This is a genomic window from Actinomycetota bacterium, assembly GCA_030776625.1.
GTDB lineage: Bacteria > Actinomycetota > CADDZG01 > CADDZG01 > WHSQ01 > MB1-2.
Window position 1 is genome coordinate 57,672 of sequence record JALYHL010000004.1, and the last position, 115,343, is coordinate 173,014.

Genomic DNA, 115,343 nt, shown 5'->3' on the forward strand with positions numbered 1-115,343 from the left:
GGCGCAGCAACCCCGACGGAGAGAAGTACCTGCAGCACAGCCTCGTGCTCGTGCCGATGGACGCGCCGGGCGTGAACGTGCTCCGGACCTTGCCCGTCTTCGGCTACGACGTCGGTCACGGACACTGCGAGATCGCGTTCGAGGACGTGCGGGTGCCGCGCGCCAACCTGCTGGGCCAGGAAGGTGGCGGCTTCCTCATAGGCCAAGCGCGCTTGGGGCCGGGCCGCATCCACCACTGCATGCGGGCGATCGGCATGGCGGAGCGTGCGCTCGAGTTGATGTGCCGACGCGCACAGGCGCGGACCGCGTTCGGCATCCCGCTCTCGAAGCAGGGTGTCATCAGAGATTGGATCGCCGAAGCTCGTATCAGGATCGAGCAGGCGCGGTTGCTCACGCTGAAAGCCGCTTGGATGATGGACACGGTCGGCAAAGAGAAGGCGAGGACGGAGATATCCGCGATCAAGGTGGCGGCCGCGGAGCTAGCTACCTGGGTGATAGACCGCGCGATCCAGGTTCACGGAGGCGCGGGGGTCTCGGACGACTTCCCACTCGCGCTGATGTACGCGCACGCGCGCACCCTTCACATCGTCGACGGCGCCGACGAGGTCCACAAGATGGTGATCGCGCGCGAAGAGCTGCGGCGCTGGGCGCAGCCCAAAGCGCAGCAGTCGGCCCCTACGGAGCGGGGCGTACCTCCGGGTTGAGGCCAAGGACTTCCTCGGCAAAGAAGGTGACACATCCCAAACACCCGTTTTTGCGGCGTAGACCTCGGTACGGTCTAGGGTAGGGGCGCCTGGAGGGGATCACGACTTTCGGTCGAAGGGGTGGAGCGGTGACTGAAGAGACGGGTGTCGGAAGAACAGTGCGTCTGGCCGCAGGGATCACGCTGTTCAGCATGATGCTGGGAGGTTCGGCGGTGAGCCAGCAGCTCGTAAGGGTCGAGAGCGTCGTGACCGTCAGGTATTCATCGGAGCGGGAGGCTTTCCGGGGGAGGGTGTCCTCGAGCGAACAGCGTTGCGTGCGCAGGCGCGTCGTCCTCCTCAAGAAGGCCAGGAGGGACCGTCCGGATCAAGCTCTCAGCCGTGACGTCACGAACCGGAGAGGGCGCTACCACATAGGCGGTTTCCGCAACCCTCGCGGCCGCTTCTACACCGTTGCCAAGCGCAAGGAGATAACGCCACCCGGGGTCGTGAACCCCACGATCATCTGCACCAGATCTCGGTCTGCCACCATCCGTCCGAGTTAAGCCGGTAAGCCGGATCCTTCTTCAGCGGACGGCGGCGTGTCCTTCTGGCCCGAGCCGGTCGTTGTTCCAGTGGAACCTCGAGGATCGGGCAGTGGCGTCAGCACGTCCTTCAGCTTGTCGCGGAGGTGCTCGTAGTTTGGCGGCAGCGACAGTCGTTCCCCGAGCGATTCCAAATCCTCGTCCGTGGTGAAGCCGGGACCGAGAGTCGCGATCTCGAACAGCACTCCCGACGGCTCCCGGAAGTAGATCGATCTGAAGTAGAAGCGATCGATGACGGGCGTCGGGGACGCGCCCGCGGCGAGGACGCGATCGCGCCACGACTCGTGCTCGTCCATCGTCGAAGCCCAGGCCACGTGATGCACGGTTCCGGCGCCGTTCAACGCGCGCTGACTCGGCGGTGCGTCGAAGCGGTACCACCCGCCTCTCTGTTCTCCGCGCGCTAGCCACAGCGCGTCTCCCGTCGGCTCGAACACCAGCGCCTCCTCGAACAGAGCCGCGCTGGCCCGCGGGCTGCTGCTGTAGGCACGGACACCGTCGAAGCCCTGGATCGCGACCTCGAGCGGAACGTCGGGATGGTTCGCCTTCAGGGGCTCGTCGCCCGACTCGTCCACGACCAGCTCCAGATCCAGCCCCTCGCGATCGGAGAACAACAGCGTGTCGCCGGTGCGCACTGCCTCAACGCGCGCCGCGTCGAGCCGCCGTTGCCAGAAGTCGAGCGCGTCCGTAGACGGGATACGGAAAACGACCCGGTGGACCATCCCTTCGCCTGCTCGGCCCCTCGGAACACCGGGATACTCGAAGAACGTGATGTCCGAGCCGGCGCTTCCAAGCTCGTCCGCATAGAAGAGGTGGTACACGGTCGGGTCATCCTGGTTGACCGTCTTCTTCACCAGACGAAGACCCAGCACGCCTGCGTAGAAGTCGACGTTTCCCGGCGCGTCTCCGGTGATCGCGGTGACGTGGTGGATACCTTCGAGCTTCATCGAACCCTCTCCTCTGTCTCGAGCGTCGCTCGCGCCAACGCGTCCACCACATCTCTGATTCCGGCCCATCCGCCGCCGGCAGAGGCTCTGTGCAGTCGTCTAGGGGACAAAATGCTCGAATCGCACTCGGCCGTGTAACCTGGCGCCGGTTGAGCCCCAGCTTCGGGGGGTCGGGGTCGGCAGTGGCAAGGACCTGGCGATGTCTCTCCCTTCCTATTCCATCAGTGAAGGGACTGCAGTGGCACTCGAGTTCATCGCGGGTTTCGAGAGCACCTACCTCTCGCAGCACGACGTCGATGTTCTAGAGCTCACGGAGCACTCGCGCCGCTGGCGCGAGGACCTAGAGCTGGTCCGCCGCTGCGGCATCGACCGGCTGCGATACCCGATCCGGTGGCACCGACTCCATCGGGAGGACGGCAGCTTCGACTGGAGCGAGACCGACGAGGTCCTGGGACACCTCCGGGACCAGGGGTTCCGGCCGATCGTGGACCTCGTGCATCACTGCAGCTTCCCCGCCTGGCTCGACGGCGGATTTGTCGATCCTCGATTCGGGGATGCCTATCTGGCGTATTGCGAGGCATTCGCCCATCGCTACCCCTGGATCGACGAGTACACGCTGTTCAACGAACCGTTCTCGACGCTGTTGCTGTCCGGCCACGAAGCGGTGTGGCCGCCATACGGGAGCGGTATGTCGTCCTTCGTCTCGTTCCTTACGAACGCGCTTCCCCCGCTGTCGCAGGCGATGCACATGTACCGCGACCTCCTGCCGGGTGCCCGCCACGTGTACAACGACGCCTGCGAAGGTCATAGTGCAGCACAGCCGACGGGGACGGAGTTCGCCGAGGTCGCGAACGACCGGCGGTTCTTCATCCTTGACGTCCTGACCGGCCACGACGTGGACCCGGCGAGGCCCTTCTTCCGGCGCGTCCAGGAGGCGGGCGGCGAAGAGCTGTTCGAGCTAGCGCCGGCAACGATCGACGTACTGGGCCTCGACTACTACGCCCACATGGAGTGGTCCTTCATCGACCACACGAAGGGGATCACGCCTTCGCCGACACCGCGGGGCCTGGCCTCACTGATCGTGGAGTACTGGGACCGTTACCGGCTTCCCATGATCCTGACCGAGACAAACATCCGCGGGCTCCCGAGCGACCGCGTCAGCTGGCTCAGGTACACCCTGGAGCAATGTGAGCTTGCACAAGAAGCCGGTGCCGATGTACGCGGCTACTGCTGGTTCCCGTTCATCGACTCCTGCGACTGGGACTCCCTCCTCGCGAATGCCGAGGGGCACGTGGACCCGGTCGGTGTCTTCTGGTTGGACGAGAACCTCGACCGGCGCGCTTCGGTGATGTCGGACTGCTTCACGCTCGCGGCGGGCGGTGCAAGCGCGGCGGAGCTTCCGGCCTACCGGTTCCAGCCACCGGTGGACGAGTGGCTGAGCTACCTGCTCCCCCAGATGGAGCACTGGGAGTGGGAGCCCGCTCCTCGTTCAGATGTGATGCCTAACCCCGACACCGAAGCCGACCTTGGAGGCCTTCCTTGAATCGAACCAACGACTTGATCGTCTTCTCTCATCTGCGTTGGACGTTTGTCTGGCAGCGGCCACAACACCTCATATCAAGGCTCGCCCGCGGCTATCGCAGGACCTGGTTCATCGAGGAACCCGTGGTCGCGGACGTGGAGGAGCCCCGGCTTGGAAGTGAAGACCATGGCGTCGTCACGCGGGTGTGGCTGGAGATCCCGCGCGTCGAGGCTCCCTTCGGGATCACCTTCGGAACGGCCGAGGCGGCCCGGTACCTGCCGCTGCTGCAGGAGCTCCTGAAAGACGTCGAGGATCCGACGGTGTGGCTGTACACGCCCATGGCACTCGGGATGGCGGAGGTGTTCGAACCAAAGCTCTTGGTCTACGACGTGATGGACGATCTGTCTTCGTTCGCCGGCGCGGCGGAGGCGCTACAGCTGCGCCAGCACCAGGCGGTGGCGGCCGCCGACGTCGTGTTCGCCGGAGGCCGCTCGCTGTTCAACAAGGTGCAGCGGCAGAATCCTGCCCGCGCCTACATGTTCTCCAGCGGCGTCGACCCGGAGCACTACGCCGCGGCCCGCGGCCACCGGGAGCCCCGGGAGCGTCCAGTCGCCGGCTATGTGGGAGTCGTTGACGAGCGCCTCGACCTCGATCTCCTGTCTCAGCTGGCGGACCTCCTGCCGGACTGGAACCTCCAGATCGTCGGGCCCGTCATCAAGATCGACCCCGCGACGTTGCCGTCTCAGCGCAACATCACGTACCCCGGACAGAAACCGTACGACTCACTGCCCGAGGTGATGGGCGGCTTCGACGTCGCGTTGATGCCGTTCGCGCTGAACGAGGCGACGCGCTCGATCAGCCCGACGAAGACGCTCGAGTACCTCGCCGCGGGTCTGCCCGTCGTGTCGACGCCCGTGCCTGACGTCCTCTCGGAGTACGGCAGCGTCGTCGATCTCCAGGATGACGCAGCCGGGTTCGCGGCAGCCTGTCGCGACGTCTACCGGCACTCGCTGCAGGAGCGCGACCAGAAGCTGCGACCACTGCTCGATCGTCACCGCTGGGACGCCATCGCTCAACGCATGTCGGAGCTGATGGACGAGGCGCTGGCGGCGAAGCTAGGGGAGACGCCCCCCACAAGCGCTATGCGCCGGCAACGCGCGTTCGACTTCCTGATCGTGGGAGCCGGGTACGCGGGAAGCGTGCTCGCCGAGCGGTTGGCGACGCAGGACGGCAGGCGCGTCCTGATCGTCGACAAGCGGCCACACATCGGCGGGAACGCATACGACCACTACGACGAGAGCGGCGTCCTCGTTCACAAGTACGGCCCCCACATCTTCCACACGAACTCGCGGGAGGTCTTCGACTACCTCTCGATGTTCACCGAATGGCGCCAGTACGAGCACCGGGTTCTGGCCAGCGTCGACGGACGACTGGTCCCGATCCCGATCAACCTCGACACGATCAACGAGATCTACGGATTGAGCCTCAGCTCCCTAGAGGTGGAGAAGTTCTTCGAGTCCATGGCCGAGCCCGTCGCCCACTGCGAAACCTCGGAGGATGTCGTGGTCAGCAAGGTGGGGCGGGATCTATACGAGAAGTTCTTCCGCAACTACACTCGCAAGCAGTGGGACCTCGACCCTAGCGAGCTCGACGCTTCGGTTACAGCGCGAGTGCCGACGCGAACCAATCGCGATGACCGCTACTTCACCGACAAGTACCAGGCGATGCCGCTTCACGGGTACACGCGGATGTTCGAGAAGATGCTGGACCACCCCAACATCAAGATCATGATCAACACCGACTATCGAGAGATCGTCGACATCGTCCCGTTCGAAGAGATGATCTACACCGGCCCAGTCGACGAGTACTTCGGCTACCGGTACGGCAAGCTCCCCTACCGATCGCTGGACTTCAAGTTCGAGACCCACCCGAAGCCTCTGGTGCAGCCGGCGCCCGTCATCAACTACCCGAACCAGCAGGCATACACGCGGGTAACCGAGTTCAAGTACCTGACGGGACAGGAACACGCGCACAGCACGCTCGTGTACGAATACCCGCAGGCGGACGGAGACCCTTACTACCCGGTCCCCCGCCCCGAGAACGCCGACCTCTACAAGAGATACAAGGCTTTGGCGGATGCCACGGACAACGTGCATTTCGTGGGGCGCCTGGCGACCTACAAGTACTACAACATGGACCAGGTGACGGCGCAGGCGTTGGCTCTTCACCGGCGTCTTTCGAAGCGCCCCGGGCACGGTCGCTCCAGTCAGCCGCGCGTCCTCAAGGCCAGCACGGCGCGGTGAGGATCGGCGTTCAGCTTCACCCGCAGCACACGACGGTCGACGACCTGCGCCGGGCGTGGCGGCGCGCGGACGAGCTCGGGGTGGACACGATCTGGACGTGGGACCACTTCTTCCCACTGTGGGGCGACCGGGACGGTTCCCACTTCGAGGGGTGGTCGCTGCTGGCAGCGATGGCGGTGGACACGTCGCGTGCTCGGTTCGGGATCCTCGTGACGTGTAACACCTACAGGAATCCTGATCTTCTCGCCGACATGGCGCGAACCATCGACCACCTCGGCGGCGGCCGCTTGATCCTCGGTCTCGGAGCGGGGTGGTTCGAGCGCGACTACACCGAGTACGGCTATCCCTTCGCGACCGCGACCAAGCGCCTCCACGCGCTAGAGGAATCGATCCACCGGATCCAGCGGCGGTTGGAGCGGCTGAACCCGCCACCCCGAGGCCCGCTGCCGCTGCTCATCGGGGGCGGCGGCGAGAAGGTCACCCTCCGACTCGTGGCACAGCACGCGGACATGTGGAACTCGTTCGGCCCCCCCGAGGTCTACGCGCACAAGAACGCGGTGTTGAACTCCTGGTGCGAGAAGATCGGTCGCGCCCCCGACGAGATCGAGCGCACCGTCCTGATCGACCCACACGAGGTGAACAACATCACCCCGTACCAGGACGCCGGGGCTCAGCACCTCATCGTGAAGATCGGGCACCCATTCGACCTCGACCCCCTTACTTCACTGTTGTCGCACCGGGTCGCCTGACCTAACTCGTCAGGGCACGTACCCGCTGTCGAACGCCGCGGTCGCGTAGACGAACATCAAGATGGCGGACGCGACGATCACCAGCCGCGCCCGCTTCTGGTCCACGTCCACCGTCGCAGCCGCCAGCACCAGCGGGAACGCCGCAAGTCCATAGCGCTCGAGGGAGTTCAGGTTCGTTGTGCTGATCGCTTGCAGCACGCTTACGGTCGCGTAAACGCCGTAGGAGCCGGGCCACCGGCGGAACGCGACCACGATGAGAGCGATGAAGATACCGAGCCAAACGAGATGAAGCGCTTGGTCGAGCCGAGCCTCGGTCACGGCATCGCGCGCGGCGCCGAAGATGGTCGCGAGAGGAAAGGCGAAGGGGCCGCGGCCGTTGGGTTGGTTCTGCACGGTGAGAGGGAGCCAGAAATCGCCGTTCGCCAGGTACGACCAAAACAGGTAGACACCCATCCCCGCGACCGGAGAGACGGTCGCAGCTAGACGAACCGCGACGCCCCCGGCAGACAGCTCGTTCCGATCTCGGTACGCCTCGAACGCGATCGCCGGCACCAGAAGCAGACCGGTGGGGCGCACGAGGCCAGACAGGAACCCCGCCGCCGCCGCGCCCAACCACCTCCGGCGGCGCATCGCGAGGAAGACCACCACCGCGAGAGAGATCGCGATCGGTTCGGTGTAAGCCATCACGAACACGAAGGCAGCCGGAGCCAGGGTGATGAGCCAGACGCTGCGTCTGGCGACGGCGACAGAGAGTTCTTCCGCCGTCACCAGCTTGTACAAGAGAACCGGCAACAGCAGCGCTGCTGCGTTCGTCAACATCAACAGAGCGGCAACCTCAGATCCTCCAAAGACTGGGGCGAGGAAGCGGCCGGCCAGCGGGTAGAGGGGGAAGTACCGCAAAGCCTCGACCTGCATCGAGTCATACCCGCCGCGCGCGATCCCCAGGTACCAGTCCGCATCCCACGCCAGCAAGCCTTGTTCGCGGCGGAGGAACGTCGAGGCGAGCGACTGCGTGTCGGGGTACAGACACGGTGGTTCGAGACAAGGACCGATGTCTCCGATGAAGTGGTCCCAGATGAAGTACGCAGCGACGATCGCTGCCAGGACGATCGCGCGCGCTAGCAGCCACGGCACGAGCGCAGCACGCAGCCCCTCGTCCGCCACAGCCCGCCGCCACGGTGCAGGCCACCTCACCTGGGGTCGTAGCGGATCAGCGTCGCCCCCTCGAAGTAGCTGGGTTTCTCCCACACGACCGTCGTGCGCACGCGCAGACGTCCCAGCGCCTCCGCCAGGCGCTCGCACTTCATCCCGAAGGTCTTGTAACCGGGCGCGGTCACGAGCCAGACATTCGACCCCGGCGACGCTTCATCGAGGGCGTGCGCGAACGCGACCGGATCCGCGGCCTCGTTCCGCTCTTCATAGTCCACCCAATCGACGAACTCAGGCGTCCCACCGGCTGGGAAGACCATCTGGTGCATCTCGGGTGGCAACAAACGATCGACCGCGGGACCCAGTTGGTCCGGGCAGTAGGCGACGACGTCGCCGGCGCCTCCCCCGAGCGCGATAGTCCGCGCTATCTCACCGGCCTGGGTTCTGTGCCGGAACACCGCCACACCCCCACCGATCAGGCCGAGGACAACTACGGCCGCAAGAACCCACGTCCGGATGCGACGGTTCTCCAAGAGGGTCACGCCGCAGGCGGCCATGAGGATGAAGAACGGGAAGATCACCGCGGTGTAGCGCTCGCTGAACCCCGTTTGCGTGATAGCCCCTCCCACTACCGCAAGCGCCAGGGTCCCGAAGGTAACCAGCGCGAACACGCTTGCCCGCGGTTCCGGCGGGAACCCAAGCACCACCCGACCGTCGCGCGCGGAGCGACCGAACAGCCCCAGCGCGACGAGCCCTAGAAGCATGAGCGCCAGGAATGGCGCCGTTCCGGAGAATCCACCCGCCCACTGATCGAACGCGGTCACGAGGATGGTCGGGACCGCTATGCCCGCCCACGGCGTTCCGGTGTGGGTGACTTGATAAAGGAAGGTCGGTAACCACGGAAGGAACAGGATGCCTCCGGTCGCGAGAGCGCCCAGGACCAGGGCGCAACTGCGCCCCCCGCCGCGCGCCGCCTTCACAACCAGGATCACGCCAGCCAGCGCGAGCGCATACAGGGTCCAGTAGTGCGTGAGCGCGAGCGCAGCGGCAAGCAGCGTCACCGCGAGCAGACGCGACCACGTAGGCCGATCCAACGCGGAACGGATGGCGAGGTACGCGAGCAACGCGAGGAGCGACACCAGCGCGTACATCCTGGCCTCGCTTCCATAGCGAATCGCGAACGGCGATGACGCCAGAAGCAACAGGGCCGCGACAGCTAGCTCCCTTCCGGCATGTCGCCGCGCGACGACCCACATCAGCGGGAGCGCCGCGAGCGAGAACACGGTAGACAGCGCGCGGGCGGCCACATCGCCGCTGCCGAATACCTTCATCCAGAGGTGTAACAGGAAGTAGTACAGTGGGGGCGAGCCGTCTCGCATCAGCGCGCCCCGTAGCTCACCGAGCGGCAGCGACGCGATGTTGACCGACAGCGCCTCGTCCAACCACAGCTCCGACACCGTGAACGCCCGCATCAGTGCACCGATAGCCACGGCGGCCGCGGCCGATATGAATACCGCACGTGCCCGTTTCGCGCTCGTTAGTGTGCTTTGATGTGTTGCTGGAGCTGGAGTGGGCGCGCGCTGGGTAGAAGTCTCGGTTGTCGAAGTCCTCACCATCGCCGCCACGTTATCTCCGGCTGAACCACAGCCGTACCTACCACTCGCACGAATGGAGACGCGCTCGATGACCGAACGGAATGAACCCCCCAGCCGGGAGGGCAAGCCGCACGTCCTGATACTCGGGGCGGGGCCGGCGGGCCTCACAGCGGCTTGGGAGCTGACACACAACGAGTCGACAGTCGAGATCCTGGAGGCAGACCGCCACGAGGTGGGCGGGATCTCCAGGACCGCGAGCTACAAGGGGTTCAGGTTCGACATCGGCGGCCACCGCTTCTTCACGAAGTCGGACGAGGTCAACCAGCTGTGGCACGAGATCCTCGACCCCGAGGACTGGCTGCGGGTGCCCCGGCTGTCCCGGATCTTCTACAGGGGCAAGTTCTTCAACTACCCGCTCAAGGCGTCGAACGCGCTCCTGGGCCTCGGCATAATCGAGACGGTCCTCTGTGTAGTCAGCTATATGTGGGCGCGGCTCTTCCCGCGCAAGGACGAGCGTTCATTCGAGGACTGGGTGCGGAACCGGTTCGGCGAGCGCCTCTATCGCATCTTCTTCAAGACCTACACCGAGAAGGTTTGGGGCATGCCGTGCAACGAGATCTCAGCCGACTGGGCGGCGCAGCGGATCAAAGGTCTGTCGCTGGTCGGAGCCGTGAAGAGCGCACTCTTCTCGTCGAAGAAGACGTCGGACGGCGAGACCATCAAGACACTGATCGACGAGTTCGACTATCCGAAGTTCGGCCCCGGCATGATGTGGGAGGTCGCCGCGGAGAAGGTGCAGGCGCGGGGTGCGAAGCTCCACATGGGAAGCCGCGTCTGTGGCATCAGGTGCGAGAACGGCAACGTTGTGGAGGTGTCGGCGCGGACATCGGGCGGTGTGACGGCGTACGAGGGTTCCGACGTCATCTCGAGTCTCCCGGTGCGCGACCTCGTCAACATGCTGGAACCGGAGCCGCCCGCCGAGGTGAAGCAGGCGGCCAACAACCTTTCGTACAGGGACTTTCTAACCGTGGTCTTGATCGTCGACCGCGAGCAGCTGTTCCCCGACAACTGGATCTACGTTCACGACCCGGCCGTGAAGCTGGGGCGGATCCAGAACTTCAAGAACTGGAGTCCCCTCATGGTGCCCGAGCCGGAAAAGACCTCGCTCGGGCTCGAGTACTTCTGCAACGAGGGCGATGAGCTCTGGGAGATGGCAGACGAGGATCTCATCCGCCTGGGAGTGCGCGAGATCGAGCAGCTCGGGCTGTGCGAAGGAAAGTACTTCCTGGACGGCACGGTCGTGAGGATGAAGAAGGCGTATCCGGTCTACGACGACACATACCAGCAGAACGTCGCCACCGTTCGGACCTACCTCGAGGAGAATGCTCGGAACCTGCAGCTGGTCGGCCGCAACGGCATGCACAAGTACAACAACCAGGATCACTCGATGATGACCGCTCTGCTGGCGGCGCGGAACATCGGCGGCGAGAATTGGGACCCGTGGAAGGTGAATACCGACGCGGAGTACCACGAGGAGTCACGAGGCGACGCCGATACCGCGGGGCGGCTGGTACCGCGCGCAGTGGAGCCGCGCGTCTAGTGACGCTGTAGGAAGGTGGCACTCGCCGACTAGGGGCCGGTGCGCTCCGAATCCATATAGGGGTAGCGGTAGTCGGTCGGCGGGACGAACGTCTCCTTTATCGAACGAGGGCTCACCCAGCGGATCAGGTTCCAGATGCTGCCGGCCTTGTCGTTCGTCCCGGAGCGCCGGCCCCCGCCGAATGGTTGCTGCCCCACGACGGCCCCCGTGGGTTTGTCGTTGACGTAGAAGTTCCCCGCCGCGAAGCGCAGACGGTGTTTCGCCTCGACGATGGCGGCCTCATCTCGCGAGAAGACCGAACCGGTAAGCCCATACGGGCTCGTCTGGTCCACCAGGTCGAGGGTGGGCCCCCACTCTTTCTCCGGGTACACGTACACCGTCACGATCGGGCCGAACAACTCCTCGCGGATCAGCCGTGTGTCCGGGTCCTCGGTCCGGACAACTGTCGGTCGTACGAAATAACCCGAGGACCCGTCTGCCTCACCTCCCGCGATCACCTCTAGACGATCGCTCGACCGCGCTTCTTCCAGAGCCGCGGAGTGACGAGCGAAAGCGCTGTCGTCGATGACCGCTCCCATGAAGTTGCCGAAGTCGGTGGGATCACCCATCGGGATCGCGGGTACCTGCTCCGCCAGGCGTTCGCGCAGCCGCTCCCACAGGTTCGATGCCACGTAAACCCGCGACACCGCCGAGCACTTCTGTCCCTGGTACTCGAAGCCACCGCGGACGATCGCTGTAGCGAGGGCATCGACGGACGCGGAAGGGTGCGCAACGATGAAGTCCTTGCCGCCCGTCTCGCCGACGATCCGCGGGTAGTGGCGGTACCGGCCGACGTTCTCGCCCACCTTCTGCCACATCCAATTGAACGTAGGCGTGGATCCCGTGAAGTGGATGCCGGCCAACTCCTCATGAGCAAGCGCGGCCTCGCCGATCTCGGGACCGGGTCCGTGAACCATGTTGATCACACCCGGCGGGAGCCCGGCGGCCTCGAGAAGCTTCATCGTGTAGTGGGCCGAGTACGCCTGCGTCAGAGACGGCTTCCAGACGACGGTGTTGCCCATCAACGCGGGAGCGGTCGGAAGGTTGGCCGCGATGGAGGTGAAGTTGAAGGGGGTGACGGCGAAGACGAACCCCTCCAGCGGACGGTAATCCACCTGGTTCCACATGCCCGGGGGCGAGATCGGCTGCTCCTCGTAGATTCGCGCGGTGAACTCGACGTTGAAACGCCAGAAGTCGATCAGCTCGCAAGCTGCATCTATCTCCGCCTGGTGCACCGTCTTCGATTGTCCGAGCATCGTGGAGCCGTTGATGGTGTCCCGCCACGAGCTCGCAAGAAGCTCCGCCGCGCGCAGGAAGATCGCGGCGCGGTCCTCCCATGGGAGCGCAGACCACTCGCGATGCGCGGCTCGTGCCGCAGCCACCGCCTGCTCCAGGTGCTGCGCGTTCGCTTGATGCGCGTCTCCTAGAACGTGCTTGGTGTCGTGCGGCATGACGACCTCGTAGATGTCACCGCTGGTCACGGGACGCCCGCCGATGACCATCGGGATGTCGATCCGGTCGTCCACCATGGCCGACAACCGCTCGACCAGAGTCTTCCGCTCTACCGAACCTGGTCCATACTCCTTGACGGGTTCGTTGCGTGCCGCAGGAGGTCTGACGATGCCGAACGTGCCGCTGATCTGGACCACCTCGCTTCGTCGCGATCGGAGAACCTCGCGAGCGTAGCCCACACACCCGGCGGCACCCGCGCCCGGCAACCCGCTCGAGTGGGGCCCGCCTTAGGTCACGAGATCGTGGGTACGGGAGGTGGGTATAGCCACGCTAGAAAACGTAGTGCCCGCGCATGAACAGCGCTGCCAGGACGACGTGCAAGCCGACGAAGAGCGAGCACAGCAGCGCGAGCCGCTCGGGGCTCGCGGTCCAACGCGCGATCGGGACGAAGATGGGGAACAGGGTGGCGACGTAGCGGGACATGCTCTGGATCGAGTTCCCTTGCCACGGATCCCAGGCCGCCGAGCCGGGACCCACCGGGTACGTCAGATACGCGAGGACCGCCAGGGCGACGAAGGCGGCGCCGGAAGCATCCCTCCTCCACAGGACGACCGCGAGGGCCAGCGCGCCGATCGAGGCGGCGACGTTGGCGATATTCATGAAGAAGGGCAGCGCGTGGGACTGCGGCACGACCAGCGCAACCGTGGCGCGGCCGAGCGCGAGAAGGGGGAAGGTCATCTCCCGGCCCCATGCTTCTTGGGCGAGCGAAAAAGCGAACGGCTCACCGAAGCGGCTTCCGAGATAGAGCGCGTAGAGCGCGACACCCGACGGGATGAGCGCTGCGGCGGCCAGCTTCGGCGCCAGGTCGCGGAGGCGGACCCCATCACCTCGCAGCCTCCAGAGCTCGATCACGTAGGGAACCAGCAGAAGAGCCCCTCCCGGCCGTGCGAGGCTCGCGAAGAGGCCAGCGCTTGCGGCGAGGAGATAGCGACGCCGATGTAGCAGAGCGAGGCAGGAGGCAGACATCAAGAGGAAGACCGCCTCGCTATAGGCAGCAGCGAAGAAGAACGCGGTAGGAAACACGCTCAGCAGAAGGACGCTGCGGCCCGCCACCTGCGCCCCCGCTTTCCCTTCTGCATAGAACCAAACGGCGATCAACGCGAAGAAGAAGATGACATGGTTCACCATGACACCAAGCGTGAAGATGTTGACGCCCGAGAAAATGTCCGCGATGAGTCGAACCAACATCGGGAACAATGGGAAGAAGGCGACGTTGCTATGCATCCCGGGATGCCAGCTGTAGCCCTCCGTGATGATGTTGAAGTACCAGTAGCCATCCCACTGCCAGCTCACGCCGATCAGCGCCGAAGGAGCGTTGTTCGTGGCAACGGCCGGAACGAAGGCTGTGGCGAAGAGAGCTGTGAGATAGAAGATCAGCCGCGAGATCACGAAGGCGCTCGTCACGCTGAAGAGCATCCGTCGTACGCGCCCGGAGCGCGGCTCCTCGTCGGCGGTCAAGGCGCGGTCGGCCGCGCGACAGTGACGTGCTGGGCGCCGAGAGGAAGCCAATGTAGGAGACGATCGAGCTTCTGTGACAGATCGATCATCCAGGGAAGGAAGAGGATGTAACGCTCCTCGACGACCGCCATGTCGCTGGCTACCAACAACCGCTTCACGTCACGTTTCGATAGAAGGACGACATCTTCGTCGAATTCGCACCTCGCGACCGCGAGACGCGTCAGTGGGTTCACGGGGTTGTGCTCAAAGATCAACACGAGCCCGCCGGCTCTCGTCACTCTCTTCATCTCGTCGACGAAGCTGACGCGTGCCGGTGGGGCAACGTGATGCAAGACGCAGATCGCGAAGGTCACGTCCATGCTCGCATCCGGAAAAGGAAGATTCTCGCCGTCGTAGGTTCGATAATCGACGGCGGGATTCGCTGCTGCCGCGCGATCCACCACTCCGGCGGCGACGTCCACGCCGTGCACGGAGCGGAAGCTGGAGCTGATCAACGCGTCCGTGACACCGACGCCACAGCCGACGTCGAGCACTCTCAGGTCTGTGGTCGCGCCGAGGTTGCGGCGCACGAGATCGAGGAGGTGGCGGGCTTTGGATGCGGTGAAGAAGTCGTGACTCTGGCCAACGAAGCCGATCGAGCGCTGCACGTCTTCGCGGTAGCTGTCCTTGTACCGGTCGAACGCCTCACCCACCGCGCCGGCCGCCCTGCTCCTGGATCGATGAGACGTTGCCGCGAGATACCTGACCGGCCGCGGCTTCGCCCTCGAGCGGCACATCTGGGAAACCGATCCGCCGGTCGACAACGTAAAGAGGTCGATGTTTCACCTCGCGGTGGATCTGCGCGACGTACTCGCCGATCACGCCGAGGATGATCAGCTGAACCCCCGCTAGGAAGAACGTGATCACGACGAGTGAGGCCCACCCGGGGACCGCATAGACGCCGAATAGCTTGACGAGCGCGGCGGCGCCGCCACCCAGGAACGACAAAGTCGCGAGGATGAAGCCAAGGTGCAGGACGAACCTGAGCGGCGCCTGCGAGAAACCGACGATCCCGTCGATAGCGAAGTTGACCATCTTCCGCAGCGGGTATTTCGTCTTCCCGGCAAACCGCTTAGCACGCGTGAACGGAACTCCTATCTGCTCGAAGCCGAGCCAGCTGAACATGCCACGGACGTAGCGGTTGCTCTCGCGCATCTCCTTGAAGGCATCGACCACCTTCCGATCAACCAGTCGGAAGTCACCTACGTTCGCGGGGATGTCTGCCCCCGACAGCTTTCGCAGGACGCGATAGAAGATCGAGGCGGTGGTCCTCTTGAAGAAGGAGTCGCCCAGCCGCATCTCCCGGATCGCGTAGACCACTTCGTAGCCTTCTCTCCACCGCTTGGCCATCTCGAGGATGAGCTCGGGCGGATCCTGTAGATCTCCGTCCATGACCACGACGGCGCGGCCACCGGCGAAGTCAAGGCCGGCGGTTATCGCAAGCTGATGTCCGAAATTACGGGCGAAGCGGACGATCTTGAAGCGAGCATCCTGCTGCGCCGCCTCGAGCATGATCGCGAAGCTCCCATCCGTGCTGCGGTCATCGACCAAGATGACCTCGGAGCTCGCATCGAGCTCATCCATGACGCTGCGGAGCCTGTTCAGCAGCTCGGGTAGCGACTCCTCTTCGTTGTAGATCGGGATGACGAGCGAATAGTCGAGGATGACGTCGGACCTCATCGACCGTCCCGCCTCTCCCACCCGTCTACTCCGCCCACAGCGCGGGGGGGTCGATCCGACCTTCCTTCACCATCACCTCTCGTGTGAGCGGAGCATGTGCCATCGCTAGGAGCGCGCGAATTATCCCCCAGAGTCCTCGTCGCCGATCCCGCGCGCGCAGCCGCCTCGCCCCGGGCGCGGGATCCGCAGCAGTCCGTGGCGACAGCCGGGGTTGCGGTAAAACGCTAGGGCTTCGTTTGGATGGAGTCGGCTCCCTCGATGGACACGCCTCCCATGGTCCTGCCGGTCAGCCGGGCCTCACCGTCTCCGGTGTCGATCCCGGTCTCATCGGTCTCGAAATGGAGGACCATGTCTAGGTCGCCGTCTCCATCTGCGTCCTTGAGATGGCCCCTCCCGTGAGCTTCGTTGCAATCGGCGTCGACCTCCGGAGGCTGGTTGTAAGAGGTCGTCCCACCTGCCGGCGGCTGGTCACCGAAACACACCGTTGCCGGGTCGACCGTTGCCGCATCGAAGGTTGGCGTGGTGAGCACGGCTACGGGAATCGGCCGAGTGCTGGAAAGGCGGATCCGGTTCGTATCGTCACGGGGCTTGACGTCGATCGTGACCGACAAGGGCGGGTGCGGGTTGGAGGGGTCCTTCCACACGTAGGCCGCGCCCTGATGGACGTTGATGCCGACGTCGTGGAACCCGGCCCCGATCACGGCGGTGCCGCCGGACATCGCCACGGAGACCCCGAAGAGGTCACCCGCGCCTCCATCCGAGGCGATCAGTTTCGTTCGCTCGGGCCACGTGCGCCCAGTTCGGTCGAACACGTAGGCGGAGCCCTGGTCTGCATTCCCACCGACGTCGTGGAACTGCGCCCCGACCACTGCGGTATCGCCGGAGACCGCCACCGATCGGCCGAAGGCGTCGCCGCTCGCGCCATCCGAGGCGACCAGATGCTCCTGCTGCGGCCAAGTTCCGCCGTTCTGGGTGAAAACGTAAGCGGACCCCTGGTTGGCATTGCCGTTGACGTCGTCGAAGACGGCGCCCACGACCCCGGTGTCCCCCGACACATCCACCCAGAAGCCGAAGTTATCGTCGGCGGCGCCATCCGAGGCGACCAGCTGGTTCTCCTGCGTCCACATTCCGCGGCTCTCAGTGAAGACATAGGCGGACCCCTGGTTGGCATTGTCGGCGACGTCGTCGAAGTAGGCGCCCACGACCGCAGTGTCACCGGATAGCGCCACATGTATCCCGAAGTTGTCGTTAGCGGCGCCATCCGAGGCGGTGAGCTTGGCCTGCTGGGTCCATGCTCCTCCCGCCCGGGCAAACACGTAGGCCGCCCCCTGGTCGGGATTCAAGCCGACATCGATAGCGCGCGCTCCGACCACCACGGTGTCACCGGAGACCGCGACCGAGGACCCGAAATCGTCGCCATAGGCCCCATCCGGCGCGGTCAGCTTGGCCTGTTCGATCCAGGTTTCGCCGACACGCTCGAAAACATAGGCGGAGCCCGGGGTGGGGTGAGAGTGAACGGGGCTGGCCGCAGCTGCGGCAGTGCTGCTCCCGATCACGGCGGTGTCACCGGAGAGTGCCACCGAATACCCGAACTTGTGCGAAGCGAGCCGGTCGGAGGCGACGAGCTTCGCCTGCTCGATCCAGGCCCCCCCGACCCGCGCGTAGACGTAGGCCGCCCCCTGCTGGGCGTCCTCGGCGGGAGCGCCTACCAGGGCGGTGTCGCCCGACACGGCGACCCCGATGCCGAACCGGTCCGAGGCCATCCCGTCCGAGGCGGTGAGCTTCGCAAGTTCGGCATTGCCGCCTTCTGTGGTTGTCCCGAAAACCTCGGAACCTCTCGGTTCTGCTTGGGCGGTCGCCGTACAGCCGGCTATAAGTCCAAGTACTAGCAACAAGATCAAGAACCGCTTCATCTCTGTGTCCCTCCTGAGGGTCGCTAGGAATCTGTCCTTGCTGGAGGGTCGTGGGAAAACCCGCCACGATCGTGCCCCACGGTCCCCCACGCCCGGAAGCGGGCAGCGCTGGCCCTCACGACCGACCAAGCGGGGGTAACGCCACACTCGTGGTGTAGGTGAGATCCGTTCAGATATGGGAGGGCAGGGGTTGGACCAGCGACCGGTCGCGCAGCTAGTCGGCGGAGCCGGGCCCCCAGTCGGGCATCAGATCCCACGGCCCCGAAGTCAACTTGACGCGATCGGTGCCGTCGCGGTCGATCCTGAACAACCATTGCTCGTCGGAGTACACGATCGCGCCGCCGTCGGGGGCCCAGCTCGGAAACCTGAGCACTCCGGAATGCCCGCTAGCGGCTATGAGCCGGTCTTGACCGTTCCGGTCGAATCGGTGGATGACGATGTCGGGTGCCCGTTGCTCGGAGGCGGGCCAATCTTCGCCCACTAATAGAGTTCCCTCGGGTGACCAGTCGGGATCGCCAAGCCCAGGTCCTATCACTCGGGGTTCCCCTCCATCCGCGGCGACGACACAAAGATCGTCTCCGCACTCGAACGCGAGCGACTTGCCGTCGGGTGACCACGTGGGCCCCGATCCCCTTCCTCCGGTGATCGGGTTTGGCTCTTTGAGCTGGCCGGAGACAAGGCGCTCACGGGTTCCGCTCGCTAGGTCCGCCACCCAGAGGTCGTTTCCCTGCGCGTAGGCGACGCGGCGTCCGTCCGGAGACCAGGCTAGCTTGCCGCACCTCCCGACCCCCGGACAGAGGCCGAGATCTCGTCTATTGCTGCCGTCCGCGTTCATGACCCAGAGGTCCTGGGCGGTGACGTCGGGGGGTCGCACTATGACAAAGGCGATGTGGGCGCCGTCGGGTGACCAGCTCGGCCAGAATTCCATCAGCTCCGTCCGAGTCAGATTGACCTCATTGGTTCCGTCGGGATCCATGACCCATATGTCCACGTCGCCGGTGTTGTAGCCGCCGGGCGCGGGGATCGCCCTCGCCCAGGCGATCTTTCCCGCCCCCGAGGCGGGCTCGGGGACCCCGACCTGGGATCCGTTCTCCTTGGCCGCCGTTATCGGATCGGCCGGTAGCAGAGCCTTGAGCTTCTTCCGATCGGACTTGTGGATGTCCTGTCGCCCTGCAGCGGTGAGATCCCGGCCCCTGTCCGCAACTCGGTCACCGGCCTCAACAGGCTCGGGCTCGGGGTCGATCACAGCGTCGATCGCCGAGGTGACGGCAGAGTCGACGGCCGAGTCCGCCGCCTTGGCGACGTCGGCGACCGCCTGGGGGATCCCTCCCTTGCGACCGACCTGTATCGAGGACAGGACTGCCACCGCCGCTACCAGCGCCACGCCCTTCCGCCAGTCGAATCTCTCACGGGAGGCCGCCCGCACCCGCGACAGCTCGGGAAAGAAGTTGGGCGCCCAGACCTCACGCTCTGTCTTGCGGCGCGGGATCCGAGCAACCAGAGGACGCACGTGCGAGTACTTCACCGCGCTGAGCTTGCGACCGAGGCCCAGCTCGAGCTCGGTCACGAACTCCCCACATGTCAGGTAGCGGTCGTCGGGGTGCTTAGACATCGCCCTGAACAAGACGTCGTTGAGCCCGCCGGGAAGGTCGCTGCGCTTCTCCGTCACCAGCGGCGGGTCTTCGTGGATGTGGGCCCATACGGCCGAAACCTCGTTGTCTCGTTCGAACGGAATGGATCCCGTAAGGGACTCGTAGACCACGCACGCCAGCGCGTAAACATCGGCCCGACCGTCGGCGGGGATGCCTTCGATGATCTCGGGCGCCATGTAGGGGATGCTGCCGAACACCTGACCGGTTCGAGTGGCAGACGACTCCGACGCGACCGGGCGCACCAAACCGAAGTCGGTTAGGTACGCTCGATCCGCACTGTCACTGTCGTTTCGTGGGATGACCAGGATGTTCTGCGGCTTGACGTCGCGATGAACCATCCCCGATTCGTGCGCGGCATCGAGAGCGCTCGCAGCCTGCCGGAAGATCGACAGAGCCCTCCTCGGATCCAGCGGTCCTTCCTGTTGGATGAGCCCTTTGAGATCCGTACCGTCGATGAGCTCCATAGCGATGAAGAGCTCTCCGTCGGCCTCTCCCGATTCGAACACTCGGACGATGTTGGGGTGGAGGAGGTTCGGCCCCGCCTCGGCCTCGCGGACGAACCGATCCCGGAAGACCGCGTTGTCGGCAAGGTCGGGCGCCATCAGCTTCAGGGCAACTATGTGGCCACTGACGACCTGGGACGCCCGGAAGACAACCCCCATCCCGCCGCGCCCGATCACGGCCTCGACCAGATAGTCGCCGAACCGCTGGCCCACGCGCCGGTCCGAGCTCACCTGCGCCTCCTCGTTGCCGACCACTTCAAGCGCCCCCCTCGTCGTTTGTGCAGAGGCGTGAGAAAGGCCGGCACAACTGTGGGACTCACAGCTCCGTCCTCCACGAGATGTCCAGGCGCGGATCGGGCAGGTAGGCGCAGTAAGCCCCGGTCCTGATGGTCGCACGGAGATGGTCGCCGAGCTGCCCGTGGTGCTCCTCGATCTTCTTCAAAGCGTCCTTCACCGACTTCGTGATGTTGACGCGGGCCTTCTCGGCTTCGGATGCCGCCTTGCGATCGCGGCCTCCCAGTCCGACGCCTCCGGCGAGCTGGCTGACGAGAGCGTCGATCTCTTGCTGGGCGCGGGCGGCCCGCTCGGGGTCGTTGAACCCTTCCGCTTCTTCGAGGTCCTCACGCAGGTCCGCCAAGCGCTGTTTGTAGGCGGCCTTGGCGGTTGCATCGAGGATCACGCCGGCGTCGCCGAACCCGTCGGAGCTCAGGTCGTCGTGCTCGACCCGCGGCCCTGTCGATCGAGGGAGTGCGCCTTCGACGCTCGTGGCGAGGTCGAGAACATGCACCTCGCGACCGGGCACCTTCAAGAGCTGGGCGATGTAACGCAGGCCCTTGATGTCCTTCAGACGTGTCTCGCTACCCCCGTAGGAGATCGTCCAGTAGTCGCCCTCGCGTGCGAACACACCCGTGGTGGCCTCCGCCGCCGAACCGTGGGTGGGTGGCTCCAGGGTGAGACGGCCCTTCGCGATCCCGGCACGGATCTTTTCGACCTGGTCGGGGTCAGCCCCGGCCGCTTCAGAGACCTTCAAGGCGCGCTGGTACAGACGCACCGCCTCTTCGTATGCGTGTTGCGACATCGCGTGTTCAGCTGCCTGGACCGCGTACTTCATCGTCTTGGCCGCGTCGCCTGCCTGCGCCGACTTGAACCAGTGATGCGCTAGTTCAGGCAATCTGGACTCGAGGGCGGAGCCGTAGAAGGCCTCCAATGTTTCGGCAACGGTGCGATGCAGCCTCATCCTCTTCGCCGCCGTGAGATCTTCATAGAGCGTCTCGCGGATGAGGATGTGGGTGAACGCGTAACGCCCGAGCGCGCTCGTCTCCGAGATGACTTCAGCGGACACCGCTTGGCTCAATATCTCGAGCAATGCTTCCATCTCGATATCCACAACCTGTTGCAGCAATGTCAGGTCGAACTCGCGGCCGATCACCGAGGCCACGGACAGAAGCTCAGCCACTTCGTCGCCCAACCCCTCGAGGCGGCTTCGGATGATGCCCCGAGCTCCCTCGGGAACCCTGAAGCCCACCGAGTAATCAGGGCGGTGGATGTCACCCTTGTTGGTGAGCATGCGGATGGCCTCGTCTATGAACAGAGGGTTGCCTTCACTGGCGGAATGCACCGCCCGCGTGATCGCGTCGGAGGGTTGTTGCCCCGAGCTGCTGACATACATCGACTTCACGGCGTCCTCGTCGAGGGCGCGCAACGAAAGCTGCCGTCCGTCGCGCGCTGTGTCGGACACGATCCGTTCGTTGTCCGGCTTCCCGCGGCCCGCGATGTCGTCGTAGGTGCCAACGATCAAGAGATGTGAATGACGGTTCTGGCGCGCGAGGAACTGCAGCAGAAGTAGCGAGGACTCGTCGGCCGCATGTAGGTCCTCGAGGACCAACATCGTGGGTTGACTCTCAGCGGTGTTGTAGATGAAAGAGGCAACGGCATCGAACAGCCCGAACCGAGAATCAGGAGTAACCGTGTCCGACGCCGAGGTCATGCCGAGGCGTTCGCCGACCTGAGGGACAAGGTGGGCGATCTCGGCCGCGCCACCGGTTGTCGCACGCAGCGCTCCGTCGTCGAGCTCCGCGCAGAGTTGGCGCAATACCTGGATCCAGACCCAGTACGCCGGAGCGTCGACGGCCTCCCAGCAACGCCCGAACAGGACCCGCACACCTTTCGAGCGTGCAACGACTGCGAGTTCGTCTACGAGGCGGCTCTTTCCCATCCCCGACTGTCCGGTGATGAGGAACAGGGAAGGTCGGCCCGCGATGGCCTCCTCCAACCCACTTCGGAGCGCGCCGAATTCTGAGTCCCGCCCCACCAGAGGGGGACCGGTGCTCGCCGGCCTTGCTTCGTTCACGGGTACTGACCCCTCCGCCTCGTCGAGGTCCCCGAAGAGAGCAATGCCCATTGTGCTCTTCATTTGCTTCCGGGGCGTGGGGACCGGGGCCACGATCGTGGCCCTCTTTCCCACGACTGTCCAGCAATGGTGGATCCCTAGCTGGAGGCGACATGAAGAGTTGGTGGGGCCGGAGGCAAGCATCGGAGAACCACCCGGGGCTCAGGCAGGTCGACAAGCTCCTGTCCGGCAGCCCGGACGAGCTCGAGGTCCCGATCTCGGGCCTCCCGGGCCAGCTCGGGGAGCTGTTCTCCCTCTACGAGCGCCTATTCGAGCTAAGGGAGTACCGGGTCAAGGAGGTGGATCGACGCCTCGACGACCTGTGGATCGCGAGGCTCCGACGCGCAAGCAGCTGAAGGAAGCAGACGTTTTAGATCCGCCAACCCGGATCCACAGAGAAGGAGGCAATGATGAAGCGGTTCTTGATCTTGTTCATGATTCTCGGACTGATTGCGGGCCCCGTAGCCACCGCCGAAGCGAAGAAAACCCGAAAGCGGGTCGAGCGTACCGTCGGAGGCACCTACGACACCCAGTTCGTGCCTTACGGCGGACTGGTCACGAACACGTGCGACCCAGAGACGACGGTGGGGTGCGTGATCATCGAAACTCGTTCGAAGGAGGCGTTTTTCACCGCGAAGGTCGAGGATGCTCATGGACAACCGGTCCTAGTCACCGTCACCGATATCCCGACCGATTTCGGCCCCACCCGCACGTACGGCACGTTCTGCGGCGAGACCAAGGAACCCATTGCGTTCGATCGGGGTGAAGGACTGAGGTTCTCGATCGGATATTGGGATCCGGGGCTGCCCACCAACTGGGCGAGCTGTCCCCCCGGGTTCGGGACGACCGGAACGGTCAGCGTCACGCTCTCCAACCTTCCGTAGTCACAGACGCGCTCAGAGATCGATACCCAGGAGGTAGAGATGAAACGGTTCCTGACCATCCTCATGACCTTGTTTCTTGCGCTGACCCTCACCCCGGCCCACAGCGCGACGGTGGAGGAAGAACCGGCCCGCTCCGGAACGATCGTGTCCGGTCTTTCGGGGCTTCACCATGACGCGCTAATAGGTTGCGAGATGGCACCGGACTGCCGGGCATGGTTGGCCCACGACTGCGATCCGGCCCTGACCGGACGCGACCCAGCATTGAGCGCCTCGATCGAGGACGTCGCCGGTCTCGCCGCCGTCAGCCCGGTATGGATCTTCGAGCACGCGCCCGGCGCGGCAGCGTACGCCGCTGTCCAGTTCTGGCGAACTGACTGCACTGAGATCAGGAGGGCCAGGTGGGGTTCGGGAGAGTGCAAGGCCTGCTCCCTGAACATACCCGCGTCCGCCAGGTGGATGACCGTTACGGGCTACACGTACAACCCCTGGGCCGTGTGGCCTCCTATACCTCACACCTCTGGACCGCTGACCCTCAACTGGGTGCTCAGGCAACGGTGAGCGGTCCTCGGCCTGGGTCAACCATCGGCCGGAACACCTGTAAACCATCAGGCGGAGCCACGTCACCGATCAGGTAGTGCCGGAGTGTGGAGCACAGCACCCGGAGCACGACAATTCTGCGTGGGGGCGGCTGGACTCGAACCAGCGGCCACCAGATTATGAGTCCGGCGCTCTGACCAACTGAGCTACGCCCCCTGTGGAATCGTTCCATTGTCGCGGATGTTGACGAGAGTTTCGGCGACCTACAAGCGAGGGTCTACGGGCTCACTTTCCATAGCGAGCACGGCGAAGGCGCACTCATGGACACGACGCAGTGGCTCTCCTCGGACGAACCTCTCTAGTCCTTCGATCCCGATCGCGAACTCTCGACGTGCGACCGACCTCTTCCCACCCAGGGCACGGTTCCGAAGGCGTTCGAGGTTCTCCGGCATCGTGTAGTCCGGGCCATAGATGATCCGCAGGTACTCAGGCCCTCGACATTTCACTGCAGGCTGGGCGAGACCTCGCCGCCCCTTGGCGATGAATAATTTCGGCTTGACGACCATCCCCTCGCCGCCCTTGCCGGTCATGTCTTCCCACCAGGCGATAGCTGCCGCCTGACTCTGTTCGTCGAGTAGATCGACCTCGACGTTGGCTGTGGCCATGAGCAAAGGCTCACCGAACGACGCGAGATGGCGAAGTCGCTCCATGTGCCATCCGTGGTCGCGGTCGACGTGAACGGCACCCTCGGTAGCCATGATGTGGAAGGGGGCGAGTTTCAGATCATCCAGCGACTCGATCGGCCAGCAGTAGTTGCCGTAAGCGTCGACGTACCGGTGGAGGTCCTCAAGCCTGTTAGCGAACTTGTTCTTCAGAGCCGAGACGTCAATTCCAGCCGCTACCGCCGCATCCAGAACCGCAACCGTTGACGGCAGACCTGCTCGACCGGCCGCGCCGACGGCTGCGTACTGCGACTTCACGAGCTCCTGTGCTTTCGCCGACCAAGGCATCAGTTCCGCGTCGAGACAGATCCAGTCCGTCTGAAACTCGTCCCAAAACCCAGCAGACTCGACCGCGTTGCGGATGCGACCAAGAAACGCGCTTTCCAGCGCGTCATCGTCGAAGAAGCGGCGGGCCGTGCGCGTGTAGCAGATCCCGGAAGCGCCACCAAGAACACCGAAGCGTTTCTGCGCTGCCTCCTCGTCGCGACACACGATCACCACAGCGCGGGAGCCCATGTGCTTCTCCTGACAGATCACGGACGCCTGGCCCTCGTGCCGGTAGTAAGCGAAAGCCTCAGCAGGATGCTCCAGCAAGCCCTCCTGCTTGGAGGTTTCTGAAGGAGACATGGCTGGCGGGAGATAGATGAGCCACTTCGGGTCGACTGCGAAACGGCTCATGACTTCAAGCGCGGCGGCAGCGTTCTCCTCTCGAACCGTCAGGTTGCCTCCCAGGCGCGTCGTCACGATGCGTTTGCCGAATACGTCCTCCAGATCGAGCACATCGTCATGACGCTGCTGCGCAGACAGCAACGGCGCCTGTTCTTCCTCAGGGATGAACGGCTTCGCCGGCTCTGCGTAGGTCTGGCGGGCTGGAACCGACACGAATTCCAACTCTGGGTAGCGGAGGGCCGTGAGCTTTCCCCCGAACACGCATCCGGTGTCGATGTTGACGGTCTTGTTCAGCCACTCGGGCTCTGGCACCGGCGTGTGTCCGTACACGACACGCGCATTGCCTCGGTACTCAAGAGCCCAGTTGTAGCGGATGGGAAGCGCGAACTCGTCGGTCTCCCCCGTCGTCTCTCCGTACAGTGCGAAGTCGCGCACCTTCCCGGACCCACGGCCTTGCATCTCTTCACGCATGCCGGCGTGCGCGACGACTAGCTTGCCCTCGTCATAGACGTAATGACTCACGAGACCATCGAGGAACTCGACGACTTCCTTCTTGACTGCATCCTGCTGCTCTGTTGGGAGCGCATCGATCTCACCCAGCGATTTGTCGAGCCCATGGGTGATCTGGACGTTCCGCCCACGCAGGGCGCGAACCAGCTTCATGTCGTGGTTGCCTGGTACGCACCACGCTTCTCCCGCTTGGGCCATCGCCCGAACGAGATACACAGTGTCGAGTATGCGCGGACCACGGTCCACGAGGTCACCGACGAAGACCACCTTGCGACCCTCAGGATGCGCATAGATGCTCTGACCCTCGCGGTCGGTTCTCTCGTATCCGAGCTCTTCAAGTAGCTCTTCGAGCTCGTCGCAACAGCCGTGGACATCTCCGATGATGTCGAACGGCCCCCGGATATGGCGGAGGTTGTTCCACAGCGGCGTCCGTTCGATCGTGACTGACTCGATCTCCTCTACCGACTTGAGGACGAACTGGTGGCGGAAGCCGTCGCGTTGCAGCCGACGGATCGACTGACGCATGTGCCGGCTCTGCTGGCGGATGACGTGAGGGCCGAAGTTGCGGTCGTCTCGCTTCTCGTTGCGCTCCTGGCAAAGCTTTTCGGGCAGGTTGAAGACGACCGCTACTGGGAGGCAGTGGTACTGGCGCGCGAGGGCGACCAGAGGCTTGCGGTCCTCGGGCTTGACGTTGGTGGCGTCGACCACTGTGAGCTTTCCCGCCGCGAGCCGCTTGGCTGCGATGTAGTGGAGAACGTCGAAGGCATCTCCAGTGGCGGCTTGGTTGTTCTCGTCGTCAGAGACCAATGCGCGGCAGAAGTCTGACGAAAGAACCTCGGTCGGCTTGAAGTACTTGGCGGCGAACGACGACTTGCCGGCACCTGAGGGTCCGATTAGTACGACGAGCGAGAGCTCGGGGAACCTGAGGTTCATCGTGTGAATACCGCCATCTGGGTCGGCGGCCCGACTTCCTGATCCTCGGGTCCCACCGGGACGAAGCGCACCGAGTAGCCGAACCGCTCGGCCACACTGCCCGACCACGCTTGGAATTCCTCGCGCGTCCATTCGAAGCGATGGTCCCTGTGCCGGAAGGTGCCGGCAGGCAAGGTCTCGAACCGCACGTTGTATTCGCTGTTGGGAGTGGTGACCACGACAGACCCCGGCTTTGCGAAGTCGAAGACCACACGCTCGAACGCAGCCAGGCGTGGTTGGTCAAGGTGTTCAATCACCTCAACTACTGCGGCCGCGTCGTATCCCTCCAAACGACGGTCCCGGTACATCAGGGAGCCGTGCAACAACTTGATCCGTTCGCGGTGCCTCGGAGCTAGCCGGTCGAGGTGAAGCCGGTTCTCAGCTATGTCGAGGGATCGAAGCGAGATGTCCATCCCAGCGATCTCTTCGAACTGTGATTCCTTCAAGAGCAGCTGAAGGAGCTTCCCTTCGCCGCAACCCAGGTCAAGCACTCGGCGCGCACCAGAAAAGCGCAAGGCCGCCATTACCGAGCCGAGGCGCGCTTCATTGAGGCTGATCCTCTCTTCGACCACAGCTTCTTCAGTGGCGCGGGCTTCCTCCTCTTCTTCCAGGTTTGGCTCTTCTTCCTCAACGAGCTTGCTCAAGGCCTCTCGGGCGAGGCTCCAACGTCGCTTGAAGTAACGGCGGACGATCGCGTTCTTGGCGGGGTGGGACGCGAGCCATCCCTCTCCATGTCGGAGCAACTTGTCGATCTCGTCCTGGCTGACCCAGTAGTGCTTGGAGTTATCGAGAACAGGGACGAGCACATAGAGATGACCAAGGAGATCTTGCAGACGGGTCTCGGCTTGGAGCGCCACTGAGTAATAAGGGCTCTCTCCCCAGTCGGGGAAGCGGGGATCCAGGAGGTGGGCATCAGCCTGTACTTCATAGCCGAGCGGTTCGAAGAGCTCCCGCAGGAATGACTCTCCACCGCGACACGGCAATGACGGCAGGTGCGCCTCGAGCGGGATCGCCGCATCGACGAGGTCGGGTTTCTCCTTCGACCGGCCCCCGAGGGCCGACCCATAGATGCGAGAGATCGCAACACTCAGGAACGAGGACGCTGCATAGGGCCGGTCGTTGACGTACTGGTCGAGGGTGGCGCCGGCACCCTTGGGCTTGCGAACCAGGCCGACGGGGTCGACATCCAGAAGCATCGCCGCCGTACAGCGCTCTTCGGTCGCCTCGGGATAGAAAACGTAGACCTTGCCGAAGGAAGCATCGAAGACCTGCGGACGGGCCGGATTCTTATGGAGCAGATACCCGAGGTCGGTTGCAGGCTTATGAGTTGTAGTGAGGGTGAGAAGCAACATTGCCTCCATTCGGCGGCGTGGGAGGCGCCGACTGTCGTCGGGCCTCCCTTACCGTCGCGCTAGAACGGCCAGTCCGCGTCACGTCCCTCTTCGAGGACACGCATGGCAGTGAAGGCCGCGTCGGTGAACCCGCCGAACGTGTAACGACCCTTCTGCCCTGCATCGAACGCGCCGACTCGATACCCGCCCAGATTGAACGTGTAGATGAGTGGTACCGCGGCCAGCGCCCTGGGGTCGGCCACCGAATCATGAGCCTGCTCGTCGGTGAAGACCACGACACGGTCGTGACCGTCGTAGTTAGCGAGCAAGGCGGTGTAGAGGAACGTGCCATGGCCTACCGATCCGATCGCCTTCCCCACCGACTCGATGTAGCGCAGAACCGAGTGGCCCTTCTTCACCGGCAGCGGCGCGTGGTCGGTACCGAAGATCACCACGTCCGCGTTCGCGGCACGCTTGGCCTGTGCCGCAGCGAACAGTGCCGCTACCTCGAAACGCTGAACTCGCGAACGGTTCGAAAGAGGTGACTGCATCGAACCTGACGTGTCGATCAGAACAAGCGTCCGCCCAGGCAGCTCAGGGATGTTCTCGACCGAGGTCGACAGCGCCGACTCCAGAGCGCCCGACCACGTTACGGAGGGCGCGAACTTGTACGCACTCCAGAAGCGATATGGGAACTGTCGAGAGCGTCGAACCTCGTCCGGATCCTCGATCTTCGCCACGACCTGCTTGACGACCTTCTTCGATACACCTGCCTCATCGAAGTTTCGAAGGTTTCGAAGCAGAGCCATGTAACCCATCGTGGGGATCACGGCCTCCCACGCCTCGGCATCCATCCCCCCGGGGAGCCATCCCGAGAGACGCTCCCAAGAGAAACCAGCGCGACGCAGTGCATCGGGGTCGCTGCGAATTACCTCACGGCGCTGATCATCCGACACGAGCTCAAGTTCAGTCGCGGCACGAATGGTTTCCAGACGATGGTCGTCCCGCAGGATCCATTCCCTCAGGCTCGCGTCGTCGTGATGACGCTTGTCCAGTAGATAGCGGAATAGGTCGCTCTGGGCCTGGTCCTTCGGCTGCGGGTGAACCAGTTCGATGACATCCGCCATGCGGATCGAACGAGAACGCCCGTCATAACGGAGCGCCGAATGCTCGTTGTACAGGCGCACCACGGCGTCAGCTACCCCGCGCTTAACGGCAGCGGGTAGACGTCGGCCGTGCTCGGCGAGCCAATAACCGAGGATCTCGGCAGGCTCGTCGGCGCGCTGCAGTGAGCGTGCGACCAGCGAACGCCCCTCGGGCCCACCGCCCGCGACGTACTCGGCAGCCATGACGACCGAAGCAGACCTCATATGCATCGTCTTGCGGAGGTACTCCCCAAGACCGATCTTCCCGTTTGCCGGATCGGCTCCCGCGATGAACTCAGGATTCGTCTGCGCGACCTCGTGGATCAGCTCAATGAAGCGCTTGTCGCGCTCGAACGAAGTCTCGTAGAAAGTCTCCTCCCCAATCATGTTCGTGATTGCCAGAAGAAACAGTTCGCCTTCCGGTGTACGAGCAAAGCCCTCTCCGCCCTCGTGCGTAGGCGCGACTACCCCACTGGACGCCACGGCGGCGCGCTGATTGGCACGTACCGGTCGCTTCTTGGTCCCAGAAAACTTGGGCATGTCCACCTCCCCCCTTTCGTTGTTGCCTTTCTACCCGTCGTCAGGAGGACCGACGGTGGGCCCGAGAACCTGAGGCGATGAAGGTTCAATCCAGGTGCTCTTCCGCTGAGCTAACCGCCTGAGCGGTGTGGGATTCGAACCCACGACGTCCTGGTCCAGAAGTAACCCGCATCTACGCATCGGGCCCACCGTCTATCCAGTCCATCCGAGAACCGATCGGCAGAGGTCAAATGCCGGCTCTTGCCCCTTCCGGCTTGCAGGAGCCGTTTCCGCGGCTCCGGGGTGCCGCGGCACTCGCGTACAGCAGCTTACGGAGGAAGTAACCCCTAGCCCTCGCATCGGATGGAAATGCGCTGCCTCGAGAACCCGGTGGCGAAAGGTCGAACTGCCATTCGTTATGAGCGAAGTAACCCTTCGCGCTCGCATCGAGACAACGTCGAGGCCGGAGAACCAAATCGGAGCGAGGTTGTCGGAATCGAACCGACCGACACGAAGGTTTCCCCCGCGCCCTGACGAAGTATCCCCACCCCTTCGCATCCGGCCAAATCTTCTCTCTGATAAGCCTCCTCTTCCTCTAGAAAACAAAAAAGCCGCTTCTTCCGAAGCGGCTTCAGTCCCAAATCCAACAGGAAACTACGTAGAAACCGCCTCTCTTGCGCGCCGATCGCCCGTCAGGCAACCGAAGGGCGACGTCAAATCGCCCGCGTTCGGCCGCGCCCAGACGCGCATGGGCTGCACAATCGATTCGTTCTTTTGGCTGCGGTTTCTCATTTTCTTCTCCATGACCGGTCGAGGATGATATGCAACGCGTTGCCTCCGGTCAAGGTTCAATTTCGATCTCCGTGGGCAACATCCTGCTCGTGGCGTCTTCAGAAGACTGACGTGGACAGAGGAACGTGGAACAAATGTGGAACATCGAAGGTGCATTGCTCTCGACATGCGCGCTGACCTGCGCTTTCGGGGCGAGCAACCGAGATGACCACTACGTTATGAGTCCGGCGCTCTGACCAACTGAGCTACGCCCCCGTGGTCTTGAGATGACACCACAACGTGGAACAAATGTGGAACATCTCGCATCCTGCATCGAGCGGCAGGCCTCTGACCCGCGCATTCGCGACAGAAAGCAGGATCTAGTGAAAGCTTATGAGTCGCCAGGCCTAACCGACTGAGCTACGCCCCCGATCCTCTTACTTTGATTCTCTGATGAGACGCAGACTGGCGTCGCGCCTGAATTAGGTGATTGTTGGCATCACTGCCGCTGCCAGCGCCGCCACCCATAGGTCTCAGCGAGCCGATCAACATCACATTCGCAGAACGTGCGTAGGCAGCCAGCCCGAATATCTCCACCAGCAGGAAAACGATCACGAGTAGCGGCAAGACAAGCGCCACGACCCAGGCGCGACGCCCGCTGCAACAGCAGCTAGTAGAGCGTCCGTAAGGAGTAAGTGCCCGAGGGTGCTTCTTAGTGCCGCGACCCACGTTGAGCGGTGGAACTACGCGAGGCGCACCAGCTGCGGCATTGGCCTCAGCGTCGTAGTACGCCTAGCGCCAAACCTCAAACGCCAAACTGCGGGCGCGGGGGCGACGTTGAACCCGTGCCTTGATCAGAAGGCTTCGACCGGGCTCGCGCCGCGTGTAGACGAGCTCGCCTCCCCCGACGAAACGTGCCCAGTGACGGGCGTACGCCTCGGCGAGCTCTTTGCGCACAGACAGCACCGTGGGGACGGGATGCAAGGCCGGCGGGTGTGTGTGGCTTCTGACGACGCGTCGCAGCAAGAGCCAGAAGGGCATCAGCCAAACAGTCGGAAGCCTTTGGTCGGATCGCTCGATCAGATAGCGCTGGTCGAGAACGGGGTCGAAGACCTCACGGAAACTGTCGATGAAGACTCTCGCATCTTCGGGGGATGCGTAATCGAGGAGAACTTCCAGACTGCCGTCCGGCATCCGTACAACTCGGACGAAGTCTGGCGACAGGTTGCCCGACACAAGTCCTGGGTCCTTCAATCCCTGCAGCACGGCCCGTCCAACGTCGAGAAGGATGGCATCGGGAGGTTCTTCAAAGATCAACCGCCGTGCGATCCGATAGGCCGCTCGAACGTTGAAAGCAAACGCGATGAGAACGCCAATCGCCAGCAGGATGACGCCGTTCCGGAAATTCAACACGCCCTCCAGACCAAGCCTCAGCATCACCCATGCGACTAGGAACAGACTCATCACAAGTGAGGCCCTGAACGAGCGAAGCATTTTCTTGAGCGTCTGACTGAGTGAAAAGACCGTGCGGATCCTCAGGTCCGACGGGTCCAGCCTGGAAGCGGAGTACGTAAAATTGCTGTATTCGTCGCCTACTCCCCAAGCGCTACGGGTTTGTTCACGAGTATTCACAGCACGCAGCATCCGGTTCGTGTACTTGCCGAAATTGATTTTCGAGAACTTGCGCGTAGCGAGTTGATAGGCTAGCTCGGGGTCTACATGAGTCACGCCTTTCACAACCCGACCAGCATCTTCCGGTGACAAGCGACCCACCTCTGAGTCGGCATCCACCCCGGATTCGAGCCCGGCGAACCATTCGAACGCGTCAACCAGAACCTGTTTGGTGCCGCTCACCGACACGGTCCCCCAGTACTGGTCATGTCGACGGCGAAACCGCCTCAGGTCGATGTCCCCGCGTTCGAATCCTTGAGCCACGCAAATGACATCCCAGTTGTGAGCCACCTTCTCCGGCCACGTTGGGTCCTTGCGGATGGTTCGGCCCCGCAATTGCTGGACGGAGGTCGCCGTAGTAACGCTTGTTAGATCGATCAGGGTATTGAGGGAGAGCGCGTCCCAACCTTCGCCCAGGATCCCTCTCGTTCCGACGAGACATCTGGTGATGCCTCGCTCGAATGCTCGGGTTACGAGAGCGACATACGCGCTGCTCGACCAGTCACGACCCTCTCCCACCACCTGCCAGATCTGCGCGCTGTCGGTCTCCTGGTGGCGACAGGCGGCACTGAATCCTTGTTCTTCGAGCTCCTGATTGAACCGATCGATCAGGTCCTGTCCATGGTCAGCATCGATGAGGAGGACCGATCCCGTCACAAGGATCGGGTCTAGCTGGTTCGTTCGCTCATCCGTGATGAGGGACCTGAACACTCGCTGCGCGCTCCCAGCATCTCTCTCGAGAACACCTTCTAGTTCACGCACACCACTGCTCATTCGTTCGAAGTCCGTGACCACGACCGCCCGGAGGCGATCCCTCAGCTCGTCCGCCTCGGCTGCCAGGATCTCGATCGCTGCACGGTCTTTGTTCGCCGAGAAGGAGAGCACGAGGTCGCCGGGTGACCTGCTGGAGCGGAGCCCCCGTTCCGTCAATGTGAAGCCGAAGTCCCGGAGCGTGCGCTTCAGCTCTTTGAACAGGTCTTGCTGGCTTTCCTCAGGGCTCGTCTTCAACACGTCCAGAGCGAAGCGCTCGAGGAGGGCGGCCCAATCCTGAAGCGTCATCTCTTCAACTGCCCCAGAGGGAATCTCTGCCCTGGGCAGGGAGCCGCTCGAATTCAGATAGCGGAGAGCTGCGAGGAAGAGGACCGGCGAGATCATTGGCGGGTCCACCTCGTCCTCGGAACTGGGCGTGTCGACTAGTAGCGAACTCACCCAGTCCTCGAAGGAGGATGAGGAAGTGACGCTACCGATCGCAACCTCGAAGGCATCCTGGACGCGCTCGAGGTACTCGACCTCCGTAGAGGTGGGAGGGACGAAGAACACAAGGTCCCGGTACGGGGCGAGATCCCCTTCCTTGACGACAGCCGGCGTCGGCACTTCGAAGTCAACGTCACCAAGAAGCGAGGTGTAGTTCTCGTACTCGTTTCCATCCTCGGGGCTCGGGAGTGTTGCAGTCAGCCCCACGACGTCGGGCTCGTCGATCCTCTCGATGAGACTTCTCAGAACGATCGCCCAGTAGTCCAAAAGGTGATGGCACTCGTCCAAGACGACCGTGCCTACGCCAGCATCGACTAAGTCATCGATGAGAGATATCGCGTTCGGATGGAGTACGGAGGTGGGGTCGACGGCGCCTTCCCGCAAGGAGGAACGACGCAAACGTACGCAACGACGTCCGATCTCTCGGCGGAAGTCCTCAGGGTTGTTGGTACGGAGCGTCTCGAGTCGCACCTTCGCGGCGGCTTCGTCGGAGGTCTGGTCGTCGCGGACCAGCTCCTCGATCCAAAGCTTCTCAGCTAATTCCCTCAGCCGTTCGTCTGCTTCTCCGGGAACCGAGATGAGCTGGTATGTGAAGACGTTGATGGCTGCACGGTCGTCGGCGTCTGTGCTTACGAGTCCGTCGACGGACTCCCCGCCCGGGAGGAACATCGCGACCTTCGCTCGCCACTGCTCCTGGATGGTCGTCGTGGGTGCAAAGACAACAGCTGGTCGGCCGAACCGCCGGATGAGTTCCAACCCGACAATCGTCTTGCCCGACCCTGGAGGTGACACGAGATGATGCCTACGGTCGCCGGGGCCCGCCTCAACGAGACTGAGCATCATGTTCTGATACTTCCGGAACGGGTACTGGAACTTCAGGCGCGCCAATGGGGTTGCAAGATCTGCTGCGCTCTCATCCCCCACGACGTTCCTCCAGCAGTTGGTCGTCGGTAGCCGCACCTGCCGACATGACGAATCCGCCCGATTTCGGCTCACCCTAGCCCCGGGCTCGTCCTCAGTAGGGGCATTGATCTCGGCGGCCACGACCGCGCTGAGAGCCCTGATGTGGGCAGCTAGACGTGGAACAGATGTGGACAATGAAGCGCGCGGAGACACGCGACGGGTGCTCCACCACCCTCTCGAGCCTGAGCTCCGCATCCAGGTCTTCTGCAGGCGAGCTCTGACCTGCGCAGACGCGCTCAGAAGAAGTTGGGTTACCGCTTGAATTATGAGTCGCCTGCTCTGACCAACTGAGCTACGCTCCCGAGCCTGCGGCGACCTCGTCCGAGACTACGCCGAAGAGCGCCGCGCGGGCCACGAGCTAAAGTGCTACCACCATGGGCCTCTGGCGCCCGTCCCATTCTGCACGGCCCAACCGCAGAGGATTAGGGGGACCTTCGCAGTGTGGCCTCGATACGAAGAATCTCGTCGTGGTTAACGCCGTCGCCGACGGCGGACTCGCCGCCGACCAATTTGCCGATAGCCGACCCTCGCCTGGCAGAGACGCGGGCACATTCGACCAAGGTGCCGTAACAGGCGCTGTCGCGTGCGAAGTTCGGAAAAGTAACCTCAATCTGGAGCTCGGTGGTACCTAACCTGCCTTTGTGCCAGAACGAGTTGTCGTGTCCATGCGGCGCGTCCTGAAAGACATCGTTCGGCTGCGACAACTGATAGGGCGAATGCTTCCACGGAACGCTGGCTGATACCGACAATGGGCCCAGTCGTTCATGAGTTATGCCCTTCACGAGTCTTACGGGCATGCCCGCGGACTTCAACACCGCAACTAGCGCCGCATTGTCACTGTGCACCCACGGGACGTACAGTTGCGCTCCCGCTAGTCCCAGAGTCATCCCGGATGCCGCTCCCTTAGGGTCTGCGACGTGGATCCCCACCAGGCTAACCATCGCTGGACCCGCCGGAATCTCATCGATAACGACATCGCCACACGAGTAGACCCAGAAAGAAAACGCCGCGCCCTCCGACGCAAGCTGGTAGCCGTTCGGCAGATACGCGCTTAGCCGCTCCTCGGATCCGCGAAAGATGTAAATGCTGAGCAGACATCGCTCCATGTCGATCCTCGACGTCTCTTCGGTTGCACGTCTGGAGCTAGCGCCGCTCGACATCGGCGCAAGGACGACGACCGCGATTGCTGCCACGCTCGCCTTTTTCAGAAAAGTCGTCATTACTAGGGCCTCCCGATAACGCCGCAGGACGTTCGCCGCCAAAGGTTCGGCCCCGCAACTTGCCGTGTAAAGAAGATCTGAGGCCCTGCCGGTCCGAGCGCGGAAGCCTCAGACGACCCGTGAAACGGAACGACCAATGCGTTGTCTGCCAAGAAGGCGACCTGGAAGAAGTCGTCCTGGGAGACGCTGTCAGGGAAACCCTGCTGCGTCAGCCGGGCGTAGTTCGATGCGGGACCACGGCAGCGGGAAGTACCAGCTCCCGTTTCGCGACAGCGCGAGCGATCTCTCCAGATCATGCCGTAGAGGAAGTTGTCTCCTCCAACGACCGACCGAGGATCAGCCGCGAATATCACGCCGACATCGCCCGTGGGGCCAGCAGCGACCCAGGGGTGACCGAATTCGCCCTCGAACGGAGTTACGTCGTAAATCTTCCAGGTAGCTCCGTGATCCCGCGAGCGCGCCAGCTTCAACCTGCGGAGGCCGTCGCCCCAGAGCGCGGAGATGGTGCCATCATCGGGTGACACCGCGATGGAAGGCCACGCGTAGCCGAGGCCGTCGTCCCGTCTCGCTCCGGGCCAGCCGAACCGTAGCCTCGCGACCTTCTTGCCGGTCCAGCTTGCACCGCGGTCATCGGATACATAGACGTAGACGGTGTCTTGCGATTCTGCGGGATCCGTCGTCCCGGTATCGATCGTTACGGCATACACGTGATCCGAATGCGGATCAGCAGCGATGAAGCTGAGGTCCGAGTGAGGCATCGTGAATCCAACGGGGTCGAAGGTCAAGCCACCGTCGGTGCTGCGATGGATCACGTCGTTGCCCCCTGGCTTCGGGTATGCGTTCGTTAGGAGGTAGACGAAGCCGTCGTGATGAGCGGCGAGCCACGGCCGGTCGTCGGTCCAGAGGGTAGGCAGGGCTGGACGCGCGAAATCGAGCGTCTCGCCGTGGTCGGAAAAGCGGTACAGGTGGTTGTCAACCAACCACGTATCGGCGTAGTACAGCCGATCCTCCCCGTCGAGCGCGATGTCGCCCTCCAAACCAAGAAGCCCTTGTGCAGGCTCATTCACCGCGGATATCGGCTGAAACGTCTTGCCTCCATCTGCAGAGCGCCAGAGCTCGTTCGTCCCGCTAGCGGCTGGAGCCGTGACGAAGATCACCCCTTCCGAGTCGACGTCGACCGACGGCTCGAAACCTGCGCCGAGGTGGAGCGGCCGGTCGAAAGCGACTGGCGTCTGGTCACACTCACGTGGCGGTGGCTTGATGCCACTGGGCGATGCCTCGCGTGCCTCTGACGGCGCGGCGATGGAGCCGGCGACGGCAATCGCGACGACTAGCACCACGAGTGCCACGGGACCGATGCATCGCCGCATCAGGGTCATCTCGCTTTCTGCGGCAGCTCGACAGCAATCGCAGGCGGTCTGTGAGTCTCATCGGCAAACGACGTAACCAAGCGGCCATCTGGCAGGAACGCGACGTTCGCGAAGTCAAAGCGCGCGCCCGAGACACGGGATCCCGCTGACGATTCCATGTTGCCGGCGCCGACTGCATAGACGTTCGCTAGACGGATGCGGTCGTCGGCTACATCGAATCTGAAGACGAAGTCTTGGTGCTTCTTGGTGCGCGTATCCCGAGCGTGTACGGCTACGGCGCTCATCGCCAGTGCTCCGTTGGTCTTAAACGACGTATAGAAGTCACGCCCTGCGAGGGTGTAGCCGGCGGGCAACTGGATCACTTTTGAAGTCCACGACCTACCGCCGTCACTCGTGAGGAAATATTCGAACGATGAAGAGCCATAGAAGACGTAGTGGAGGCGACCGCGCGAATCGGCGCGGAGGTGGCCGTCGGATGGCAGGGTCATGTCTCCGAAGCGCTGCTGGCTCTGTGGTAGCGAACCGCGAGGGAATTCGAACGCCGACCAGCGCAGTGTCTGCGGCGACAGGATCGCGAACTGCGGTCCCGCGGCATCGGTGAAGTCGGGGATCCTTGCTCTCCCGGCGATGGCACTGCCATCTCCGAGGGCCGTCATGCCCGTATCTTCGTGCGGCTGAATCCAGTCCAGGAGTGGCGTCGGCCGCAAGTCCAGCCATTTCTGCACAGGTGGTTGCACGACTTGTTCCAGGAACTTGTCCCCCCCTGGCGCGTAGGTCACACCGTCTGTGCTGTAGAGCCACGGGCTCTTGAATCCTGCAGGGCCACCCCGGACGATGCTGATGTAGTCAACGCGTGACCCCGCGATCGTGAACGGACCTGGGATAACCGCAATCTCGGGACGGTCGTAGACCGGTTGATGCACGGGCATAGAAGAGTAGATCCACTGCTGTTCGTCCGCCTCGAACTTGAACGACAGCAGCACATCTCCGATGATGATCCACGTGACACCTACGATGTCACCGCCAGGAGCCGCGAGCACGGCGCCTTCACCGAAGGACGAGGGAACCGGCAATGCCGGCCGCGGCTCGACGACATTCCAGTTTTGACCTTCGTCCGACGAGAACTTCAGGGTCGTCCCACCGAAGTCCAGCAACAACCCTTCTGGTGTCGTTGCTAGGAAGTTCTCGCAGCAGTTGCCAGTGCCCTCGATGATGCGCCAGCGCGTGCGACCGATCCGACGCCCACGCGCGTCGAAGGTCGGATACGACTCGGTTTCGACTTGAGCCCCCGTGAAAGGTTTAACAGTCGCGGGGATCCTCGCAGCTCGTTCATCTAACTCGAACGAATGATCCGCAGCTAGAAGGTTGGTTATCGTCGCGCCGCGCGGAGCACGAAGTGGCGGGAACGTGGCGTCTGGGCGACGAGGGTCGGACGCGAACGCCGCGCCGATCATCGCTATGACGAGCGCTGCCGCAACCCTCGCCCGGGGGCGCGAGACGCGCCGCCGTGGCGCACTCGTCGGATGCACCTTTTGCGTGACGCCCGACCGACACGCACTCATCAGCTGCGCTACCGTCGCAAGGCCCTGCTCAGCTGGCGTCGCAGATCGAGCCGGAATGCCTAACCGCCGTCTTTCGTGAAGAGCACGTATTCGAGCCATCAAATAGCTCCTGTGCTGTTCCGGTGCGTGACCGCAACGTCTGCGGTGCGCACAACACACTCCTGCATCCTTAGCGTCGGAAGCGATCCCATTCTTAGGGGGCGCCTGTAATGCCGCAGAACGAGCCACCAGACACGTTCGGACCTGACGTCTGACGCGTGTAGACGACCTGCATAGTCGGTTCACCCGTGATCATGCCGTACAGCCCCTCGACGTCGCCTTCTGGGGATCGGAAGGGCACGTTAAGAGCGTTGTCGGCGGAAAACTCCACCTGGAAGAAATCGAACTGGTAGTAACCGTCAGGAAACGGGGTCGGGGTTAGCCGCCCGTAGGCCGATGCAGGTCCGCGGCAGCGCGATGCCTTGCCACGGTCGCTATCTCGGCACGAGCCCTTCGCGCGCCACACCATCCCGTACACGTACCACTCGTCGCCTTTCACCGCCGTCGGGTTGGCGGTAAAGACCATTCCCACGTCGCCAGTCGGACCAACACTCATCCATGGGTAGCCGTAGAGGCCGTCGAACGGGGTGACCTCGAAGACCTTCCAGGTCCGGCCGTGGTCCCGGGAGCGGGCCAGCTTCAGCTGCTTGTTGCCCTCGCTCCAGAAAACGTACACGGAATCATCCTTCGGCGATACAGCTACGGTCGGGAAGCCGTCATTGGACCCAGTTTGGTCACCGTTGGTGTGAGGAAGCTCCTTATCCCCGATCTTGTGCTCCGTCCAGGTCCTTCCACGATCCGGCGAGACGTAGGCATAGAGTGCCGACCGAAGAGATGACGACTGAGGTGTGGCGGCGTCGAGCCCCGGAACGTGCAACGTGACCGCGTAGACATAACCGGAGTCCGGGTCGGCATCAACGAATCCGAGGCCGTGACTTTTGGGAGGAGTGAAACCAACGGGATCGAAGGTGAGCCCTCCGTCCGTCGACCGGTGGATGCCGATGCTCGCACCCACGTGCGGCGGGTTGATGCGCTGCTGGATATGGGCCAAGTAGACGAATCCATCGTGGTGCGCTGCCAGCCAGGGCCGGTCATCGGTGAACGCCGTGGGTAGAGCAGGGCGGACGAAGTCGAGCTTCTTCCCGTGGTTCGAGTACCTGTAGAAGTGGTTCTCGATCAGCCAGGTGTCAGCGAAATACAGCCGGTCTTGTCCGTCCACGGCCAGGTCACCCTCGAGTCCCTCTAGAGGATCCGTGCCTGGAGCAACGTCTACAAGATCGTGCATCGTTTGGAATGTCTTCCCGTGATCATCTGATCGCCACAGGCCCGACGCCGGATGTTCCGGCGTGACCGTCCCGACGCTGTTGGCCGCGGTCACGTAGATCGTCCCCTTGGAGTCGATATCGATGCTGGGCTCGAACCCTGCTCCGACAGAGACCGGGTCCCGGAAGGTCATCGGCTGCTGCTGACAGGCTGTCTTCGGCGTGACCCCTGCTGTCCTAGCCGAGGCCACCAGCGATCCGGGCCTACGACCAGCGTCTGGGGAGGAAATGACGGACGCGGGGATGAGCACGACGAGCGCCAGTGACATGGTTACTGTCCAGCTCAATTTTCCCCCTCGACTCGGTTTCCCAGCATCTCGCCCGCGGCGGTGAACGCCGGGTCGAGTGCCTTAGATGCTTTTGGCAGTACGGCGTGGAGTCCTGCGAAACGCCGGTGACAACCTCCGTCACACGCCCTGCTGTAAGTCGCGTGATCGGCGTCAGAAGCCGAGCTTCGATAGACGTCCGGCGAGCTGGGTCGCGTTCTCGACGCCGAGACGTTTCCGCAAACGAGCGAGTCGTCGGTACACGCTTCTCTTAGTCATGTGGAGCTCGGCCGCGATCGCATCCGCTGATTCGCCCCGTGCGGCGAGCCGAGCGACCCGCTCTTCTTCGTCCGTCAGCCCTAAGGCCGCAGTTCCTTCTTCGAGCAACGAGGTCGCCTCGTCGGGCATCAAAGGCACCAACAACATGTCCACGCCGCGATCACTCCAGCGCGGCGGGACTCGCCGCGGTGGCATCAGAACCCAAACGAAGTCCTCATCCACGGAAGAAGACGACCTCCATCTGACCTCCGCTGGGAGCCGTCTCACGCCCGTCCGGGCAGTTTCCGTTCTCGATCTCCACCATCACGTAGTCGGTCGCGGGAAGAATCTTGACCTTGTCACTCTGACCTCCGCAGAAAATCGTCGGATCGCCGAGCGTGCGTTGGTCGTGTTCCCATTGCACTATCCGAACAAGAACGTCGCTTCCGGACTCGTCGTGGATGGAGACGCTGACGAAGCGATCGCCGGGCTGCGTCTCGAACCAGGCGCAGCCTTCTCCGTCAACGAAGCACCTGTGTCGAGGATCGACCCGCGGCCTGACAACCGGCATCTGGTAAGGCGAGCTCGCGCTATGCGAGACCTCGTCGTGCGACTGCCGCAACGGGTCAGCCCTTACCCCACCGCGAGCTCGTTCGTTCTCGAGCTGTCGTGGAGCTGAATCGGAAGATCCAGATGGACCGACGCGAGGCGAGTTCGGAGACCCATGTCCGCGGAGACTCTCGCTGCCACTACCCGGCGCCGAACCTTCGTTCCGACCCTCAGCGCGCTCGCGTCGGTCCTCGTGCATCTCGAGCCGTTCCTGAGACTCCGGATCGCGTGAATCCCGCCCGTCCGTCCGGTCGGCTGGTTGTAGCCGCTTCTCGGCCTCGAGATACGTCCCGACGGAGCCGAACCATGCGCCGGCGATCGTAGCGGCGAACAAGGCAACAACGGCGATGCGTGTGATCAATACGCGACGGCGCCTACTCGATGCGCCGCGCATCACGTCTGCTAAAGCCGTGTCGACATCGTCATTCAGTGATTCTCCAAGGACGACCACGCGGGTGCGGATCTCGCCGTCAACCAACATCGAGCTGACTTTCCTTCAGGACCGTCGCCAACTTCTTCCTCGCCTTATGGAGATGTACCCGCACGGTTGATTCGGAGCAGTCGAGGATCCGCGCGATCTCCGCCGACGGCCGATCCTCGAAGTAGAAGAGAGCGACCGCGGCGCGCTGCGTGGGCGGGAGCTCTTTGACCGCTTCCTGGACCTCCCAGATGACTGAGTCGACGATGTGCGTGGATTCCGGCGCCGGCGTTAGCAGGTCGTGAAGTCGACGGCGACGGACGAGCTGGATGGCGAGTCGAACCGCGACGTGGCGCACCCATGCATCAGGGCGATCGTAGGTCGACACCTTCTTCCAGTACCGAAAGAGGCGGATGAATGCCTCCTGGGTGACGTCACGGGCGCTCTCGCGGTCGCCTACGATCAGGAAGGCCGTGCGTAGAACGCTTTGGTACTCGCCGCGAAAGAACCAGGAGTACTCCTCCTCGAGACGTTTACCAATTCGGCCCCCGCTCACGGGATTCATACTTAGCTACATCACCTAACCGGCAGATATGTTTACTGTGGTTACAAGTTGGCCGGTTCAACCGTTGCCCTTCAGCTAATCTCGACGCGAGGTCTCGCAGGCTGGAGGAGAGCTAGGTTGGGCGTTAGGTGTGGGAGCGCGAGCCCGCCATGCCCTCGGCCGCACCGATCAACACGACTGCTGCTATCACCGCAACGATGAACCCAAGGAAGTTCAGCTCGAAGATGTCGCCCGTGCCGAGCAGGTTCGCGATGACTCCCCCGATGACGGACCCCACGAGGCCCAGCAATAGGGTCATGACGACGCTCAGGTGCTGGCGCCCAGGCTTGATCAAACGTGCCAGTGCACCGATCACGAGGCCGGCGACGATGAATCCGATCATTGACCGCTCCTTCCGCGAGGTTGAGTTTCGGGGTGGGCCTACCCGATACGCCCCAACGTACTCTTTTGAGAGAGCGTGCGTCGCTACGCGCTCAGGCGCTCCGTGAGGAGGTCGCGCAGCAGGACCAGCGCTCGCCGGTGCAGCTGACAGATCCGCGACTCGGTGACCCCCAGATCGCGCCCGATCTCAGCCAACCGTCTTCCACGGTAGTAGTGCTCCCGGATCACAAGCCGCTCGCGCTCTGGAAGCATCCGCAGCGCCTCCACGACCTCTGCATGGTCCGCCTCGAGCAGTAGCGCGTCCGGCACCTGGACCGCATCGGGGTCCGTCAGGCAGTCCTCGAGCCTTGTGCCCACCGGCGTGCGGGCCGTCTGGAAGTCGACCGGGATCACCTTCTCGATCACACGGCTCGACGCCTCGCCAGCGCGTCGTGGCAGCCAGTTGAGGCTGCGGATCCCGTCGCTCATAGCCCCGCGTATCCGCCGGGACCCGTAGGTCTCGAAGCGGTTGCCCAACTCCGGACGGAACTTGTCCACCGCGTCCATGAGCCCCAGAACCCCGAAGCTATAGATGTCGGGCCGGTTCGAGTCCGGCACAGACCGAGCAACCCTCCCGGCCAAGAACTCGACCACGGGCAGGTAGTGACAGATCAGTTGCTGCCGCACCCGGGCGTCGCCCGAGGCGCGCCAACGCGCCCACAGCTGGTCCAGCTCCGCTTGATCCAGTCCCCTGTCCATCGTCTCCCCGTGGTTCAATCGTTGACTCATTGCTCAAGCTCAACGATGGTGTCACCTGGAAAAGGGCCAGCGCAATCCCCAATCCGGTCAATCGCGACACCCTTTAAGGGCGAAAATCCGGGCTGGAGCGCGAAAAGAGGCGGCCGAGATCGCTCTCGACCGCCTCTCGCTCCGGGGGCGGGACTCGAACCCGCAACCCTCCGGTTAACAGCCGGATGCTCTGCCTGATTGAGCTACCCCGGAATGAGAAGGTGCATCTTAGAACGGGTTTCAGCGGGAGGTTGGAGCCCGTCCTGAGCGGGCATACGAGAGGAAACAGCAAACCGACCTCGGGAGGGATCGAGCATGCGTGGGCGACTAGGACTGTTCATCGGGTTTGGAGCGGGCTACGTTCTCGGTGCCAAGGCGGGCACCGAGCGCTATGACCAGCTCCGCCGTCTCTACGACAACCTCGTTGCCTCCCCCACCGTCCAGTCCGCGACGGGCAAGGCGAGGGACGCCGTAGAAACAGGGATCGGCCAGGCCAAGGAGAAGGCATCAGAAGGCGTAACGAAGGTTTCGGGCGCCGTGAAGGAGCGGCGTTCCGGCGACGGGGACGGCTACCCCGCGAACCTTTCCGTGGCGCCGCCGCCGGCGCACTGAAGACCTACTCCAGGTAGTCGCGCAGCTTCTGGCTGCGCGAGGGGTGCCGCAGCTTCGACAGCGTCTTCGACTCGATCTGCCTGATCCGCTCGCGCGTCACGCCGAACTTCTTACCCACGTCCTCCAAGGTCCGGGGCTGCCCGTCGACGAGACCGAAGCGCAGGCGGATGACCTCCTTCTCGCGCTCCGACAGCGTGTGGAGCACCGACTCGAGCTGTTCCTGCAGGAGCTTGAACGACGCGCGCTCTAGAGGAATCGGGGCGTCCGCGTCCTCTATGAAGTCACCGAGGTTGGAGTCCTCTTCCTCCCCGACCGGCGTCTCCAGCGAGACCGGCTCCTGCGAGATCTTCTGGATCTCGCGCACCTTCTTGGGTGACAACTCCATCTGTTCGGCTATCTCGTCCGCGGTCGGCTCGCGTCCGAGGTCTTGGAGCAGCTGACGCTGGATCCGCACCAGCTTGTTGATGGTCTCGACCATGTGCACCGGTATACGGATCGTCCGAGCCTGGTCGGCGATAGCGCGAGTGATCGCTTGTCGTATCCACCACGTCGCGTACGTGGAGAACTTGTAACCCTTCGTGTAGTCGAACTTCTCTACGGCGCGGATGAGCCCGAGGTTCCCTTCCTGGATCAGGTCCAAGAACGCCATTCCTCGGCCGACGTAACGCTTCGCGATCGAGACCACGAGTCGGAGGTTCGCCTCGACCAGATGCCGTTTGGCCATAGCGCCGTCGCGACGCGTCATTCGGAGCTCGAAGGCGTCGTCATCGGACAGCCGCCCGTTCGCCTCGAGCTTCTCTTCGGCTATGAGGCCAGACTCGATCCTCTTCGCGAGCGAGACCTCTTCCTGAGCCGTCAGGAGCGCGACCCTACCGATCTCCTTCAGGTACATCCGGACCGGATCGTTCGTCGGGGCCTTGAGCGCCATGTCGACCTCGCGCCGCGCTCGCACGCGATCCTCATCGGCGTCGGGTGCGGGATCCTCGGCCTCTTCGTCTTCTTCCTCCCCGATCGCCTCGTCCTCGACGACATCTACGTTCAGCTCGATCAACCGCTGATAGACGGCGTCCGTGTCATCGGGCGTGAGGTCTAGGACCGACAGCTTCTCGGCCAGGTCGGCGGCGGTGATGCTGCCCTCTTGCTTCGCGTTGCGAACGATCTTTTCGACCTCGACCTGCGCAGGCGAGACCTCGGTCAGCATGGCCGCCGCCTGAGGCTCCTCCACGGAGGCCTCGCGGGTGGTCGTAGGCGGCTGCGGCATCACACCACCTCCTGGAGGCTTCTCAAGAGGTCACGCCGTTTCGCCTCCAGATGAACCAGCTCGGTAAAGAGCGCATCGTGCCTCTCTGCCTCCTCTAAAGGATTCACGTCCTGCAAAGTCTCGCGTCTGCGTTTTATCTCACGCTCGATCGCGAAGACCTTCAGGCGAACGAAGACCTCCTGCATCTCCTCGTCCGCTTCTTCGTCAACGGCTTCCGCAGCCGCGACCGATAGCTCGGTGTAGAGAGCGAGAGCCTCAGGCGAAAGCCGCTGGGCCACTTGCGAGCCCATAGGTGCCGCAGCACGCGCAGCGGAAAGAGCCTCGCGGAGCAGCTCGCGACGCGCCGGTGACGTGAAGTCCGATTCGTCGATATCGGTGATCCAGGGCTTGGTCTCTCTGGTCTTCGTTAAAAGCAACTGAAGCGCCTCTCGTTCCACCTTCACATGACCAGGCAAACGGCGGTCTCGCTCCCTGCCGGTGGCCCCCCCAGTCGCCACCGAAGGACCTGAACGTCGCTCTGTCAGCGCCCGCTGCACGGCCTCCGGCTCGACCCCGATCCGTCTCGCGATCATGAACGCATACTCATGTCTCGCTATCGGATCCGGGTGCCACCCTAGCACCTGCACTGCCTCTCGAACCGCCCGTGACCGCGCTTCGGGAGTGTCCATCGGCAGCTTTGCAAGCGTTTGGTCGAGCTTGAATTCCAGCAATGGTTGGCCGGCTTCGACGACCTTCGCGATGCCTTCGGCACCTTCACTCGCAACCACCTCGGCCGGGTCGCGACCCGGCGGCAGCGGAGCGACGAGAACCTCGAGACCTATGCGGTGGTGCAGGCCGAAGCCGCGCTCGGTCGCGCTCTTGCCTGCGTTATCCGAGTCGAACATCAACACCGCTCGGTCCGAGAATTTCTTCAGTAACTCGAAGTGCGTTTCACCGAGGGCAGTCCCGTTCGTCGCCACCGCCTGCGTCAGGCCGGCCTCGTGCAGTGCGATCACGTCCGTGTATCCCTCCACGACGATCGCATGGCTTCGCGCGATCGACGACTTCGCGCGGTTCAAGCCGTACATCACGCGCGACTTCGAGAACAACGGGGTGTCGCCAGTATTCAAGTACTTCGGCTGCTGGTCCCCCAGCGCCCGGGCACCGAAAGCAACCACGTCATCCTGGAGACTCCAGGTCGGGAAGATGATCCTCTGACGGAAGGCGTCGAAGAGGCGGCCGTCCCGCTCGCTTACCCGGCCGAGGTCCGCTTGGACGATCTCGTCCTGCTTGAAACCCTTGTCGAGAAGGTGCCTGCAGAGTAAGTCTCGCCCCGGGGCGTACCCCAGCCGCCACCTTTCTGCTATCTCCTTACCGAACCCCCGGCCGGAGAGATAGGTGCGGGCCGGGCCCGCATCGGGCGAGTCCATGAGGGCCCCATGGAAGAACTCCGCGGCGGCCTCGTTCGCCTCGACGAGCCGGCGCTTGAGCCCGTGCGCCCGGACCTGGCCGGGGCTTTGGTCCTCGTAGTGCAGGTCGTAGTTGAACCTCTTCGCCAGCCACTCGACGGCTTCGGGGAACGGAAGGTTCTCGACCTTCTGGACGAAGTGGTAGACGTTGCCGCCCTCTCCGCACCCGAAACAGAAGAACAGGTTCTTCGCGGAGTCGACGGTGAACGACGGCGTTTTCTCGGAGTGGAAGGGACAGAGGCCTTTGAAGGTGTGGCCGCCCGAGCGCTTGAGGTGCGAGTACGACGAGATGACCTCGACGATGCCCGCCTTGTCGCGCAGGAGGTCGATGTCGTCTTCTTTGATCTTCGCCATGCTTCCCTTTACCTAGACGCCCTTACCTACACGCCCTGACCGAGGCGCGTTGCGACAACGTGCGGGGAAGCAACGTCATCCTAAGGCTCCCGCCCCCACCCACGGCGGAGCCGATCCAGTGACTTTCTCGAAAGCTCGCAGCGCGAAACGATCCGTCATGCCGGCGACGTAGTCGACCGCCGCGACACGCGGGTCCTCGTCGCCGGCCGCGGCGGCCGCCTGATGCTCCAGGAGCACCGTCAGGATCTGCTGGACCGCGGCGCGGGTCTCGGCCCCGACCCGGCCGACGTAGACCCTGTCGAACAGGAACTCCCTCGTCGTTCCCATCGCCGCGAACACGTCGCCGCTCATCTGGATCTGAGCCTGCCCGGTGGAGGCCTCGACAAGGTCGCCGACCATCTTCCTGATCCGCTCGTGGTGCGTCGCCCCGAGCACTTCGAGCGTCTGCGCCGGCAGATCCTCTTCCTTCAGGATCCCGGCCCTCGTCGCGTCGTCGATGTCGTGGTTGAGATAGGCGATCCGGTCGGCGAACCGGGCGATCTGACCCTCGAGCGTCCCAGGCATCGTCGGCATCGACCAGGTGTGGTTGGCGATCCCGTCGCGGACCTCCCACGTCAGGTTCAGGGCCTCGAGGACCTCGACTATCCGGACCGACTGCAGGTTGTGCCTGAAGCCCGGCATGAAAGCGGCCACAACCTCCTCCCCGAGGTGACCGAAAGGAGTATGTCCCAGGTCGTGCCCGAGGCAGATCGCTTCGACGAGGTCTTCGTTGAGTCGCAGAGCACGAGCGATGGTCCGCGCCACCTGAGTGACCTCGAGCGTATGGGTCAGCCGGACCCGGTAGTGGTCGCCCTCGGGTGCCAGGAACACCTGCGTCTTATGAGCCAGCCGCCGGAACGCCTTGGAGTGCACGATGCGGTCGCGGTCACGCTGGAAGGAGGTGCGCATCTCATCTTCTAGCTCCAGATCCTCGCGGCCTTTGCTGGTTCGAGCGAGACACGCGAGCGCCGAAAGAGTGGCCGCCTCCAGATCCTCGATGCGTTCCCGGACGGCGATGCTCATCGCCTCGAAGCTAGCACCCACATGCGACGGCTTTTACGGCGTTTTGCCAGACGCCTTCTGCTCCCGCGGTCCCCGGCGCCAGCCTCTCCACCCGATGATCCAGCGTCATGTGGTGCCGGGCTATCTGTGCCCGACCGCCGGCTGATTACTTCGAGGAGGTCTGCGCGGCCCCCAGAACCGCTTGAGCGGCGGCGAGGCGCGCGGTCGGGACCCGGAAGGGCGAGCAGGACACGTAATGGAGGCCGAGCCCGTGACAGAACACCACCGAATCGGGATCTCCCCCATGCTCGCCGCAGATGCCGAAGTGCATCTTCGGATTCGCGGCCCGGCCCTCCTCCACCGCGAACCGCATCAAGCGGCCCACGCCCGGCTCGTCGATCGTGGCGAACGGGTTCGAAGGAACGAGCTTCCGCTCCTCGTACAGACCCAGGAACTTGCCGATGTCATCGCGCGAGAAGCCGAAGGCGGTCTGCGATAGGTCGTTCGTGCCGAAGGAGAAGAAGTCGGCATGCTCTGCGATCTCGCCCGCGGTCAGAGCCGCGCGCGGCAGCTCGATCATCGTTCCGAACTCGATGTGCAGCTTCACGCCGGCCTTCTTCACGATGTTCTTCGCCACCGGCTCGAGCTCGTCGCGCATCTGGCGCAGCTCCTCTGCTGTTGCTACCAGCGGGATCATGATCTCGGGCCGCGGGTCCAGCCCCTTCTTCTTCAGCTGGACGGCGGCCTCCGCGATGGCCTGGACCTGCATCGCGTACAGCCCGGGCTTGATGATCCCCAGCCTCACGCCGCGGAGGCCCAGCATCGGATTCGCCTCGTGCAGATCACGAACCTTCGCCAGGAGCTCCTTGCGCTCCGCGAGCGCCTTCTTGCTCATCTTCTTCGCGCCGGCCTCCGCGAGTGCCACCTCGACCTCGAGGTCCACGTGGTTCGGGAGGAACTCGTGAAGTGGCGGGTCCAGCAAGCGAACGGTCACGGGGAAACCGTCCATCGCCTTGAAGATGCCGACGAAGTCCCTGCGTTGCAGCGGGAGCAGAGCCTTGTAGGCCTGTTTCTCCTCGTCGGCGTCCGAGGCGAAGATCATCTTTCGAACCTGAGCCACGCGTTCTTCGCCCATGAACATGTGCTCGGTTCGACAGAGCCCGATCCCCTCGGCGCCGCGAGCGCGCGCGTTTCGAGCTTGCTCAGGCGTGTCGGCGTTCGCCCGCACCCGTAGCTTGCGCTTGCGCTCCATGAACGCGTCGATCTCTTCGTACGCCTGCCACAGCTTTGCTTTCCTTGCCCTCTTGTTGCCCATCATCGCGGCGTCGATCGGTGACGGCTCGGTCTCCAGCTGTCCGAGATAAACCGTGCCTTGGGTCCCGTCGATCGTGATCCAGTCACCCTCGCCGACGACGGTGCCTCCGACCGTGAACCGCTTCCCCTTCGGGTCCATCCGGATCGCGTCCGCGCCACACACCGCGGGGATCCCCTCGCCGCGCGCCACAACCGCCGCGTGCGAGTTCGTCCCTCCGGCGGAGGTGAGGATGCCCTGCGACGCAATCATCCCGTGGTAGTCGTCGGGGTTCGTCTCGCGGCGGGCGAGGATGACCTTCTCGTTGCGCTCAGCCCACTTCGACGCGTCCTCCGCGGTGAACACCACCCGGCCGACGGCGGCACCAGGAGAGGCATTCAGCCCCCGTGCGAGCGGCTCCTTGCCCTTGATCGCCTCGGGCTTGATGCTCGGCTTGAAGAGCTCGTCGAGCTTCCCGGCAGTGACGCGGTCTTGTGCTGCCGTCTTCACCTTGATGAAGCCCTCGTCGATCATGTCCTTCGCGATCACCCACTCCGCGATGGCGGTGCGCTTCCCGACGCGGGTCTGAAGGAGCCACAGCTTCCCCTGCTCGACTGTGAACTCGATGTCGCACATGTCCTTGAAGCGTCTCTCCAGCTTGTCCATGTGCTTCTGTAGCTCTTTCCACGCCTGCGGCTGGAGGTCACCCATCTGTTGCAGCGGGACGGTGTTGCGGATGCCGGCGACGACGTCTTCTCCCTGCGCGTTCTGCAGGTAGTCGCCGTACGGCCTCTTCTCCCCCGTCGAAGGATCACGCGTGAAGGCGACGCCGGTTCCGCTGTCCTCGCCTCTGTTCCCGAAGACCATCGCCTGTACGTTCACCGCCGTGCCCAGGGCGTCGGAGATCTTGTTGCGCCTCCGGTAGTCCTGAGCCCTCTTGTTGTCCCACGACCTGAACACGGCCTCGATCGCGAGGTGCAGCTGCTCGGTCGGATCCTGCGGGAAGTCACGCTCGGTCTCTTTCCTGACGATGCTCTTGAAGGTCTTCACGAGCGCCCGGAGGTCGGGCGCTCCGAGGTCCACGTCATTCGTGACCTTCTTTCGGTGCTTGATCTCGTCGAGCGCCTCTTCGAACAGATCACCGTCCACACCCATGACGGTCTTGCCGAACATCTGGACCAAGCGCCGGTACGAGTCCCAGGCGAAACGCTCCGAACCCGTCTGTTGAGCGAGCCCGTCCACGCTCTCGTCGTTCAAGCCGACGTTCAAGACGGTGTCCATCATCCCCGGCATCGAGAACGGCGCGCCGGAACGGACGGACACGAGCAACGGATCGCGAGGGTCGCCGAGCTGGCGGCCCATCGCCTCTTCCAACCCCTTGCGGTGTTCCGCGACTTCGTCCAGAAGACCCTCCGGAAACCTTTGGCCCGCGTAGCGGTACGCGTTGCAGGCCTCGGTAGTGATCGTGAAGCCGGGAGGAACCGGGAGGCCGAGCTTCGTCATCTCCGCCAGGTTGGCGCCCTTGCCGCCCAGCAGGTTCTTTTGAGAGGCGTCTCCTTCGCTGAAGTCATAGACCCACTTCGTCACGACGTGACCCCCTTCGTCTTAATGACCGCCCTCGGGCTCGTCGAGGTCGACGTCCACCTTCTGATCGTCGGCGCCTAGGTCAACTTCGACCCTCCCGCGGTGACCGTGCGGGTCGTAGATGTTGAGGTGCCAGGTCCCCTCGACCAGATGGAACTGATAATTGCCTTCGTCGTCGACGACGACCTGCGTAACGTGGTCCCCCGTCGCGTTGTGCACCTCGACCGTCGCGAGCTTCGCGGGGCCGGAGCCGTGGACGCTCACGCGCCCAGATAATTTGGGCATGTCTAGAACCTCTCTCGTACGAACTCCACTACGGCGTCGATCCCTATCCGCTTCTGTTCCATCGTGTCCCGCTCGCGCACGGTCACCTGCTGGTCTTCCAGCGTCTCGAAGTCGACGGTGACGCAGAAGGGTGTTCCGATCTCGTCCTGGCGGCGGTAGCGCTTGCCGATCGCTTGAGTGATGTCGATGTCGGTGGCGAAGTGCGGCCGGATCTGCGCAGCAACCCTCTCCGCAACCGGAACGAGGTCCGCGTGCTTCGACAGAGGCAGTACCGCGACCTTGATCGGAGCAAGACGCTTGTCGAGCTTCAGGACGGTCCGTTTCTCCATCTTGCCGGTTGCGGTCGGCGCTTCGTCTTCCGCGTAGGCGTCGATCAGGAACGCCATCAGCGGACGCTCCACGCCCACCGACGGCTCGATGACATAGGGGATGTAGCGCTCGTCGGTGTCGGGGTCGAAGTAGGAGAGGTCCTCACCGGAATGCTCGGCGTGCGCCTTCAGGTCGAAGTCGGTGCGGTTCGCGATCCCCTCGATCTCCGACCATCCCATCCCGGGGAAGTTGTATTCGATGTCGTAGGTACGTTTCGCATAGTGGGAGAGCTCGTCCGCCTCGTGCTCGCGCAGCCTCAGGTTCTCGGCCTTCATCCCCAGGTCGGTGTACCAGCTCATCCGTAGATCCAGCCAGTACTCATGCCATTCGTCGTCAGTTCCCGGCTTCACGAAGAATTCGATCTCCATCTGCTCGAACTCGCGGGTCCGGAAGACGAAGTTGCCGGGCGTGATCTCATTGCGGAACGACTTGCCCTGCTGGGCGATCCCGAACGGGATCCGCTTCCGTGATGTCTGCTGCACGGTTTTGAAGTCGACGAACATCCCCTGGGCCGTCTCGGGGCGCAGGTACACCGCGTTAGCGGAGTCCTCCACCGGGCCCATATGGGTCTTGAACATCAGGTTGAACTGCCGCGGCTCCGTCCAGACGGGACCCTGGCCGCAGTCTCTACAGGCCTTCGAGAGATCGATGTGGTCCGCGCGGAAGCGGTGATGGCAGTTGGTGCATTCGACCAGAGGGTCGGTGAAGGTAGCTACGTGGCCCGAAGCCTCCCACACCTTCGGTGACATCAGGATCGAGCTCTCGAGGCCGACGACATCGCCACGCAGGTGGACCATGGAATGCCACCACTGGGCCTTGATGTTGCGCTTCAGCTCGATCCCCAGCGGGCCCCAGTCCCAGGCCGAGCGCAGGCCGCCGTAGATCTCGCTGGACTGGAAGACGATGCCGCGCCTCTTGCAGAGGTTGACGATCGTGTCGATGGTGGGCTCCGCCATGCGGGCATGATAGTCGGCATGACTTCTGCAACCGGCGGCCGTGCGCGGCCTCAGGAGGGTCCGCGATAGACGGCGTGCTCGGTCTCCTCGTCGTCTTCGGCCTCATCCTCTTGCACGGGTTCTTCGTCGCGGGCGAATTCGGGATCGTCGCGATCGACCGCAACAAGGTGGAGCAGCTGGCATCGCAAGGCGACCGCCGCGCGAAGAGCGCTCTCCTTGCTTTGAAGTCGTTGTCGTTCCAGCTCTCGGGCGCCCAACTGGGCATCACGATCACATCCCTGCTGGTCGGGTTCCTGATCGAGCCGGCGGTCGCGCCCGCGTTGGAACCGTTGATCGAAGCGGTGGGATTACCGCAGAGTTCTGCACTGGGAGTCTCGGTGGGGCTGGGACTCGCGCTCGCGACGGCGTTCGAGATGGTGGTCGCCGAGCTGATCCCCAAGAACCTCGCGATCGCCCGTCCCGAGGCCGTGACCTTCGCCCTCGCGACGCCGTTCCGGCTGAGTAACGCCGCTATGAAGCCGTTCATCTTGCTGTTCAACTCCGCGGCGAACTGGACCGTTCGGCTCGTGGGGATCGAACCGCAGGAGGAGCTGTCAGGGGTCCAATCACTCGAAGAGCTGCAGGTCCTGATCCGGTCGTCGCGCGAGGGCGGTGCGATCGACGAGGAGGAGTTCTCTCTTCTCGCCCGCTCGATCACCTTCGGCGACAAGGTGTGCGCAGACGCGCTGACCCCGCGGGTGTCGGTGACGTCGATACCGCGCGACGCCACGGTCGGCGACCTTCGGAAGCTGGCTCTGGAGACGGGCCATTCTCGTTTCCCGGTGACGGACGAAGGCATCGACGACATCATCGGTGTGGTCCACGTCAAAGACAGCTACGCGATCCCTGCCGAGCGACGGGATGCGACGCCTATCGCCCAGATCGTTCGCCAGCCACTGGTGGTGCCGGAGTCGCGCGACCTCGCATCGCTCCTCGTCGAGATGCGGCGGGATCGTCAGCAACTCGTGATCGTCGTCGACGAGTACGGCGGCACCGCCGGGATCATCAGCCTCGAGGATCTCCTGGAAGAGATCGTCGGCGAGATCGAAGACGAATACGACCCCCGCACCGGCTCCACGTCGCGCCTTACCGACCCGCCGTCCGGGATCCACGTCGTGCCCGGGACCATGCGCGCTCCCGAGCTCTTCGAGACGACGGGGTTCCGGCTCCCCGACGGCGACTACGACACACTCGCCGGCCTGTTGTTGACGTTGTTCGACCGAGTGCCATCACAGGGTGACCACGTCTCTTACGAGGGGTGGGAGTTCAAGGTCGTAGAGATGGAGCGCAACCGGATCGCGCGGGTCCTCGTCGTGGCGCCGCCCTCTACGGAGGACCGCTGATGGCGATGCCACTGGTGGTCGCGATCCTGCTGCTCCTCGCGAACGGGTTCTTCGTCGGAGCAGAGTTCGGGCTGATCGCGGCCCGGCGGTCCAAGATCGAGCAGCTGGCAGAAGGGGGCGACCGCAAGGCGAAGCTGGCTCTTCGGTCGGTGCGGGAGCTGTCCTTCATGCTGGCGGGGGCGCAGTTGGGGATCACGATGGCATCGCTCGGGCTCGGCGCGATAGCCGAGCCCGCCGTCGCTCGGCTGATCGAGAGCGGGCTGCACGGCGTCATTCATGTGACGCCCGGGGTCTTGCACACGATCTCGTTCGTGATCGCTCTGTCGATCGTCGTGTTCCTGCACATGGTCGTGGGCGAGATGGCGCCGAAGAACATCGCAATCGCGAAGCCCGAAGGGACCGCACTCTGGGTAGCGGCTCCCTTCCGCTTCTATACGACGCTGTTCCGGCCGTTCATCCACCTGTTGAACGGGCTGGCCAACGGAGGGGTCCGGCTGCTTGGCGTCGAGCCGCAGGAAGAGGCCCGCTCCGTCCACACGAGCGACGAGATCGGCTTGATGATCGCGGAGTCGGCCCGAGGCGGCGCCATCGACAAGTTCGAGCACCGCCTCTTGCAGGGCGCTATCCAGTTCTCGGAGCGCGACGCGGCCTCGGTGATGGTTCCTCGCACGGACGTCATCGCGGTTCCGTTGGACGTCACACCTGAGGAGCTCGAGAAGGTCATCGTCGAGAGCGGGCACTCGCGGCTCCCGGTGTATGCGGAAGACCTGGACCACGTCGTCGGCTTCTTCCACGCGAAGGACCTCCTGAAGGTGCGCGACGACGAACGGCAGCGACCACTCGCGCGGCGGCTGATCCGTCAGATGCTCGTTGTCCCCGAGTCCCGCCACCTGCATCCGCTGCTGCTGGATATGAGACGTGAGCGTCGACACTTCGCGCTGGTCGTCGAGGAGCATGGAGGGACCGCCGGGATCGTGACGCTCGAAGACCTCCTAGAGGAGCTGGTCGGCGAGATCAGGGACGAGCACGATGCCGGGGAGCTCGGCATCGTCCACCTCGACGAGGGTCGCTACTGCATCCCGGGGGTGCTCCGGATCGACGAGGCCGAACGCGTACTGGGGATCGACCTGCCGGAGGGTGAATACGAGACGGTTGCCGGGTTCCTCATGGACAAGCTCGGGCGCATCCCGAAGCGGCGCGACCGCGTCTCGCACGATGGCTGGCGGCTAACCGTCAGCTCGATGCAGCGGCGGCGGGTGGAACAAGTGATCGTGGAGCGCGCCGAGCGCGTAGAGCACCAGGGGCGCTAGAGCTTCGGTCCACCCGTGTTGGTGACGTAATACGTCTGCGGGGCGGCGTCTTTGAACTTCGAGGCGAAGGTGATGTGCAGACGGCCGTCGGGCCCGATGTCGAGCTGCAGGAAGTCCCACAGCTGCCGCCCCAGTGGCCCGAGCGCTACGGGCGTCTCAGTGGGCACGCGGCTCTCGTAGATCCTCGGGCGCTTGGTGTCTGCCTTGGGGATGACCGCCGCGTGCAGGTACCAAGGAGCGTCTTCTGGAAGCTCGTCCTGATAGGCCGCCAGCGGTAGATCGATCCCGCCGTAGAGGGTCGTTCCTCCCGTCGCGGCCCTGAGGAACCGTTGGGCCACGTTCGCCTTCTTCGTCGTCGGGGTCTGGTACCAGGCAAGGCCCACGCCACCGTCACCGTCGGCCGTGATCCACGGGAAGGTTGCGCAGCCAGGGCCGCTGCTCGCCTTGATCGGGTCGCTCCACGACTTGCCGTTGTTCGACGAGTAGGCGTAGTAGACGTCGCAGCCTTCCTTGTCGTAGGTCGACCACGTGACGTATCCCGTGCCGGCCGCGTCCACCGCAGCGGCGCCGGTGAAGATCGGGCTGAAGCCGCCGCTGCGCTGCGGCCTGGTTACGACCGCCTCCGTGAAGGTCTTGCCCTGATCGGTCGACACCGAAGACGTCAGCAACTCGGAGCCCTGGCCGTCAGCGTTCGTCCCGGCGACCCACAACGTGCCCGTCTTGCGGTCGGCCGCGATGTGGCCCGGGAAGTACGGCTGCCCGGTGATCTTGCCGTCCCATGACAGGGGGCCGAAGGTCGACCAGGTCTTGCCGCCGTCGGTCGAGCGGTACACCTCGGTGTGGCTGACGTGGTTCACGTACAGGTAAAGCCCTTTCTCGCTCCAGGCGATCCAGGGGCGATCGTCGAAGCCGGGGATCACTCCGCTCGTCGGGAGCGTGTACTCCCACTTCTGGCCGTGGTCACTCCACTTGCTGATCAAGAGGCCGGGGATGTAGGTGTCGACGAAGTAGACGTTGCCCTCGTCGTCTACGGCGAGGTCCCCCTCGGCGCCGATGCCCCACTCGCGGACGTGCCCCGGAGACTCCATCTCGGTGAACTTCTTGCCGTCGGTCGACCTCCACACTGGAGAGGAGGCAGCGAGGCAGCAGGTGCCTGCGATGTAGACGACGCCTTTCTTGTCCACCTGGAGGACCGGCTCCCCGGACCATTCGTGGTCGCTGGGGGGCTTGCCGCTACGGGAGTCGTAGACGCGGCTGACGGCGGTCCGGAGCGGCGAGAACGATTCCAGGGCAACGGGCTCGGCGAACCGCAGTTGGTCGGCGGAGGAAGAGCCGCCTCGGGCGGGCTTCGCCGATGCCGTCGCGCTCGCGCCGACAAGCAAGGAGATAACCAAGACGATCGTGAGCGTCCGAGCGATGCGCATGTGCAGAAGCCTCCCGGGGGGTGTGGTCCTGCACGAGATTTCGCCCGGAAGCTCCCGATTCCTCCCTCGCTCCGTGGCCGATGGCTCCTCCGTTAGCCTCTCAGGCGTGAACATCGACCGCATGCGCGACGCCCGTCCGTACTTCCTGCGTGGAGCGGTGTTCGGCCTTATCGCGCTCGTCGCGCTCGTGTGGCGTTCCGGCTACGAAGACGACGTCTTCACCGGTGAGTTCACGACAGAGGACGGCTTCCAGCTCCTGGCCGCCTTCGTCTTCCTCGTGTCGGGGGTGATCGCGGTCAGGGGCGCCGCCAAGGGCGCCAGGATGGCTCTTCGCTCGCACGAGGACGATCCACGAGGGGCTCCGGTCAGCTTCATCGTGTCGGTCATCGGCTACCTCGTGGTCGTCTATTCCGTGGTCAAGCTCCTGGGCGGTGACCTGGGCGGACTGCTGCTTGGAGGCGCACTTACCGGCGTGGTCGTCGGTATCGCGGCGCAGCAGACGCTGGGGAACTTCTTCGCCGGGATCGTCCTGCTCCTGGTGCGGCCGTTCGCCGTCGGCGAATACGTCGTGCTGAAGGGAGCGACCTTGGGCGGCGAGTACGAGGGCGTGGTCGTCGAGATGAGCATGTTCTACGTCCACCTGAGCACCGAGCGCGGGGCGGTAGCTCTGCCGAACGCCGGCGTGCTGGCGGCCGCGGTCGGCCCCGGCGCCCGGAGCGCCGACGAGGACGACGACAACGACGCCGACAAGGAAGACAAGGAACCGCCGTCGAGCCCCGCCCACGGCGGCCCCGCCACGAGCTCCCCGACCCCTGCGGGCTAGCCGGCCGAAGAGCGGCTACAGGGAGCCGAAGCGGCGGTGGCGGGCCGCGTAGTCCTCTAGCGCCTCCCACAGCGCGTGGCGATCGAAGTCCGGCCACAGCGTCTCGGTGAAGTAGAGCTCGGCGTAGGCCGATTGCCACAGCAGGAAGTTCGACAGGCGCATCTCGCCCGACGTGCGGATCAGCAGGTCAACGTCGGGAACGTCCGGCGCATAGAGATGGTCGGCTATGGGCCCCTTTGCAGCCGCGTCCTCCAGCTCGGCGCGGCCGCCGTAGTTGAAGCACACCATCAGATCCATGCGCTGGTTGTGGGCGGTGGCGGCCTCCGCGGCGTCGAACTCGTCGAGCACCTCTTGCGGAACGGGATCGCGACGCCCGATGCGCCGGATGCGGACGCCGCGCTCGTTCATGTCGTCGCGCCGCTGGCGAAGGAGCTTCCGGTTGAACCCGAGGAGGAAGTCCACCTCGTCTTCTGGCCGGGACCAGTTCTCGGTGGAGAACGCGAACACCGACAGGTACCGCACCCCCGCCTCGATCGCGCCCTCGACCACGTCGAACAGGGCCTTCTCCCCCATCTCGTGGCCCTTGCTGCGCGACAGGCCGCGGGCCTCGGCCCAGCGCCCGTTGCCGTCCATGATGATGGCTACGTGCGCCGGCCGCTCCGTCGAGGTCAAGAGGCGGGGAGCGCGTGCAGCGTCTTCAGCGGTCGCTCGAGGTGGTACTCGGCGTACTTCCTGAGCGCTTGCGTCATCGCCAGCGTCGTCCGAGCATCCGCGGCCTGTCCGAAGTCCGAGCTCAACAGGCGCGACATCAGCTCGATGTCTGCGGTGGCCATACGCACGGAGTCACCGGCTTCGTGCCAGCAGGTCTCGCAGATCGCGCCCCCGAGCGCCGGGCTGAACGCGCCCAACACCGCGTCTTCCCCGCAACCGGAGCAAGAGGTCAGCTGCGGGTGGTAGCCGGAGATGGAAAGGAGCTTGACCAGGAACGAGGGCACCACGTTCGGCCGCCCCTCTGCGAGCGCTTGAAGGCCACCGATCAACAGCGCGTACGTGGGAAAGGCCCGCTCGCGGTCGGGGGTGATCTTCTCGACCACATCGAGCAGCGCGGCGCCCGCCCGCAGCTTCGCGTAATCGACCCTGATCTCGTCGAACGACATGAGGATGTCGGCCTGGGTGATCGTGTCGAGGTTGCGGCCCTTGTAGATGATCAGCTCGGCGCGAGTGAACGGCTCGAGCCGGGCGCCGAAGCGGCTCTTGGTCTTGCGGATGCCTTTGGCGACCGCCCGCACCTTCCCGTTAGCCCGCGTGAAGACGGTGACGATGCGATCGGCCTCGCCGAGCTTGATCGTCTTGAGGACGACGCCCTCGTCCTTGTAGATGTGCGGCATGAGACCCCTGACGCTAGAACGACCAACCTCATTCGGCTGGGATTACGGGCCGATCTGGCACTCGCCACCCTCGGCGAAACGCGAGCGACGCGCCGGATTGTCGTGATCGACCGGCACGAGTACGGTGTCTAGCCGTTCAAGTCGTGCTCGATCCCTGGCCGGTGCCTCCCGGGAGCGTAGTCAATACAGCCGCCTTGGCTCGCACTGTCCGGGTTGGATCGGCAGGTTCCGGCGTCTTCGAAGCTGCTGATCGCCCGCCATTCGTATCTCTTGACAGCTCGGCCCAGGAAACGCTTCGGGAAACGAACCCTCACCGACCGCCGCGTGGGTCGGCTTACGTCGACCCGACCGATGAACTCCCCCGGGCCATGGGTGCCGAAGGTGGTCATCCGAGCGTGCAGACCCCTCTCCTCCGAATAGTCGATCCGTAGGTACCGGTCGTCGTCGAGCGAGCTCTCACGTCGGTCGAACAGAAGAGCTATCCAAGACGAGTCATCTCTCAGGTCCGGATTACGCCATTCCTCGTACATCCGCAGCGTATGGACCAGCCGCGTCCCGTGATGGCCGTGAGAGACGGCCTTGATATCTAGGGGGCCGCTCGTTGCCTCTCCGTCGGCCCTCTTCGCCGTGTCGGCAGCCGCGGGCGAGCCGACCAGAAGAAGCGCCAGCAACACGAATAGGACACGTTTCCACATGATCGTGGATTCTAGTGGCGGCGCGGGTCGTTGTGAGGGTGAGACCCCGGACGGGCCTAGGAGATCCCGATCCGGAGGTTGCGCGGCTTCTTCTCGCCGTCGACCTCGTCGAGATCGAACGTGACTCGCTGACCCGGACGCAGGAAACGGAACATCCCACCCTCGAGCGACCTCGCGTCGATCGCGAACTCGGTCTGGCCGTCGTCGGCGAGCAGCGTGCCGGTCTTCGTCAGTGAGTCGTACAGCTTGACGGTGGCTTGCGGCATCGGGTTCATGACCTCACTCGTTGTGGGGCCACAGCGGCCCGCGCACGGCCCAGAACAATATCGCCCCGAACAGCGCCAGCACCGCTAGGTCCGCGCCCAGCGACGCGGCCACGCGGCCGTCGAGCCCCGGCTTCAGGGCGTCGACCGCATACGTCGACGGCAACACCACCCGCAGCGGTGAGATCCAACCGGGCAACTTGTCCTCCGGCAAGATGCCGAGGAAGAGCACCGCCATCATCGCGAGGTTCGAGTACATACCGGCGAGTTGCTCATCGGGCGCGCCGAAGCCGATCATCAGACCGATCCCAGCCAAGGCGAAGGACCCCAGTGCCCACACCGGAACGACGACCCACAGCGCGACCAACGACAGGTCGAACAGCGCCGCGCCGACAAGCACGACGATGATCGTGCCGGGTAGAGAGAAGACCGCGAACGACAGCAGCACGGCGGCCACCACAGCCCCGCGCGAGACCGGCAGGGTCGAGTAGAAGTCGATCGCGCGCGTCTCTTTCAGCGTCGCCATCCGTTGCGCCAGCATCACGATGGCCGTCATCGCGATCGCGAGCACCACCGAGCCCGCCACGATCTGTTGTCCGAACTCCCGCACCTGTTCGGCCTCCATCACCGCGCGCATCAGAACCGCTATCCCGAGCGGCATCACGGACGACACGATCAGGTACGGCCGCCACGACGTGCGAAGGCGTGACATCTGGATCGAGAGCAACACCCGGAACCGGTCCCAACGGCCGCTCGCCCGGGTCATGCTCGTTCCTCGTCGTCGCCCAGGGAGTGCCCGCTGACCTCGAGGTAGACGTCTTCCAACGTGGGAGTCACCAGCCGCGCGTCCTCCAAAGCTTGAGGCCCCGAAGACGCCATCACCTTCTCGAGGATCGCGATCGCGTCTTCCGCAGGGGTCCAGCCGCTGATCCGGCGGTTCTCGATCTTTGCCGATGGTCCCAGCAACGACGCGACCGACGCCGCGTCCGCGCCGCCGTCTTCCGCAAGGACCACCTCGATCCGGGTCCGGTGCGCGAGCCCACTCTTCAGCTCTGCGGGCGTGCCCGCGGCCGCGACCTTCCCGTGATCGAGGATCGCAACCCGGTCGAGCACGTGCTCTGCCTCGGCCACGTCGTGCGTCACGAGGATCATCGCGGCCCCCGCGCGGCACCTCTCCGCCAGCAGCTCCCAGATGCGCCGGCGGAGCCGGGGGTCGATGTCGGCGGTCGGCTCGTCGAGGATGAGAACCGGCAGGCGCCCGACCAGCGTCATCGCGATCTGCACCAACCGCCGCTGCCCGCCCGAGAGCTTCCGGAGCTGCCTGGTGGCGAGGGGGCCGAGGTCGAGCGCCTCGGTCAGCTGCTTCGTCTCGGAGCCGGCCGTCGCACGACCGCACCCGCGCAGCATCCCGGTCCACATGATCGCCTCGGAGACCTTCAGCTCCCCCAGCGCGAGGGATCCCTGCGGCAGGTAGGCGACGGCACGCCCGACGCGCGGGTCCCCGCCCTTACCTCCCTGCAGCGGGTCCCCGAAGAGCCTGATCTGGCCCGACGTCGGCGCCAGCAGCCCGACCAGCTGACGAACCAACGTGGTCTTGCCGGCGCCGTTCGAGCCGAGGAGGCCGAACGCCTCGCCCGGCTGGACGACGAAGTCGATGCCGTCGTTCGCCACGACCTGGGGCTTCCTGTAGACCTTTCGGAGGTTGCGGACCTCGTAAGCAGCGTGGCGGCCCATCAGCTGTGCCCGACGAACCCGAGGCGTTCCAGAGCGTGGGCGCGCCGCTGCCAGTCCTTCTCGACCTTGGCCCGCAGCTCGAGAAAGACTTTGCGGCCGAACAGCAGCTCCATCTCTTCGCGCGCCTCGGTGCCGGCAGCCTTGATCGTGGCGCCTCCCTTGCCGATGACTATGCCCTTCTGTGAGTCTCGCTCGACGAAGATCGTCGCCCGGATCTCGAGCAGGCCGTCCTCGCGCTCCTCATACTCCTCCGTGACAACGGCGATCGAGTGCGGGACCTCCTCTCTCGTCCGCGTGAGCAGCTTCTCTCGCACTAGCTCCGCTACGAAAGCCGGAGGAGGTTGGTCGGTCCTGGTGCCCGGCGGGTAGTACATGGGCCCCTCCGGCATCCTCGCCACGACCAGTTCGCGGAGCAGATCGATCCCCTCGCCCGTCTTGGCCGCTATCGGGACGAACTCGTCGTAGTCGCCGAGCTCGGAGGCGGCCGCCAACGACGCCGCGATCGCGTCGCGCGACATGAGGTCGATCTTGTTCACGATCAGGAACGACGGACAGCTGGCTGCACGAAGGTCCTGCGCGACCCGGGCATCACCGCTTCCGACCCCGGAGCTGCCGTCAACGACGAGCAACGCAAGCTCGACGTCCGACCACGCCGCGCGCACCACGTCGTTGAGGCGCGACCCGAGCAGCGTGCGCGGCTTGTGATAGCCGGGGGTGTCGATCAGCACCACCTGACACGCAGGCGTGTTCACAATGCCGCGGACCGCGCTGCGCGTCGTCTGGGGCTTGTCCGACGTGATCGCGACCTTGTCGCCGACGAGCGCATTCACGAGGGTGGATTTGCCGACGTTCGGGCGCCCGACGACGGCGACAAAACCCGATCTGAACCCGTCCATCACCCGGCTTCGGCGGGCTCGGCGTCTCCCGGGAGTTTCTTGATGACGACCTTTTGGATCCGACGTCCGGTGACGCGCTCGGTCCGGAACTCGATCGAGTCGAACTTCACTTTCTCGCCCACGACCGGGACCCGTCCGGTCAAACCGAAGACGAGGCCCCCGACGGTGTCCCATTCCTCGTGGGGAAGCTCGACGCCCAACAGGTCGTTCACCTCGTCGATCGGCATCTTCGCGTCGACGCGGATGGTCTCGTCGTCGATCGGCTCGACCAGCGGCTCCTCGTTGTCGTACTCGTCGACGATCTCCCCGACGATCTCTTCGATCAGGTCTTCGATGGTGACGAGCCCCGCGGTGCCTCCGTACTCGTCCACGACTATGGCCATGTGAACGTGTTGGGTCTGCATCTCGCGCAGCAGCTCGGACACCTTCTTCTGTTCGGGGATGAAGGTCGGGGCGCGGCCGAGGCTGGACACCTTGGCGCGGTTGCGCACCTCCGGCACCCGTTTCAGAAGATCCTTCGCGTACAGGAGGCCCACGATGTTGTCGGTGTCGCCCTCATACAGAGGGATACGCGAATACCCAGCGTCCACGATCGTCTTCAAGGCTTCGTCGAAGCCGGCATCTGACGGCAGCGTGACCATGTCCGGACGCGGAACCATCACCTCTCGGACAACGGTGTCGCCGAACTCGAACACCGAGTGGATGAGCTCGCGCTCGTCCTCTTCGATCTCCTGCTCCTCCTCCGCCACATCGACCATGTGGCGGATCTCGTCCTCCGTCACGAACGGCCCCTTCGGGAGACCGTGGCCGGGCAGGAGGACCATCATGGCGTTCGAGATCCAGATCAGGACCTTCCCCAGAGGCCTGAGAACCCGTCCGATCCACAGCACCGGGCGCGCCATGATCAGCGCGGCGCGATCCGTCCGCTGCACCGTGAACGTCTTCGGAACCACCTCGGCGAAAACGAAGATCGCGAGCGTCATCACCACGGCGGCGACGACCTCACCGCCGTCGTCGAAGATCCTCGTCGCAAGGATGGTGGCCATCACGGTCGCCGTGATGTGACTGAGCAACGTCAGCAGCAGGACCACGTTGAGGAATGGAGCGGGATCCTCGACTATGCGCACGAGGGCTGCGCCCCCCTTACGTCTGTCCTGCGCGAGGTGGTGAGCCTTCGCACGCCCCACCCGGCTGATGGCAGTCTCGGCCATCGCGGCGAAGGCCGCGAAGAGCAGCAGGCAACCGATCAACACACCTAAGCCGGCGTTGCCCATCAGGACGCGGACGCATGGAAGGCCGCCAGGATCTCTCGCTGGCGCGCATCCATCCGCGCTTTCTCCTCCTCTTCGTCGTGGTCGTAGCCGAGCAGGTGAAGCGTCCCGTGAACGAGGAGCGTCTCGAGCTCGGCGGCGACGTCGTGACCGATCTTGGCTGCGTTCGAGCTGGCGACGTCGGGACAGATCACGACGTCACCCAACAACAACGAGCTGTCTTCGTCCTCCATCATCGGGAACGAGAGAACGTCGGTCGCGTAGTCGTCACCCGCGAACCTGGCGTTCAAACGCCGGATGTGATCGCGCGTCACGAGCAAGACCGACAGCTCTGCGGCATCGTCTACGTCTTCCGCTTGCAGAACGTGTTGTGCAAGCGCGGAGAGCTTGGTCTCGTCGACCTCTAGCTCCTGCTCGTTCGCCACGAATACGTCCACGGTCACAGTCAGAAGGGCTCTAGCCGGCCTGATGTTTCTTCGTCTCTTCCGCGTACATGCGGTAGGCCTCGACGATGTCCTGCACGATCTTGTGGCGGACGACGTCCCGTGCGTGCAGGTGAGTGAAGTCGACGCCAGAGATCTCTTCCAGGATCTCTTCGACCACCACGAGCCCTGACCTCGCGCCGCTGGGGAGGTCGATCTGAGTGATGTCTCCGGTCACCACCGCCTTGGACCCGAAGCCGAGCCGCGTCAAGAACATCTTCATCTGCTCGGGCGTCGTGTTCTGCGCCTCGTCGAGGATGATGAAGGCGTCGTTCAGCGTGCGGCCGCGCATGAAGGCGAGCGGCGCGATCTCGATCGTCCCGCGCTCGATGTAGCGGTTGAAGGTCTCGGGCTCGAGCATCTCGTACAGGGCGTCGTAGAGCGGTCTCAGGTACGGATCGATCTTCGCCGCGAGGTCGCCGGGGAGGAAGCCCAGACGCTCGCCCGCCTCGACCGCGGGTCGCGTCAACACGATGCGCGAGACCTCTCCGGATTTCAGCGCCCGGATAGCCATCGCCACGGCGAGGTAGGTCTTGCCGCTGCCCGCGGGGCCGATCCCGAACACCAGCGTGTTCTTGCGGATCGAGTCCACGTACGCTTTCTGTCCGACCGTCTTCGGCCGGATCGGTTTGCCGATGTGGGTGACCACGACGGTGTCGCCGAGCACGTCTGACGGCAGCCCCGCATCGGGAGCCTTGATGATCTCGATCGAGCGGTCCACGGCCTCGCGGGTCAGCACCTGGCCCTGGTCGAGGAGGTTCAGGAGCTCCTCGAATAGCTTCGAGACGCGCTCGGTCTCGGCGATGTCGCCGGAGAGGACGATCTCGTTGCCCCGCACGACGATCCGGGTGGCGAAAGCCGCCTCGATGATCTTGAGGAGCTCATCCCTCGCACCGACGAGCCGCACCATGTCGTGGTGGCCCGGGACGAGGATCTTTACCTGCGTCTGTGTCGTCATATATGGCTGAACGTCAGTCTACCTGCGGATATGCCCGCAGGGCGGTGCGGCCGCTGCCGTCGGGTCAGCCGGGCGGCCAGTCCATCCGGCGACCGCCCATGACGTGGAAGTGCAGGTGTCCGACGGTTTGACCGCCGTCGGCGCCCACGTTGGTCACCAGCCTCCATCCGGGCGCCAGATCCGCCCACGCCACGACCGCATTGACCGCGTCGAAGAGGTGGCCCAGCAGGTCTGCCTGCTCGGACCCCAGCTCGTTCGCGGAGGTCAGGTGCAGCTTTGGGATGACCAGCACGTGTGTGGGCGCCGCCGGGTTGATGTCCTTGAAGGCGAGCACCTCCGACGACTCGTGCACCACGTCGGCGTCGATCTCTTTCGAGACGATCTTGCAGAACAAACAGTCGGGCACGGTTCCTCTACCTCCTGATGACGTTCAACACGCGGCCACCCCTGATGCCGTCGGCCCGCACCTCGTGGCCTTCCAGCTCCACGAGAGAACCGAGGAGCCCGTGCCCCTCGAACCACACCCGGACGAAGTCATCGGTCTGGCCGGAGCAGACGTGCGCCCCGTCGACCTCTCTCTCGTCCTCTACCAGGACCTCGATCGGACGATACAGATGCTCGGCTAGGAACCGCGCGCGGATCTCGTTGCCGAGGTCGATCAGCCTCTTCGATCGGTCCTTCTTCACATCCGGGTGGATCTCATCCGGCAACGACGCCGCCGCGGTCCCGGGACGCACGGAGTATCGGAAGACGTGCAGCTTCGAGAAGCCGACCTCGCGCACTACCTGCAGTGTCGCCTCGAACGCATCGTCGGTCTCTCCGGGAAACCCCACGATGATGTCGGTCGCAAGCGCCAGCCCCGGGAGTCCCTCTTGCGCCCGCCGGATCGAGTCCATGTATCCCGCGATGTCGTACGGCCGATGCATGGCGTTCAGAACGCCGTCATGTCCCGCCTGAAGAGGAACGTGGAGGAAGCGACACATCCGCGGCTCGCCAGCCATGAACGCCAGCACGTCATCGGTGAGGTGCTGCGACAGTATCGACGACAGCCGGACTCGCCACACACCCTCGATCTGCAACAACCTCTGGAACAAGCGGATCAACGACATCTCGTCTCCGCCGCTGTCGTAGGTGTACTTGCCCAGATGAACGCCGGTTAGCACGAGCTCGCGAGCGCCCGCCGCCACCTTCGCCTTTGCTTCTGCCACGAGCGCGTCCTCGTTCAGGCTGCGCAGCGGGCCGCGCGTCTTCGGGATGATGCAGAAGGTGCACCACTCGTCACATCCGGTCTGCACCTTCAGGTTCGCGCGCACCCGGAACGGCAGCTGCGGCGCCGTTAACCCGCCGATCTGGAGCACCGGCTGCACCACCGTCGACGCACCGAGAGCGTCCGCGAACCTCTCCTTCTCGTCGTTGCCGAGAACGAGGTCGACCCCCTCGATCGCCCGAACCTCTTCCGGGTCCGACACCGCGTAGCAACCGACGACCACGACCTTGGCATCGGGGTTGTTCCGTGTGGCACGGCGGATCGCCGAGCGCGACGCCTTGGTCGCCTCACGCGTCACGGTGCAGGTATTGACCACCACCACATCGGCGCTCTCTCCGTCGCCGGCGATGCTCAGTCCGCAGCCGGCCAGCTCCTCGGCCATCGAGTCCGACTCCGCCTGGTTCAGGCGGCAGCCGAGCGTGGTGAACGCGACCGTCTGCGACATCAGGCGAACCTATAGCGTGCACAGATGCTGTTCGAATCGCATCTAGCGGACGGCCGCCGCGTTCTGTTCCGACCGATCGAGCCCGGCGACAAGGAGCTGCTGGCGGACGGGTTCCGGCGCCTGTCGCCGCAATCTCGCTACCGCAGGTTCTTCCGATCGATCGATCACCTATCCGAGGCACAGCTGCGGTACCTGACGGAGGTCGACCAGAAAGACCACGTTGCCTGGGTTGCGGTCCTACCGGACGAGCCGAACGAAACGGGCGCGGGCGTCGCCCGCTGGATACGTCTCGCCGACGAACCGGGATCGGCTGAGGGCGCGGTCACCGTCGTGGACGAGCTACAAGGGCTCGGCATCGGCAAGACCTTGCTTCACCTCCTGGCGCATATTGCGATCGAGCAGGGGATCCGCTCGTTCAAGGCGTGGGTGCTGGGAGACAACCAGCAGGTCCAAACAATGCTGAAGGGGATCGGCGCGACCCCCGGCGCGTGGGAAGGCGGAGTCTTGGAGATGACGATCCCGTTGCCCGCCGACCCCGCACAGCTAGAAGCGACGCCTGCGCCGTTGATCCTGAAAGCGGTGGCCGCCGGCCAGCTGGAGGGACGAGCGGCGACCGAGGCAGGGCGGACCCATCTTTCGACCCCAGACGAAGCGCATCGACCCTCGTCGTAAGAAACGGGAACGGTTCCGCGTGGGGCGCCGCCGCCCGGCCTACCCGATCAACCCGTAGTGGTACAGGAGAGCTGACGTCGCAATCACCGGAGCGTTCTCGGTCCGGAGGATCTGGGGGCCGAGCGACACCAGCTGCGCGCCGGCGTCGGCGAGCTGCTCTGCCTCCTGGGCAGCTAGGCCCCCTTCGGGACCAACGATCAACGCCACGCGATCGGCGTGTCCCGCGAGCGCGGTTCGCAGCGGTAGCAAGGCTTCTTCCCACAGTGCGATCACCAACGGCTCTTGCGCGAGCCGTCGCAGCAACTCGGTCCACGACACGCCCGCGCGGGCGTGGATCGTGTACGGGTTCCGCGACTGCTTCGCAGCCGAGCGTGCGATCGCAGCCCACCTGTCGTTGAGCCGGTCCACCTTCGCCTTGTCCCAGCGGACGACCGAACGCGCCGACTCGTATGCCCACAGCTCCGCGATCCCCAGCTCGGCGAGGCGCTCCACGACGTCGTCCAGCTTGTGGCCTTTGGCAGCCCCCTGATAGACGACGATCTCGGGACGCGGCCGGCGCCGCTCCTCACGATCGAGGACTTCGGCCACCAGACGATCGTCGTCGACGCGCGCCGCCGCGCATATCGCCACGACGCCGCAACCATCGGTCACAGCGATGACGTCGGGAGGCGCGATCCTCAGCACGCGCAGAGCGTGGCGCGACTCGTCCGGCGGAAGCACGACCTCCCGCTCGCCCCAGGACCCCTGCGGCGCGAAGAACCACGGCGCCGCCTTCATCGTCTAGTGCTACTCCGCTGTCGGTTGGCTCACTGGAAGGCCTCTTTGATCTTGTCGAAGAGGCCGCGCTGACCGGTCCTCTCGCCGCGCAGCTTGGCGAAGCGCTCGAGCAGGTCGACCTCTTCGTCGGTCAGGTGCGTCGGCGTCTCCACCTTCAAGAGACCCACAAGCTCACCGCGGCCTCGCCCGCCCAGGCGCGGCATCCCGCGCCCTCGCAGGCGTACCACCTCGCCGGACTGCGTCCCGGGTTGGATCTCTATCGGCTCGGGCTCCTCCAGCGTCGGCATCTCCACGCTCCCACCGAGAGCGGCAACCGTCATCGGGACGGAGACCTCGCACGCCAGGTCCTCGCCGGCGCGGCGGAAGACGTCGTGGGGCAAGACGTTGATCGCGACATATAGGTCGCCCGAGCGACCGCCGCGTAAGCCTGCCTCGCCGCGACCGGACACCCGCAGTTGAGCCCCGTCGTCGACCCCCGGCGGTATCTGGACCGTCAGGGTGTCGGTGACCTGCACGCGGCCGCGGCCTGAGCAGTTGCCGCAGGGGCTGGTGATCTCCTCACCCCGGCCCCCGCAGCGCGGACATGGGGCTGCGGTCATCACGTTTCCGAAGACGGTTCGGCGAACCTGACGCGCCTCGCCGGTACCACCGCACGTCGAACACCGGGTCGGGAAGGTCCCGCGCTCCGAACCGCTGCCGGCGCAGGCCTCGCACGCGATGAGCGTCGTCACCTCGACGTCGCGCTCGACACCAACCGCGGCTTCCTCGAGCGTCAGCTCTACCTCCGCGAGCACGTCGGCACCCCGGCCCGGCCCGCGGCGCGCGGACCCCTGAGCACCGCCGCCGAAGAACGTCGAGAAGAGATCGGAGATGCCGCCGAAGTCCGAAAATCCTGCCGCTCCTGCTCGCTCGTCGCCGAACGTGTCGTAGTTCGACCGCTTCTGGGGATCCGAAAGGACCTCGTAAGCGCGATTGACCTCCTTGAAGTGCTCGGCGGCCTCCTCGTTGCCCGGGTTCGCGTCGGGGTGATACTGCCGCGCTAGCTTCCTGTAAGCGCGCTTTATCTCGTCCGGCGATGCGTCGCGGGTGACACCGAGGGTGGCGTAGTGGTCGGGCATCGTCTGAGGGTTAGATGCCGAGGCTCGACAGCATCCGCCCGAGGTTGGACGCTACCTCGTGAACCGCGGAGATCGTGCGGCGGTAATCCATCCGGGTGGGCCCGACCACGCCGAGCGATCCCAGCGGCTGGTCGTCGGTCCCGTAGCGGGCGGTGACGACGGTGCAGGCTTGCATCTCCTCGAGCGTGTTCTCGCGTCCGATCCGCACGGACACCTGATCGGGCGACAGCGCGTCCGCGAGGACCTCCAGCAGCAGCCGCCGGTGCTCGAGCGCGCCGATCACCTGACGGACGGTCTCGAGGTCCGCGAACTTCCCCTCGTGGACGATGTTCGAGGTCCCGTCGAGGAACATCCTTTCCGCCTCGTGATGCTTCAGGTCCTCCTGCAGCGCACGAGACACCTGATGGGCAACGTCTCGCAGCTCGAGCGGAAAGTTCTCATGAGCGGATGCGATCTTCTCGGGGGCCGAATCGAGCGGCTCGTCGACGATCAGGCGGTTGAGCATCTCGGCGGCGCGATCTAGTTGGACCTCGTCCACCGACTCCGGAACCAACACGATGTGGTTCTCGACCCGGCCCGTGTTCGTGACCAGGACGACCATCGCGCGGCTGCCGGCGAGCGGGACGAGCTCGACGTGGCGGACGACGCTCCGCTCCAACGCGGGCGCGAAGACGACCGCCGCATGGTCGGTGATCCCGGACAGTAGCGCCGCCGTCTGTCTCAGCGCGTCCTCGAGCTCGTAACGGGGCTCGCCGAAGAAGCGCTGGATCTTCCGAGCTTCGGTCGCGGGGAGCCGGAGCGGCTGGAGGCCGGAGTCGACGAAGTAGCGGTAGCCCGCGTCCGTCGGGATCCGCCCGGCCGACGTGTGCGGCTGGAAGATGTAGCCCGCCTCTTCCAGAGCGCCCATCTCGTTGCGGACGGTGGCCGGCGAAACGCCGAGCTGATAGCGCTCGACCAACGTCTTCGAGCCCACGGGCTCACCCGACGTCACGTAGTGGGTGACGATCGCTTTGAGAACCGATGCTCGCCTCTCTGCAAGGGTCCCTTCCTGAGCGGCCATGGCCACAGGATACCCCGCTGAAGCCAGATTTAGCACTCGATCGGGACGAGTGCTAACCCAGGACGGCCCCCACCGCCACCTCGTGGTCACGCCCGCTGCACACCGGGCAGGAGGGCAGGAGACCGGTGGCGAGATCGCTCTGGCACGCCGGACAGCGGCCGAAGACGTCGCCCAGGGTACGTCCGGTCATCGTGTGGGTCGCGCTCGCAAGAAGCTGACCGGTCTGCCGGCAGACCAGAACCACGTGATCGTTCGCTTCGCAGCGGTATTCGTCCGCGCCGTTGGTGGAGCCCCACCGGTCGGTGAACGTGAGACCGCAGTCGCGGCACGTGAGGTTGCCAACATAGGCCATCAGACAAGCATGGCACGGACGGCAGCTAGGAACACTCGGGCGAACTCCCCACCTGTTCGGCCGCGGCCGCAAGGGCCCTTTCGACCGCCTCTTGTGGCGAGGCGGCCTCTGTGATCGCGTGGAGGCGCTCTCCCCTGTTCGACAACTGCCAGGTGTCAATGCCGATCACCGGCTTGCCGATCTTCAGCGCGAAGCCGATCTCGGAAAGGGTCCCGTACTCGCCGGTCAGAGCGATCACGGCGTCACAGGCCCGGATCAGGAGAGCGTTGCGGACCTCACCGAGCCCGAGCGGGATCGCGACGTCGACATAGCGGTTCGCGTTAGTCCTATCTGCGGAAGGGAGCAGACCGACCGTGAGGCCACCTTCGGAGCGTGCGCCACGGCACACCGCCTCCATGACGCCGGTGAGCCCGCCGGACAAGACGACGGCGCCCTGCTGCGCGAGCAGCCGGCCTATCTCTTCGGCCCGAGAACAGGCCGGCTCCTCTTCGGCGGCGCTGCCACAGACCGCGATGTAAAGAGGTCCCGGCGACGTGCTCATGCCGCGCTGTTACAGGAGTTCGCAGACGGCTTCATTCGCGAGCAGGGTTCCCCTGTCGCTGAGGCGCAAACAGGTGCCGGCGCGCTCTACCAACCCCACTTCTTGCAGCCGGTCGAGAGTCTCGGCTCGCCTCATCAAGGACCACGTCCCGAACCTCTCTGCGAAACCCTCGAGGTCGACGCCCGCCCTCAGTCGCAGTCCCAACATCAGAGCCTCACCCGCACGTGCGTCCTCATCCAAGAGCTCGGAGCCCGCGCGGGTCGAAGCACCGGAGGCGACGGCGTCGATGAAGTCGCGCGGCAGCCTCGTCGCGCACCAGCGTTCACCTGCGACGTGCGCGTGAGCGCCGGCTCCGAAACCCAGGTAGTCGCCGGCCGACCAGTAGAGGACGTTGTGACGAGACGCGCGGCCGGGCTTACTCCAGTTGGAGATCTCGTAGCGCCAGAAACCGCCGCCGCCTAGAAGCTCATCGGCTACAGCGTGTCGCTGCGCCTGGACGTCCGGGTCCACGTCGGCGGTCCTGCCGGAGCGGACCAGGGTGCCAAGCGGTGTTCCCTCTTCCACCGTGAGCGCGTAGGCGGACACGTGCTGGACATCGCTCTCGAGGACGCCCTCTAGCGACCGCTGCCAGTCCTGCTCGTCCTCCCACGGCGACCCGTAGATGAGGTCCGCGTTGATGTCGGTGAACCCCGCGCTGCGCGCAGCATCGAGCGCCGCTAGAGCGATTCCGGGAGGATGGGTGCGGCCGAGGCCGAGAAGGACCTTCGGAACCAGCGACTGGACGCCTACCGAGATGCGCCCGAAACCCTCCTCCAGCAGCGCGGCCAGGTATGGCTCGTCGACGGTCTCGGGATTCGCCTCGACCGTCACCTCGGCGTCGGCCGACAGCCCGACGCGAGCGCGCACCGCCCGCAGGATCCGCCCGAGTTCACGCGGCTCCAGAAGCGTCGGTGTCCCTCCGCCGAAGAAGACCGACGTGGCGGGACGAGCGGCGCCGTCCCAACGCTCGATCTCGGTCACCAGCGCGTCCACGTACCCGCCGTGGAGGTCGTCTTGGCCCTCGTAGGTGTTGAAGTCGCAGTAGTGGCAGCGGTGCTTGCAGAACGGGATGTGGATGTAGATCCCGAAACCGGGATCGCTCATCCACTCGCCGCTGCGGCCCGGCGCGACCACGGGAGCCGGAAGGCTCATGAGCGCGCTCCGGCATCCAGATCGGCGTCGACGCGCAGAGCATCGATGAACGCTCCCTGCGGCACCTCGACCGCGCCGATCTGCTTCATCTTCTTCTTACCTTTCTTCTGCTGCTCGAGGAGCTTTCGCTTCCGCGTGATGTCACCGCCGTAGCACTTCGCAAGGACGTCCTTCCGCTTGGCCTTGACCGTCTCGCGCGCGATCACGCGCGAGCCGATCGCGGCTTGGATCGGGACATCGAACATCTGGCGCGGTATCAGCTTCCGTAGCCGCTCGGTCATCGTCTTGCCATAGTCGTAGGCCTTGTCTCTGTGCACGATCGTCGAGAACGCGTCGACGGGCTGTTGGTTGAGCAGCACGTCGACCCTGACGAGGTTGGACGGATACATGCCGACGGGCTCGTAATCGAGCGACGCGTACCCCTTCGTGCGGCTCTTCAGCTGGTCGAAGAAGTCGAAGATGATCTCGCCGAGCGGCATGTGGTAGCGGATCTCGACCCGCTCGGTGGAGAGATAGTGCATCTCCTTCAACTCCCCGCGACGATCTTGGCAGAGCTGCATCACGGTGCCCACGAAATCCGACGGCGTCACGACCATCACCGACACGTACGGCTCGTAGACGGCCTCGATCTTGCTGGGGTCGGGCATGTCGGTGGGGTTACGGACGATCTGTTTGTGGCCGCCGGTCAACTCGATCTCGTAGCCGACCGAGGGCGCGGTCGCTATCAGTTCGAGGTCGAACTCTCGCTCGAGTCGCTCGCGCACGATCTCCATGTGCAACAGGCCCAGGAAGCCGCAGCGGAAACCGAAGCCCAGCGCCGTAGACGACTCGGGCTCGAACACGAGTGCGGCGTCGTTCAGCTTGAGCTTGTCCAGCGCGTCGCGCAGCTCGGGGAAGTCGTCGCCTTCGATCGGGTAGATCCCGGCGAACACCATCGGCTTTGGCTCTCGGTAGCCGGGCAGCGGTCGCTCCGCGGGACCTTCGGCCGATGTGATTGTGTCGCCGACCTTCGCCAGGGACACCTCCTTGATGCCGGCGATCACGTAACCGACCTCACCGGTGTCCAGCGACTCGACCGGTTGCGCCTCGGGGGCCATGATCCCGATCTCGTCGGCCTCGGCGGCAAAGTCCGCGACCATCAACCGGATCGCCTGCCGCCGCCGGAGGCGCCCGTCCACCACCCGGACGTAGGCGATGACACCGCGGTAGGCGTCGTAAACCGAGTCGAACACCAGCGCCCTCAAAGGCGCGTCCGAGTCACCGTTCGGAGGAGGCACTTTCGAAACGATCGCTTCCAGAAGCTCCTCGACGCCCTCGCCGGTCTTCGCCGAGATGCGGAAGATGTCGGCGGGGTCGCCCCCGATCAGCGAGGCGAGCTCCGCCGCGTAGCGATCCGGCTGAGCCGCGGGAAGGTCGATCTTGTTCAGCACGGGGATGATCTCGAGCCCCGCGTCCACCGCGAGGTACAGGTTCGTCAGCGTCTGCGCCTCGATCCCCTGCGCTGCATCCACCAGAAGGAGCACGCCATCACAGGCGGCCAGAGAGCGCGAGACCTCGTAACCGAAGTCGACGTGACCGGGAGTGTCGATCAGGTTGATCTGGTACTCGTTGCCGTCCTTCGCCTGGTAGCGCATGCGCACCGCCGCGGCCTTGATCGTGATCCCGCGCTCGCGTTCGAGATCCATGCGGTCGAGGAACTGCTCGCGCATGTCACGATCCGACACCGTCCCCGTGAGCTGCAGAAGCCGGTCAGACAGCGTGCTCTTCCCGTGGTCTATGTGGGCGATGACCGCGATCGCTCGCTGGTGCGCTTGGTCCATGGGTCAACGTTAGCCGCCTGGGACGAGCCTTCCGGCTGGAGCCTCTGCTATCGTTGGAGGCCGAATCCCCCTGTAAGGAGCCCTTCACAAGCATGGCCAACATCAAGAGTCAGATCAAAAGGAACCGCCAGAGCGAGCTCGCGCGCCAGCGGAACAAGGCCGGTCGCTCGGCCCTAAAGACGCGGATCAAGAACTTCGTTCAATCGGTGGAGGCAGGCGACAAAGACGCCGCTACCGAGGCCTACAGAGAGGCTGCACGCAGCCTCGACAAAGCCGCGTCGAAGGGGATCATCCACAAGAACACCGCCGCCAACAAGAAGTCTCGGTTGGCGAAGCGTCTCAACGCCTAGGCTCGCTCCCCCTCAGCTCGACGCGGTGATGATCCGGATCACCGCACGCTCCAGGGCTGCCTCCGCGGACGGGAACTCGCCCTTCATCTCTATGTCTGCTTCGGCCATCACCGCCATAGCGCGCACCAGCTCTTCCTCGCGGTAAGACAGCGCCTGCTTCGTCATCCGCTCCGCCCGCCACTCCGGCATCCCGAGAGCTTGACCGACCGCAGCGGCGCCCTCACCCGCGTATTGCCGAGCGCGCAGGAGGCGTCTAAGGTGGCCACTCAACACCCCGAACAAGGCAAGTGGCTCGTCGCCTTGATCCAGCAGCCTGCGGACACTCGTCATCGCAGCCGCCAGCCGGCGCTCGCCTACGGCGTCGGTGAAAGCGAAGCTCCGCTCCTCCGCCAGCCGTGGGAAAGCCCTTCGAACCTCGGTCGCGCCGATCGTCGCGCCCGGTCCGTGCGCCGCGACCAGCTGCTCCAGCGCGGAGTCCAGCGACCTCAACTCCGGGCCGATCGCGTCTACGAGAGCCCAGCCGCCCCTGTCGTCGAGCTTGATCTGACGCTCGACCGCGCGCTGGCGAAGCCACGTCACCAGACGGCGCCCCTTGGGAGCGTCCAGCGGTACCACCACGCCCGCGCTCTTAACAGCCGCGTCCAGCTTGGTCTTGCCGCTGGCGACCAGCACGAGAACGGTGTCGGGTGACGGGGACTGCAGGTAGGTCGCGAGCGCGTCGGTCTGTTCCTTCTTCAGGTCCTGAGCGTCGCGGATCACGACCAACCGTCGTCCTCCGAGGAGCGATGCCGTCCCGACTGCTTCCATGAGCGCGGCTCCGGGGGCGGCCGCATCCAGCGCCATCTCCGACAGCGGGTCCGTCGAATGCTCGCGGCGGATCTTCTCCAGCGCCTCCTCCGCTAGATACGGCTCGCCGGACAACAGGTAGACGCTGGTCACTCCTCGCCCAGCCCCATCTCGTACACCGTCTCGTCTCCCTCCACCAGCGAGACCGACTGCGCGCCCTCGTCGGGGAGTGTCGACCACTCGCGCGCCATCCAGGCCTCCGCTTCCTCGCGGGTCGCGAACCTGTCCGTGGCGCGGATCTCCGCGCCCGAGGCGTCTAGCAGGACCCATCGGAGGTCAGGCATCGTCCGAGAGTATCGGGCCGACGTAGCGCGCTAGAGCTGCTACGGCCGCCACCAGCACGGGGGCTGCAAGAACCGGACCGAGCCACGGCGCCACCCCCACGCTCGCCCACTCCGGCTGCGCCGAGACGCGCCCGATCAGGAGGATCCAGGCCGCGAACGGCTCTGCCGCACGAAGGAACAGCCCACCGAGGCGATCATCGAAGGTGCCGAGGATCCCGCCGGTCAGCCCCAGCACGGTGGCGGGCGCTATCGCCGGAGCCGCGGCGAGGTTCGATAGCGGCGCGACCAGCGACACCTGACCGAAGACACCCGCGAGCAACGGGAGTACGCCCGCCTGCGCCGACAACGTCACCGCGAGCGGAAGCCGAAGGAAGCTGGGCAACCGCTCCATCTTCGACTGCAGGATCGGCGCCCACACGATGATTCCGGCGGTGGCCGCGAGCGATAGGTGCAGACCGACGGAGAACACGACCTGCGGCCGGACGACGATCAGGACCGCGAGCGCGATCGCCAGAGCGTGGAGCGGTTCCGCCGGGCGTCCACACGCAAGCGCCACGAGGCCAACGACGCCCATGGCCACCGCCCGCAGCACCGAAGGATCGGGACCGACGACCAGCAGGAAGACGCCCAGCGCGGCGGCGCCGAGCAGGAGCCGACTCCTGAAGGTGAAGACTTGTGCCAGCAGCGCCGCCGCGGCCAGCACGATCGCCACGTTGCTCCCGGAGACCGCCAGCAGATGTGACAACCCGGCCCGACGGAACTGCTCCAGCGTGTCCGGCGTCAGCGCCTCTGTGTCTCCGATAGTGAGGCCCCGGATGAGCGCGGCCGCCGGTGGCGAGATCTCGAGCGCCGAGGTCTTGAGCCCGTCTCGCACCCACGCGGCGACCAGGAACAAGCCGGCGGGCCGCCCAAGTGACAGCGAGTCGAGATCAAGCTCCGCTTGCGCCCCGGCGCGCCTTCGCGCTTCGTCGAATGCGTCACTGCCGAGCGGCAGCAACCACCCGGTGGCACGGAAGGGAGCTCCAGCGGGAGCCGGGGTATCGATCACCGCAACTCCGCCGCCGCCGATCGCGCTCTGCCCAATGCACGAGGCTCGGTCGACGGCCACGAGGGTGCCTAGCGCGCCGATCTGCTCCAGCACCCGGGCCTCGAAGTCGCAGTGCGGCACTCGAGCGGCTTCGGCTTCCAATCCCACGCCGCGGTCCCCGCGGACAGATGCCGTCAGCGCCCCGGCACCGAACCCGAATACCACCAGCGCGACCAGCGTCGCAGCGGGAACCCGACGGACCACTGCAAGCGTCGCAGACGCGGTCATGCTGATGACGGCTGCGGCAGGGGCGACCCCTCCTCCCGCCGCCACGCACGCGCCACCGGCGACACCGGTCGCAAGCAACCAGACACGAAGCAGCGATCCGCTCACCGCGGGCCGGCGCTAGAGCGTGAGGTAGGAGCGGATGCCGTCGAAGGTCGCCGGGCCGATCCCGTCGACGTCGAGAAGTTGCTCGAGCGACTCGAACCTGCCGATCTCCTGCCTGTGCTGGAGGATCGCCGCGGCAGTTACGGGTCCTACGCCCGGGATCGTCTCGAGGAGCGCCTGGTCGGCCGTGTTCAGCGAGATAGTTCCTGTAGCGGGTGACGCCGTGCCGCCCACCGGTGGCGTGGCGGCGGCGATTGTGGTCGTTTCTCCCCGCTCCAGCACCTCGACCTTTGTCCCATCTACCAGAGGCTCGGCCAGGTTCAAGAGATCCAGGTCCGCCCGCCGTGTCGGCCCTCCGGCCGACTCGATGGCGTCTGCGATGCGCGTTCCGGCCGGGAACTCGTACAGCCCTGGTCGGCGGACCGCCCCCGCGACGTGGACCAGGATCGGCGCGGCCGCTGTTAAAGCGGGGGCGGGCTCGGCCGCTCCGTGCGCGACCCGGACTTCAGCCGGAGGGGCCACCTGGGCCGGAGCATCTCGTCCCGTCAGCACGAGGGCGACGATCACGAAACCGCCGATCAGCACCAGGAGTGGCCACGAATCGCGACGGAGGCCGCCCAGGGCTGCAAGCTTGTCGCGCCATCCTTCTTCGATCACGATCTCAGGCATAAAGCGATCGAACAGCAGCCGCCGCGCCCGCGCCGTGGCGGCGACCACACCTTCGCTCTCCGCCAGCGGTTGTTAGGTTCCCGCGCATGATCGAGATCAGGAACTGCACCGATGACGAGCTAACGCTTTTCTTCCGAACGCTCGCTACGGCCTTCGGCGACGAGATCCCCGCGTCCGAGGTCGAGCGCATCAGAAACGTCCTGCCGCTCGACCGCACGTTCGCCGCGTTCGAGGGTGACCGGCTTGTCGGGAGCTCCGGAAGCTTCCCGTTCCAGATGACGGTACCCGGCGCGTCGGTCGCGGCCTCGGGCGTGACCATGGTCGGGGTGCTGCCTAGCCACCGGCGCAAGGGCGTCATGAGCCGGATGATGCGGGCGCTCATCGACGACGCTCACGCACGCGATGAACCCGTCGCGATCCTGTGGGCGAGCGAGGAAGCGATCTACCAACGCTTCGGATACGGCCTCACCTCGAACCAGGGGCGCATCGACATCGAACGTCACAAGACGAGGTTCCTGGGCAACCCTGAGCCCGTGGGAACGATCAGGATGATCGACCTCGAGCAAGCCCGGGATGTGTTGCCAGCGATCTACGACGCGGTGTTGCCGACACGGCCGGGCATGGTCGCGCGCAGCGCCGACTGGTGGCGCCACGAGACGCTCGCCGATCCCGAGCGGAGTCGAGGCGGAGGGAGCCCGAAGTTCTGCTGCGTCTTCTCGGACGAGGGCCGCGACCGCGGGTACGCGATCTACCGGACGGCGGGCGACTGGGCCGACGACGGTACGCCGGACAGCTACTTGAACGTCAGAGAAGCGGTTGCCGTAGACCCGGTCGCGTACCGCGAGGTCTGGCGCTTCCTGTTCGGGGTCGACCTCGTGGACCGGATCAAGGCTTGGTTCCTGCCGGCAGATCTCCCCCTGGCGCTGATGCTCGAAGACCCGCGCCGGCTGCGCTTCGCGAAGAGCGAGAGCCTCTGGCTCCGGATCGTCGACGTGGCCGCGGCCCTAGAAGCTCGGTCGTATGCAGCCGACGGCGAGATCTCGTTCGCTCTCACAGACATGTACTGCCCCTGGAACGAGGGCGAGTGGACGCTACGAGTAAGCGGCGGCCGCGGCGACGTGACCCGCGGCGACGGGGCGGAGCTGTCGCTTGATGTCTCGGCTCTGGCCGCCGCCTACCTCGGTGGCTTCACCTTCGCCGAGCTGGAGCGCGCGCTGCGGGTGGAGGGACGCACCGAGGGAGCCGTCGCTAGAGCGGACGCCATGTTCCGGACGGACATCGCGCCCTGGTGCGTGGAGAGCTTCTAGCGCGCGACCACCAACGAGACGAGCTTCGGTGGCTTCGCGATCACCTTCGCCGGCTCCCTCCCGTCCAGGTGGGCTTGCACCTTCTCGGACGCGAGGGCGCGGTCGACCATCTCGCTCTCTGAGATCTCCGCCGGTACCTCGATGGTGTCTCGCACCTTGCCGTTCACCTGAACGACCATCGTCGTCCCCTGCTCGGCGGCGAGCTCGGGGTCGAACTCCGGCCAGCGCTCGTGGTGGATCGAGGACTCGTGACCGAGCCGGTGCCACTGCTCCTCGGCGAGGTAAGGAGCCATCGGGGCCAGCAGCTTCAGGAGCGTCTCGATCAGATCGCGCATCACGGCGGGATGGCCCCCGCCTAGTTGCCGGTAGCGGTAAGCCTGATTGACCAGCTCCATGAGACGCGCGATCGCGGTGTTGAAGGAGAAGACTTCGTAGTCCCGGCCCACGATCTTGATCGTCCGGTGGATGTGCCTTCTGACGGCGCGCTCTGCGGGTCCTTCGTGGAGAACACCGACGTTCACCACATCGCGGTTGTCCTCGCACAGCTGCCACACGCGCTGGAGCCACTTGAAGGTCCGGGGCCCGATCGCCTCCACGCCCTCCTCGGGCCAGTCGAAGTCTTGCTCGGGGGGGCCGGAGAACAGCATGTACAGACGGAGCGCGTCGCTGCCGAAGCGGTCCACCGCCTCGGACACCTCGACGATGTTGCCGCGTGATTTGGACATCGCCTTGCCGCCCATCGTCACCATCCCCTGGTTCAAGCATGCGGGGAAGGGCTCTGGGTCCTTCAGCATCCCCATGTCCATGAGGACCTTTTGGAAGAAGCGCGCGTAGATCAGATGCATCACGGCGTGCGTTATCCCGCCCGTGTATTGATCGATCGGCATCCACGCGTTCGCCACCTCTGGATCGAACGGCGCCTCCTCGTTGTCTGGATCTAAGTAACGGAGGAAGTACCAGGAAGAGTCGACGAAAGTGTCCATCGTGTCGGTCTCGCGCCTGGCGTCGTCACCGCACTTCGGACACGCCACGTTCACCCACTCCTCCACGCTCGCCAGCGGGGAGGCCCCCTCTTGGGGAGCGAAGTCAACCTCGTCCGGCAGCACCACCGGCAGGTCCTCCATCGGCACGGGCACCTCGCCACAGCGGTCGCAGAACACGATCGGGATGGGCGTTCCCCAGTACCGCTGGCGGCTGATCAGCCAGTCGCGGATACGGAAGTTCTTCGCGTGCTTCCCGAGGCCTTTCGCCTCCAACCACTCGGTGACCACCCTGACCGAGCGGTCGGTAGGCGTGCCGTCGAACTCGCCGCTGTCCACCATGACACCGTCGCCGGTGAACGGCTCCGTTAGCTCGCCTCGATCCGAGGCATCGAGCGAGGCCGCCACGACCCGTCGGATCGGAAGGTCGTAACGCCGCGCGAAGTCGAAGTCCCTCTCGTCGTGACCCGGCACGGACATGATCGCCCCGGTCCCGTACTCCATCAGCACGTAGTCCGCCGCCCAGATAGGGATGCGCTCGCCGTTCACCGGGTTGATCGCGTAACGGCCGAGGAAGAGCCCTCTCTTCGGGCGTTCGGTCGACATGCGGTCTATCTCGCTCAGGCGCGCGACCTCGTTGCGGAAACCCGTCAGCTCGGACTCCGTCTCCGAACCCTGTACCAACGCGTCCGCGAGCGGGTGCTCGGGGGCCATCACGAAGAAGGTCGCGCCCCACAGCGTGTCCGGGCGCGTCGTGTAGACGACGACCGGCTCGTCGTGACCCTCGATCTCGAAGCGGACCTCGGCCCCCTCCGAGCGTCCGATCCAGTTGCTCTGAAGCATCTTCAACCGGTCGTTCCACCCGGTGTTCAACTCGAGGTCGTCGAGGAGCCGGTCGGCGTAGTCGGTGATCTTGAAGAACCACTGAGTCAGGTACTTCCTGACGACGGGTGTATCGCAGCGCTCACAGCGGCCCGCGATCACCTGCTCGTTCGCCAGCACCGTCTTGTCGTTCGGGCACCAGTTGGCGGCCGCCGCCTTCCGGTATGCGAGGCCGCGCTCGTAGAACTTCAGGAAGAACCACTGGTTCCAGCGGTAATAAGAGGGGTCGCACGTGTAGAAGACACGGTCCCAGTCGAAGGAGCAGCCGAGGCGCTCCAACGACTTCCGGTGCTTGTCGATGTTCTCGTAGGTCCACGTCTTCGGGTGGATGTTCCGCTTGATCGCGGCATTCTCGGCCGGCAGCCCGAATGCGTCCCAGCCGATCGGGTTCAAGACGTCGTAGCCCTGCATCCGGAAGAAGCGAGCGATCGTGTCGTGGATCGAGAAGATCTCGACGTGACCCATGTGGAGGTCGCCAGACGGGTAAGGGAACATCGTGACCGTGTAACGTTTCTCGCCCTCCGGCTTCACCGGCGCGGACCATGCTTTGGCGGCGATCCACGCCTTGCCCCAGCGCTCCTCGATGGCCTTGAAGTCGTATTCCCGCTGCATGCTTCGACCCTAAAGGGTCGGCTAGACGAGGGTCGCTACGCGGTCTCGCAGTTGCCGAAGGGGGCCGCGGTGTACTCCGGAAAACTCTCCAGTTCGTCGATCGCGACCTGGTGCCGTTCCTCGAGCTCGGGAAGGGCGACGAGCGCAGAGCCGGCGACATCGTAGAAGCGCCTGCGCACCTCGTAGCGATCGCGGAGCGGAGTCGCTACGGACACCACCACATCGGCGTCGCCGCCGGACGCGCAATCGGTTGCCTCGACGTGGCCGACGCTTCCGCCGTACGGAAGAAGACCTCCGGTGAGCTCGGGGGCGCGACGCGCCTCCACACGCACGAGCGCCCCGTCGAGGAACGTGAAGAGGCCGAGGAACTGCGTAGCGGCCCCTTGTTCGAGGTCGACGACGATCTCCGCGCCCGGCCGCTCGTCGACCGGCACAGCCGCGTTCAGCCGCGGCACCGGGAGCCCGTACTCCACCCCGGACTCGTGCGTCGGCGTGGCATACGTGCCGGCGGGCGTAACCGCGACGAGGAACGACCGACAACCGGCCGCGGCGTCTTCGTCAAGCACCAGGTAGACCTCGTCTTCCTGGTCGTCTCCGTCGACATCGGCTGCCAAGCTCCCGCCGACCCGCTCGTGAGCCAAGGCTTCCGCTTCATTCCGGCAAGCGGTTGGCGCTGCAGCGCCAGGAGGGGACGGAGTCGGAGAAGCGCTGCTCACTCCTGACGGAGAGCGTTCCTGCGAGCACCCCGGCGCCGCGGCAACCGTCGCCGCGCATACCACCAGGATGAAGCTCCTAGCCCGCGTCGCCGCCGCCGTCCTGCTTGTGAAACCACGGCGTGAAGCAGACTCCGACGATGAGCCCATCGTCGCTTAGCAGTCTCGTGATCGTCTGTCCCCACGGCTCTTCCTTCGCGTCGTGGAGGAGGGTCAATCCCGCGGCGCGTAGCTCTTCTGACGCCGTGGAGACGTCTGCGGCAGAGGCAACTTCGAACTCGATACTCCCTTGAGGTACGACTACGTCCCCCGGCCAGGTGTCGGTCCCGAAGCACGACCTAGCCGCGTCCGCGAGTGGCCACACACCGAAGTGCTTTACGCCCGGGAGCCGCTCGGTAAACAGGTAGCCCCCATCGCCGCCTTCGAACGACAAGCCAAGAGCACCACGATAGAGACGCTGAGCAGCGTCTGGATCACGGGCGATCACAGAGACGCTGGCGACGAATTGCACCTTCATCTTGTGGACCCGATCGGGATCGAACCGATTGCCTCTGCGATGCCATCGCAGCGCTCTACCAAGTGAGCTACGGGCCCCTGCTCCCGAAGTGTAGTGGGTCGATGACGAGGCTAGGTCGAACCAGCATCCAGTAAGGAAGAAGTAAACCTGTCACACCCGCCGCGTAGCTTTAGCAAAGTGCTCCCCTCAGAGATCGGCGAACGTGCCGAAGCCGCTGTCATGGCGGCGCTCGTCGCGGCTGGAAAGCGGGTCCTCCTCCCCTTCGGCGCGTGCCGTTACGACCTCGCCTACGAGGAGGGCGGGCGGCTCGTAAAAGTTCAGTGCAAAGCAGGTTCTGTACGCAAAGGCGCGGTGTGTTTTCGCACGCATAGCGTCGGCCGAAGTTCGACCCGGGATTACCGGGGCGACGTCGACTTCTTCGGGGTTTACTGCCACGAGCAGAAAGAGGTGTACCTCGTCCCCCTGGCCGGGCTGCCCTCCTCCCGAGCAAGCCTTCGGCTCAGCCCGCCTCGCAACGGCCAGAGCTCCGGCGTCCGCTTCGCCGCTCGGTATGTCTTGGGCGCCCTGCCGGCGGCAGAGGATCCGCTGCCCTATATTGACGAATATCAATCTATGGGCCATGATGGCGACGTGGCCACGACCGCCTTAGAGCTTCCCGTTCTCTGCTGTGCCCCCCTCACGGGGTCCGCGCTCAATGATGAAGAGGCCACCGCGACCGCCGACATCTTCAAAGCACTCGCCGACCCTCACCGCGTGCGCATCGTCAACCTGCTTGCGAACGCCGACGAAGCCGTGTGCGTGTGTGACATCACCGCCGCGATCGGGCTGTCGCAGCCGACCGTCAGCTTCCACCTCAAGAAGCTCGTCGGAAGCGGACTGCTAGACCGCGAGAAGCGCGGGACGTGGGCTTACTACTCGTTGAACGGCCGGGCACTGGATCGACTTGCGTCGGTCGTGAAGATCAAGGAAGGAGCCACAAGTTGAGCGATGCACGCGAAGAGGTCCGGAAGCGATATGCCGACGCGGCGACCGCCGTTTCCAGTGGTTCGATGGACGCGGCCGCGCTCGAGACCTCGGATTGCTGCGGCAGCGATACCTGGGCTTCCTGTTGTGGGGAAACCACAGCGGTCTTCGGCCCCGAGCTCTATAGCCGCACAGAAACGACCGAACTGCCGACCGAGGCGGTGCTCGCCAGCCTCGGCTGCGGGAATCCTCTCGCCGTTGCAGAGCTGCGCGAGGGAGAGACCGTGCTCGATCTCGGATCCGGCGGCGGGATCGACGTCCTGCTCTCGGCGAAGCGCGTCGGCCCGGCAGGTAAGGCGTACGGCCTCGACATGACCGACGAGATGCTCGAGCTCGCCAACAGGAACAAGGCGCAGGCGGGCGCCGAGAATGTCGAGTTCCTGAAGGGATACATCGAGGACATCCCGCTCCCGGACGGCTCGGTCGATGTCGTGATCTCGAACTGCGTGATCAATCTCTCGTCCCACAAGTCCGCTGTGTTCGCCGAGATGTACCGCGTCCTGAAGCCCGGCGGCCGCATCGGCATAACCGACGTGGTTGCTTCCAACACTTTGACGGAGGCGGACCGGGCGGAGCGCGGCACCTTCGCCGGTTGCATCGCGGGTGCGCTGTCGCTCGCCGAGTACCAGCACGGCCTTGCCGCGGCGGGTTTCTCTGGCGTGGATATCTCGATCACTCACGATGTGGTCGACGGCATGCACAGCGCGATCGTGAGGGCGCAGAAACCCGCCTCCTAACGAACGGAGGCCGACGGCGCGTTGCGCTACGGCTACGTGGGGTCGGCTGAAGCGCCGCCGGAGCCGCCCTCGGAGGTGAAGCCGGGGTTCGATCCGCCGTCACCGGAAGAGCCACCACCTCCTCCGGGCTTGCGGCGTCTACGGCGGCGTTTCCGTGTTGCCTTCTCTCGTTGCGGGCCACCAGAAGCAGAGCCCGGTGCCGCAGGCGCCTTCTCGCGGCGCGGCTGATCGGAGCGGGGCGGTCTTGCCTCTCGTTGGCTCTCGCCTGAGTCGCGGCGAGTTTTGTCGGGACCGGGCGCGTCGCCGGCTCCCTCCGCGCGGCCTTCTCGTTCTTCGGCCACCCGAACCGTGATCCGGTACTCCTGCGGGTAGGGGGGAACGCCCCACGTCGACTGAAGGTCGCCGATGATCGCCTCCAGCGTCTGGCCGTCTGGGGGCGCCGTGAGTGTGGCGGGGCGCTCTTTCGGAAGAGCGCGGACGAGATCCTCCGATGACTTGGGAGAGCCCGCACGAGTTCCCGGCTGGGTGCGCGACCGGCCGCGCCGCCTACGCGATCTGCCGGTTCTTTCGGACCCGTCTCCGACGGGTGCCGCCGATGCGTCGGTTGACTGCCTTATCGCCTCTTGCTTCGACTGCGCGCCGGACGCCGAGCCCTGTCCGCCTCGGCGACCTCTACGTCGCCTCCGCCGCGGCTGGCTCATCCCGCTCCTCTCGTTCACTCGTGCGACCTGCACCGTCGTCGAACGGGACGATGGGCGCATCCGCCCACAGCCGCTCGAGGTCGTAGTAGTCGCGCTCCTCGGGGCCAAAGACGTGGACGACGAAGTCCACGTAATCGAGCAAGATCCAGCGGCCCTCACGCTGGCCCTCTCTGCGGAAAGGCTTCACGTCCCGCGTCTCCCGCAGCCGCTTCTCGACCTCGTCCGCGATCGTCCGCACCTGTCGCTCGTTGTTCCCACTGCAGATCAAGAAGTGATCGGTGATCACGAGGAGCTCGGATACATCGAGGATGACCACCCGCTCGGCCTTCTTCGATGACGCGGCCTCTGCGGCTTCGATCACTAGCTGAGTTTCGGAAGGCATACGAGTGGGCTCATCGAGCCCGTAAGAAATCCTTTCCTACGACGATGGTGAGGTCCACGATACCTTGCTGCTGAGCCGAAACCTGCACCTCTCCGACGCCCAGGAGGTCCCGCGCTCGCTCCGCCAACGCCACCCCCTCGTCGGACTCGTCGTACGTGATGACCAGCGTCTTTCGGTAGTTCAGGCGGCGCGCGTTGCCCGACAGGATGACTCTGAATCCTTCCCCTACGAGCTCACTCGCGACATCTTGCCCGATCCCCGGAACGCCGTTCCCGTTCAGAACCTGCACCCGCACCTCGCGAGAAGCATCACGATCCAGCCCGATCGTCTCGTCGACGAAGGTTGCGAGCTCCTCCGCGTCCGTCGCGTATAGCTCGCTGTCACCGGCGCTGATCGGTCGCACCGGCAGCGTGGTCAGCGTCACGTCTTCGGGTGCCACATCGGCCAGGGCAGAGAGGAACTCCGCGTGCTCCTCCGGCGTCGCGTCGGACTCGCCTAGCGCCGCGCCCGCTTCACGGACGGCGGAAGCGAGCTCCCCGGGATCGTCGTACTCCTCGAGGAGCTGACCCCAGAAGGCGAGATGGCGGCTTCCGAGCTCCACGTCGTCGCCGTCGATCCCGACGATGTAGAGGAGCTTCACGAGCAAAGACGGCGAGAGCTGTTGGGGTCCCTCGACGAAGATGAGGCGGGCTTGGTCACGCCCGACCGGAACCCGGACCTCTGCGGGCACATCCACCGTCAGTGAGCCCAGCGCTTCGAACAGAACGAGTGCGTCGTTGTCCGAAAGCTCTACATAGCGGTCGATGTTGACGCCGAGCAGGTTCTCCGCGCTGACCAGCAGCAGGGGGACGCCCCCCGACCCGTACGCCTCACCGACCCCCTGCAACCCTCGGCCCGGCACCTCCACCGCGGTGTGAGAAGGGATGTAGACCACCGACGCCTTGTCGCTGGCGGGGTCCAACGTGACAAGCGTCATCCAGGTAGCGCCCCGCGCACCGCTGCTGCTCTCCTTCGTCCCGAAGAAGAGGGTGGATAGCACGGAGTTCTCTTGCTGTGGCGGCGCGAACGAGGTGGAACGCTTCTCCTTGGGCGGATCAACCGCGTTCGTGACCATGAACCCAGCGGCACCTACACCACCGACTGCCGCGATCGTCGCGGCCACGACTCCGGCCGTCTTCCGCATCCGCTGCCTCTTCTTGCGCTGCTCCAGGGCTGTGCGCCGCGGGCCCACCTGCTCGTCGTGGCCCGGCACGGTCGCCGAGGCCCAGGCAGGGGACGTCGGGACCGGTGGCGCCGTCGGCCGCGCTCTCGACGACTCCTGAGGTCGCGAGGTTCTCGAGGAGGCTGCGCCCGGCGCGGGTCCCACCACGCGCCCGGGCCCCGTCTCCACTGCAGCCTCGCTCCGGTCGCTGGCGAGCTCGATGTCACCTTCGACCATCGTGTCGGCCGCCTGATACAGGTCCCGCCGCTCCGGCTCTCGAGTCGACCCTGCGGACGGTGACTCCTCGGAACCGAGCTGCGGCTCCTCAGGAGGAGATTCCGCGAGGGACTTGGTACGCCTCTTCTTCAACTCCGCCCGGGTAGGCCCGAGGTACGACAGGTCTTCGATCGCCTGCGGCGGCTGTGTGGCGCTCGGTTGCTCCTCTGTAGTCCATGTCGTGGCGCTCTCTTCCTTGCGGTAGAGCGTCTCCCAAGCGACTTCCTCAGTCGATCCCGTCTGCGTGCGCCGCCGACGGATCAACGAGGCGCGCCCCGGGGCGCGGTGTCGAGGGGAATAGTGCTCGTTCTCGGCCCCAGCCGCGCTCTCGTCTTGCGGAGCGGTCTCGTCGACGTCACTACGAGCGGCCTCGCCGTCCGATCCCCCAGGCTGCGACTGCTTCCACATGTCACGCGAGCGTCTGTTGTCGTTCATCCGGCCTCCGGTGACCCGACGTACAAGCCGCGCTCATTGATGTACGACACGACGGCCGCGGGCACCAGGTAATCGATCGGCCTCCCGGCACGGACCCGAGCGCGGACGTCGCTGGCCGACACCTCGATGCCGGGCATCTCCATCAGGTTGATGCGCGGCCACGAGACATCCGTCTCTATCTGACCGAGAGCGAAGCCGGGCCTCGTCACCGCGATCAGCTCGGTGTGGTCGGCCAGACCTTCGACCTTCTTCCAGGTCCCGAACCGCAGCGCTGCATCCGCGCCCAGGATGAAGAACAGCTTCGTGTCCTCGCCGTGGAACTCTTTGAGCGTTCTCATCGTGTCCGCGGTAAAGGTAGGGCCTTTGCGGTCCAGTTCGATACGCGAGACAGCGAAGCTGCGGTGCGTCGCCGCGCCCAACGACGTCATGACGAACCGGTCTTCGGCATCGGAGTAGTTCGTCTTCTGCCATGGCTGGCCCGTCGGGACGAAGACCACCCGGTCCAGGCGGAAGACGCTGAGAGCTTCGGAGGCCGCGACGAGGTGCCCGACGTGGATCGGGTCGAAGGTTCCGCCCATGACGCCCAGGCGCTGGGGCTGCACGACCATCTGTGAGGACACCATCTGCCTAGCTAACCCGAAAGAGATGCATATCGACCGTGTTTGTGGGGCCGGGCCTACGACGTCCGGGTCTGCCCGTCGCCCCACACGACGTATTTGCACGTGGTCAGCTCCCGCAATCCCATGGGGCCGCGAGCGTGCAGTTTCTGCGTCGAGATGCCGATCTCTGACCCGAAACCGAACTCGCCTCCGTCCGAGAACCGGGTGGACGCGTTGATGAAGATCGATCCGGAATCGACCTCGTCGGCAAAGCGTCTGGCCGCGGAGAGGTCTTCGGTCACGACCGCCTCTGCGTTCGAGGTCCCCCACCGGTTCACGTGAGCGATGGCCTCGTCGATCGACGCCACGACCTTCACCGCGAGCGTGAGGTCCAGGTACTCCGTCGCCCAGTCCTCGTCCGATGCCTCGCGCGCCAGCGGCCACACCTGCCGCGCTCTGGCATCCGCGCGGATCTCGACCCCGGCCGCGGCGAGCGCGTCTAGCGCCTCCGGCAGCCACTTGTCGGCCAGCTCCTCGTGAACCAACAGCGTCTCCGCTGCGTTGCACACGCTCGGGCGTTGCGTCTTGGCGTTCAGCACGATGTTGCTCGCCATCTGAGGGTCGGCCGCGCGATCGACGTAGACGTGGCAGTTGCCGTCGCCGTCGATGATCGCCGGAATCGTCGCGTTCTCCTCGATCGTCTCGATCAAGGCGCGCCCACCGCGGGGGATCAACAGGTCCACCAAGCCCTTCGCCTGCATCAACTGGACCGCCGACTCCCTGTGGGGGTCGTCTATCAGCTGGATCGCATCCGGGGGAACACCGGCCTCCATGGCCGCCGCCGTGAGGACCTCGACCAACGCGCGGTTCGACCGCAGCGCGATGGACGAGCCACGCAGGATGCAGGCGTTGCCAGATTTCAAGCAGAGCCCGGCGACATCGGAGGTCACGTTCGGCCTCGCCTCGTAGATCACCGCGACGACGCCGAGCGGGACGCGGACCTTCTCGATCGACAGACCGTTCGGGCGCTTCCACCCCTCCACCACCTCGCCGACGGGGTCCGGCTGCGCTGCAACCGCTCGCAGTCCGTCCGCCATCGAGGTGAGTCGCTTCTCCGTCAGCGTCAGCCGATCGAGCGTCGTGGCTGCTGTTCCCTGATCGCGTGCCGCCTCCACATCCTGCGCGTTCGCACGGATGAGCTGCTCGCCGGACGCTTCGAGCGCTTCGGCCATCGCGAGCAGCGCAGCGTCCCGCACCCCGCCCGGAAGCTTGGCCACCGCGGGAGCAGCCGCGGCTCCGCGCTCGCAGATACTCATCACGTTCGTCACGCTGGATCTCCCTCGAGGATGATGAGCTGGTCCCGGTGAATGACCTCCCGGCCTGCAAGCTCCGCTGAACGCCGGCCCTGTGCCTCTCGCAGCTCGGTCGATCCGTAGCGTATCAAGCCCCTGGCGAACAACTCGCCGGTTGCGTCCGAGACGTCGACCACCTCGCCGCTTTCGAACGACCCGGAGATGTCGACGACTCCGACCGGCAACAAGCTGCGCTTGTCCTTCACCATCGCCCTGCGCGCGCCGGCGTCGACGACCACCGTCCCGCGCGGAGGTTGAGCGAACGCGATCCACAGCCTCCGCGCCGAGGCCCGCTTCGCGCGCGGGTGGAAGAAGGTGCCGACGCGTTCGCCGCGCACCGCCCGCGTCAGAACCCGGCTCTCACTCGCGTCCGCGACGACTACACCCACGCCCGAGAAGGTGGCGACCCAGGCTGCCGCGATCTTCGACGCCATGCCACCTGTGCCGAGGCTGGACCCGCGACCTCCGGCCCGTCTCTCGAGCTCGGGCGTGATTCGCACGACCTCGTCGAGGATCGGAGCGTCCGGCACCCGCCGCGGATCGTCGGTGTGTAGTCCCTTGGCATCCGTCAGCAACGCCAGCAGCCTCGCGCGCGCGAGATTCCCTACCAGCGCAGCCAAGCGATCGTTATCACCGAACCTGATCTCGTCCACCGCGACCGTGTCGTTCTCGTTCACGATCGGGACGACACCGAGTGCCAGCAACCGGTCGAGCGTGTTGCGCGCGTTGACGTAGTGCTGACGATTCATGAAGTCGTACCGCGTCAAGAGCATCTGCGCCACGACCAGACCAGCCTCTTCGAACAGCCGCGAGTAATGCGACAACAATCTCCCCTGGCCGACCGCGGCGGCGGCCTGCAGTGAGGGGATGTCTCCCGGACGGCTGTCGAGACCCAGCGGCCCGAGGCCGGCGGCGATCGCGCCGGACGAAACCAGGATCACCTGCACACCCGTCTGCCGTAGCTCGGCGATCTCTTGACAGAGCCGCCGCAGCCTGTCCTCGTCCGGTTCGCCGGTCGGACCCACCAGAGAAGCCGTGCCGACCTTGACGACGAGGCGGTCCCCCGCCTTCAGCTCAAGGCGCGCCATCGTCAGACAGCGTCTCCGGCTCGAAGTCGAATACCGCACCGCCTATCCGAACCTCGTCGCCCGGCTGCGCCCCTGCGTCGGCAAGCGCGCGCTCGACTCCCATCGAGATGAGCTTGCGTTGAAGGCGCGTCAGGGCCTCTTCGTTGTCGAGGTTCGTCATAGCCACCGCCCGCTCCGCGTTCGTCCACCGCACGCGCCACGCGTCTTCTTCACGCAGTACCTGCAACGTCTCCGGGCGCGAGATGTGACGGACGTAACCCCGGCGCGGGGGCGTTTCTCGGCGCGCCTTTTCGATCTGGGCCACGAGGATGCGGAGCAACTGCTCGATTCCCTCCCCCGTGACGGCGGACACCGCCATCGCGTCCGGATACTCATCCCGCAGGAGCTCGATCTCATCGCGCGCCGCGTCCGCCTTCGTGAGGATCACGACCGACGGGCGCTGCGCCAACGTGGGATCGAACGTCTCCAGCTCGTGACGGAGGATCTTCACGTCCAGTGTGGGATCACGATCCTGCGCCGTCGGGTCCACCAGGAACACGAGAACGGCCGCCCGCGAGACGTGCTTCAGGAACCGGTCCCCCAGGCCCTTCCCAGCGTGCGCTCCCTCGATCAGGCCCGGGATATCGGCCACGACGAACGACGTATCGCCGCTCCGCACCACACCCAGGTTCGGCTCCAGCGTCGTGAACGGGTAGTCGGCGATCTTCGGCTTCGCCGCCGAGATTCGCGAGATAAGCGTCGACTTCCCCGCGTTCGGGAACCCGATCAACCCCACGTCCGCCAGGAGGCGAAGCTCGAGCCGCAGCGACGCCTCTTCCCCCGGCTCCCCCTTGTCCGCGAACGCCGGGGCGCGCCTGGTGGCGGTGGCGAAACGAACGTTCCCGCGGCCCCCTCGGCCCCCCCGTGCGGCGACGAACTGATCACCGGTGTTGGCGAGATCGGCCACCAGCGTCCCGTCGTCGTCATAGACCACGGTGCCGGGCGGAACCAGCAGGATCCGATCCGCGGCGCGGGCGCCGTTGCGCCTCTTACCCTCGCCGTGGCCACCGCGGGCCGCCTTCACGTGAGGGTGATCGCGCAGCTCCAACAACGTCCCGACAGAGCCCTCGGCGCGCAAGATGACGCTGCCGCCGTCACCGCCGTCGCCGCCGTCGGGCCCCCCCTTCGGCTTGAAGGGTTCCCGGTGAAAGGCGACGGAGCCGTCACCACCGGCGCCACCACTGACATGGATCTTCGCCTCGTCAACAAACGCCATGAGCTCAACCTTACGTAGGTGTGGACTCGGGATCCGCTCCGGGGCGTCCGGCGCGGGCATCGCCGGCACGCTGGCTCCGGGGCGGCCGAGCCCGCTCCCGCGGCGTCGGCACGGGCATCGCTGGCACGCTCGGCGGGCGCCTGATCGGCGCCGGCCTCTCTCCGTTCCGGGCCACGTCGCCAATGTTGGTCCGGCTATCGACGACGTGGCCCTTCACGACGGCCCGCTCAAACCCGTACACGCCGCCGCCTCCGCTCGTAAACGGCAGCCCCTCCGCTCGTATGGAGGGGTCTGCGTCCCGGCGAGATCATCTCTATGGATAAGAGGGCCGGGCCGGGACACTCCGGGCGCAAAACCGAGGCGCCCCTCCGGAACCCGACCCGGCCCTCCTCCCCGGTCTGCGCGACGGCGCGGCCCCGGGGGGCAGGAGTGGTTGGGTCGGAAGGGAGTTATTCGGAGGGGGCGGGGGTGATGCTTACTACGCGGCGGCCGCGGAGGCGGTGGAAGGTCACGGTCCCGGAGGCCGTTGCGAACAGGGTGTCGTCGCCGCCCTTGCCGACGTTGAGGCCCGGGTGCACGCGGGTGCCGCGCTGGCGGATGATGATCGCGCCAGCTTTGACCTGCTGGCCCCCGTACGCCTTGACGCCCAGCCTCTTGGACTCGGAGTCGCGCCCGTTGCGGGAGGACGCTGCACCTTTCTTATGCGCCATCGGTGGTTCCCTCCTCGGCGGATGCCTTCTTGCCGCGGCCCGCGGTCAACTTGATGTCGGAGATCTCGATCGTCGTGTACTTCTGACGGTGCCCGGCGTGGCGGCGGTAGCCGGTCTTGTTGCGGTACTTGAAGACCTCGACCTTGGGCCCCTTCGTTTCACCGACGACGGTGCCGGTCACGCGGGCGGCGCCCAGGTCCTTCTTCGCGGAGCGGGTCTTGCCCTTGTCGTCGACGATCAACAGCGGCACAAAGTCGATCGTTTCGGTGCCCTCGCGCAGCTTCTCGATCTCGATGACGTCGCCCTTGGCGACCTTGTGCTGCTTGCCGCCCGCGCGGATGATTGCGTACATACCGTCTCCCTGTGAGGTCCGGCCCCCGAGTGGGAGCCGGCTCACGAGGATACCAAAGGGAGCGCTAATCGACGTCGTGGACGAGGATGCCGCGGCCCTCACAGGCGGGGCAGGGGTCGGAGAACGCCTCGACGATGCCCGCCGACACGTTCTTGCGAGTCATCTGAACCAAGCCGAGCGGCGAAATCTCGAAGACGTGGGTTCGGGTCTTGTCGCGCTCCAGCTCGCCGCGGAACATTCGCAGCACCTCGTCACGGTTCTCCGAGACCTCCATGTCTATGAAGTCGATGACGATGATCCCGCCGATATCCCTCAACCTGAGCTGCCGCGCGACTTCGACGGCGGCCTCCTTGTTCGTGCGGAAAACGGTCTCTTCGAGGTTTGACTTCCCGACGAACTTACCGGTGTTCACATCCACAACGGTCATGGCCTCCGTCCGGTCGATGACGAGGTGCCCGCCGGACGGGAGCCAGACCCGGCGGTCGAGTGACTTGCGGATCTGCTCGAGGACCCGGAACTCTTCGAAGATCGGAAGGTCGCCCTGGTAGAGCTCGAGCCTGTGGTCGAGGTCCGGCGACGTCGCGCGGACGTAGTCGCGCAGCGTCGACTCCAACTTGGCCTCGTCGACGATGCAGCGCGAGACGTCGCGGTTGAACAGATCACGGATGACGCGCAGCTCGAGCTCGGGCTCGCTGTAGATCAGCGCCGGAGCACTCGCCTTGTCTGCTTTTCTCTCGATCTCGTCCCAGATCTCGACGAGCCTGGCCAGATCCCGCTGTAGGTCCTCGCGCGACACACCCTCGGCCGCCGTTCGCACGATCAGCCCGTGTTCCTCGGGGCGCAAGACCTGTGCGAGGTCGCGCAAGCGTGTGCGTTCGGAGTCCGGCAACCTCCGCGAGACGCCCAGCGACTTCGCGCGCGGCACCAGGACGAGGTGGCGTCCGGCGATCGAGATCAGGGCCGTCAGCCGCGCACCCTTGGCGCGCATCGGATCCTTCGTCACCTGGACGAGGATCGGCTGCCCCGACTTCAGCACCGTCTCGATTCGAGGGGTGTCATCTCCTTCGTCGCCCGCTAATCCGACCTCGCCCGCATATAAGACGCCGTTGCGGCTCTCGCCGATGTCGACGAACGAGGCCTCCATCCCCGGAAGCACGTTCTGGACGCGTCCGAGGTAGACGTTGCCCGCCAGTGACCGGTCATCGGCTCGCGCCACGTAGTGCTCGACGATCGCGTCGTCCTCGAGCACCGCGATCTGCGTCCCGTGCGGGTCCGCATGAACCAACATCACGCGGTTCGCGGGAGCGGACTTCGAGCTGCTCTTGCGACGAGGACTTCTTCTCCGGCGTCGCCGCGCCGGGGGGGCCGAGGTCTTCCCTTCCGGCGTCTCCTTCACCGCGGGAGCGGAAGCGACGTCGTCTCCCAAAACGTCACCCGCCTTCTCCCGCCGGCGAGGTGCGGCTTCGCTCATCGAGCGCTCACAGGAATCGCCTCATATGGACGTTCATCAAGAGCGCAACTGCGGCGAAGTTCGTGATCAAGCTGGAGCCTCCATACGAGATAAACGGCAGCGGGATGCCGGTGATCGGCATGATCCCCATCGTCATCCCTACGTTAACGAACAACTGGAAGGCCCAGAGAGCGGCGACACCTGTCGCCAACAGCGTTCCAAACATGTCTCGCGACATCGCCGCGATCCGGAGCGCCCGCCAGATCAACAAAGCGAACAGCACCAGCAAAGTCGCCGACCCCAAGAACCCGAGCTGCTCCCCTACGGCAGTGAAGATGAAGTCAGTGTGCTGTTCGGGGACGAAGTCGAGGCCCGTCTGCGTGTTCTCACTCTCTAGCCCCTTACCCCTGAAGCCCCCGGACCCGATCGCGATCTTCGACTGCGTGAGGTTGTACCCGTAGGAACGGATATCAGGTGACGGGTCGAGGAACGACGTGATGCGGTCTTTCTGATAGTCCTGAAGGATGTCCATCTGGAGGATGGCCACGAGCCCGGCCATGGCGAGCACTGCAAGGGCCAGGAGGTGTCGCACCTTCGCGCCGCCGACGAGCAACAGGGCGGCGGCGAGGGCAACGAACACCATCATCGTTCCGAGGTCCGGCTCCATGAAGATCAGGACAGCGGGAACGGCAACGAGAACGATCGCAGCAACAACGTCCCGGGCACGAAGCTCGCCCTTCCTTTCAGCGAACACCGCAGCGATCGTGATGATGACCGCCACCTTCGCCAACTCCGAGGGTTGGGCCTGGAAAGCCCCGAAGTCGATCCAGCGGCTCGCGCCTTTGGACGCGTCCCCCAGCGGCGTCAGCACGAGCACGAGACCGATCAAGGTGGTGCCGTAGATGAAGGGTGCGAACGTGCGAAGCCGGCGGTAGTCGAAGGAGCTCAACGCCCCGAGCAAGATCAGTCCAACGATCGCATAGGCGATCTGCCGCTTCAGGAACAACCGCGGATCCAGCCCCCCCGCCTCCTGACCATGCACGGTCACCGAGAACACCATCACGGCGCCGAACGCGGCGAGGATCAGGGTCACGAGCAGAAGCGTCGGATCCAGGTGCCGGATCGGAGCTTTGCGCGCCATCCGCGCGCCGATCGGTTCGCGCCCGATGCGGTCGACCGCTTCGCCGAAGAAACCGTCGGACGCGTAACCGCTTCTCATCAGCGCGAGAAGTCCTGCCCGAGCCGGACATCGGTGTCGTCATCAATGCCGAAGATCTCTTCCCACACCTGCCGCGCTATCGGCGCGGCGACCTCCCCGCCGTGTCCGAACGTCTCCTCCAGGTAGACCGAGATCACGTAGCGCGGATCATCCATCGGCCCCGTCGACACGAACCAGGCGTCGTTGTCGTCGGTCTCACCGATCTGCGCGGTACCGGTCTTGCCTGCCAACGGAAAGCGGTCGAGCGGGAACCCCGCGAAGGCGCCTCGAGCAGTACCCGACCCGCCGGTGATGACGTCGACGAGGCCGTCGTTGATGACTCCCATCTCAGTCACGTCCAGCGGCAGCTCTGCAGCCACCTTAGTGTCGATCTGGCGCGTCACCTCGTGCTCTCTCTCATCCAAGCCGCGGGTGAGGTAGTCGCCGACACGCGGCTCAAGCACCTTGCCGCCGTTAGCCAACGCGGAGTACGTCGTGGCCATCTGCAACGGCGTTACAACGAGGTCACCTTGGCCGATCGACATGTTGATCGTGTAGCCCGGCACCCAGCCATCGGGGCAGTAACCCAGGTCGGCGTTCTCCTTGCACCATTTCGCATCGGGGACGCGTCCATCCGCCTCGTTGGGAAGGTCGATGCCGGTCTCGTGGCCGAAGCCCGCGAGGCGCATGTACTTCTGGAACCTCTCGCTCCCGTCACCGCCAGAGCTGGCGCCGAACGCGGTCTCCAGCCGCCACCCCAGCTCGTAATAGAAGGTGTCACACGAGATCTCGAGCGACCGGGGGAACCCGATGAAGCCGTTGTACGCGGACGTCCAGTTGTGGAAGGTGACGCTGCCGGACGGCGAGCCCGGAGGATACGTCGCGGCCCCGGGACACTCGACCGTGTCGAACGGCCCGACCACGTCGTTAGCGAGAGCGGCACCCGCGGTCACCACCTTGAACGTTGAGCCTGGAGACCGCTCCCCCTGCAGTGCCCTGTTGAAGAAGGCGGGCCTCTCCGGATCGTTCAGCTGCTTGAACTCGCCCCTCGTGATGCCGTCGGCCAGCATCGTCGGGTCATAGGTGGGCCAGCTGGCCATGGCGACGACGCCGCCGGTCTTCGGATCCATCACGGTTACCGCTCCCGCGGAGGCTTTGCCCGTTCTGACTCCGGCCCTCAACGCGGCCTCAGCGGCTCGTTGGATATCCACATCCAGCGAGAGCACCAGGTCCTGACCCGGCGTCTCAGGCGTCTTTGGCCGCGTCCCGATGACCTCGCCGACCGAGTTGACGACGACCTTGAGGACTCCGGGTTGCCCACGCAGCCAGCGGTCGTAGCTGTATTCCAGCCCGGCCTTCCCGACGATGTCGCCTGCGGCGTAAGCGGGGCGCGCACCTAGGAAATGGTCCGACGCCAGACCCGCTTCGTCGATCTCACCGACGTACCCGAGGAGGTGGGCGGCGAGCTTCCCCTGTGGGTATTCCCGCACCGGCACCTTCGCTATCTCCACTCCCGGGAAGTCCTCCCCGTTCTCGAGGATCCGGTACAGGGCGCGGTCAGGAACGTCGGTAGCGACAGTGACTGGCTTGTACGGCGAGACCGTGATGTCTCTAAGACGGGCGTTGATGTGCGCCAGCTTCTCGCCGGTCAGCTCGCTGATCTGGCGCAGCACGCGCCGTCTCTGGCGCGGCCGCTCGAGGACCTGGCGATCGACGGTCACGGCGTGGGACGAACGATTGGCCACCAGCACCACCCCGTCGCGGTCGAGGATCCGACCCCGAGGCGGCTCGGTGTGCACGAAGCGGACACGGTTCTCCTTGGCGAGCGTCCGGTAACTCTCGGACGCGAGGACCTGCAGGAACCACAGACGAGAGAACAGCGCGACGAAGCCGGCGACGATCAAGATCGCGAACACGGCGAGACGGAGCAAAGTCCTGTCGATGCCACCGGTGGAGTGGCGCTGTGCATTCACCAGCGATACACCTTCTCGGGGCGGAACCTCGCGGCAACGCGCTCCAACAGCGGGAAGGCGAACGGCGTGAGGAGGGTGTCATACAGCACCACCAGCCCCGTCACCTTCGCGGTGAAGCGGAAGCTCACCCATTGCTGACCCAAGATGACGGCTAACCCGGCGTAGGCGAACTCCGCCACCGCGGACGCCACGGCCACCGCCACCACTGGCGACCACACCGACCCGGTAGGAGCGAACTGTCGCAGCGACCCGACGCCGTAGCCGATGAGCGTGTAGACGAACGCCGTCAAGCCGATGACCGATTCTGGCAGCAGCAGATCCTGCAGCAGGCCGCCGGCGAAACCGATCACGACACCGACGCGGGAGCCGTCTAGATAAGCGAGGCTGACGACCGCTATCAGCACCAGCTGTGGGATGACGCCCCGAAGGGTCACCCGCGCGAGCAACGTTGATTGCAGCGCGACAGCGACCAGCACCACGAGGGCCATCGCCAGCACCCGTCCCACTCCCACATCTGCGAAGAGGTGCGGGGCCCGTGGCCGATCGCTCACGGCCGCCACCTCAGTCTTTCCTCGCGCGTGTCTTGTCACCGGTCTCTGTGATGACCTGGACGAAGTCCAGGGTGGCGAAGTCGACGTATGGATCAACGGTGATCTCTTGCTCGAGCGCAGCATCGTCGTTCGCGACCGTGGCCACGGTCCCGATCGGGATCGAAGGCGGAAAGATCCCCTGATCGTAGCCCGCAGTGACTACCTCATCGCCGACCTCGACGTCCGCGTCCGTATCGACGAAAGCGAGAGACAGCATCTCGTTGGCTCCGTTGCCGCCAACCGCTCCGGCGAACGCCTCGCCTTTGATGCGCGCCTTCGCGTTCGCTTCCGGATCGATCAGCAGAAGCACGATGGCGGTGTCCTGATGCGCCCGGATGATCTTGCCGACCAAACCTTCCGGGTCGATCACCGCCATGTCGACCCTGATCCCATCCGACGTGCCTCTGTCGATCGTGACCGCCCACTTGTAGTTCGCCGGCGGGCGCCCGATGACGCGCGCCGATACCCGCTCCATCGTGGGGTACGACTCGTCCAGACCCTGTAGCTCGAGCAGTCGCTCATTCTCGGACAGGATCGAATCCGCCTCGGTCACGCGCTGCTCCATCTCCTCGACCTGGTTGCGAAGAGCGACGTTCTGCTCCCGCAGGTTCGACAGATCCGATAGCGACGAGAAGAAGCCACCGATCGGCTCCAAGATCGCCGTGATCCCGCGCTGGATCGGCGTGACTATGGCGCTCGACACGTCCTTGGCCCGGTCGAGAGGTCCGCCGGCATCCTGGCGGAAATCGAGCGTTATCACGAGTATCGACAGGGCGAGGAAGGCGAGCAGTAGTAGCCGCCCTCGCCCGGTTCGGCGGTACATGCCTATAGCAAACCTCTTCGCCGTCGCAAGAAACCTGGCGGGCGGCGTCCGTTCACGACTGCGAACATCCGGCCACCCTGTCGGCTCACTGTAACCCCACCCAGGCGCGAAAAGCACGCCAAAAACGGCTTTGACCTGCGAAGATGCGCGGGCTGGTGCGCTAGTGGCGCGTGTTCGAGATCAGGACCCGCTTCAGCGCCTCGAACTCCTCCAGGCACTTGCCCGAGCCGATCGCGACGGCTATCAGAGGGTCCTCAGCCAGGTGTATCGGCATCCCGGTCTCGTGCTTCAGACGCTCGTCGAGGCCGTGCAACAGCGCGCCGCCGCCGGCCAGCACGATCCCCTTGTCCATGATGTCGGCCGCAAGCTCGGGGGGCGTCTTGTCGAGCGTGTTCTTGACCGCGTCGACGATCGCGTTCACGGGCTCCTCGATCGCCCTTCGAACCTCCTCTGCGGAAACGACGATCGTCTTCGGCAAGCCCGAGACCAGATCGCGCCCGCGGATCTCCGCCTGTCGCTCCTCGGGGATCGGAAAGGCCGACGCGATCGCGATCTTTATCTCCTCTGCGGTGCGCTCACCGAGCATCAGTGAGTACTCCTTCTTGATGTAGTTGATGATCGCCTCGTCGAGCTCGTCGCCCCCGATGCGGATCGACTGGCTCGTGACGATGCCACCGAGTGAGATGACGGCCACCTCGGTCGTCCCTCCGCCGATGTCGACGATCATGTTGCCGGTCGGTTCGTGCACCGGGAGCCCGGCCCCGATCGCTGCGGCCATCGGCTCTTCGATGATGAAAGCGCTTCGCGCTCCTGCCGAGATCGTGGCTTCTTCAACCGCTCGCTGTTCGACACCGGTGATCCCGGACGGCACGCACACCACGACGCGAGGCTTTGCGAGGAACGTGCGCCGGTGCACCTTCTGGATGAAGTAGCGAAGCATCTTCTCGGTGACGTCGAAGTCCGCGATCACCCCGTCCTTCAGAGGGCGGATCGGAACGATGTGCGCCGGAGTTCGACCGATCATCCGTTTCGCTTCGGTCCCGACGGCCAGGATCGCGCCGGTCTTGGTATTGATCGCGACGACGGACGGCTCGTTCAAGACGATGCCGCGGCCGCGCACGTACACGAGCGTGTTGGCCGTGCCGAGGTCGACCGCCATGTCCCTGCCGATCAGCTGGAACATGTTGCTCATGCAGTTGCTCCTGAGGCTTCATGTTGCACGTGTGGAAGGAGAAGCCTAGCCTTCCGCAGCCTCAGGGGGAAGGGGTCGGACGCCTCTCTTAGCCGAAGAAGAGGTTCACCTCTCGTTCGGCCGACGCCGGCGAGTCCGAGCCATGCACGATGTTCTCGCCGATCGCCGTGGCGAGGTCGCCGCGGATCGATCCCGGCGTCGCCTCCAGCGGGTTGGTCGCTCCCATGAGCTGGCGCATGCCCGCCACCGCGTCCGGACCTTCGACGACCATCGCAACGACGGGGCCGGAGGTGATGAAGCTGACCAGCTCGCCGAAGAACGGCCGTTCCACGTGCTCCGCGTAGTGCTTCTTGGCCAACGTCTCGTCGATCGTGAAGAGCCTCATCTCGCGGATGTCGTAACCCTTGGCCTCGATCCGCGCGATCACCTCTCCGACAAGGCGGCGGCGAACCCCGTCGGGCTTGACCATGATGAACGTCTGCTGGTTGTCGGGCATTAGTAGACCTACCTCCTGATCGGGTGCGTCAGGACCGTAGCAGGTGGCCCCTCGCCTCCCCCACGACGTAATGCGACCCGGTGATGCAGACGAGGTCGTTGCTCCCGGCCTCGGCGAACGCGGCGGCCAGGGCGCGTTCCACATCCGGGGCGGAGGTCGCGGGGCAGCCGATCTCGGCCGCAGCGGCCTCGAGGGTCTTGGTGGGAGCCGCGCGCGCGATGCGCGGCTCGGTGAAGATGATCGAGCTCGGCACCCGCGTCATCTCCGCGATCATCCCGCGATGATCCTTGTCGACCAGGATGCCGACGACGAACACGACGCGCTCGTAGGCGAAGGCCTCCGCCAGACTCGTCACGAGCGCGGAGACACCCTCCGGGTTGTGCGCGACGTCCAGGATGACGGGGATCCCGTCTTCGCGGCCCGTCTTGATCGGCTCCAGACGCCCTGGAGCCGCGACGCTTGCGAAGCCCTCCGCCACCACCTGGTCGTCCAAGCTCCCAGGCGGAAGGAAGGAGCCGACGGCTTCGAGCGCGATCAGGCCGTTGATCCCTTGATGGCTGCCGTGCAGAGGCAGGAACAGTCCGTGATAGGAGCGGCTGCTGGTGGCGAGCGAGAGATAGCGGCCGCCGAACGCGAGCTTGTTCTCGATCACCGAGAAGTCGCGGTCCAGCACAGAGAGCTCGTTATCGGTTGCGGCATCGCTGATGATCGCCAGCATCGACGGATCGCGTTCGCCGACGACGACGGCGCTACCTCCCTTGATGATGCCTGACTTCTCTTTTGCTATCGAGGCGCGATCACCCAGAAGCTCGGTGTGATCCAGCCCGATGTTCGTGATGACCGCAACCTCGGACTCGATGACGTTCGTCGCGTCCCACAACCCACCCAGCCCCACCTCGACGACGGCGACGTCCACCGGAGTATCGGCGGCCCACAGGAAGAAGAGCGCGGTCATGACCTCGAAATAGGTCAGCCGCTCGCCGAGACGTTCCTCCGTCCCGCTGAGATACGGCGAGAGGTGACCGAATACGTCGCCGAAGGCATCCTCGCTGACGGGCTCTCCGTTCAGGGCAATCCGTTCGGTCATCGAGGTCAAGTGCGGCGACGTGTAGATGCCGACCTTCAAACCCGTCGCCGTCAGCAACGACGACGCGATCCTCGCGACCGAGGTCTTTCCGTTGGTGCCGGTCACGTGGATGGAGGGGAGACGTCTCTCCGGGTGGTCGAGCGAGTCCAGAAGCGCCTCGATCCGGTGGAGCGACGGGGCCATCGACTTCATGGCGTCGATCCCGAGCGCGTTCAGATGCGCCTCGGCGTCCGCGTATGCCATTCAGCCTCCCAGCGTTTCGAGCTGCGACCGTAGCTTGAGGCGGTTCTGCTGGTGCTCTTCCAGCTTCGCTCGCTCCTTAGCCACCACCGCTTCCGGTGCCTTCGCCACGAAGGACTCATTCCGCAGCTTGCCGTCGGCGCGCCGGATCTCCGCCTCCACCTCGACCAGCCTGTCGCGCAGACGCTTGCGCTCCAGCTCCAGATCGACTGCGTCCCCGAGGGCAACGAAGATCTCGATGCCGCTCATGGTGACCGCTCGCGCCGTACCGCCCGCAGATGGGGGCTGGCCGACGAGTGCAAGGTCCTCCAGTCGAGCGAGTGCCATGATCGCGGCAGACATCGCGTCCAGCTCCCCCGCGAACTCGCCGGCGGCGATCGTCACCGACACGCGCTTTCCCTGCGGAATGCCGTGCTCGATCTTCAGCCGGCGGATGGTCGTGACCACATCTTGGACACGCTCGACCTGCCCCTCCACGACCAGGTCGTGCACGCCAGCCGGAGCCGGCCACTCTGCGAGCATGATCGAACCGGTGCCCGGCCGCAGACGCTGCCACAGCTCCTCTGTGATGAACGGCATCACCGGGTGGAGCACCCGCAGGATCCGGTCCAGGACGTGTACGAGGACGGGAGCAGCCGCGTCCGGCCGCAGCTTGGAAAGCTCGATGTACCAGTCACAGAACTCACTCCAGACGAAGCGATAGAGGTCGCGCATCGCCTCACCGAAGTTGTACTCGTGGAGCTGGGCCTCGACCTTCGTCAGGGTGTGGTCCAGCCGCGACAGGATCCAGCGGTCCTCGGTCGCCAGCGAGTCCGCGTCGCCCAGCTCCGGACGCTCATCCCCCAGCGACGTGAGCACGAAGCGCGAGGCGTTCCAGAGCTTGTTCGCGAAGTTCCGAGAGTCCTGGATGCGCTCCTCCGACACCTTCATGTCGTTGCCCGGGATAGAAGCGAACGCGAGGGAGAAACGGAGGGCGTCGGCGCCGTAGCGAGAGATCATGTCGAGCGGGTCGATCACGTTGCCCAGCGATTTCGACATCTTCTTTCCGGCTCCGTCCCGCACGATCCCGTGGATGAACACGTCGCGGAACGGGACGTCGTTCATGAAGTAGAGGCCCGACATCACCATCCGCGCGACCCACAGGTACAAGATCTCGTAGCCGGTGACCATTACGGACGTGGGATAGAAGAAGCTCAGGTCGGGCGTTTCGTCGGGCCATCCGAGTGTCGAGAACGGCCACAACTGCGATGAGAACCACGTGTCCAGTACGTCCGGGTCCTGGTGGATGTCGCGGGACGCGCACGCGACGCAGGCGTCGGGATCTTCCAACGAGGCGAACACCGCGTCACACTCGTCGCAGTACCAGATCGGGATCCGGTGCCCCCACCAGATCTGGCGCGAGATGCACCAGTCACGGATGCTCGCGACCCAGTCCATGTAGGACTTCCCGAACCGCTTTGGCTCGAATCGGATGCGACCTTGCTCGACGACCTCCATCGCCGGCTTCGCCAGCGGCTCCATGCGGACGAACCACTGCAGCGACAGCCACGGCTCCACCTCGGTGTGGCAGCGATAGCAGTGTCCAACCGAGTGGACGTATGGGCGCTCGACTGCGTCGACGAGACCGAGCGCATCCAGCTCCTCTAGAACATCGCGCCGCGCCTCGTAACGATCGAGCCCCGCGAACCTGCCGCCGTTGTCGTTCACGTGCGCGGTCCCATCGAAGATGTTGATCTTCTCTAGCCCCTTTCGCTCCCCCATCTCAAAGTCCAAGGGATCGTGGGCGGGCGTCCCCTTCACCGCGCCGGTTCCAAACTCGGGGTCGACCCCTTCATCCGCGACGATCGGAAGCTCCCGCTCAGGGAAGAAGGGATGCCTGACGCGCTTCCCGACGAAAGCGCTATACCGCTCGTCATCGGGGTGCACGAAGATCCCGGTATCTCCGAGCATGGTTTCCGTGCGCGTCGTCGCCACGGCGATCGAGCCCGAGCCATCGGCGAGCTCGTAGCGAAACGTGACGAGCTCCCCCGCGACGTCTTCGTGCTCGACCTCGATGTCGGACAGCGCGGTCTCGCACCGGGGGCACCAGTTGATGATCCGGTTGCCGCGGTAGATCAGCCCGTCGTCGAACCAGCGGACGAAGACGGTACGCACGGCGCGCGACAGCCCCTCGTCCATAGTGAAGCGCTCGCGCGTCCAGTCGCAGGCATCTCCCAGCTGACGCATCTGGTCGAGGATCCGGCCCCCGTACTCGTGCTTCCACTCCCACACCCGTTCGACGAAGGCGTCACGGCCCAATTCGTGCCTGTCGCTGCCTTCCTTCTTCAGCTCACGTTCGACCACGTTCTGCGTGGCGATACCTGCGTGGTCGGTTCCGGGCAGCCACAGCGCCTCTTTCCCCTGCATCCGCGCGCGCCGCGTGAGCGCATCCATCAGCGTGTGTCCCAGGGCATGGCCGATATGGAGGGCACCCGTGACGTTGGGAGGTGGAAGGACGATCGTGTACGGGTCCTTCGCGCTTTCGGCGTCCGCCCGGAAGAGCTCTTGTTTCTCCCACTCCTCGTACCAGCGACGCTCGATCTCGTGGGGCTGATACGCCTTGGGCAACTCCGCCGTCATGGAACCCCGATGACGAATCTCCGCACGACCTCATCATCGTCGGTGCGCGAACCGGCGACGATGTAGCCGAACGGCTCGAGGTACGGCCTCACTTCCTCTTCGTAGGTGGGATCGATCTGACCGCTGAAACTCATCATCGCTTCTGCGAAAGCCTGCGCCGCGTCTACATCGACGAAGAAACCTGCATCGAAGTCAGATCCAAGCTCGTCACTTGCCCGAACGAACGACTCGGCCTCCGCAAGAGGCTGCTCGGGTGTGACCGCCTGCTGGGTCGCAGATTGGCCGTAAGTGATCACAAGCCGTTCGCCACCGAGAAAGTAAACGGGTGCGGGCATCCCCGGAGCCTGCATGCTGAACCCCTCCAGATCTCCTTCCGAGGTGGGTCTGGGTTGGATACCTTGCTGCGTCAGCATGCGTTCAGCCGTGTCTAGAAGAGCACTCGTCTTGTCCGCATCACTGGACTCGACGACCAAGCCGCCACCTAGCTCCTGAAGGTTCGTCCCCTGCACGAAGAGTCCAGCGTCACCCATCCACGACAGCACGTCCTCCTCGAGATCGAGGCCCGTCTGAGAGGTGAAGGCCGATTCGATCTGATCCCGGTTGAAGCCTGGGAAGTCGGCAAACAGCTCGAGCGACTCCGTGACTAGGCCTCCGACATCGGGAACCCCGAACGCCGCCCAAGACTCCCCCGGAAGAGTGAGCAACAATCCCGGCCCCGTGAAGGAGCTGAACCCGGCGAACGGACCTTCGGTAGGCGATCCTCCAGAGTTCTCGAAGCCGATCGAGTCCGAAGTGACGTACGCCACTCCGGCCCAGGGCGGCAGGTCCCCGAAGTCAAGGTTGTCAAAGATCGCCCGGTCTTCGGGCGTCATCTGTGGGTCCTGCTCGATCAACGACAACAGCGCATTCGAATCCGCGTAGAACAACCCGAGCCACTCATCGCGCAGGCTGTCGGTGGCGTCCAAGAACTTCTCCGAGTCCTGCAGCGACTCGCCGTCACGGGCATCAATCGAAGCTTTGATCGCTTCTTCAGTCCCGCCGACGAGGAAGCCGTCCAGGAAAACGAAGGCGGCCGGCTCCTCGGGGTCATCGACGACTTCATAGGTCGTGCCCTTGTATTCGCGCTCGACTATCTCTGCTTCGGGGTCCTCTTCCTGCTGGACCCGATCGATGAAGTCCCTCAGAGCGTCGTCGTCCTTGCTCTCGATCAGGATCCCGAAGTTGGGGAGCTCGGGAGGTCCGCCCGGCATGATGAACCCGCCGATCTGATCCCCCAGCCAGGGCTCGATGTCTTCTTCGTAAGAGAGACCCTCTTTGCCGAGCTGCTCATCCAAGAGCTCGATCAACTTGTTCAGCGCGTCGTCGGTGTTCTCGACGCCCGGGAACTTCTGGAGCAGATCGTCCAGCGCCATCTTCTGATCGTTGGATGGTCGAATGAAAACGTTCCCGTACAAGATCGAGCTCTTCGGAACCAGCCCGATGGCTTCGTCCTCGGCGGGAGCCATGAATCGCACATAAGCGACTGCCGCACCCGCGACGAGGACCAGCGCTGCAACCGTAAGAAGTAATGGCTTCGTCTTCATCGGCGACCTCCTCGGGGATCAGGGCACAGGGATACTAGGAGAGGGAAGGAGGAACGGAGCGGAGGAAGTGGTTCAGGCAGAGCGTTCGCGCGCGGGGCGCTCTGGGCGCTCCTTGGCACGCGGTACCAGAGTCGGGTTTACCCGCTCGAGCACTACCTCGCGATTGATGATGCACTTGCCGATGTTCTCTTGGCTCGGCAGGTCGTACATCACGTTCAGGAGTACCTCTTCGAGGATCGCGCGCAGCCCTCTAGCGCCGGTGCCCCGCAGCATCGATTGCTCGGCCACGGCCTCCAGCGCGTCGATGGTGAAGTCGAGCTCGACGCCGTCGAACTCGAAGAACTTCTTGTATTGCTTGATCAGCGCGTTCTTGGGCTCCGTCAAGATCTCGACCAACGCGTCCTTGTCGAGGTTGTGCACGTGCGTGATGACCGGGAGCCGTCCGATGAACTCGGGGATCAGCCCGAACTTCAGCAGATCCTCCGGCAACACGTGTTCGAGGATCGTGCCCAGGTCCTTCTGCTCCATCTTGCGAACGTCCGCGCCGAAGCCGACGCCCTTCCGACCGATCCGGCTCTCGATGATCCGCTCGAGGCCTGCGAACGCCCCGCCGCAGATGAAGAGGACGTTCGTGGTGTCGATCTGGATGAACTCCTGGTGCGGGTGCTTGCGGCCCCCCTGCGGAGGAACGCTGGCGGTGGTGCCCTCGAGGATCTTCAACAGGGCCTGTTGCACGCCCTCACCCGAAACGTCGCGCGTGATCGACGGGTTCTCGGACTTGCGCGCGATCTTGTCGACCTCGTCGATGTAGATGATCCCGGTCTCGGCGCGCTTCACGTCGTAGTCCGCCGCTTGGATCAGCTTCAGCAAGATGTTCTCGACGTCCTCGCCCACGTACCCGGCCTCGGTGAGCGCGGTCGCGTCCGCGATCGCGAACGGCACGTTCAGCATCCGCGCGAGCGTCTGGGCGAGAAGCGTCTTACCGCAGCCGGTCGGACCGAGCAGAACGATGTTCGACTTGGCGAGCTCGACGTCCCCGTCGGTCGCCGCGCCGACCTGGATGCGCTTGTAGTGGTTGTAGACCGCGACCGAAAGAACCTTCTTCGCTTGCTCCTGACCGACGATGTAATCGTTCAGGAACTCGTAGATCTCTTTCGGCTTCGGCAGGTCCTCGAGCTTGAGCTCGGGGCTCTCCGACAGCTCCTCTTCGATGATCTCGTTGCAGAGGTCGATGCATTCGTCACAGATGTAGACGCCGGGCCCGGCGATCAACTTCTTGACCTGCTTCTGCGACTTGCCGCAGAAGGAACACTTCAAAAGGTCGCCGCCGTCACCGAACTTCGGCACTATCTAGCCCCCCTACGCCTCGGGATTCTCTGCCGGAGAAGTCTCAACCTCACGCGCGACGCGGCCGACCTCACCGGGAAGCAGCGCGCCGTTGCCGGCCTTCTTCTCCGCTAGAGACCGGCTGCTGATGACCTCGTCGACGATGCCGTACGACTTGGCGTCTTCCGCCGTCATGAAGCGGTCGCGGTCGATGTCTTTCTCGACCTGCTCGTAGTCCTTGCCGGTGTGCTCAGCGATGATCTCGGCCATCCGCTTGCGCAGCGAGAGGACCTCTTTCGCGTGGATCTCGATGTCGGTTGGAGTGCCCGAGAAACCGGCGGATCCTTGGTGGATCATGATCTTCGAGTTCGGAAGCGAGTATCGCTTTCCCTGCGCGCCGCCGAGTAGCAGGATCGCGCCCATCGACATCGCCATCCCGACGCAGATCGTCGAGACGTCGGGCTTGATGTACTGCATCGTGTCGTAGATCGCCATACCCGCGTAGACCATCCCGCCGGGCGAGTTGATGTAGAGGCTGATGTCTTTGTCGGGGTCTTCCGACTCGAGGTGCAACATCTGCGCAACGATGAGGTTCGCGACCTGGTCGTCGACCGGCGTCCCGAGGAAAACGATCCGCTCTTTGAGGAGCCGGGAGTAGATGTCGAACGAGCGCTCACCACGACTCGTCTGCTCGACGACCATGGGAACGAGGTAGTTGCGGTAAGCGTCGTTCATCTGCTGTGAGCCCTCCATTCCAACCCCTGCGTCCCCCCACTATGAATCATCGGTCACCCTGCCGGTCACATTGATGGAGCGAACCACGTAGTCAAGGGCTTTCCGTCGCATGATATCGGCGGCGACGGCCCCTACCCGGCCGGAATCAACCAGGTTCTGAGCCACTTCCTTCGGGTCCCGCTGAGCCTGGGCTGCCGCCAGGGCGACCTCCCGTCCGAGTTCCTCTTCCGAGACATCGATGGCCTCGCGTCTCGCGATCTCTTCCAGCAACAGCTCGGCCACGACCGAACGTGAGGCCTGCTCCCGGACGTCTCTGCGGATCTCTAACTCGGTGAGCTGCACCTGCGCGCCATAAGCATCCAGCGTCAGACCCGCCCGCTGCAGGTCGCGCTCCAGATGCTGCAGACGATGCTCGAACTCGCTCTCGACGAGCTTGTCCGGTGGGGTCAGATCGGCTGCCTCGACCAGGGCGTTCAGAGCGCGCGTCCTCAGCTCGTCCTCGCTCATGCGCTCTTTGACCGTCGCCAACCGGGCGCGCACGTCCTCTTTAAGGTCGTCCAGCGAGTCGAACTCGCCGACGGTCTTCGCGAACTCGTCGTCAACCGGCGGCAGCTTCTTGGTCTTCACCTCTTTCACCAGCACCGTGAACGAGACATCGTCGGTGCTCGAGTGATCGTGGTCCGCCTCGTCGCCGTGGTGGATATGAACCTGGTCGGTGAACTTCAAGATGGCGCCGGGCCGCGTGCCTTCGAGCTGTTCGTCGAGCTTCGGAGGCCCTGCGCGGGAGCCAACCTCGTAGAGGAAGTCCGGCGCCGACAACCCCTCCACCAACTCGTCGTGCCGATAGCCCTTCAGATCGATCAGCACGTGGTCCCCCCGCCGCGCCTCACGCCCTACGGACTCGAGCTCCGCGAAGCGGTCCCGAAGGCGTTCCAGTTGCTCGTCCAGGTCGTCATCCGTCACCTCCGACGGAGGCGCCTCGACCTCTATCGCGGTGAGGTCTGGGACTTGCACCTCCGGACGAATGTCGACGGTCGCCTCGAAGATCAACGGCGATCCAGCTTCGAACTCGACGACGTCGATCTCGGGCGGAGCGATGGGCTCCAGAGCCTCGGCATCGAGAGCGTCCCGATAGAGCTGCGGCAGCGCCTCTTGCAGTGCTTCCTCTCGCACGGTGTCGGCGCCGACGCGCGCATCGATCATCTGGCGCGGGACCTTTCCGCGCCGGAAGCCGGGTATGCGGATCTCGTTCGACCACTTGCGATACACCGCGTCCATCGCGGGCTTGAGCGCGGCCTCCGGCACCTCCACCCGAAGCTTCACGCGGTCCTTCTCAAGCTGTTTGGTCGTGGTCTGGAGGGCCGTTGCCATGAGTCACGCATCCTAGCTGCGGGGTGTGTACGAAAGGAGGTGCTCGGCGCGCAGGCAGGGTTTCGGTTGTCGCCAGCGAAGACTCTTTGGACCAAGCCGTGGCCGAGCGCCAGGTTGGGAGCCGCGAACCGCGCTAGGCGGACGAAAGTGGGGATGGCGGCTCGCGACTCCCAATCTGGTTCCCGCTACTTTGCTTGCTTTCCTATCGTAGCGAACGCGAAGGGTAACGCGTCTACGCCGCTACAGATTCTGATCCGATGACAGATGTCGACGGCCCGCGCGCCGGAGGGTGCGATGCTTGCAGCTTCGGGGCGTAGCGCAGCTTGGTTAGCGCGCGTGCTTTGGGAGCACGAGGTCGCCGGTTCGAATCCGGCCGCCCCGACGCTGCGAAGGGTCAGTCGTCCTCGCCCGCGTCTTCCTCTGCTTTCGCGGTTTCGGGCGGAAGGGCCTTCTCGGGCTTGGGTGAAACGGCTTTCTCCGGCTTCGAGCTAACGGGCTCCGGCGGAGCGGCTTTGTCCGGCTTCGAGTCGACGGGCGCCGGCGGAGCGGCTTTGTCCGGCTTCGAGTCGACGGGCTCCGGCGGAGCGGCTTGCTGGCTGCTGGACTTAACCTGCTTGGGCGGCTTCGGAGAAGACGCCTGATCGCGGTCCTCCTCATCCTCCTCCTCGGCCTCGTCGTCGCCCCCTGCCTCGCCGTCATCTTCATCATCCTCGTCGTGCGAAGGCTTGGACGGCTTCGGTGCCTTCCCCGGCTTCGACGGCCTGCCCTCGCCCTCTTCTTCGTCGTCTCCGCCGGACGCTTGGTCGTCGTCACCGCCCGACGCTTCGTCGTCGTCTCCGCCCGACGCTTCGTCGTCGTCTCCGTCCGTCTCCCCATCGTCTTCGTCTTCGTTCGGTTCGTCGACCTCACCCTCATCGGTCTCATCCCCACCATTCGGCGACCCGTCGTCGTCGAGATCCACCGGCCCACGCGAGCCGTCGCCGTCGTCTCCTCGCGCTCCGCCGTCGCCGGGCCGCGCGGCGTCGGTGCCGAGGGTGACACCGCGACCGTCTCCGCTGCCCACGTCTCCGTCGGCGGAGTCCAAGCCTTGATCGACACGGCCAGAGAGCACCAGCGGCTCGATCGGCCCGTCCAGGCCCACCACATCCTGGGGTCCACCAGAAGCGGAGTTAGTGGCCCCCCCGGGCAGCGCTTCATCGCGATCGCGCAGCGGGTCGGTGAGAGCAAAGGCCGTCTCGGTCAGCGCGGCCGCTCCATTCCCGACCCTCTGGACCAGGTCCGGGACCGCAATCGTGGCGGCAAGAAAGACGGCGGCAGCCACGCAGGCGGCGATCACCACCATTGGGACGAGGCCGAGGCGCTTGACGAACAACCTCGCACCCCGCCCCGGACGCTGAGGAGAGGGAAGGACCATGCTTAAGCCTCGTCTCGCTGCCTGCGCGACCGAGCCGTTACGACGGAGCCGGCTCCTATCAGGCCCGCCGCCACCAGGACGAAGATCGCGACGTCACCGCCGGTGAATGGAAGAACTCCCGGCTGCGCCTCCGAGGCGGGGAGCGCCTCCGCCCCGTCGTCGGAGAACCGGATCCCCCGAACCGTCGGCTCCTCGTTCGGAGTGCCCTTGTCGCGATCGAGCCGGGTCGGCAGCACCTTCGGCTTCCCGTTGCCGTAAGGGTCTTTCTGGGCGACTGCGGTGCCCGTCATCATGCTCACCAACAGGATGGCGGCTAGCGCCGAAACAACCACCACGAGAGCGACGCGCGGCGCGGTACGGGTTCGTCTGTCCATCATTCGACCTCCTGCTTCTTTGCCAACGTCGGAATCGTCTTCACCATGATCTTGATGTCTTGCCACATGGACCAGTTGTCGATGTAGTAGTTGTCGAGTGCAGCTCGATCCTCGATCGACGTATCGCCGCGCAGGCCGTGGATCTGTGACCACCCTGTGACCCCGGCAGGCAAGCGGTGACGGTCGTTGTAGTTGGGGTACAGCTCACCGAACCGCTCTGCGAAAAACGGCCGCTCCGGCCGCGGTCCGACCAACGACATGTCGCCCCTCAGAACGTTCAGAAGCTGGGGCACTTCGTCCAGGCCGGTGTCTCGCAGGAAGGCTCCGACGCGAGTGATCCTGGCGGTGTCCGCCCGCCATTCCGTCTGATTCGTTAGATCGTCACACACCCGCATGGTTCGGAACTTGAGCAGGTCGAACGACTCACCGTGACGGCCGATCCGGCGCTGCCTGAAGAAGAGAGGACGACCGGACTCCATGAGTACAGCGGCGGCTATCACCGCAAACACGGGCGCCAACAGGAACAGACCCAAAGCAGCTCCCAGCCTGTCGACGGCGCATTTAAGCATCCACTCCGGCCGAGAAGGCGCGGGAGACGCTACCTTGAACATGGGGTATCCCCAGAGGTGCTCCGATGTGCGGTTGCAGCCGCCGAGCTCGAATAAGCGTGGGACTATCCAGACATGCGCGCCCTGGTCCGCCGCAGCACGGACCGCGCGGATCGTGTCGGCCGCGCGCTGTGAGCTGAAGGCAACGATCACGTTCTGTACCTCATGAGAGGAAACGAGCGTTCTCAGGTCTTCGATCCGGCCGAGTATCCGAGTTCCGAGAGCCCCAGGATCCAGCTTGGGATCGTCATCTACAACCCCGATCACTTCCATCCCGTATTCCCTGCGCTCCGCCAGGGCCGAGATGATCCGGCGCGCGACGTCGCCGCCCCCGACGATCACCGTGCTGTTCGGTCGGGTGGCCCTGAGACCTCTCACCCCCGCGTAGGTTGCGGCCCGCCCGGCCACCAGCAGGGGCGCGACGACGAGGCCCGTCTGGAACGCGTTTTCGATCCGGCCCACGCCGGTAAGGGTCGTGACCGCCGCCACCGCGCCGAACGCCAGCAGCGCCCGTCGCAAGATGTTCGAGGAATCGTCTACGGCACTGGGGCGGAGGGGCCGGGACGTCAGCTCGGGTCGTACCTGCAGGGCAAGCAGAACGAGAAGAAACATCGCCACGGACGGCTCGAAGCGGCCTAAAGCCACGCGGCTGAACACGAGCGCCGAGAGAAGGATCAGGTGGTCGCCCAGGGAGGGCAGCGCGACCGGAAGCCACCGCGCCCAGCCGCCAAGCCAGGGAACACCGGCGACCGTGCGCTGCGCTGGGATCGTGTACTGATCGTGCGGCGGAGACATGTGCCCGGGTCTTCTTTCTCTAGGTGAGGCTGGTTCCGGGCGACTTCGCTACCCGCTGTGACCTCGCGACTACGAATTCGCTTCGGACCGGTGCGATTCCTCCCCGCCAAAGGGATTATTTCACTCAAATTGGTCGAAAGTCCACCCTGATGGGGGGCCTCCGCCCAGAACGGGCAAACCGCCCCCCTGGTTTAGAAAAGAGGCTCGTTCCAGAACCGCCGCACGCGGCTCCACACCGACGCCAGCCCGGTACGCAGATCCGGCCTCGCGCTCACCTCGAGGCTCCTGTCCCACGTCGTCCTGATGGGCCCGGCGACGGGCTCCCCGTCGGGACCGGTGACGCTCCACCCCTCCGGCGCGGTCAGCTCCAGCGCGATCTGGGCATCCCGAGCAAGCGGCTGCGGGCGCAAGCGCAGAGTCAACCCCCCATCCGCTACCGGAAGCGAGTAGTCGGCGCGCAGCGAAGCGCTTCCTCCTCTAGGAACCTTCACGAAGACCCCTAGAGATTGCTGGCCTTCCTCACGCTCGACCCGGAACTCGACCGCGCGCCCGTCGAGGGTTACCGCCTCCACCGAAGCAACATCGGGAAGATAGAGCTCCGCGTAAGACCGAGCCAGGCCATATGGCTCCCCCGCGACATACTCACCAAGCCCCTCGGGTGCAAAGTTGACGAACCGCACCCGCGTTGCGCAGCGGGCCGAGTCCGCGTTCAGCTCGCAGCGTTGCTCGACGTGTCGCTCTATCCAGAAATCGAGCTTCGTTCCCTCCCCATCGGGCGACCCGAGGTTCTGCTGCGTCACCCCGACCGCATAGCTGCCGTCGCGTACGCTCAACTCGCCCGTGACGCCGAGCTCCTCGAGAACACGCTGCTCTCCCTCCACGAACGACACGAACCGCAGATGTCCCCCCGCAACCGCCTCACCGAGGAGCTCGAGCCGTTCTCCTCGCAGGCCTCCGGAGCTGAGCTTGGAGAAGACGGCGCGGCCGGACTCCAGCAATGCCTGTCTTCTTCGCTCTTGATCTTCGAAGCGTGAGTACACGTCGGAGAGAACGAACTCCGCGAGCTCGTCGCTGGAGATGGTTAGCTCCAGCTTCTCGATGGCGACGGGCGCGTCGGGGTCGGCTAGAGCCGCGATCCCGTGCGGGTCCGCCACGATCGCGCCCTCGGTAGCGACCCCCGTCTTCTTGCGGTAGAGCCGTGTCGCTACTCGAGCCACGTCGGGAACGTCGGGCGAGTACGTGGCGTTCAACCACAACGTGGTGTTCGCCTTGTAGACCCCGAAGCGGCGTTCGTAATCCTCAGGAGCCGGGACGCGCTCGGGGGGGTCGTCACGAAGAGCGTGAACCGAGTGAAATTCGCCGAGGCGCAGCCGTCCCTCTTCGATCTTGAGCTCGCCGACGCCCGACAGCACCCCTCCTGCACCCCGCAGCTCAGCATTGTTGATGAGAAGAACGAGATAGCTGCGCGGCTCGTTAAGCCCGAAGAGCTCGGGCGACCGCTCCAAGAGCTCAGCTGCGTTGGCGGCGGTCTCGGAGAGACGGCCATAACGGCGGCTCAGCGCGTCCACCTGCTCCCATACCCCAGGCAATAACCACCCGTTGCGTGCCGCGCGTGCCGCCTCCGCAAACTCTGCCAGCGCCTGCACCTCGCGTTCCAGGGGTGCTCGTAGCTCTTGAAGAGCGTCGACATCGACGACCCCACGACGGAGGAGCCCCGACTCCTCGACCTCGTCCAGAGCCGCGTCGAGGTCGAGCGCCGCATCCAGAACGGGCCTGGCCGACGTGCTCAGGGCGCGAGCGGCATCGATGTTCTGTCTCGCCACAGGTACAAGGCGAAGAGCTTTCGAGGGTAGAGAAGAAAGGTGCTCGCTGGCGCGGAGGAAATGGGATCGCGCCTCTAGCACGCTGCTTCGTTCGAGCGCATCGAGAGACACCGCGGATAGAACCGCCCGCGCTTGCAGCAACTCACGTCCGGCGGTAAGACCTACGTAGAGGGACAGAAGCGCGACCACCGCGATGATGACACCGGCGCCCAGGACGATCCTCTTCATCGGCGCGTAACCAGGCCTCGTGGGAGTATCGGCGGTTCCCGATGGCCACCATCCTGCACGTCTCCCAGCCTGTGGAGGAGGGGGTCGGTCGTTACGTGGCGACGGTATGTGCGGGGCTGCAGCAGCTCGGATGGTCCGTCCACGTCGCCAGTCCGAGCCGGGGGCTGTGGGCCGACCAAGACCCGCCGCTGTGGAGCTTCCTGCGCGGCTCCGGCGTCGAGATCCACGAGTGGAAGGCGGTCCGGTCGCTCGGTCCACAGCTCCTGCGAGAGACGAGAGATCTCGCATCGATAGTGAGACGGATCGACCCGGCCCTCGTCCATCTCCACAGCGCGAAGGCAGGCCTCGCGGGAAGGCTCGTTCGACCGGTCCGACCGATCGTCTTCCAGCCTCACGCCTGGTCCTTCGATGCCGCGACCGGGCCGCTGCGGACAGCGGCGCTGCTGTGGGAGCGTCACGCCGCGAGGAGGACCGACACCGTCGTTTGCGTCAGCGAAGCCGAGCGCGCTGCCGGGATGCTTGCAGGACTCTCGCCGACATGGGAGCTGATCCCCAACGGCGTGGACCCGAGGGTCTGGACCGAGGCCGACACGGAGGAACGA

At 64.9% G+C, this 115,343-nt stretch carries 102 protein-coding genes and 4 tRNA genes (2 of these 106 cut by a window edge); 20 read left to right on the top strand and 86 right to left on the bottom strand.

Annotation, left to right across the window (positions count from 1 at the left end):
• Positions 1–704, top strand: partial view of an acyl-CoA dehydrogenase family protein gene (locus M3N53_07885; GenBank protein MDP9068248.1) — the 3' portion only. It extends 550 nt beyond the left edge of the window; 704 of the gene's 1,254 nt are visible here — the last part of the coding sequence; the start codon falls outside the window, past its left edge; it ends in the stop codon at positions 702–704.
• 128 nt (positions 705–832) lie between these two features.
• The gene (locus M3N53_07890; protein MDP9068249.1) at positions 833–1,246 is read left to right on the top strand and encodes a hypothetical protein; all 414 of its coding nucleotides are present in this window, start codon (positions 833–835) and stop codon (positions 1,244–1,246) included.
• Here the strand turns inward: M3N53_07890 and M3N53_07895 are convergent.
• The gene (locus M3N53_07895) at positions 1,243–2,229 is read right to left on the bottom strand and encodes a VOC family protein (protein MDP9068250.1); all 987 of its coding nucleotides are present in this window, start codon (positions 2,227–2,229) and stop codon (positions 1,243–1,245) included. The two genes, M3N53_07890 and M3N53_07895, sit on opposite strands and share 4 nt — an antisense overlap.
• A gap of 199 nt (positions 2,230–2,428) precedes the next feature.
• Here M3N53_07895 and M3N53_07900 point away from each other — a divergent pair, with 199 nt between their 5' ends.
• Genes M3N53_07900 through M3N53_07910 form a run of 3 tightly spaced genes read left to right on the top strand, consistent with a single transcriptional unit; the run spans position 2,429 to position 6,803 of the window.
• Complete coding sequence (locus M3N53_07900; protein MDP9068251.1) at positions 2,429–3,772, top strand: family 1 glycosylhydrolase; 1,344 nt, start codon at positions 2,429–2,431, stop codon at positions 3,770–3,772.
• Positions 3,769–6,054, top strand: a complete 2,286-nt coding sequence (glf, locus tag M3N53_07905) for a UDP-galactopyranose mutase (GenBank protein MDP9068252.1) — start codon at positions 3,769–3,771, stop codon at positions 6,052–6,054. The genes M3N53_07900 and glf overlap by 4 nt, the downstream gene beginning before the upstream one ends.
• A complete protein-coding gene (locus M3N53_07910) occupies positions 6,051–6,803 on the top strand; it encodes an LLM class F420-dependent oxidoreductase (GenBank protein MDP9068253.1) in 753 nt (250 codons plus the stop codon). The genes glf and M3N53_07910 overlap by 4 nt, the downstream gene beginning before the upstream one ends.
• Before the next feature lie 9 nt (positions 6,804–6,812).
• On the opposite strand, the gene M3N53_07915 is transcribed toward M3N53_07910, so the two are convergent.
• Together M3N53_07915 and M3N53_07920 are read right to left on the bottom strand one after the other, a co-directional pair.
• On the bottom strand, positions 6,813–7,997 hold the full coding sequence (locus tag M3N53_07915; protein ID MDP9068254.1) for a hypothetical protein: 1,185 nt from the start codon (positions 7,995–7,997) through the stop codon (positions 6,813–6,815).
• Entirely contained in the window at positions 7,994–9,424 is a 1,431-nt protein-coding gene (locus M3N53_07920) for a glycosyltransferase family 39 protein (GenBank protein MDP9068255.1), read from the bottom strand. The genes M3N53_07915 and M3N53_07920 overlap by 4 nt, the downstream gene beginning before the upstream one ends.
• Positions 9,425–9,635: 211 nt before the next feature.
• Here M3N53_07920 and M3N53_07925 point away from each other — a divergent pair, with 211 nt between their 5' ends.
• Entirely contained in the window at positions 9,636–11,147 is a 1,512-nt protein-coding gene (locus M3N53_07925) for an NAD(P)/FAD-dependent oxidoreductase (GenBank protein MDP9068256.1), read from the top strand.
• Positions 11,148–11,176: 29 nt separating this feature from the next.
• Here the strand turns inward: M3N53_07925 and pruA are convergent, their stop codons facing one another.
• The 7 genes from pruA to M3N53_07960 all read right to left on the bottom strand — a co-directional run bounded on the left by pruA (position 11,177) and on the right by M3N53_07960 (position 22,293).
• Positions 11,177–12,835 carry an L-glutamate gamma-semialdehyde dehydrogenase gene (gene pruA, locus M3N53_07930; protein MDP9068257.1) on the bottom strand — a complete coding sequence of 553 codons (1,659 nt, stop codon included), beginning with the start codon at positions 12,833–12,835 and terminating at the stop codon, positions 11,177–11,179.
• Between the two features lie 133 nt (positions 12,836–12,968).
• Entirely contained in the window at positions 12,969–14,102 is a 1,134-nt protein-coding gene (locus M3N53_07935) for a hypothetical protein (GenBank protein ID MDP9068258.1), read from the bottom strand.
• Between the two features lie 50 nt (positions 14,103–14,152).
• Positions 14,153–14,848 (bottom strand): class I SAM-dependent methyltransferase, encoded by a 696-nt coding sequence (locus M3N53_07940; GenBank protein ID MDP9068259.1) that lies wholly within the window; start codon positions 14,846–14,848, stop codon positions 14,153–14,155.
• A complete protein-coding gene (locus M3N53_07945) occupies positions 14,841–15,875 on the bottom strand; it encodes a glycosyltransferase (protein MDP9068260.1) in 1,035 nt (344 codons plus the stop codon). The genes M3N53_07940 and M3N53_07945 overlap by 8 nt, the downstream gene beginning before the upstream one ends.
• Before the next feature lie 224 nt (positions 15,876–16,099).
• Positions 16,100–17,788 (bottom strand): FG-GAP repeat protein, encoded by a 1,689-nt coding sequence (locus tag M3N53_07950; protein MDP9068261.1) that lies wholly within the window; start codon positions 17,786–17,788, stop codon positions 16,100–16,102.
• Positions 17,789–18,002: 214 nt separating this feature from the next.
• Complete coding sequence (locus M3N53_07955; GenBank protein MDP9068262.1) at positions 18,003–20,174, bottom strand: serine/threonine-protein kinase; 2,172 nt, start codon at positions 20,172–20,174, stop codon at positions 18,003–18,005.
• Positions 20,175–20,259: 85 nt separating this feature from the next.
• Positions 20,260–22,293, bottom strand: coding sequence for an AAA family ATPase (locus tag M3N53_07960; protein MDP9068263.1), 2,034 nt, complete (start codon positions 22,291–22,293; stop codon positions 20,260–20,262).
• A 152-nt stretch (positions 22,294–22,445) separates the two neighbouring features.
• Between M3N53_07960 and M3N53_07965 the strand changes: the two genes are divergently transcribed.
• From M3N53_07965 to M3N53_07975, 3 genes are read left to right on the top strand one after another with little or no spacing between them, the layout of a single operon-like run.
• Complete coding sequence (locus tag M3N53_07965; protein ID MDP9068264.1) at positions 22,446–22,688, top strand: hypothetical protein; 243 nt, start codon at positions 22,446–22,448, stop codon at positions 22,686–22,688.
• Between the two features lie 54 nt (positions 22,689–22,742).
• On the top strand, positions 22,743–23,216 hold the full coding sequence (locus tag M3N53_07970) for a hypothetical protein (protein MDP9068265.1): 474 nt from the start codon (positions 22,743–22,745) through the stop codon (positions 23,214–23,216).
• A gap of 39 nt (positions 23,217–23,255) precedes the next feature.
• On the top strand, positions 23,256–23,774 hold the full coding sequence (locus M3N53_07975; GenBank protein ID MDP9068266.1) for a hypothetical protein: 519 nt from the start codon (positions 23,256–23,258) through the stop codon (positions 23,772–23,774).
• Between the two features lie 121 nt (positions 23,775–23,895).
• Here the strand turns inward: M3N53_07975 and M3N53_07980 are convergent.
• The 15 genes from M3N53_07980 to M3N53_08050 all read right to left on the bottom strand — a co-directional run bounded on the left by M3N53_07980 (position 23,896) and on the right by M3N53_08050 (position 43,271).
• Positions 23,896–23,969 (bottom strand) — tRNA-Ile (locus M3N53_07980).
• A gap of 47 nt (positions 23,970–24,016) precedes the next feature.
• Positions 24,017–26,587: a polynucleotide kinase-phosphatase gene (locus M3N53_07985; protein ID MDP9068267.1), complete on the bottom strand. Its 2,571-nt coding sequence runs from the start codon at positions 26,585–26,587 to the stop codon at positions 24,017–24,019.
• Entirely contained in the window at positions 26,584–27,975 is a 1,392-nt protein-coding gene (locus tag M3N53_07990; protein MDP9068268.1) for a 3' terminal RNA ribose 2'-O-methyltransferase Hen1, read from the bottom strand. Before M3N53_07990 ends, M3N53_07985 begins: the two co-directional genes overlap by 4 nt.
• Before the next feature lie 62 nt (positions 27,976–28,037).
• Positions 28,038–29,642 (bottom strand): TROVE domain-containing protein, encoded by a 1,605-nt coding sequence (locus tag M3N53_07995; protein MDP9068269.1) that lies wholly within the window; start codon positions 29,640–29,642, stop codon positions 28,038–28,040.
• A 1,542-nt stretch (positions 29,643–31,184) separates the two neighbouring features.
• A complete protein-coding gene (locus M3N53_08000; GenBank protein MDP9068270.1) occupies positions 31,185–34,241 on the bottom strand; it encodes a DEAD/DEAH box helicase family protein in 3,057 nt (1,018 codons plus the stop codon).
• A 461-nt stretch (positions 34,242–34,702) separates the two neighbouring features.
• Positions 34,703–35,386, bottom strand: coding sequence for a hypothetical protein (locus M3N53_08005; protein MDP9068271.1), 684 nt, complete (start codon positions 35,384–35,386; stop codon positions 34,703–34,705).
• Between the two features lie 116 nt (positions 35,387–35,502).
• A complete protein-coding gene (locus M3N53_08010; GenBank protein ID MDP9068272.1) occupies positions 35,503–36,870 on the bottom strand; it encodes a hypothetical protein in 1,368 nt (455 codons plus the stop codon).
• Positions 36,871–36,875: 5 nt separating this feature from the next.
• On the bottom strand, positions 36,876–38,432 hold the full coding sequence (locus M3N53_08015) for a hypothetical protein (protein ID MDP9068273.1): 1,557 nt from the start codon (positions 38,430–38,432) through the stop codon (positions 36,876–36,878).
• Positions 38,433–38,625: 193 nt separating this feature from the next.
• The gene (locus M3N53_08020; GenBank protein MDP9068274.1) at positions 38,626–39,927 is read right to left on the bottom strand and encodes a glycoside hydrolase; all 1,302 of its coding nucleotides are present in this window, start codon (positions 39,925–39,927) and stop codon (positions 38,626–38,628) included.
• Between the two features lie 306 nt (positions 39,928–40,233).
• A complete protein-coding gene (locus tag M3N53_08025) occupies positions 40,234–40,560 on the bottom strand; it encodes a LuxR C-terminal-related transcriptional regulator (protein ID MDP9068275.1) in 327 nt (108 codons plus the stop codon).
• Complete coding sequence (locus M3N53_08030) at positions 40,553–41,407, bottom strand: hypothetical protein (GenBank protein ID MDP9068276.1); 855 nt, start codon at positions 41,405–41,407, stop codon at positions 40,553–40,555. The genes M3N53_08025 and M3N53_08030 overlap by 8 nt, the downstream gene beginning before the upstream one ends.
• A complete protein-coding gene (locus M3N53_08035; protein MDP9068277.1) occupies positions 41,397–41,909 on the bottom strand; it encodes a SigE family RNA polymerase sigma factor in 513 nt (170 codons plus the stop codon). The genes M3N53_08030 and M3N53_08035 overlap by 11 nt, the downstream gene beginning before the upstream one ends.
• 124 nt (positions 41,910–42,033) lie before the next feature.
• The gene (locus M3N53_08040) at positions 42,034–42,291 is read right to left on the bottom strand and encodes a GlsB/YeaQ/YmgE family stress response membrane protein (GenBank protein MDP9068278.1); all 258 of its coding nucleotides are present in this window, start codon (positions 42,289–42,291) and stop codon (positions 42,034–42,036) included.
• Between the two features lie 83 nt (positions 42,292–42,374).
• Positions 42,375–43,058, bottom strand: a complete 684-nt coding sequence (locus tag M3N53_08045; GenBank protein MDP9068279.1) for a sigma-70 family RNA polymerase sigma factor — start codon at positions 43,056–43,058, stop codon at positions 42,375–42,377.
• A 139-nt stretch (positions 43,059–43,197) separates the two neighbouring features.
• Positions 43,198–43,271: transfer RNA gene (locus M3N53_08050), tRNA-Asn, on the bottom strand.
• A gap of 102 nt (positions 43,272–43,373) precedes the next feature.
• Here M3N53_08050 and M3N53_08055 point away from each other — a divergent pair.
• Positions 43,374–43,670 (top strand): hypothetical protein, encoded by a 297-nt coding sequence (locus tag M3N53_08055; GenBank protein MDP9068280.1) that lies wholly within the window; start codon positions 43,374–43,376, stop codon positions 43,668–43,670.
• A gap of 4 nt (positions 43,671–43,674) precedes the next feature.
• Here the strand turns inward: M3N53_08055 and rpoD are convergent, their stop codons facing one another.
• The 6 genes from rpoD to M3N53_08085 all read right to left on the bottom strand — a co-directional run bounded on the left by rpoD (position 43,675) and on the right by M3N53_08085 (position 52,259).
• Complete coding sequence (rpoD, locus tag M3N53_08060) at positions 43,675–44,871, bottom strand: RNA polymerase sigma factor RpoD (GenBank protein MDP9068281.1); 1,197 nt, start codon at positions 44,869–44,871, stop codon at positions 43,675–43,677.
• Between the two features lie 59 nt (positions 44,872–44,930).
• Positions 44,931–46,733, bottom strand: a complete 1,803-nt coding sequence (gene dnaG, locus M3N53_08065; protein MDP9068282.1) for a DNA primase — start codon at positions 46,731–46,733, stop codon at positions 44,931–44,933.
• Positions 46,734–46,808: 75 nt separating this feature from the next.
• The gene (locus M3N53_08070) at positions 46,809–47,789 is read right to left on the bottom strand and encodes a deoxyguanosinetriphosphate triphosphohydrolase (protein ID MDP9068283.1); all 981 of its coding nucleotides are present in this window, start codon (positions 47,787–47,789) and stop codon (positions 46,809–46,811) included.
• Positions 47,790–47,940: 151 nt separating this feature from the next.
• Positions 47,941–50,652, bottom strand: coding sequence for a pyruvate, phosphate dikinase (gene ppdK / locus M3N53_08075; GenBank protein MDP9068284.1), 2,712 nt, complete (start codon positions 50,650–50,652; stop codon positions 47,941–47,943).
• An 18-nt stretch (positions 50,653–50,670) separates the two neighbouring features.
• A complete protein-coding gene (locus M3N53_08080; GenBank protein ID MDP9068285.1) occupies positions 50,671–50,934 on the bottom strand; it encodes a carboxypeptidase-like regulatory domain-containing protein in 264 nt (87 codons plus the stop codon).
• Positions 50,935–50,936: 2 nt separating this feature from the next.
• Positions 50,937–52,259 (bottom strand): glycine--tRNA ligase, encoded by a 1,323-nt coding sequence (locus M3N53_08085; protein MDP9068286.1) that lies wholly within the window; start codon positions 52,257–52,259, stop codon positions 50,937–50,939.
• A gap of 74 nt (positions 52,260–52,333) precedes the next feature.
• On the opposite strand from M3N53_08085, the gene M3N53_08090 reads away from it, so the two are divergent.
• Both M3N53_08090 and M3N53_08095 read left to right on the top strand, forming a co-directional pair.
• The gene (locus tag M3N53_08090) at positions 52,334–53,641 is read left to right on the top strand and encodes a hemolysin family protein (GenBank protein ID MDP9068287.1); all 1,308 of its coding nucleotides are present in this window, start codon (positions 52,334–52,336) and stop codon (positions 53,639–53,641) included.
• The gene (locus tag M3N53_08095) at positions 53,641–54,951 is read left to right on the top strand and encodes a hemolysin family protein (GenBank protein MDP9068288.1); all 1,311 of its coding nucleotides are present in this window, start codon (positions 53,641–53,643) and stop codon (positions 54,949–54,951) included. Before M3N53_08090 ends, M3N53_08095 begins: the two co-directional genes overlap by 1 nt.
• On the opposite strand, the gene M3N53_08100 is transcribed toward M3N53_08095, so the two are convergent.
• A complete protein-coding gene (locus M3N53_08100; GenBank protein ID MDP9068289.1) occupies positions 54,948–56,375 on the bottom strand; it encodes a hypothetical protein in 1,428 nt (475 codons plus the stop codon). The genes M3N53_08095 and M3N53_08100 overlap by 4 nt on opposite strands.
• Positions 56,376–56,481: 106 nt before the next feature.
• Here M3N53_08100 and M3N53_08105 point away from each other — a divergent pair, with 106 nt between their 5' ends.
• On the top strand, positions 56,482–57,198 hold the full coding sequence (locus tag M3N53_08105) for a mechanosensitive ion channel family protein (protein ID MDP9068290.1): 717 nt from the start codon (positions 56,482–56,484) through the stop codon (positions 57,196–57,198).
• 15 nt (positions 57,199–57,213) lie between these two features.
• Here the strand turns inward: M3N53_08105 and uppS are convergent, their stop codons facing one another.
• The 12 genes from uppS to mtaB all read right to left on the bottom strand — a co-directional run bounded on the left by uppS (position 57,214) and on the right by mtaB (position 66,597).
• A complete protein-coding gene (gene uppS / locus M3N53_08110; protein MDP9068291.1) occupies positions 57,214–57,831 on the bottom strand; it encodes a polyprenyl diphosphate synthase in 618 nt (205 codons plus the stop codon).
• Positions 57,832–57,866: 35 nt separating this feature from the next.
• On the bottom strand, positions 57,867–58,586 hold the full coding sequence (recO, locus tag M3N53_08115) for a DNA repair protein RecO (protein ID MDP9068292.1): 720 nt from the start codon (positions 58,584–58,586) through the stop codon (positions 57,867–57,869).
• Positions 58,587–58,714: 128 nt separating this feature from the next.
• A complete protein-coding gene (locus tag M3N53_08120; GenBank protein ID MDP9068293.1) occupies positions 58,715–59,281 on the bottom strand; it encodes a hypothetical protein in 567 nt (188 codons plus the stop codon).
• Positions 59,282–59,337: 56 nt separating this feature from the next.
• Positions 59,338–59,556: a cold shock domain-containing protein gene (locus M3N53_08125; protein MDP9068294.1), complete on the bottom strand. Its 219-nt coding sequence runs from the start codon at positions 59,554–59,556 to the stop codon at positions 59,338–59,340.
• A 4-nt stretch (positions 59,557–59,560) separates the two neighbouring features.
• Positions 59,561–60,310, bottom strand: a complete 750-nt coding sequence (locus M3N53_08130) for an ABC transporter permease (GenBank protein ID MDP9068295.1) — start codon at positions 60,308–60,310, stop codon at positions 59,561–59,563.
• On the bottom strand, positions 60,307–61,278 hold the full coding sequence (locus M3N53_08135; GenBank protein MDP9068296.1) for an ABC transporter ATP-binding protein: 972 nt from the start codon (positions 61,276–61,278) through the stop codon (positions 60,307–60,309). The genes M3N53_08130 and M3N53_08135 overlap by 4 nt, the downstream gene beginning before the upstream one ends.
• Positions 61,278–62,174, bottom strand: a complete 897-nt coding sequence (gene era / locus M3N53_08140) for a GTPase Era (protein MDP9068297.1) — start codon at positions 62,172–62,174, stop codon at positions 61,278–61,280. The genes M3N53_08135 and era overlap by 1 nt, the downstream gene beginning before the upstream one ends.
• A complete protein-coding gene (locus M3N53_08145) occupies positions 62,174–63,448 on the bottom strand; it encodes a hemolysin family protein (GenBank protein MDP9068298.1) in 1,275 nt (424 codons plus the stop codon). Before M3N53_08145 ends, era begins: the two co-directional genes overlap by 1 nt.
• Entirely contained in the window at positions 63,448–63,888 is a 441-nt protein-coding gene (gene ybeY / locus M3N53_08150; protein MDP9068299.1) for an rRNA maturation RNase YbeY, read from the bottom strand. Before ybeY ends, M3N53_08145 begins: the two co-directional genes overlap by 1 nt.
• 13 nt (positions 63,889–63,901) lie before the next feature.
• Entirely contained in the window at positions 63,902–64,885 is a 984-nt protein-coding gene (locus tag M3N53_08155; protein MDP9068300.1) for a PhoH family protein, read from the bottom strand.
• Between the two features lie 64 nt (positions 64,886–64,949).
• On the bottom strand, positions 64,950–65,291 hold the full coding sequence (locus M3N53_08160; protein ID MDP9068301.1) for a histidine triad nucleotide-binding protein: 342 nt from the start codon (positions 65,289–65,291) through the stop codon (positions 64,950–64,952).
• 7 nt (positions 65,292–65,298) lie between these two features.
• A complete protein-coding gene (gene mtaB, locus M3N53_08165; GenBank protein MDP9068302.1) occupies positions 65,299–66,597 on the bottom strand; it encodes a tRNA (N(6)-L-threonylcarbamoyladenosine(37)-C(2))-methylthiotransferase MtaB in 1,299 nt (432 codons plus the stop codon).
• 24 nt (positions 66,598–66,621) lie between these two features.
• Here mtaB and M3N53_08170 point away from each other — a divergent pair, with 24 nt between their 5' ends.
• Entirely contained in the window at positions 66,622–67,269 is a 648-nt protein-coding gene (locus M3N53_08170; protein MDP9068303.1) for a GNAT family N-acetyltransferase, read from the top strand.
• A gap of 39 nt (positions 67,270–67,308) precedes the next feature.
• On the opposite strand, the gene M3N53_08175 is transcribed toward M3N53_08170, so the two are convergent.
• From M3N53_08175 to lepA, 7 genes are read right to left on the bottom strand one after another with little or no spacing between them, the layout of a single operon-like run.
• Complete coding sequence (locus tag M3N53_08175; protein ID MDP9068304.1) at positions 67,309–68,046, bottom strand: 16S rRNA (uracil(1498)-N(3))-methyltransferase; 738 nt, start codon at positions 68,044–68,046, stop codon at positions 67,309–67,311.
• Positions 68,047–68,075: 29 nt separating this feature from the next.
• Positions 68,076–69,164, bottom strand: a complete 1,089-nt coding sequence (gene dnaJ, locus M3N53_08180) for a molecular chaperone DnaJ (GenBank protein ID MDP9068305.1) — start codon at positions 69,162–69,164, stop codon at positions 68,076–68,078.
• A gap of 10 nt (positions 69,165–69,174) precedes the next feature.
• Positions 69,175–70,224, bottom strand: a complete 1,050-nt coding sequence (hrcA, locus tag M3N53_08185) for a heat-inducible transcriptional repressor HrcA (protein MDP9068306.1) — start codon at positions 70,222–70,224, stop codon at positions 69,175–69,177.
• Positions 70,225–70,276: 52 nt separating this feature from the next.
• Positions 70,277–70,576 (bottom strand): hypothetical protein, encoded by a 300-nt coding sequence (locus M3N53_08190; protein MDP9068307.1) that lies wholly within the window; start codon positions 70,574–70,576, stop codon positions 70,277–70,279.
• A 25-nt stretch (positions 70,577–70,601) separates the two neighbouring features.
• Positions 70,602–71,117, bottom strand: coding sequence for a TIGR00725 family protein (locus M3N53_08195; protein MDP9068308.1), 516 nt, complete (start codon positions 71,115–71,117; stop codon positions 70,602–70,604).
• A 9-nt stretch (positions 71,118–71,126) separates the two neighbouring features.
• Entirely contained in the window at positions 71,127–72,308 is a 1,182-nt protein-coding gene (gene hemW, locus M3N53_08200; protein ID MDP9068309.1) for a radical SAM family heme chaperone HemW, read from the bottom strand.
• Positions 72,305–74,128: a translation elongation factor 4 gene (lepA, locus tag M3N53_08205; protein MDP9068310.1), complete on the bottom strand. Its 1,824-nt coding sequence runs from the start codon at positions 74,126–74,128 to the stop codon at positions 72,305–72,307. Before lepA ends, hemW begins: the two co-directional genes overlap by 4 nt.
• 92 nt (positions 74,129–74,220) lie before the next feature.
• Here lepA and rpsT point away from each other — a divergent pair, with 92 nt between their 5' ends.
• Complete coding sequence (rpsT, locus tag M3N53_08210) at positions 74,221–74,478, top strand: 30S ribosomal protein S20 (protein MDP9068311.1); 258 nt, start codon at positions 74,221–74,223, stop codon at positions 74,476–74,478.
• Positions 74,479–74,490: 12 nt separating this feature from the next.
• Here rpsT and holA read toward each other — a convergent pair whose 3' ends face one another.
• The 4 genes from holA to M3N53_08230 are packed head-to-tail and all read right to left on the bottom strand — an operon-like array spanning position 74,491 to position 77,694.
• Positions 74,491–75,417 (bottom strand): DNA polymerase III subunit delta, encoded by a 927-nt coding sequence (gene holA, locus M3N53_08215; protein MDP9068312.1) that lies wholly within the window; start codon positions 75,415–75,417, stop codon positions 74,491–74,493.
• Positions 75,414–75,608 carry a hypothetical protein gene (locus M3N53_08220; protein ID MDP9068313.1) on the bottom strand — a complete coding sequence of 65 codons (195 nt, stop codon included), beginning with the start codon at positions 75,606–75,608 and terminating at the stop codon, positions 75,414–75,416. Before M3N53_08220 ends, holA begins: the two co-directional genes overlap by 4 nt.
• Entirely contained in the window at positions 75,601–77,028 is a 1,428-nt protein-coding gene (locus M3N53_08225; GenBank protein MDP9068314.1) for a ComEC/Rec2 family competence protein, read from the bottom strand. The genes M3N53_08220 and M3N53_08225 overlap by 8 nt, the downstream gene beginning before the upstream one ends.
• A 12-nt stretch (positions 77,029–77,040) precedes the next feature.
• Positions 77,041–77,694 (bottom strand): helix-hairpin-helix domain-containing protein, encoded by a 654-nt coding sequence (locus M3N53_08230; protein ID MDP9068315.1) that lies wholly within the window; start codon positions 77,692–77,694, stop codon positions 77,041–77,043.
• A gap of 86 nt (positions 77,695–77,780) precedes the next feature.
• On the opposite strand from M3N53_08230, the gene M3N53_08235 reads away from it, so the two are divergent.
• Complete coding sequence (locus M3N53_08235) at positions 77,781–79,001, top strand: GNAT family N-acetyltransferase (GenBank protein MDP9068316.1); 1,221 nt, start codon at positions 77,781–77,783, stop codon at positions 78,999–79,001.
• Here M3N53_08235 and leuS read toward each other — a convergent pair.
• The 5 genes from leuS to M3N53_08260 form a co-directional block, all read right to left on the bottom strand.
• On the bottom strand, positions 78,998–81,475 hold the full coding sequence (leuS, locus tag M3N53_08240) for a leucine--tRNA ligase (GenBank protein MDP9068317.1): 2,478 nt from the start codon (positions 81,473–81,475) through the stop codon (positions 78,998–79,000). The genes M3N53_08235 and leuS overlap by 4 nt on opposite strands.
• A 35-nt stretch (positions 81,476–81,510) precedes the next feature.
• Positions 81,511–82,116: a hypothetical protein gene (locus M3N53_08245; GenBank protein MDP9068318.1), complete on the bottom strand. Its 606-nt coding sequence runs from the start codon at positions 82,114–82,116 to the stop codon at positions 81,511–81,513.
• Between the two features lie 151 nt (positions 82,117–82,267).
• Positions 82,268–82,705, bottom strand: a complete 438-nt coding sequence (locus M3N53_08250; GenBank protein MDP9068319.1) for a glyoxalase — start codon at positions 82,703–82,705, stop codon at positions 82,268–82,270.
• Between the two features lie 4 nt (positions 82,706–82,709).
• Positions 82,710–82,782: transfer RNA gene (locus tag M3N53_08255), tRNA-Ala, on the bottom strand.
• Positions 82,783–82,891: 109 nt separating this feature from the next.
• Positions 82,892–83,314, bottom strand: coding sequence for a hypothetical protein (locus tag M3N53_08260; GenBank protein ID MDP9068320.1), 423 nt, complete (start codon positions 83,312–83,314; stop codon positions 82,892–82,894).
• Between the two features lie 3 nt (positions 83,315–83,317).
• Here M3N53_08260 and M3N53_08265 point away from each other — a divergent pair, with 3 nt between their 5' ends.
• Positions 83,318–83,689, top strand: a complete 372-nt coding sequence (locus tag M3N53_08265) for a metalloregulator ArsR/SmtB family transcription factor (protein MDP9068321.1) — start codon at positions 83,318–83,320, stop codon at positions 83,687–83,689.
• Complete coding sequence (gene arsM, locus M3N53_08270; protein MDP9068322.1) at positions 83,686–84,465, top strand: arsenite methyltransferase; 780 nt, start codon at positions 83,686–83,688, stop codon at positions 84,463–84,465. The genes M3N53_08265 and arsM overlap by 4 nt, the downstream gene beginning before the upstream one ends.
• 32 nt (positions 84,466–84,497) lie before the next feature.
• Here the strand turns inward: arsM and M3N53_08275 are convergent, their stop codons facing one another.
• From M3N53_08275 to tig, 22 genes are all read right to left on the bottom strand, one after another.
• A complete protein-coding gene (locus M3N53_08275; GenBank protein ID MDP9068323.1) occupies positions 84,498–85,166 on the bottom strand; it encodes a hypothetical protein in 669 nt (222 codons plus the stop codon).
• The gene (rsfS, locus tag M3N53_08280; protein ID MDP9068324.1) at positions 85,138–85,548 is read right to left on the bottom strand and encodes a ribosome silencing factor; all 411 of its coding nucleotides are present in this window, start codon (positions 85,546–85,548) and stop codon (positions 85,138–85,140) included. The genes M3N53_08275 and rsfS overlap by 29 nt, the downstream gene beginning before the upstream one ends.
• 10 nt (positions 85,549–85,558) lie before the next feature.
• On the bottom strand, positions 85,559–87,460 hold the full coding sequence (locus tag M3N53_08285; protein ID MDP9068325.1) for a LytR C-terminal domain-containing protein: 1,902 nt from the start codon (positions 87,458–87,460) through the stop codon (positions 85,559–85,561).
• Positions 87,457–88,083, bottom strand: a complete 627-nt coding sequence (gene nadD, locus M3N53_08290; protein MDP9068326.1) for a nicotinate-nucleotide adenylyltransferase — start codon at positions 88,081–88,083, stop codon at positions 87,457–87,459. The genes M3N53_08285 and nadD overlap by 4 nt, the downstream gene beginning before the upstream one ends.
• Before the next feature lie 53 nt (positions 88,084–88,136).
• Complete coding sequence (locus M3N53_08295) at positions 88,137–89,375, bottom strand: glutamate-5-semialdehyde dehydrogenase (protein ID MDP9068327.1); 1,239 nt, start codon at positions 89,373–89,375, stop codon at positions 88,137–88,139.
• Between the two features lie 8 nt (positions 89,376–89,383).
• Complete coding sequence (gene proB / locus M3N53_08300; GenBank protein MDP9068328.1) at positions 89,384–90,499, bottom strand: glutamate 5-kinase; 1,116 nt, start codon at positions 90,497–90,499, stop codon at positions 89,384–89,386.
• Complete coding sequence (gene obgE / locus M3N53_08305) at positions 90,486–91,754, bottom strand: GTPase ObgE (GenBank protein ID MDP9068329.1); 1,269 nt, start codon at positions 91,752–91,754, stop codon at positions 90,486–90,488. The genes proB and obgE overlap by 14 nt, the downstream gene beginning before the upstream one ends.
• 449 nt (positions 91,755–92,203) lie before the next feature.
• Positions 92,204–92,464, bottom strand: coding sequence for a 50S ribosomal protein L27 (gene rpmA / locus M3N53_08310; protein MDP9068330.1), 261 nt, complete (start codon positions 92,462–92,464; stop codon positions 92,204–92,206).
• Positions 92,454–92,816 (bottom strand): 50S ribosomal protein L21, encoded by a 363-nt coding sequence (gene rplU, locus M3N53_08315; protein ID MDP9068331.1) that lies wholly within the window; start codon positions 92,814–92,816, stop codon positions 92,454–92,456. Before rplU ends, rpmA begins: the two co-directional genes overlap by 11 nt.
• Positions 92,817–92,880: 64 nt before the next feature.
• On the bottom strand, positions 92,881–94,287 hold the full coding sequence (locus M3N53_08320; protein ID MDP9068332.1) for an Rne/Rng family ribonuclease: 1,407 nt from the start codon (positions 94,285–94,287) through the stop codon (positions 92,881–92,883).
• A gap of 7 nt (positions 94,288–94,294) precedes the next feature.
• Positions 94,295–95,485 carry a rod shape-determining protein RodA gene (gene rodA, locus M3N53_08325; protein ID MDP9068333.1) on the bottom strand — a complete coding sequence of 397 codons (1,191 nt, stop codon included), beginning with the start codon at positions 95,483–95,485 and terminating at the stop codon, positions 94,295–94,297.
• Positions 95,485–97,437, bottom strand: a complete 1,953-nt coding sequence (gene mrdA / locus M3N53_08330) for a penicillin-binding protein 2 (GenBank protein MDP9068334.1) — start codon at positions 97,435–97,437, stop codon at positions 95,485–95,487. The genes rodA and mrdA overlap by 1 nt, the downstream gene beginning before the upstream one ends.
• Positions 97,434–97,988 (bottom strand): rod shape-determining protein MreD, encoded by a 555-nt coding sequence (gene mreD, locus M3N53_08335; GenBank protein MDP9068335.1) that lies wholly within the window; start codon positions 97,986–97,988, stop codon positions 97,434–97,436. The genes mrdA and mreD overlap by 4 nt, the downstream gene beginning before the upstream one ends.
• 10 nt (positions 97,989–97,998) lie before the next feature.
• A complete protein-coding gene (gene mreC / locus M3N53_08340; GenBank protein ID MDP9068336.1) occupies positions 97,999–98,850 on the bottom strand; it encodes a rod shape-determining protein MreC in 852 nt (283 codons plus the stop codon).
• A gap of 160 nt (positions 98,851–99,010) precedes the next feature.
• Positions 99,011–100,033, bottom strand: coding sequence for a rod shape-determining protein (locus M3N53_08345; GenBank protein ID MDP9068337.1), 1,023 nt, complete (start codon positions 100,031–100,033; stop codon positions 99,011–99,013).
• Between the two features lie 97 nt (positions 100,034–100,130).
• Positions 100,131–100,538, bottom strand: a complete 408-nt coding sequence (gene ndk, locus M3N53_08350) for a nucleoside-diphosphate kinase (protein MDP9068338.1) — start codon at positions 100,536–100,538, stop codon at positions 100,131–100,133.
• Positions 100,539–100,566: 28 nt separating this feature from the next.
• Positions 100,567–101,868 (bottom strand): bifunctional folylpolyglutamate synthase/dihydrofolate synthase, encoded by a 1,302-nt coding sequence (locus M3N53_08355; GenBank protein MDP9068339.1) that lies wholly within the window; start codon positions 101,866–101,868, stop codon positions 100,567–100,569.
• Positions 101,869–104,484 (bottom strand): valine--tRNA ligase, encoded by a 2,616-nt coding sequence (locus M3N53_08360; GenBank protein MDP9068340.1) that lies wholly within the window; start codon positions 104,482–104,484, stop codon positions 101,869–101,871. It abuts the gene before it with no gap.
• Complete coding sequence (locus tag M3N53_08365; protein MDP9068341.1) at positions 104,481–106,067, bottom strand: DUF3352 domain-containing protein; 1,587 nt, start codon at positions 106,065–106,067, stop codon at positions 104,481–104,483. Before M3N53_08365 ends, M3N53_08360 begins: the two co-directional genes overlap by 4 nt.
• A 72-nt stretch (positions 106,068–106,139) precedes the next feature.
• A complete protein-coding gene (gene clpX / locus M3N53_08370; protein MDP9068342.1) occupies positions 106,140–107,414 on the bottom strand; it encodes an ATP-dependent Clp protease ATP-binding subunit ClpX in 1,275 nt (424 codons plus the stop codon).
• 12 nt (positions 107,415–107,426) lie between these two features.
• A complete protein-coding gene (clpP, locus tag M3N53_08375) occupies positions 107,427–108,095 on the bottom strand; it encodes an ATP-dependent Clp endopeptidase proteolytic subunit ClpP (GenBank protein MDP9068343.1) in 669 nt (222 codons plus the stop codon).
• 72 nt (positions 108,096–108,167) lie between these two features.
• Positions 108,168–109,499 (bottom strand): trigger factor, encoded by a 1,332-nt coding sequence (tig, locus tag M3N53_08380; GenBank protein ID MDP9068344.1) that lies wholly within the window; start codon positions 109,497–109,499, stop codon positions 108,168–108,170.
• Positions 109,500–109,806: 307 nt separating this feature from the next.
• Between tig and M3N53_08385 the strand changes: the two genes are divergently transcribed.
• Positions 109,807–109,881 (top strand) — tRNA-Pro (locus M3N53_08385).
• 12 nt (positions 109,882–109,893) lie between these two features.
• Here the strand turns inward: M3N53_08385 and M3N53_08390 are convergent.
• The 4 genes from M3N53_08390 to M3N53_08405 all read right to left on the bottom strand — a co-directional run bounded on the left by M3N53_08390 (position 109,894) and on the right by M3N53_08405 (position 114,741).
• Positions 109,894–110,913, bottom strand: coding sequence for a hypothetical protein (locus M3N53_08390; GenBank protein MDP9068345.1), 1,020 nt, complete (start codon positions 110,911–110,913; stop codon positions 109,894–109,896).
• 2 nt (positions 110,914–110,915) lie between these two features.
• Complete coding sequence (locus M3N53_08395; GenBank protein ID MDP9068346.1) at positions 110,916–111,287, bottom strand: hypothetical protein; 372 nt, start codon at positions 111,285–111,287, stop codon at positions 110,916–110,918.
• Positions 111,287–112,690 (bottom strand): sugar transferase, encoded by a 1,404-nt coding sequence (locus M3N53_08400; GenBank protein MDP9068347.1) that lies wholly within the window; start codon positions 112,688–112,690, stop codon positions 111,287–111,289. Before M3N53_08400 ends, M3N53_08395 begins: the two co-directional genes overlap by 1 nt.
• A gap of 191 nt (positions 112,691–112,881) precedes the next feature.
• Positions 112,882–114,741, bottom strand: a complete 1,860-nt coding sequence (locus M3N53_08405; protein MDP9068348.1) for a DUF4012 domain-containing protein — start codon at positions 114,739–114,741, stop codon at positions 112,882–112,884.
• Positions 114,742–114,782: 41 nt separating this feature from the next.
• On the opposite strand from M3N53_08405, the gene M3N53_08410 reads away from it, so the two are divergent.
• Positions 114,783–115,343, top strand: the beginning of a protein-coding gene (locus M3N53_08410; protein MDP9068349.1) for a glycosyltransferase family 4 protein. It continues 570 nt past the right edge of the window; 561 of the gene's 1,131 nt are visible here — the first part of the coding sequence; it begins with the start codon at positions 114,783–114,785; its stop codon lies beyond the right edge, outside the window.

Coding starts and splice junctions, on each gene's coding strand:
- uppS (MDP9068291.1), bottom strand. CDS start 57,831: ATGGACGGCAACGGGCGCTGGGCCGAGGCCCGCGGCCTGTCGCGCAGC.
- M3N53_08175 (MDP9068304.1), bottom strand. CDS start 68,046: ATGAAGGCGGCGCCGTGGTTCTTCGCGCCGCAGGGGTCCTGGGGCGAG.
- M3N53_07950 (MDP9068261.1), bottom strand. CDS start 17,788: ATGAAGCGGTTCTTGATCTTGTTGCTAGTACTTGGACTTATAGCCGGC.
- M3N53_08230 (MDP9068315.1), bottom strand. CDS start 77,694: ATGCCTGAGATCGTGATCGAAGAAGGATGGCGCGACAAGCTTGCAGCC.
- M3N53_08045 (MDP9068279.1), bottom strand. CDS start 43,058: ATGAGTCAACGATTGAACCACGGGGAGACGATGGACAGGGGACTGGAT.
- M3N53_08190 (MDP9068307.1), bottom strand. CDS start 70,576: ATGGCCTATGTTGGCAACCTCACGTGCCGCGACTGCGGTCTCACGTTC.
- rpoD (MDP9068281.1), bottom strand. CDS start 44,871: ATGCTGACCGAGGTCTCGCCTGCGCAGGTCGAGGTCGAAAAGATCGTT.
- M3N53_08135 (MDP9068296.1), bottom strand. CDS start 61,278: ATGGGCCGCCACGCTGCTTACGAGGTCCGCAACCTCCGAAAGGTCTAC.
- M3N53_08035 (MDP9068277.1), bottom strand. CDS start 41,909: ATGAATCCCGTGAGCGGGGGCCGAATTGGTAAACGTCTCGAGGAGGAG.
- M3N53_07995 (MDP9068269.1), bottom strand. CDS start 29,642: ATGCCCAAGTTTTCTGGGACCAAGAAGCGACCGGTACGTGCCAATCAG.
- M3N53_07985 (MDP9068267.1), bottom strand. CDS start 26,587: ATGAACCTCAGGTTCCCCGAGCTCTCGCTCGTCGTACTAATCGGACCC.
- M3N53_08040 (MDP9068278.1), bottom strand. CDS start 42,291: ATGATCGGATTCATCGTCGCCGGCCTCGTGATCGGTGCACTGGCACGT.
- mtaB (MDP9068302.1), bottom strand. CDS start 66,597: ATGTCGCAGACGGTCGCGTTCACCACGCTCGGCTGCCGCCTGAACCAG.
- M3N53_08400 (MDP9068347.1), bottom strand. CDS start 112,690: ATGTCTCCGCCGCACGATCAGTACACGATCCCAGCGCAGCGCACGGTC.
- M3N53_08405 (MDP9068348.1), bottom strand. CDS start 114,741: ATGAAGAGGATCGTCCTGGGCGCCGGTGTCATCATCGCGGTGGTCGCG.
- lepA (MDP9068310.1), bottom strand. CDS start 74,128: ATGGACCAAGCGCACCAGCGAGCGATCGCGGTCATCGCCCACATAGAC.
- M3N53_08145 (MDP9068298.1), bottom strand. CDS start 63,448: ATGGGCAACGCCGGCTTAGGTGTGTTGATCGGTTGCCTGCTGCTCTTC.
- M3N53_08275 (MDP9068323.1), bottom strand. CDS start 85,166: ATGAGCCAGCCGCGGCGGAGGCGACGTAGAGGTCGCCGAGGCGGACAG.
- M3N53_08195 (MDP9068308.1), bottom strand. CDS start 71,117: ATGAGCACGTCGCCGGGACCTCTTTACATCGCGGTCTGTGGCAGCGCC.
- M3N53_08285 (MDP9068325.1), bottom strand. CDS start 87,460: ATGAACGACAACAGACGCTCGCGTGACATGTGGAAGCAGTCGCAGCCT.
- rodA (MDP9068333.1), bottom strand. CDS start 95,485: ATGAGAAGCGGTTACGCGTCCGACGGTTTCTTCGGCGAAGCGGTCGAC.
- rpsT (MDP9068311.1), top strand. CDS start 74,221: ATGGCCAACATCAAGAGTCAGATCAAAAGGAACCGCCAGAGCGAGCTC.
- M3N53_07925 (MDP9068256.1), top strand. CDS start 9,636: ATGACCGAACGGAATGAACCCCCCAGCCGGGAGGGCAAGCCGCACGTC.
- M3N53_08010 (MDP9068272.1), bottom strand. CDS start 36,870: ATGCGGCGATGCATCGGTCCCGTGGCACTCGTGGTGCTAGTCGTCGCG.
- M3N53_08355 (MDP9068339.1), bottom strand. CDS start 101,868: ATGGCATACGCGGACGCCGAGGCGCATCTGAACGCGCTCGGGATCGAC.
- M3N53_07895 (MDP9068250.1), bottom strand. CDS start 2,229: ATGAAGCTCGAAGGTATCCACCACGTCACCGCGATCACCGGAGACGCG.
- M3N53_08095 (MDP9068288.1), top strand. CDS start 53,641: ATGGCGATGCCACTGGTGGTCGCGATCCTGCTGCTCCTCGCGAACGGG.
- M3N53_08005 (MDP9068271.1), bottom strand. CDS start 35,386: ATGGAGCGATGTCTGCTCAGCATTTACATCTTTCGCGGATCCGAGGAG.
- M3N53_08265 (MDP9068321.1), top strand. CDS start 83,318: ATGGGCCATGATGGCGACGTGGCCACGACCGCCTTAGAGCTTCCCGTT.
- M3N53_08155 (MDP9068300.1), bottom strand. CDS start 64,885: ATGACGACACAGACGCAGGTAAAGATCCTCGTCCCGGGCCACCACGAC.
- dnaJ (MDP9068305.1), bottom strand. CDS start 69,164: ATGCCCGACCACTACGCCACCCTCGGTGTCACCCGCGACGCATCGCCG.
- hemW (MDP9068309.1), bottom strand. CDS start 72,308: ATGAGCCTTCCGGCTCCCGTGGTCGCGCCGGGCCGCAGCGGCGAGTGG.
- M3N53_08395 (MDP9068346.1), bottom strand. CDS start 111,287: ATGGACAGACGAACCCGTACCGCGCCGCGCGTCGCTCTCGTGGTGGTT.
- rsfS (MDP9068324.1), bottom strand. CDS start 85,548: ATGCCTTCCGAAACTCAGCTAGTGATCGAAGCCGCAGAGGCCGCGTCA.
- M3N53_08085 (MDP9068286.1), bottom strand. CDS start 52,259: ATGGCGGAGCCCACCATCGACACGATCGTCAACCTCTGCAAGAGGCGC.
- leuS (MDP9068317.1), bottom strand. CDS start 81,475: ATGCAGCGGGAATACGACTTCAAGGCCATCGAGGAGCGCTGGGGCAAG.
- M3N53_08080 (MDP9068285.1), bottom strand. CDS start 50,934: ATGCCCAAATTATCTGGGCGCGTGAGCGTCCACGGCTCCGGCCCCGCG.
- M3N53_08220 (MDP9068313.1), bottom strand. CDS start 75,608: ATGCCTGACCTCCGATGGGTCCTGCTAGACGCCTCGGGCGCGGAGATC.
- ndk (MDP9068338.1), bottom strand. CDS start 100,538: ATGCCCGACAACCAGCAGACGTTCATCATGGTCAAGCCCGACGGGGTT.
- M3N53_08055 (MDP9068280.1), top strand. CDS start 43,374: ATGCGTGGGCGACTAGGACTGTTCATCGGGTTTGGAGCGGGCTACGTT.
- obgE (MDP9068329.1), bottom strand. CDS start 91,754: ATGGCGTTTGTTGACGAGGCGAAGATCCATGTCAGTGGTGGCGCCGGT.
- M3N53_08365 (MDP9068341.1), bottom strand. CDS start 106,067: ATGAAGACGAAGCCATTACTTCTTACGGTTGCAGCGCTGGTCCTCGTC.
- clpP (MDP9068343.1), bottom strand. CDS start 108,095: ATGGTCGTCGAGCAGACGAGTCGTGGTGAGCGCTCGTTCGACATCTAC.
- M3N53_08120 (MDP9068293.1), bottom strand. CDS start 59,281: ATGTGGAAACGTGTCCTATTCGTGTTGCTGGCGCTTCTTCTGGTCGGC.
- M3N53_08345 (MDP9068337.1), bottom strand. CDS start 100,033: ATGTTCCAGCTGATCGGCAGGGACATGGCGGTCGACCTCGGCACGGCC.
- M3N53_07965 (MDP9068264.1), top strand. CDS start 22,446: ATGAAGAGTTGGTGGGGCCGGAGGCAAGCATCGGAGAACCACCCGGGG.
- rpmA (MDP9068330.1), bottom strand. CDS start 92,464: ATGGCGCATAAGAAAGGTGCAGCGTCCTCCCGCAACGGGCGCGACTCC.
- rplU (MDP9068331.1), bottom strand. CDS start 92,816: ATGTACGCAATCATCCGCGCGGGCGGCAAGCAGCACAAGGTCGCCAAG.
- M3N53_07920 (MDP9068255.1), bottom strand. CDS start 9,424: ATGCGGGCGTTCACGGTGTCGGAGCTGTGGTTGGACGAGGCGCTGTCG.
- era (MDP9068297.1), bottom strand. CDS start 62,174: ATGGACGGGTTCAGATCGGGTTTTGTCGCCGTCGTCGGGCGCCCGAAC.
- M3N53_08030 (MDP9068276.1), bottom strand. CDS start 41,407: ATGTTGGTTGACGGCGAGATCCGCACCCGCGTGGTCGTCCTTGGAGAA.
- M3N53_07975 (MDP9068266.1), top strand. CDS start 23,256: ATGAAACGGTTCCTGACCATCCTCATGACCTTGTTTCTTGCGCTGACC.
- M3N53_08125 (MDP9068294.1), bottom strand. CDS start 59,556: ATGAACCCGATGCCGCAAGCCACCGTCAAGCTGTACGACTCACTGACG.
- M3N53_08020 (MDP9068274.1), bottom strand. CDS start 39,927: ATGACCTTCCGGGACCCGGTCTCTGTCGGAGCAGGGTTCGAGCCCAGC.
- M3N53_08320 (MDP9068332.1), bottom strand. CDS start 94,287: ATGAGCGAAGCCGCACCTCGCCGGCGGGAGAAGGCGGGTGACGTTTTG.
- M3N53_07900 (MDP9068251.1), top strand. CDS start 2,429: ATGTCTCTCCCTTCCTATTCCATCAGTGAAGGGACTGCAGTGGCACTC.
- M3N53_08390 (MDP9068345.1), bottom strand. CDS start 110,913: ATGGTCCTTCCCTCTCCTCAGCGTCCGGGGCGGGGTGCGAGGTTGTTC.
- M3N53_08250 (MDP9068319.1), bottom strand. CDS start 82,705: ATGAAGGTGCAATTCGTCGCCAGCGTCTCTGTGATCGCCCGTGATCCA.
- M3N53_08235 (MDP9068316.1), top strand. CDS start 77,781: ATGATCGAGATCAGGAACTGCACCGATGACGAGCTAACGCTTTTCTTC.
- M3N53_08015 (MDP9068273.1), bottom strand. CDS start 38,432: ATGAGTGCGTGTCGGTCGGGCGTCACGCAAAAGGTGCATCCGACGAGT.
- dnaG (MDP9068282.1), bottom strand. CDS start 46,733: ATGGCGAAGATCAAAGAAGACGACATCGACCTCCTGCGCGACAAGGCG.
- M3N53_07945 (MDP9068260.1), bottom strand. CDS start 15,875: ATGAGGTCCGACGTCATCCTCGACTATTCGCTCGTCATCCCGATCTAC.
- M3N53_08295 (MDP9068327.1), bottom strand. CDS start 89,375: ATGAGTATCTGCGAGCGCGGAGCCGCGGCTGCTCCCGCGGTGGCCAAG.
- tig (MDP9068344.1), bottom strand. CDS start 109,499: ATGGCAACGGCCCTCCAGACCACGACCAAACAGCTTGAGAAGGACCGC.
- nadD (MDP9068326.1), bottom strand. CDS start 88,083: ATGGTGTCCTCACAGATGGTCGTGCAGCCCCAGCGCCTGGGCGTCATG.
- M3N53_08100 (MDP9068289.1), bottom strand. CDS start 56,375: ATGCGCATCGCTCGGACGCTCACGATCGTCTTGGTTATCTCCTTGCTT.
- proB (MDP9068328.1), bottom strand. CDS start 90,499: ATGGCGCGCCTTGAGCTGAAGGCGGGGGACCGCCTCGTCGTCAAGGTC.
- mreC (MDP9068336.1), bottom strand. CDS start 98,850: ATGTACCGCCGAACCGGGCGAGGGCGGCTACTACTGCTCGCCTTCCTC.
- M3N53_08360 (MDP9068340.1), bottom strand. CDS start 104,484: ATGACGGCGGAGTTGCCCAAGGCGTATCAGCCCCACGAGATCGAGCGT.
- M3N53_07970 (MDP9068265.1), top strand. CDS start 22,743: ATGAAGCGGTTCTTGATCTTGTTCATGATTCTCGGACTGATTGCGGGC.
- M3N53_08130 (MDP9068295.1), bottom strand. CDS start 60,310: ATGACCCGGGCGAGCGGCCGTTGGGACCGGTTCCGGGTGTTGCTCTCG.
- M3N53_08170 (MDP9068303.1), top strand. CDS start 66,622: ATGCTGTTCGAATCGCATCTAGCGGACGGCCGCCGCGTTCTGTTCCGA.
- recO (MDP9068292.1), bottom strand. CDS start 58,586: ATGCCGCACATCTACAAGGACGAGGGCGTCGTCCTCAAGACGATCAAG.
- hrcA (MDP9068306.1), bottom strand. CDS start 70,224: ATGGCCGCTCAGGAAGGGACCCTTGCAGAGAGGCGAGCATCGGTTCTC.